Raw genomic sequence first — 114,208 nt, forward strand, 5'->3', positions numbered from 1 at the left:
GGTGGTGGTGGGCAACGATGGCCGGCTGCACCCACACCTGCGGCGCGACTTCTTCCACCGGGCAGCCGCGCACTACCGTCGGTACCTGCCCACCGGCGGGTACCCGCTGCCCCCGGGCGTGACCGGGCTCAAGCACCGCCTCGTCGGGCGGGGTGACTGGTTGGCGTACTCGGCGCTGCGCCAGGCCCACCGGGTCGCTGGTCGCCTGCGTCGGCCTGGCCCGGCGGTCGGCGCCGACAGCGGTTCGGCCGCCGCCGACGAGGACCCGGGCCGAGCGGCGGGCACCGCGCCGACGCGCGACGGCGGGATGGCGCCGGAACGACGCGACGCGCTGGCCGGTGGCCGGCTGCCGTGATCGACCCCATCACAGAGCACGCCGGGAGCCGGGGCGGCTCCCGGCGCCCCGGTTTTCCAGGTCGTCCGCCCGCCGGGTGGACGACGACAGCACCACCGCACCCCGGTGCGGGCGTACCTGAGCAGAGGTCGGAATGACGGCGACAATCAAGATCGGACCGCACGCGGTCGGTGCCGGGGAGCGACCCTTCGTGGTCGCCGAGATGTCCGGCAACCACAACGGCGATCTGAACCGGGCGCTGGCCATCGTCGACGCGGTGGCCGAGAGTGGCGCGCACGCGCTCAAGCTCCAGACGTACCGGCCGGACACGATCACCATCGACGTCGACACCCCGGCGTTCCGGATCTCCAGCGGGCACGAGCTGTGGGGCGGGGAGAACCTGTACCGCCTCTACGAGCGCGCGCACACCCCGTACGAGTGGCACGCCCCGATCTTCGCGCGGGCCCGCGAGCGCGGCCTGACCGTCTTCTCGTCGCCGTTCGACGCCACTGCCGTGGAGCTGCTGGAGTCACTGGACGCGCCCGCGTACAAGATCGCCTCGTCTGAGCTTGTCGACCTGCCGCTGATCCGGCTGGTGGCCAGCACCGGCAAGCCGATGGTGATCTCCACGGGGATGGCGACGGTCGCCGAGATCGACGCCGCCGTGCGCACCGCCCGGGCCGGTGGCGCGGCGGGCATCGTCCTGCTGGCCTGCACCGCGTCCTACCCGGCGCCGCCGGCCGACAGCAACCTGCGCCGGTTGCCGGTGCTGGCCGGTGCGTTCGACGTGCCGGTGGGGCTCTCCGACCACACGCCCGGCATCGGCGTCGCGGTCGCCTCGGTGGCGCTCGGCGCCTGCTTCATCGAGAAGCACGTGACGCTGGACCGGGCCGACGGTGGCGTGGACTCGGACTTCTCCCTGAACCCGGCGGAGCTGACGGCCCTGGTCGCCGAGTCCGGCCGGGCGTACGCGGCGCTGGGGGGCACCGCGATCGGCCCGACCCCCGCCGAGCGGGAGGGGCTGCGGTTCCGCCGGTCGCTCTTCGTGGTCGAGGACGTGCGGGCCGGCGACCCGGTGACCGCGAACAACGTCCGCTCGATCCGGCCGGCCGGCGGGCTGGCCCCCGTGGAGATCGACCGGGTGTTGGGCCGCACCTTCACCAGCGACGTCCCCCGCGGTACCCCGCTGAGCTGGGACCTGATCTGACGGGCACCCGCCCCGCGATCGTGCAGTTACTGTCCCGACTCAAGGCGCGAAAGCCGCGATTCGGCGTCAGCAAGTGCAAGATCGCGGGGCGGGAGGGTCGGGGCGAAGCCGACGGTGACCACCAGATCGGCCGTGCGCAGGGTCCGCCAGAGCGCGGTGCCGTCCACCGGAGTGCCCAACCCGTGCCAGCGCCACCAGGTCGCGATCGGCACGTCGGCCAGCTTGCAGCAGCACTCGGCCCGGGTCCACCGGGCCCAGAAGTCACCCGGGCCGAAGCGGCGGGCCAACGCCGGGGGCACCGCAGCGTCGGCGCGCTCCGCGTCGATGGCCACCCGCCAACCGGGCGCCGGTGGGCCGTACCAGCCGACGCACCGTCCGTCGTCGAGGTGGCTGCGGGTCACCGCGTCGGCCATCGCGGCCGGTGACCCGATGCGCAGGTGCTGCTCGGCGGCGGCGAGCAACCCCGGCACCGGACGCGGCACGGCGGTCCCGCCGTGCCGCGCTGGTCGCACCGGGAGGGAAACCGGCCGCAGGTCAGATGGCGGCGGCACCGTCCACCACGATGACCTGGCCGTTGATGTTGGTGTGATCCCGCAGCAGCATCCGCACCACCGGGGTGACCTCCACCGGCTCGGTCAGGTGACCGGTCGGGGTGCGGCGCACGATCTGGTCGAGCTGGGTCGGACCGAGCACGGCGGACATCTCCGAGGCGAAGAAGCCGGGCGCGACCGAGTTGACAAGCATCCGGCCGCCCAGTTCGCGGGCGAGCGAACGGGTGGCGGCGTCCATGCCACCCTTGGTGGCCGAGTACGCGACGAGGCCCGGGAATCCGCGCTGCCCGCAGATCGAGGTGATGTTGACGATCCGCCCGCGCAGCCCCTTGGCGAGCATCCGGCGGATCACCAGCCGGGTCAGCTGGAGCGGGGCCGTCAGGTTGGTCTCGATGATCCGGGCGATGTCCTCATTGGCGGTGTGCGCGTGCAGGGAGTCCTGCCCCACGGCGGCGTTGTTGACGATGCCGTCGATCGGGCCGAGGCGCTGCTCCACCTCACGGATGAAGCTCTGCGCGGCGCGTAGGTCGGTGACGTCCACCGAGCCGACGTGCACCCGGTCGGGGTGCTCGGCGGCGAGCTTCTCCAACTCCGGGGTGACGGTGCGGGCGAACGCGGCCACCCGTACACCCGCGTCGAGCAGGTCGGTGACGATGGCCAGGCCCAGGCCGCGCGACCCGCCGGAGACGAGGACCACGGAGCTGGGCGGAACGAGCTGGGTGTCGGCGGGCTCAGACATCGCTCTTCAGGGTCTCCTTGACGGGAATGTCGGTCAGGACGCGAATGCGGCGCGGCACCGCGTGCTCGGGAAGCTGGTCGGCGCACCAGCGGACCAGCGCTGCCTCGTCCGGCACACCGGTGTCGGTGGAGGCCGGGTCGGCGGGGGCGAGGACGACCTCGGCTACCACCATCCGCCCGAGCACCGGGGCGCGGCGGCCGGTCACCCGGGCCCAGGCCACCGCCGGATGCGCGGCCAGCACGCCGCGGACCACACCGGCGGAGACCTTGCTGCCACCGACGTTGATCTCGTCGGAGTCGAGTCGGCCGGTGATCAGCACCCGACCGTCGAGCACCTGCACCCGGTCCCCGGTGCGGATCGGGCCGGCGAGACCGGCCCCGTGGTACGGGGAGGTGACCACCAGCTCGTCGTCGCGGACGGAGAGCGTCGGCCGGCCCGGGGTTACCCGGTCCAGCCAGTCGACCGGGAACCCGGCCCGCCCGTCGTGCACCACAATGGACGCTCCCACCTCGGAGGACGCGTAGATCCAGGAGATCCGGGCCGCCGGGAAGACCTCCCTCAGCTGGTCCAGGATCGCCTGGTCCACCGGCTCTCCGCCGAGGGTGATCTGGCGCAGCGGCACCCGGGCCAACGCCTCGGCGTCCCGGTAGAGGGTGCGGCGCCAGAAGGTCGGGGTGCCGGAGGCCGCGTCGACCCCATGCGCGGCCGCGACCGACGGCCAGTCGTCCAACTCGTCGGGCCCGACCACCACCAGGTGCTGACCGGGCTGGGTCAGCGACAGCGTGACCACCTGCCACCAGGCGTACGTGCCGGGGGCGTACGGGCAGAGCCAGGTCCGGTCGGGCTGGTCGGCCCGCACTGTGGTCAGCGTGTCGAGGGTGTGCCCGACCCGCTTCGGACGCCCGGTGGAGCCCGAGGTCAGCAGCCAGAGCCGGCCGGGCTCGGCGGCACGCGACCGGGCCGGTGCGCTCGGGTGCACGCCGTCGTCGTCGAGGACGCCGACGGTGAACCCCGCCTCCAGCAGCTCGGCGCGCATCGCCTCGTCGACCCGGCTGGCGGTGCTGAGCAGCAGCTCGGTGCCGTGCACGGCGTGCTGCCGCGCCGCGGTGAGCGCATGCACGGCGGAGTGGGCGAGCACCGCCGCCGGATCGGGCAGGGTCGGCGTCGGCAGCGAGCGCCAGGTCAGCGCGGCGCCACCGACGACGAGCCGGTTGTCGACACCGGCCGGCTCCGGGTGCGCGGGAGCGGGGTGGCGCGACGTCGCGACGGTCACTGGTGTTGAAGCTCGACGAGGAAGTCGAGGACATCCCCGACGGTGGCGATGCGACGCAGCCCGGGGGCGTCGAAGTTGAGCTCCTCCCCCGTCTCGTCCTCCACCCGCAGGGCCAGCTCGGAGAAGTCGAGCGACCGGAAGCCGATCTCCCGCAACTGCGCCGCGTCGTCCGCGGGCAGCTCCTTGTCCTGGTTCTTCAGCACCTGAGCCATGAGGTCGCGGATCTGCGCGCGACTCAATTCGTTCATACGCCGCAGTCTACAACCCAACGAATGCATATCTGATTTCCCGGTGGGCCCGGGTAAGGTGCCGTAGCCCGACGTGAACGGCAAGGAAAGCGAGACGCACGTGCTGCGCGAAGCGACGACGGACGACGTTCATCTGATGTTGTCCTGGCGTAATCAGGAAACCAATCGACAGGTCAGCAAGACCAGCCACGAGATCACCGCAGAGGAGCACTCCCGGTGGTGGTCGGCGGTCCGCGACGACCCGTCCCGGAGGGTGCTGGTGTACGTCCGCGAAGACCTGCCCTGCGGGGTGGTCACCTTCTTCGACCTGCGGTTGGACGGCCCCCGCACCGGCGCCTGGGGCTTCTATCTGGACGCCGACGGGCTGGCCGCGCGGTGCGAGACGCTGCCCGCCTGGCTGGGGGTCATGCGGGAGGCCGTCGAGTACGCGTTCGACGGGCTGCACCTGGACCGACTCGACGGCGAGGTGCTCGGCCACAATACCGTGGTACGCCAGATGAACCGGCGTTTCCGATTCGTCGAGGGGACTCCACGACAGGAGTTGTCCGACGGTCGGGAAATCACCGTCATCCCGATTTCCCTGGCTCGGGAAGACCGCCGTCAGCGCTGATTGTCGGACAGTTTTCCGCAATGGACGGGAATCATTAACCGACAGTGCTCCCGGTGGACATCCGCCGTTCACGAATAGCGGTGCCCACCGGGGCGTGTCAGGTCAGGCCCGCCGCCAGGCCGCCCAGTGCTGCTCCGGGTTGCCGCCGAGCCGGACGAAGCCGTACGCCGTGCCGTTCCAGTCGTCGGCCTGCCCCGGCGCCCAGCGGGCGAACACCACCTGCGCCGCGGCCGGCGGCTGCCCGACGCCGAACCACCGGACGTCGGTCCAGGTCACCTGGTGGCTGAGGTTGAACCGCAGGACGTAGTGCACGCCGGTCGACGCCCACACCCGCTCGCCCTGGCGTACGCCGACGTCGGCCACCCGGGGCGTCGGCGCGGTGCTCTCGGCGGTGGGCCGCACGATGTGCTTGTCGATCACCTGCATGGTGACGAGGTTGACCACCACGAGGGCGCCGATGATCGGCAGCCGCAGGCGGGGCACCCGGACCGCGGCGACGAGCAGCACACAGCCGGCGATGCCGATCAGCGACCCGACCACCGGTCGCATCTCCCGCCAGCCCCCGGTCAACGCCACCAGGTCCGGCGCGCTGAAACCGCCGTAGCGCAGACGGTGGCCCTGGCTGGCCACGTACGCGAGTCGGGCGGCGACCAACGCGCCGCCGCCGACCAGCAGCGCCACCGCGACGGCCGCCCGGCGCAGCACCACCTGCCACCCGGCGGTGAACAGCACCCCCAGCCCGACCAGCAGCCAGAACGGCGCCAGCATCTGCACGTAGCGGCCGTAGATCGCGTCCAGCGGCTTGCCGGTGATGCCGGACAGGATCACCGACGCGCCGCCGGCCACCCCGACGGTCACCACCAGCGCCACGCCCATCGTCCAGCGGGCCGCGTCGCCGTGTCGTGGACGCCACAGTTCGCGCACGGCACCGGCCCAGGCCACCCCGGCCAGCCCGAACGTGATCACCACGAGGTACCAGAGCTGGGTGGTGACCGCCGCGCTCACCCGGACCACACCCTGGGCGGAGGCGATCGCCTCGAACGTGCTGCCGCCGGGGGTGCTGCCCAGCAGGTAGACCCTGCCGCCGAGGTGGCGGATGACGGCCTCGTTGACCAGCGCCATGGCGAGCACCGGCAGCAGCGCCGCGAGCACCACGGGCGGGCTGATCCGGCGGCGGACGAACAGCAGCAGGACCAGCCCGGCGTGCACCGCCACGATCACCAGGCCGCGCGAGTGCAGCAGGTGGAAGCCGCCGACCAGCAGGCCGACGGTCGCGGCGGCGAGCGGGCCGGGCCGGGAGATCCAGCGGTGCACGGCGAGCAGCCAGGCAACCACGAGCGGCGCCATCACCGCGTCGATCATGGCGACGCCCGCGTAGAAGGCGGTGGCCGGCAGGGTCGCCGCCGCGACCGCGCCGAGCAGCGCGTACGAGCGGCGCAGCTGGAACAGGCGGCGACCGAACAGGTACGCCAGCGGCAGGAGCGTCGAGTTCACCATCGCGTTGATCAGCTGGACGATCCGGTAGCTGTCGGTGAAGTCCCGGTCCCCGAGGAACGCCGGCGAGATCAGCATCGGGTAGCCGACCCGGCGCAGCAGGTCGTTCTCGCTGCTGAAGCCCCCCGGCCCACCGGCCAGCGCGCGGGCGGTGTTCAGGTAGCTGTCCTCGTCGGTGTGCGCGATCGGCAGCACGATGTGCCGCGACCACCACATCCGCCAGGCCACGCTGAGCACCCAACCGACGACCAGCAGCAGCGGCACCAGCCAACGCCGGGCGGGCGGGCCGCTCGGCGTCTCGGCCACCGTCACCGGCCGTTCGATCACGTCACTACCGGGTGCCATCAACGCCTCCAGAATTGCCGGCCGAACCGGGCCCACGCCGATCCGACGGGCTCGCCGGGCCGCGTCGGTGACGCCCGGGGTGGCCCGCTCGCACCGAGCTGGTGTGGATGTCGGGTGAACGCGGGACCCGGCTGCGCGCACTGCAGCCGGTCGTTCGCGCGGTCACTGTAACGGCCCGATCCGGCCAGGTCAGCCCACATCCCGGGCGGTCGGAAGTGTTCGCCTGCGTGGTGTCCGGCATTCACGGGAGCAGAGGTTGCGGTTCACCCGCGAGCGCCGGGGAGTTAACCCGCCATGGCTAGCGTGTCACCCCGGTCGGCCGGCCCAGGGCCGCTCGTTCATCCACGAACACGGGAGCACCACATTGAGTGAGTTGAATGGATCGTCCATTCTGATCACCGGGGGAACTGGTTCCTTCGGCAGGACGTTCCTCCGGCACATCCTCAACGAGGCCGACCCCGCCCGCGTGGTGGTGTTCTCCCGCGACGAGCTCAAGCAGTACGAGCTGCGCCAGCAACTCGGCGACGACCCGCGGCTGCGCTGGTTCATCGGCGACATCCGGGACCGGCACCGTCTCACCCGGGCCATGCACGGCGTGGACCACGTGGTGCACGCCGCCGCGCTGAAGCAGGTGGACACCGCGGAGTACAACCCCTCGGAGTACATCGCCACCAACATCACCGGCTCGCAGCACGTCGTCGACGCGGCGATCGAGGCCGGCGTCAAGAAGGTCATCGCGCTCTCCACGGACAAGGCGTCCAGCCCGATCAACCTGTACGGAGCGACGAAACTGGTCGGCGACAAGCTGTTCGTCTCGGCCAACCACTACGCCGCCCAGCACCCCACCCGGTTCGCCGTGGTGCGCTACGGCAACGTGGTGGGCAGCCGCGGCTCGGTCGTCCCGCTGTTCCGCCGGCTGGCCGCCGAGGGCAAGAGCCTGCCGATCACCGACAAGCGGATGACCCGCTTCTGGATCACGCTCGACCAGGCCGTGCAGTTCGTCATGGACTCGTTCGACCAGATGCAGGGCGGCGAACTGTTCGTGCCGCGTATCCCGAGCATGCGCATCCTCGACCTGGTCGAGGCCGTCGCCCCGGACGCCACCACCCACGAGATCGGGATCCGGCCGGGCGAGAAGCTGCACGAGGAGATGATCGCGCCCGACGACAGCCGGCGGACGCTGCGCGCCGACGGCCGGTTCATCGTCCAGCCGACCATCGCGACCTGGGGCTACCAGGCACCGGTCGACTGCGACCCGGTGCCGGACGGCTTCGCCTACCAGTCGGACACCAACGACGAGTGGCTCACCGTCGAGCAGTTGCGCGACATGCTCGGCATCAACGGATGACGGGGATGCTCCCGTACGGCCGACAGTCGATCAGCGAGGACGACGTCGCCGCCGTCGCCGACGTGCTGCGCGGCGACTGGCTCACCACCGGTCCGCAGGTCGACGCCTTCGAGGCCGACCTCGCCCAATGGACGGGCGGGGTCGGTGTCGCCGCCGTCTCCAACGGCACCGCCGCGCTGCACGTGGCGTACGCGGCGGCCGGGGTGGGACCGGGCGACGAGGTGGTCGTACCGCCGATGACGTTCGTGGCGACCGCCAGCAGCGCCGTCGCCCTCGGCGCGACGATCGTGTTCGCCGACGTCGACGACGAGACGTTCTGCCTCGACCCGGCGGCGGCCGCCGCCGCTGTCACCTCGCGGACGAAGGTCGTCGCCGCTGTCGACTACGCCGGCCACCCGGCCGACTACGACGCCCTGCGCAAGACGGTCGAGGGCACCGACGCGCTGCTCCTCGCCGACGCGGCGCACTCGATCGGCGGGACGTACCACGGTCGGCCGGTGGGCTCGCTCGCCGACCTGACCACGTTCTCGTTCTTCCCCACGAAGAACCTGACCACCGCCGAGGGCGGCGCCGTCGCGGCGCTGGACCCGGAGATCCTGAAGCGGGCCCGCCGGTTCCGTGGCGTCGGCGTGGTCCGCGACCGCGACGACCTGCGTTTCCCGGACGAGGGCGGCTGGCACCAGGAGGTGCACGAGTTCGGGTTGAACTACCGACTGCCGGACGTGCTCTGCGCCCTGGGCCGCAGCCAACTGCGTCGGCTCGGCGAGTTCACCGCCCGCCGCAGCGCCCTGGTCGCCCGCTACGACGAGGCGCTGGCCGACCTGGACGGCGTGCTGCTGCCCAACCGCAGGTCGTGGGCCGACCCGGCCTGGCACCTCTACCCGATCCGGGTGCTCGACGGGCGCCGCCGCGAGGTGTACGACCGGATGCGGGCCGCCGGCATCGGAGTCCAGGTCAACTACATCCCGGTGCACTGGCACCCGGCCTTCGCCGACCTGGGGTACCGGCGCGGATCCTGCCCGGTGGCCGAGTCGTTCTACTCCCAGCAGCTGTCGTTGCCGCTCTACCCGGGGCTCAGCGACGCCGACCAGGACCGCGTCATCGACGCGCTGACCGCCGCGCTGCGGGTCGGCTCGGTGCGTTCCGCCGCCTGATGGGAACCTGATGCACCACGCCAACCACTTCTACGGTCACGCGCACGTGCTGGCCCGGTACGCCGGCCTCGGCGACCGGCACCCACCACGGATCAACGGGTACGTGCAGCACGGCTGGAACATCGGTGACGGCCTGGCCCCCGGCCACCCGTACGCCGAGCGCACCCCCAGCCTGCTCTGGTCCGAGCAGACCCGCCGCCGGGCCTGGTCGGTGGGGCGACGCAACGTGGTCGTCATCGGCGCGCCGTTCAGCTACCTGCTGGCCATGCGACCCGAGGAACCACCGGCCGAGGAACGGGAGGGCACCATCTGGTACCCGTTCCACGGCTGGGAGGGACAGCACGTCAAGGGCGACCACCGCAAACTGATCGCCCTCATCCAGGACACCGAACCCGGACCGGTCACCGTCTGCCTCTACTGGCACGAGTACCGGATGCGCAACGTGCGCCGGCTCTACGAGCGCGCCGGGTTCCGGGTGATCTGCCACGGATACCGGGGGCACTGGTGGAAGGACACCGACCCGGAGTTCCTCGACCGGCAGCTCACCGAGCTGCGCCGTCACCGCCGGGTAGCGTCCAACCGGCTGACCAGCGCGATCTTCTACGGCATCGCCGCAGGGTGCGAGCCGGCCGTCTACGGCGACCCGATGATCCTGTCCAACGAGGACCCGACCTTCGGCGGTACCGCCCGGATCCGGCGACAGTGGCCGCAACTGCACGGCACCACTGTCGACCTGCCCACCGCTGTCGAGATCGCCCGCGCCGAGCTGGGCACCGACCACCGCTGCACGCCGGCCGAGCTCCGCGAGCTGCTCGGTTGGGCGAACCTCCAGGAGGAAGAGGAAGACCGTGACGACTGAGACGGCACCCGCCGACCGGATCACCCTGCCGGGCGGCGAGATGCTGGCCTGGTCGGACCTCCCGCAGGAACGGCTGGCCAACGGTGGGCCGCTCGCCGCGCTGACCGCCCGGCTGGTGCCACGGGGCGCCCGGGTCCTGCTGGCCGGTCCACACGATCCGGCGCTGCTCGACCAGCTCACCCACGCCGAGGTCACCTGCCTGCTGCGCAGCCACCCGGACGCCGTGGCGCTGGCGCACCGGGCCGCCCGCGTGGTGGTGGGCGGTCCGGCCGGGCTGCCCGACGACGAGACGTACGACGTGGTGATCGCGGCCGCCGGGCTGGACCCGGTGGAGTCGGTGGAGGGCACCCGGCTCGGCTGGGACGGCGTGCTGGCCCGACTCGTCGCCGCGCTGCGACCGGGTGGCGCGTTGCTGCTGCGCCTGGACAACCCACTGGGCCTGCACCGACTGGTCGACACCACCCCCTGGTACGCCCGCCGGGACGACTCCGCCTGGGCGATCGGCGGCGTGCTGGACCGCGCCCACCCGGCCAACCGGGACCAGCTGCGCGAGCGGCTCGGTGCGGCGGGGCTACGGCCGGCCGCCTGCTGGGCCGCGTACCCCGATGTCAACACCCCGACGGCCCTGCTGGACGCCGACCACCTCGACCGGGACGCCGGCTCCGGGCTGTTCGACGCGGTGCTGCACGGCGCCTGCGCCGGGGGTTTCACCAACGCCACGGTGCTCCAGGACCCGGCCCGGCTGGCGGTGGACGCACTGCATGCCGGGCGCGCCGCCGACCTCGCACCGGCCTGGCTGACCCTCGCCCACCGGCCCGCCGACGCCACCGACCCGACCACGCCGACCGTCGACCCGGACCTGCCGGTGGCCCTCGTGCAGACCGGTCGCCCGGGGATCGGCGTGCTGGAGGTGCTGCACGGCGCGTCCGGTTGGCGCTGGGGGCTCATCCCCGCCAGCGATGCGACGACGCCGGCCGGCGCGCCGTTCGCCAGCCGCGAGGCCGCGTACCGGGACGCGGACGCGCTGTCCGGGCCGGTGCCGTCCGGCCGGCTGCTGCGTACCCTGCTGCTCGACGCGGCCCTGCGCCGCGACCTGGCCACCCTGCGCGCGCTGCTGCACGGGTACGCGGGCTGGCTCGCCGACCAGGCCGACACCGACGGCCGGATCGCCGGCGCGGCGGCGCTGGCCGGCACCGACAACGTGGTGGTCGACGGCGAGCGGTACGCGGTGCTCGACCCCAGCTGGCGGGCCACCGCCGCGCTACCCGCCGACGTGGTGCTCGCCCGTGGCCTGTGGCGCTTCGCGGCGGGCCTGCTCACCGGTGGGTACGCCCACCCGTGGTCGTCCACTCTCGACGTCGCGGGCCTGACCGTCGTCCTCGGCGGACTCGCCGGCCACGACCTCGACCGCGCGACGGTCAGCGAGGCGGTCGAGGCCGAGGCGGCCATCGCCGCCGCGCTGCACGGGCTGGACGCCGGCGGCACTGTCGACCTCGCCGCCGAGCTGCACGCCGTCGCGCCGACCGACCCTCCCGTCGGCGGGCACAGCTACCAGCAGCTACGCGAGGCGTGGCTGCGCCAACGCGAGGAACTCACCCGGTTGGCCGCGCTGACCGCGTGGACCGAGGAACTGCTCACCTCCCGGGAACGGGCGCTACGCCGGGCCGAAACCACTATCAGCCTGCTCAGCGGATCAATCAGCTACCGGGTGGGCCGGCTCGCCATCACCCCGGCCCGACTGGCCAAGCGAGGCGCCCGCGCCGCCAAACGCCGAGCCACCGCTGTGCTCGCCCCCAGGCAGGAGGAGCAGCAGTGACCGGCGAACCGCCGCCCGAGGCCGCCACGGACGACGCGGGGCCACGGATCGTCGGCATCGTGCAGGCGCGCATGGGTTCGTCCCGGCTGCCCGGCAAGGTGCTCCGCCCGCTCGCCGGACGTTCCGTACTGGGCCGGGTCGTACGCGCCGCCCGGGACAGCGGCGTCCTGGCCGACCTGGTGGTCGCCACCAGCACCGACACGGCCGACGACGCGGTGGCCGTCGAGTGCGCGCGCCTGGACGTGCCCTGCCACCGCGGGCCGGTCGACGACGTGCTGGACCGATTCGTGGGCGCCCTCGCGGCGCACCCCGGGGACGCCGTCATGCGGTTCACCGCCGACTGCCCACTGCTCGACCCGGAGATCATCACCCTGGTCGCCTCGGTGTACCGCGCCGTCCCCGGGCTGGACTACGCCAGCACGTCGATCGCCCGGACCCTGCCCCGGGGGCTGGACGTGGAGATCATCCGAGCGGAGACGCTGCGCACCCTGGGCCGGCTCGCCACCGACCACCACCGGGTGCACGTCACCTCGTACGCGTACACCCACCCCGAGTTGTTCCGGGTGCTCGGGGTGACGCTCACCCCGGACCGCTCCGCGCTGCGGCTGACCCTCGACACCGAGCAGGACTGGGCGTTGGTCAGCGCGATCATCGACCACTTCGGTGACGTCAGCGTGCCGCTGGCCAAACTCGCCGACTGGCTCGACGGTCAACCCCGGCTGCGCGCGCTCAACGCCGACGTCCGACAGAAGCACCTGGAGGAGTCCTGAGCACCCTGAGGGTCGGGTTGCGCTGCGACGCCGGGCCACGGCGCGGCGTCGGCCACCTCGTCCGCTGCCTGGCGCTCGCCGAGGAGTTCCTCGCCCGGGGCGCCCACGTCACAGTGTTCGGCACCGTCGAACGGCTCGACTGGGCCACCGCCGACCTGGCCGCGCGGGGCATCCCGCTGCTCCCCGGCCCGGACTCCGCTGCCGAACTGGTCGAGGTGGCCCGCCGACACGAACTGGACGTCCTGGTCCTGGACTCCTACGAACTGGACCCGGCCGGGGCCGGCGCCCTGCGCGCCGCCGGTGTGTACACCCTCGCCATCATCGACGGCGACAGCCGGGGCCAGGTCGCGGACCTCTACCTCGACCAGAACTTCGGCGCCGACCTGCCCGGCCTGGACGCGGCGCCGGAGCTGGCGGGGTTCGGAGTCGGGGCGGGGCTACCCGGCCGGTTGCTCGCCGGAAGCGGGTACGCCCTGGTGCGCGACACAGTGATCAGCGCCCGCCCGCCGGTCGCCCCGCCGGCCACGGCGGTCAGCCGCCCCCGGGTGCTGGCCTTCTTCGGCGGCACCGACGCGGTCGGCGCGGCCCCGGTCCTGACCCGGGTGCTGGTGGCCACCGGTCATCCGATGGACCTCACTGTCATCGTCGGACGACCCGATATCGAGGCCGAGGTCGACGACGTCACCCCCGGCCGGGGGCAGATCATCCGACCGGTCCCGCCCACCACCTCACTGCCGGCACTGATCACCGAAGCCGACCTGGTGGTCAGCGCCGCCGGCACGTCAACCTGGGAACTCTGCTGCCTCGGCGCACCCAGCGCACTGGTCTGCGTGGTCGACAACCAACGTGAGTCGTACACCCGGGTGGTGCGGCACGGCCTGGCCGCCGGCCTCGGCGAGCTGCCGGAGCTGACCGCCGGTGGCGTCGCCGGACGAGCCGCCCGCGCGACGGCGGCGCGGACCCTGCACGGGCTGCTCAGCTCGCCGCAGCGGCGCGCTACCCTCGCCGCGCGCGGCTGGTCCACCGTCGACGGGCAGGGCCGGGCGCGGGTGGTGGACGCGGTGTTCGACGCCGTACGCGCCGCCGCCGTCCGCGGCTAACCGCAGCCGGGCCAGGCTCGCGGGCCGCAGGCGACGCGTCCGAGATCGAGCACGATCCGGCGCGGCTTCACAGCTAGCACGGGTGTACGAAAGTGCTGCTAGGGTGGCTGCATGACGCAGGCCGCCTACCAGCCGTCGATGCTCGACCTGGCCGACGCCGGGCCGACCCTGGGGCCGCTGCCCGGCCAGATCCGCCGGCACCAGCTCAGCCGGGGCGCCTGGGTCGACCACCTCCCCGGCTGGGTGCGCGGCTCCGACACGGTCCTCGACACCCTGCTCACCGAGGTGCCCTGGCGTGCCGAGCGGCGCACCATGTATGACGCCGAGGTCGACGTGCCCCGCCTGCTCTGCTGGTACGACCGCGCGAGGCAACTCCCTCACCCCGTGCTCACCGCCGCGCGGGCCGCGCTCACCGAGCACTATGCGCCCGAGTTGGGCGAACCCTTCGTCACCGCCGGCATGTGCCTCTACCGGTCCGGGCGCGACAGCGTGGCCTGGCACGGCGACACCATCGGCCGCTCGGCGCACACCGACACGGTCGTCGCGATCGTCTCCTTCGGAGCACCCCGACCACTGCTGCTACGCCCACGCGGTGGCGGCGAGAGCCTGCGCTTCCCGGTGGGCCACGGCGACCTGATCGTGATGGGCGGCTCCTGCCAACGCACCTGGGAGCACGCCATCCCCAAGACCACCCGCCCCGTAGGCCCCCGGGTGAGCGTCCAGTTCCGCCCCCACAACGTCGCCTGACCCTCGGGCTGGCTAGGACGCAACCAGACGTTCGAGGCGGCGGCGAACCTCCTCGGCCGCGGGGTCGCCCGCGTCCTCGTAAATCCGCGCGGCCAGGCGCCAAGCGGCGGCGGCAGCGTCGCTGTCGCCCATCCCCTCCCGGGTGTCCCCGAGTCGGATGAGGGTCTCCGCCTCGTGATACCGGTCCGCGGAGTCGCGAAAGAGTTTGATCGCCTGCTCGTAGCAGTTGGCCGCGCGGTCGCGTTCACCGAGGCGGTCGTAGGCGAAGCCGAGGCTGTCCAGCGTCGCGGCCTGACCGTTGCGGTCGTCGCTCCGTCGTTGCTGGTCGAGGGCCTCGGTGCAGCTGGCGATGGCCTGGACATAATCGCCGGTGGTGGCGAGCAGCCAACCGATCGCGTTGAGCGTCCGGGCTTCGCCCGCGTGATTGCCGACCAGCCGGTAGAGCCGCAGCGCCTCGCGACCGTGTGCGAGCGCTTCGTCGAGCCGGCCGTCCAGGTAGCAGAGTTCGCAGTAGTTGTGCAGCGTCTGGGCCTGGCCGATCGGGTCGCCGAGACGTTCGTGCAGCTCAAGCGCGCGCTTGAGCCGGTATTCGGCCGTGGTGTGGTCGCCCAGTCGGGTCAGCGCTCGGGAGACCAGCCGGTTGGCGACGGCCTGACCGGCAAGGTCGCCGATCTTCTCCGCGGCCCCCAGCGCGACCTCCTGGATGGCGAGCTGGTCCTGCCAGAGGCCACGCGGCGCCACGAAGGTGTTCAGCGCCCACGCGATCTGCCAGGCGTACCTTTCGAAGCCGCTCTCGGCGGCCTGTCGGACCAACCGCACCAGCACCCGATGCTCCGCCGTGAACCAGGCGAGGGCGCCGTCGTGATCGGTCACCGGCCGCCTGGCGGGTACGGGCAGCGGAGGCACCGGCTCGATCGGGGGCCACTGCGGCTGGAGCAGCAGGGCGGCCGGATACGCGGCGTGCAGGTAGTGGTCGTACAGGCGCTGTCGGGCTGCGACGTGTTCGTCGCCGCGCTCCGACGACTGTGCGAGCTCGGCCGCGTAGGCGCGCAGAAGATCGTGGAAGGCGAACCGGCCGGGCGCAATTTCCGCCAGCAGGTGAAGCCGGGTCAGTTCCCGCAGGATCGGCGTAACGGCGGTGGCCGACACACCGGCGAGCGCCGAGGCCGCGGCGGTGGTCAGGTCCGGGCCCGGATGCAGCCCCAGCAGGGTGAACAGCCGAGCCGCGTCCGCCCCCAGGGCCAGGAACGACCACGAGAAGACGCGCCGGACGTCGCCGTCGGCCAACGCGTCCAGCCTCGCCTCGGACGAGTGCAGTTCGGCGGCGATCGCGCTGAGCGGGAACGTGGGATGGGTCGCGACGCGCGCCGCCACTATCGACAGTGCCAGCGGAAGCCGGCCCGCGGCCTCGATGATGTCGGCAACCGCCACCGACTCGGACGCGAGCCGGCTGACCCCGAGACGTCTGGCGAGCAGGCTCCTCGACTCCTCCGCCGTGAGCACGTCCAGTGTCAACGGCACGGCACACTCGGCGGCGATCAGGCCGCCGAGCCGGTCACGGCTGGTGACCACGACCATGCAGCGGCCCGCACCGGGCAGCAGGGCGCGCACCTGGGCGGAGTCGCGGGCGTTGTCGAGCACCAGGAGCATCCGCCGGGAGGCCAGCAGGCTACGGTAGAGACCGGTCCGGGCCTCCATGCCGGAGGGTATCCGGGCGTGGGGCACGCCGAGCGCCTCGAGGAAGACGGACAGGGCGTCGGGCGGGGACACCACGCCGGCTTCGTCGTAGCCGCGAAGGTTCAGATAGAGCTGGCCGTCGGGGAAACGGTCGGCAACCCGATGGGCCCAGTGCAACGCCAGGGCCGTCTTGCCGACTCCGGCCATGCCGGACACCACAGAGACGGCCACGCTCGGCCGCCCCTCAGCCCCGCCGTGCAGAAGCGCGTCGAGGCCCGCCAGCTCGACGCTGCGTCCGACGAACTCCGGCACCGCACGCGGCAGTTGCTCGGGGCGCTGAGGCAGCGGTCCTACTGCCGTGTCCGGCACCGGCCGGTCCGGCCCCGTCGGCGGTTGCACCGCCAGTCCCGGGCGGTGATGCAGGATGTCGTCGTACAGCGCGACGAGCTCGGGTGCGGGATCGAGGCCAGTCTCCTCCGCCAGCGTCTGTCGCGCCTGACGGAAGGCATCCAGTGCGCCGGCCACGTCTCCGATGCGGTACAGGCCCACCATCAGCTGGCCCCACGCCCGCTGCCGCAGCGGGTGCCGGTCGAGCAGGCCGCGCAACCGGTGCACGACGTCGGCCGACGCACCGAGGGCCAGCACCGCCTCGGCGTAGTCCTCCTCGACGAGCAGCCGGCGCTCCTCCAACTGCGCCACCCGCCGAGCCAGCGTCGAGCGCAGCGGCAGGTCGGACAGCGGTGCGCCACGCCACAGGCGCACCGCGGCGGAGAGTTCGGCCTCGGCCCGGTCCAGATCGGAAACGGCGAGCGCCTCGCGGCCCCGCGCCGCCGCGGCGTCGAACAGGTCCAGGTCCCGTTCGCCTGGGCCCACCCGCAGCAGGTAGCCGCCGGCCGCTGCGGTTATCCCATCCCAGGTCGCCCCATCGCCCAGCGAGCGCCGCAAACCGCGCACATAGGTACGCAGGTTCGCGGCGGCCGACGCCGGCTCTTCGTCACCCCACAGCATCGCGGCCAACTCGTCGGTGCCGACGACCTCATTGGGGCGCAGCAGCAGGGTCGCCAGCAGGAGACGCTGCTTCACCGAGCCCAGTGGAACCGGCCGGTCGCCGCGGTACACCCGGAACGGGCCAAGGATTTCGAAACGCAACCAGGCACCTCGCATGTGGGCGCTGCCATGTGCCGCCACGCGTACAGCACCCGGATGACGCGGGCGAGTAGATGATCTATGCCTGAGTTGTGCGGCGGTTGTACCGGCCCCACCGTACCTTCTCCACGGGGGGACCCGGAGCGGTGAGGACGGTTCTACCGTCCTCACCGCGCCATCCAGGTGCACCAATCGCCATGCCTGGTTTCACGACGATGGCGCGAGGTCGACGGGGCCGTCTGTCCACACCCGACGCGGGGCCACCTCGCCGCGTCTTCCGGACCTGACACCGCCGGCTGACGCGACGCCCCAGCACCGTTGCCCCCTCATGATTCCCGACCAGAGGAGACACATGTCGTCGCTCCGCTCCACCCGCCGCATCCTCAAGAGAGTTGCCCTCCCCGCGATGGGCGCGGCACTGGCCATCGGCATCAACGTCACCATCGCCACGCCGGCCGCGGCCAGCGGCTCCTACACGGGCCGGGCGTACGTCCATGGCACCGGCGGGGTGTCTGACGACTTCGATGACGAAGGCGTCACCAACGTCACCACGCACCGCAGCTCGAACGTCGCCTGTCTCTGGCAGACCATCCTCTGGGCGAACGGCTACCTGCCCTCGTCCGGAGTCGACGGCGTCTTCGGCGACCAGACCGATGCCGCGACGAGGAACTTCCAGCGCGACAAGGGCCTCTCGGCGGACGGCTCCGCAGGCCGGAACAGCTGGACCAAGGCCGGCGACAAGCTGGTGCAGCAGGACAACCAGAACGGCTGGCTGTACGTGGTGTACCGCGGGGCGACGGGTTCCAGGAGCCCGTACGGCTCGCACCAATTCGTCCTACAGCGTTCGCCAGACGGGAACTACCGGTTCTACCCGCCGCAGGGCGGCGGCCCCTACTGGGCCGCCTACAACTCCCGCACCTGCTGACCTCGTATGCGGTGACCAGCGACTCGCAAGGTAGGTCCGGACGCGACGGGACCGGTTGTCCGGACCTACCTTGCGGTTTTCCGGCCTGGTCGCCGTTGGTCCAGCGGCGACCGGACGCCCTACTAGAGGAGCCCAGCCAGTTTGTAGAGGACCAGGGAGCCGGCTACCGCGACGTTCAGGCTGTGGCCATGGCCGACCATGGGAATCTCCACCGCCGCGTCCAGCTGGTCGAGCGCCTCGGGCGGAATGCCGGTCGCCTCGTGTCCCAGCAGCACCACGGTGCGGCCCCGAGCGGCGGGCAGATCACCGAGCCGGACGGCCTCGTCGGCCAACTCCACCCCGAGGACCCGGGTGCCGGTGGCCCGTTCGGCGGCCAGCCAGCGCAGCGGACTGCCGACCCGGTGAACGCAGCCCGGCTGGCGCAGCGTGTTGCCCCGGGCCACGGCCTCGTCCACCCAACGGAACGGTGGCACGGCGAGGCAGGCACCGACCGCGTCGCACGTCCGCAACAGGGTGCCAAGGTTCGCGCCGTGCATCGGCCAGAGTGGGGCGGCGATCAGGTGACCCCAACAGCGGTGTGGCCGGGGACGGCGGGCGGCGCGTAGCTCACGCCTGGGCCGGACCCGGATGGCGGCGCTCACGCCGCGCCGGCGACTCCGCCGGACAGAGAAGAAATCATGTTGAGGGGTGCTTAGCGGCGCACCCGGACCCTCACCGACAACAGAGGGCCCCACCATACCGCGCTGACGGACACCCCCACTGCCCAAGATCGTGCTCGATCCAGGATCGAGTGGTGTCACCGCGTCGGTGATACCACTACTTCCAGGGTCGAGCACGATCTTGTTGCCGGGCGCGCCAGACGGGCCGGGCGCGACAACGCGGGTGGGTTAGTCGCGTTCGATCAGGTGGCCCACCACCGTTGGGCCGAGCATCACCGCGAAGCCGCTGCCGTCGCGGCGGGGGTCCGCAGCGGGCAGCTCCACCGGGTCGCCGGTGGCGGTCGCGCCGACCGGTCGCGGGCCCACCCAGGCGACGGCCACGTCCGTCTCACCCTTGAGGAAGCGGTGCGCGCGCACGCCGCCGGTCGCCCGGCCCTTCGCCGGGTACGCCTTGAACGGCGTCACCTTGACCGTCGCGCCGGTGGAGGTGACCACCATCGGCTCGCCGTGCCCCGGGTCGTCGGTGCGTACCGCGCCGAAGAACGCGACCCGCGCCCCGGCCGGCAGGTTGATGCCGGCCATACCGCCGCCCTTGAGGCCCTGCGGCCGGACCAGCCCGGCGGGGAAGCGCAGCAGCGACGCCTCCGAGGTGACGAAGGTCAGCGTCTCGGTGCCGTCGGTCAGCCAGGTCGCCCCGACCACCTCGTCACCGTCGCGCAGACCGATCACCTCGAACTCGTCGGAGCGTACCGGCCACTCCGGTGCGCAGATCTTCACCGCGCCCTGTCGGGTGCCCAACGCCAGCCCCGGTGAGCCCTCCGCCTGCCCGCCCAGCGGGGCAAGGCCGACGACTGTCTCCCCCGCCGCCAACGGCACCAGTTCGGCCGCGGACATACCGCCGCGCAGCGACACAGTGCCCGCCTGCTCGGGCAGCACCGGCAACGGCAGGACGTCGACCTTGAACGCCCGACCGGCGCTGGTCAACAGCAGCACCCGACCACGGGCGGTGGAGTGCACGATGGCGCGTACCGTGTCGTGCTTGACCCGGCCGTTGCGCCGGCGCCCCTCGGAGCTCTCCTCCGACTCGGCCGCGGTCCGGGCGACCAGCCCGGTCGCGGAGAGGATCACCTGGCACGGGTCGTCGGCGACCTCCAGCGGGCCGGCCGGCGCGGACGCGGCCAGCACCTCCTTCAGGTCACCGTCGACAAGCGTCGTACGACGTTCGGTGCCGAACTGCTTGACCACGGCCGCCAACTCGTCGGAGACGACCTTCCTGAGCACCCGCTCGTCGTCGAGGATCTTGCTCAGCTCGGCGATCTCGGCGCGCAGCCGTTCCTGCTCGGCCTCCAGTTCGATCCGGTCGAACTTGGTCAGCCGGCGCAGCGGAGTGTCCAGGATGTAGGTGGCCTGGATGTCGGAGAGGCCGAACCGGCTCATCAGCCCGTCCTTCGCGGCCTGCGCGTCGTCGCTGCCCCGGATCAGCCGGACCACCTCGTCGATGTCCAGCAACGCGATCAGCAGACCGTCGACCAGGTGCAGCCGTTCCTGACGCTTGCGCCGGCGGTACGAGGTGCGCCGGGTGACCACCTCGTACCGGTGGGCCAGGAAGACCTCCAGCAGTGCCTTGAGGCCCAGCGTGCGCGGTTGCCCGTCGACCAGGACCAGGTTGTTGACGCCGAACGACTGCTCCAGCGGGGTGAGCCGGTAGAGGTCGGCGAGCAGCGCCTGCGGGTTGACCCCGACCTTGCACTCGATGACGAGCCGGGTGCCGCTCTCCCGGTCGGTGAGGTCCTTGACGTCGGCGATGCCGGTCAGCCGCTTGGTCTTGGTGACCTCGTTGGTGATCGCGGCGATGACCTTCTCCGCGCCGACGCCGTACGGCAACTCGACCACTGTGATCGCCTGACGGCCCCGGCTGCCCTCGATCGGGCCGATCTCCACCTTGCCGCGCATCCGGACCACGCCGCGGCCGGTCTCGTACGCCCGACGGACCTCGTCCAGGCCGAGCAGCACCCCACCGCTGGGCAGGTCTGGGCCGGGGACGAACTCCATGAGTTTGTCCAGAGTGGCGTCCGGGTGGTTGATCAGCCAGCGGGCCGCGGAGACGACCTCCGCCAGGTTGTGCGGGATCATGTTGGTGGCCATCCCGACCGCGATCCCGGACGCGCCGTTGACCAGCAGGTTGGGGAAGGCCGCCGGCAGCACTGTCGGCTGGGTCAGCGACCCGTCGTAGTTGGGCTCGACGTCGACGGTGTCCTCGCCCAGCTCACCGACGAGCAGCATGGCTTCGCGGGACATTCGCGCTTCGGTGTATCTCGATGCAGCCGGTCCATCGTCTGGGGACCCGAAATTTCCATGCCCGTCGATGAGTGGAACGTTGAGGGAGAAGTCCTGCGCGAGGCGGACCATGGCGTCATAGATCGCCGTGTCGCCGTGCGGATGGTACTTTCCCATTGTATCCCCGACAATTCGGGCAGACTTCACGTGCCCGCGGTCGGGGCGGTAGCCCTGCTCGTACATCGACCAGAGGATGCGCCGGTGCACGGGCTTGAGGCCGTCGCGGGCGTCGGGCAGGGCGCGGGAGTGGATGACCGAGAACGCGTACTCCAGGTAGGAGTCGGAGACCTCGGTGACCAGCGGGTTGTCGAAGACCCGCGCGCCGGCCTGATCGAACGAGGAGAGGTCGACCTTGTTTTCCTTACGGCGTGCCATGACTCAGCTCTCCACTGGAACTGGAACGGAACGGGCGCTCATGCGTCGATCGCATCCCGGTCGACGCGGTCGGCGGAGTCGATGAGCCAGTTGCGGCGCGGCTCGACCTTCTCGCCCATCAGCAACTCGAGGATGCGTTCGGCGGCGTCGACGTCGTCGAGGGTGATCCGGCGGACGGCACGGGTGGCCGGGTTCATCGTGGTGTCCCACAACTCGTCGGCGTCCATCTCACCGAGACCCTTGAACCGTGGGATGGGCGTGACGATCTGCTTGCCGGCCTTCTCCAGCTTGCGGACCGTCGTCTCCATCTCAGCCTGCGTGTAGGTGTAGACGGTCTGCGGGCTGCGCCCCTTGGTGGTGATCTTGTGCAGGGGCGGCATCGCGGCGTAGAGCCGACCGGCCTCGATCAGCGGCCGCATGTACCGGGCGAAGAGGGTGATCAGCAGCGTACGGATGTGGGCGCCGTCCACGTCCGCGTCGGCCATGATCAGCACGCGGCCGTAGCGCAACGCCGAGAGGTCGAAGGTGCGCCCCGAGCCGGCGCCGAGGACCTGCACGATGGCAGCACACTCGGCATTGTCCAGAACCTGCTGGAGGTTGGCCTTCTGCACGTTGAGGATCTTGCCGCGGATCGGCAGCAGCGCCTGGTATTCCGAGGAACGGGCCATCCGGCTCGTCCCCAGGGCGCTGTCGCCCTCGACGATGAACAGCTCGCTGCGGTCGATGCCGGTGGCCCGGCAGTCGACGAGCTTCGGCGGCATGGACGCGCCCTCCAGGGCGGTCTTGCGCCGGGCGGCGTCCTTCTGTTGCTTCTGGGTGAGTCGCACCCGGGCGGCGTCGACGATCTTCTGCAGGACGGTGCGCGCCTCGGCCTTGGTGCGCCGGTCCTCCATCCAGGCCTTGATGTGCGCGTCGACCAGGGACTGGAGAACCTTGGTGATGCCGGTGGTGGAGAGCTCGTCCTTGGTCTGCGAGGTGAACTGCGGCTCCGGGATCCGCACGTGCACCACCGCCGTCATCCCCTCCAGGACGTCGTCCAGGGTGGGCGGCTCCTCCTTGGCCTTGAGCAGACCGCGGGTGTTGCGGATCGCGTCGGCGAGCGCGCGGACCAGTGCCCGCTCGAAGCCCTTGCGGTGGGTGCCGCCGTGCGCGTTGCGGATGGTGTTGGTGAAGCACTCGACGGTGCGCTCGTAACCGGTGCCCCACCGGAACGCCACCTCGACCTCGGCGCGCCGCTGCACGTTTGACTGCATGACGCCGTTGGCGTCGGCGGCGTTCTCCCGGTAGGTGCCCTCGCCGTTGACCAACAGGGTGCCGGAGACCGGCCGGTCGCCGGCCGGGGCGAGGAACTCCACCATGTCGCTGAGCCCGTTGGGGTAGTGGAACCGCTCCTCGGCGGGCGCCTCGCCGGTCAGGTCGCGCAGCAGGTAGGTCACGCCGGGGACCAGGAACGCGGTGTTGCGCAGCTTCATCCGGACGGCGTCGACGTCGAGCGCCGCGCCGGTCTCGAAGTAGCGGGCGTCGTGCCACCAGCGGATCGAGGTGCCGGTGCGCTGGCCGCGCTTCATGGCGCCGGCCACCTGGAGCCCGGGGCCGGCGGTGAAGGGGGCGTCCGGCCCGTCGCCGTCGAAGATGCCCGGGACGCCGTGCCGGAACGACATCGTGTGGATCTTGCCGGCCCGGCGGACGGTCACGTCGAAGCGACGGGACAGCGCGTTGACCGCCGACGCGCCGACGCCGTGCAGGCCGCCGGAGGTCTTGTAGCCGGAGCCGCCGAACTTGCCGCCGGCGTGCAGCCGGGTCAGCACCAGCTCGACGCCGGAGATGCCGGACTTGGCGTGCACGTCGGTGGGGATGCCCCGGCCGTCGTCGTCGACCTGCACCGAGCCGTCGGCGTGCAGGATCACCTCGACGTGGCTGGCGTGACCGGCGACACCCTCGTCGGTGGAGTTGTCGAGGATCTCGTTGACGAGGTGACCCACGCCACGGCTGTCGGTGGAACCGATGTACATGCCGGGACGCTTGCGGACAGCGTCCAGCCCCTCAAGGTGGGTGAGGTCATCGGCCCCGTACAGGGTGTCAGGCTCTGCGGTCAACTGGTCGTACTCCCCGGTCTCGGCGGTGTGCTGCCGGTCACCGGCGACATCAGCCGGCGTGGCGCGCCGCAGCGAGCCTAGCCCGAGGCTGGGACAACCACCGGAGGACCTACGCGACCCGCCGCGCGAGGCCCTCCATACGTGAGCCAACGAACAGCCGGTGGGTGATCACGGGACCACGCAGAGACAGCGTCACCGATACTCTCACCCATGATCGCGGCCGGTTTGCGCGCGGGGTGCACGCCGTCCGGGTCGAGGAGATCAGGAGGCGGTCGAGATGGACGCAACGATTCGCGACGCCCTGCGGCGCTCCCTCGGCACCTGGGCCCGACGGTGGCTGCTGGTGGGCACCCTGGCGGCGGGGCTGCTGGCCGCCGTGGCGCTGGTCGCGACGGCGGCTCCCGCCGACCGGACCTTCGCCGAACTCTCGGGCACGGTGCAGAGCCTGATGTCGGTCGCGACCCCGCTCTTCGGCATCCTGCTGGTGCGCGACCTGCGCCGGGCGCCCGCCCGCCTCCCGGTCCTGCCCACAGTGCTCGCGGTGGGGCTGCCGGCGGTCGTCATCGGCGTGGTCGGTGTGCTGATCTGCGCCGCGACGCTGGCGCTCACCCCGGCCGACGTCGCCGACGAGCCGTGGCGGTTCGCCGGGACGGTAGCGGTGGGCGGTGTGCTGGTGCAGATCGTCGCGGGCCTGGTGGGCACCGGCCTGGGCCTGCTGCTGCGCTCGGTGGTGGTGGCGTTCCTGGCCACGATCGTCCTGCCGCTGGGCCTGTTCACGCTGCTGGGTGCCGTGGACGCCCTCCGTCCGGCGCAGCCGTGGGTCACCCCGTTGGGCAGCGTGCGCCACCTGCTCTCGGGAGAGATGAGCGCGCTGCGGTGGGTGCAGTGGCTGTGCGTACTCCTGATCTGGGGTGTCGGCCTGAACGCCGTGGGCGCGGCAGTGCTGCACCGCCGCGACCGCCCGGCCGGTCACTGACTCCCCGCGCCGACGGGCGCGGGTCGGTGGGTTCGCCAACCCGGAGCGCGGGTCCACTGTCGACGCTGTAGGCCCTCATGCCTACGGGCGCGTGTCTTTCGTCGAACGAATCTGTTACGGGCCATTGACGCCCGTCGTGCCGGGGTGATCTGATCGCGCTCTCAGAGAATCTTTCATCTTTCGATGGTTGGGGGCCCCATGCCCAGGTTCCGGCGTACCGCGCTCGCCGCGGGACTAACGATCGCCATGGCCGCGTTGTCGACCGCCGTCGCGCTGCCCGCACCCGCGTCCGCCGCGTTGCCCACCGCCGCGGTGGCACTCGGGGACAGCTTCATCAGTGGTGAGGGCGCCGGGGCGTACACCCCGGTGGTCGACGTCAACGGAGTCAGCCAGGGCTTCCCCGGTTGGACGGCGGCGAACAACAACGCGTTCTTCTGCCACCGTTCGGCCAACGCCTCGCTCAACCAGGCCAACCTGCCGGGCATCCAGAACCGGTTCAACCTGGCCTGCTCCGGTGGCCAGCCGCACGACATCGCCAACGCCTCCCAGGCGCGGACCAACGGCCGTACCGTGGCCGCGCAGCTGGACCAGCTGCGCGCCGTCGCGCAGACCCAGGACATCGACCTGGTGCTGGTCGGCCTCGGTTCCAACAACAGCTCGTTCACCTTCGGCAGCGTCGCGGAGAAGTGCGCCAACCGGTTCATCGCCGACGCCTGGACCGGCTGGTGGGAGTTCTGGGCGTACCTGAACGGGCCGGTCGAGCAGAAGCCGTGCAGCGACGCCGACCTGGCCACCGCCGCGCAGCTCAGCGCCGCGACCGCGGAGACCACAGCGGCCGTACGCCAGATCCTGACCACCCTCGACCAGGTGGACGCGGACGGGCAGCACCGGGTGGTGTTCCAGGACTACACGAACCCGCTGCCGCTGGACCTGAACCCGCAGTTCCACGAGGAGGACAGCCGGGACGACACCCGGGACAAGTTCCGTGACCTGGGTGCCGAACGGTACGCGGCCGGCTGCCCGATCCACCGGGCCAGCCTGGCGCCGGGGCACCGTTTCTCCCAGGGCCTGGGCAGCATCGTGAAGTCCACCAGGGACACTCTGGCCGCCGAGTTCCCCGCCGACGACCTGGTGTACCTGAACGTGCAACAGGCCTTCAACGGCGCCCGACTCTGTGAGCAGACCAGCAGCCCGAGCGGCGCGTTGGCCACTCCGATCCGGCTTCAGGACGGGGCGACCGGCACCTTCGTCACCAGCCTCGCCGGCAAGGACAAGATCGCCATCCAGCGGATCGCCAACACCTGCGTCAGCTACTTCCAGACCTGCCAGGAGTCGTGGCACCCGAACGCCACCGGGCACCAGGTGCTCGGCCAGTGCCTGAGCGGCGCGGCCTCCACCAGCGCCCGTTCGGTGGCCTGTGTCCGGTCCAGCAACGGGGCGATCTCGGTCTCCTGACCGCAGCGTCCATCGGAGGGCTCCGCCAGTCGGCGGGGCCCTCCGTCGCGTCCGGCGAGCGCGCCGCGCACCGCGGTCGTCGACTCGAAGGCCTGCTGCTACCCGCCGGTAACGTCAGGCCGTAGGCTGGGCCGGTGAACGGGGATCCGGAGTACGCGCAGGAGTTCGTCGACGTCGACGGTGGCCGGCTGGGTGTGCAGGTCTACCCGGAGCCGGCCGGAGTGCCCGGCGCGCCGGTGGTCGTGATCTGGCCCGCGATGGGGGTCCGGGCCCGGTACTACCGGCCCTTCGCCGCCGCGCTGCGCGCCGCCGGGCTGGCCGTGGTCGTGGCCGACCTACGCGGCACCGGGGAGAGCACGCCCGCGCCGAGTCGGGCGGACCGACACGGTTACTCCGAGCTGGCCGACGACGTCGGCGCCGTCCTGACCGCCCTCAAACCACGACTGGACGGACGCACCCGACTGCTTCTCGGGCACTCGCTCGGCGGGCAGGCCGCGCTGCTGCACCTCGCCCTGCACGGCGGCGACGAGGTGGACGGGTTGGCGCTGATCGCGGTCGGCATCCCGTACTGGCGGACCTACCCGGGCCGGCGCGGCCTCGGCGTGCTGCCCTACACCCAGGGGATCGCCGCCACCGCGGCCCTGCTCGGGGTCTGGCCGGGCTGGGGCTTCGGCGGTCGACAGGCACGCGGTGTGATCCGCGACTGGGCGCACACCGCGCGGACCGGTCGATTCCCCCGGCTCGACGGTACGGACACCGAGGCGGCGGTCCGCGCGGTGCGGACACCGGTGCTGGCCGTCAGTGTGGACGACGACCAGTTCACCCCGCACGAGACCATGGACCACCTCTGCGCGAAGCTCGCCGGCGCGCCGGTGACCCGGGAGCGGTACACAGTGGCGCAGGCCGGTACGACGTTGGACCACTTCACCTGGGTTCGCGCGGGCGTCCCGCTGGCGCGGCGGATCGCCGGTTTCGCCGGCGACCTGCCGCCCCGCTGAGCCGTACCGGCCGGTCGGCGGACGGCGGTCGGCTCACTCGTCCTGGTCGAGCGGCACCAGTTCACCGTCGCGCTCCACCTGGATCTCGCCGTGTTCCTTGCGGGGCGCGACCTCGGCGGTGTTCCGGTGTGGGTCGTTGTCGGGGTGCATGAGCACCGCGTCTGTTTTGGGGGTCTTCTCCCGGCTCTCGTCCGGCTGCGACATCGCGTTCCCCTCTCGTCGGCGTCGCTGAGGATCTACCCACCCCCGGGCTAACGACTCCTGCCCGGGCGGGACCGACCCGCCGACGCCACGGATGTCCGGTAGTGGCCTCCCACGTCGCGGATCGGCCCGGCCGGGGCGGGGTTAGCCACCCGACCGGCGGGTAAGCCGCACCGCCCGACACGGCGGAAGGGGATCACATGTCCGAACGGCACACGGCACTGCGCTCGATGCACGATCTGGGCCTGGCGGCCTGGTTTGGCGGCTCCCTCATGGGTGCCTTCGGCGTCAACGGCGCAGCGGCGAAAATCAGCGACTCGACCCAGCGACTCCCGGTCGCCTCGGCCGGATGGTCCAAGTGGACACCGGTCAACGCGGCCGCGATCGGCGCCCACCTGGCCGGCGCCGTCGGCGAGCTGGTGACCGAGAGCCCACGGGTGGCGGCCCAGTCCGGCGTGGGCCGGGCCAGCGCCATCAAGACGGCGTTGACCATCGGCGCGCTGGCGGTAACCGGCTACAGCCGGTTGATCGGCATGCGGCTGGAGAAGGCCGGCGGCCCGTCGGTCAGCGGCGCCACCGAGCCGAACCAGCAGACCCCGGCCAGTGTGGCGTCCTCGCAGCGGCAGATGAAGCTGCTCCAGTGGGCGATTCCGGCGCTGACCGGGACCCTGGTCGTGGTCACCGCGTACATGGGTGAGCAGCAGAAGCCCGGCCAGGTGTTCCGCGGGATGCTCGGCCGCGCCGGTGGGATGAAGGGCGCCTCCAAGACCATGATCAAGATGGCGGGAATGAGCAACGGCAAGCGGCCGATGGCAATGGCCGGACGCTGAACGTCGGGCCGGCCGGCGTCCCGCCGCCACCTCGACGGCGGGGCGCTGGCCGGCCCTGCGCGCGCAGCAGAGCGATGACGGAGCTCACGCGCGCGGCGGCGGGCCGGCGAGATGTCGTACGCCGCGCTCGGGCGGGCCCTCCCGACCCGAGGACGGCACACCGTCCGCCGGTGGCGGCGGACCGACGAGCGGGGTGGCCATGACGGCGCACAAGGGACGCAGCGGTGACAACGACCGGCTGGAGCCGGAGGCGACCAAGCCGTGGGGCACCAGCGACGGCTTCGACGCCGACGCGCCCTGGGGCACTGACGACGACTCACCGATGGACGAGGGCAGCGAGGAGACGGCGGTGCCCGAGGGGCGGCGCGGGGAGCGTCGCGCGGGTGCCCCGGCGGGCCGGTCCGACCCGGCCGGACGACACGGTTTCGGTTCGGTGGAGCCGACCAGGACGCCGATGGCCGGGCCGGGTGCCCCACCCGATCCCGCCCCCAGCGGCCGGAGCTTCCCCGACGACGCGGACATCGGCGAGTCGACCCAGGACGCCCTGCGCAGCCGGGGACGGCGGTCCTGAGCGGACCGTCGCCCGACCGGGTGGCTCGTGCGGCGATCAGCCGGTCGCCGGGACGGCGCGGTCGGCGACCATCGTCTCGGCCAGCAGCTGCGCCAGCCGGGTGGCGTCGCGCTGGGCCTGACCGGCGCAGCAGTTGTTGAACAGCACGTGCAGTTCGTCCGGAAGGTCGGCGAACTCGGCCAGCAGCCCGGCCCACTGCCGGAGTTCGTCCTCGGCGTACGCGTACCGGAACTTCTCCTGTTTGTCGCCCTCACCCCAGGCGTCGCTGTGACCGTGGAACCGGACGATGGCCGGCTCCGCCGTCATGCTCAGGATGGGCGGCACCGACGACGGGTGCCCCTGCGGCATGTCGACGGAGACCACTGACAGGTCGTGGGCGCGTAGCAGGTCCAGAGTGTCCGTCGCGGCGGCGTCGTCCAACCAGGAGCCGTGCCGCAGCTCCACACCGACCCGCCACGGCCGGCAGCGCTGCGCCAGCTCGACGATCCGGCGTTCGGCCGCGGGGCTGCGCACCAGCCACGGGGGGAACTGCAACATCACCGCACCGAGCTTGCCGGCCGCCGCGATCGGGTCCAGGGCCGCGCGGAACCGCGCCCACAGCTCGTCGTACGTCCGCTCCGGCAGGTCGCGGCGGCGGATCCGGCTCGGGCCGGCGGCCGGGCGCAGGTCCCGGGGCAGCACGGCGACCGGTGTCGGGTGACCGGTGAAGAGGCTGAACGCCTTGACGTCGAAGGTGAAGTCGTCCGGGGTGGCGTCCACCCAGCCCTGGGTCGTCTCCGGCACCGGGATGGCGTAGTAGGACGTGTCCACCTCGACCAACGGAAACTGGCTGGCGTAGAAGCCCAGCCGACGGGCCGGCGTGCTTGCCGAGCGCGGGTACCACCCGGAGCGCAGCAGGGACTGGTCCGCCCAGGACGACGTGCCCACCTTAATCACACCCATGTCATTCAGTGGACCGCCGTCGGCGCGGATCGGCAACCGCTGGCGGGTCTTCCGTCGACGCGGTGTGGTGCCCGGAAAGTGTCGGTGCCTCGCCCTACGGTGGCCTCGGGTGGACATCAACGAGGGGTGGCGGCATGACCAGCACCGAGCAGCTCACCGGTGAGCGCACCGATCTTCTACAGGCGCTCCGCAGGCACCGTGGTTTCCTCCTGCAGACCGTCGACGGGCTCACCGACGAGCAGGCGGCCAGCCGCCCCACTGTCAGCGGCCTCTGCCTCGGCGGCCTCATCAAGCACGTGACCGGCGTCGAGCGCCGATGGATGCTCTTCGCGGTGGGCGGCGCGGAGGAGATGGGCCGTGAGGAGGTCGACTGGGTCGGTCAGTTCCAGATGGCACCGGGCGAGACCCTCGCCGGGCTGGTCGAGCGCTTCCAGGCGGTGGCCGGCCAGACTGACGAGTTGGTCGCCACCCTCGACCTGGACGCGGCGCACCCGCTGCCGCAGGCGCCCTGGTTCGAGCCGGGGGCGAGTTGGACGGTCCGCCGGGTGCTGCTGCACCTGATCGCCGAGACGGCCCAGCACGCTGGGCACGCCGACATCCTGCGGGAGTCGATCGACGGCGCCAAGACCATGGGCTGACCCCCCGGCGCGCGTCGCCGCCGGGGGGTCGGCTGGGCGGTGCTTCTCGGCCTCAGCGCAGGCGGCGCCGGCGTTCGGTGCTCCGGTCTCTCGCGTAGGCGTCGGAGTGACCCCAACGGCCCGGGATGTCCAGCAGTTCCAGCCGACCGAACCCCTCGGGCACCGCTGGGTTCACCAGCAGGTTGTCGCCGGTGGGTCGCAGGCCCAGCATGGTGCCGAGCAGCATCAGCAGCGCCCCCGACGCCCACGCCTGCGGGCGGCAGCTCGTCGTCAGCTGGACGGGGTAGGTCGTCAGGCTGCGCTCGTAACCGGCGATCACTCCTGGCGGCGCGCCGCCGAGCGTCTGCGCCATGTCGAAGATGCCGGCTGCGATCCGGGCCGCCTGCGCGTCGAGGCGGTAGCGACGCAACCCGGCGGCGATCAGCGCGTTGTCCGACGGCCACACCGCGCCCAGGTGTGCGCCCACCGGGTTGTACGTGCGCTGCCCCGCGGCGAACGTGCGCACCCCCCAACCGCTGAACAGTCGCGGCCCGACCAGGTGCTCGGCCACCGTTTCCGCGCGGTCGTCCGCGACGATCCCGCTCCAGAGCAGATGCCCGATGTTCGAGGCGAGCGCATCGACCGGTTCGCCGTACGGGTCGAGGGCCAACGCGTAGTACTCCCGTTGTGGCAGCCAGAAGTCCCGGTTGAAGCGCTCCTTCAGCGCTGCCGCCTCCCGTTCCAACCGGTCGGCGTACGCGGGGTCGCCCCAGAACTCCCGGGCCAGCCGGGCGCCACGTCGCTTCGCGTCGTACGCGTAGCCCTGCAACTCGCAGGTGGCGCGGGGGAAGGCGGGTTGCCGACCCTGGGCGTCGACGATGGCGTCCGGGGAGTCCTTCCAGCACTGGTTGATCGTGCCGTCGCGCTCGTTGCGGCGCTGGTAGCGCAGGTAGCCGTCCCCGGTCAGGTCGCCGTACTCGTCGATCCAGTCCAGCGCCATCCGGGCCGGGTGGCGCAGCTCGCGGACCAGGTCCGCGTCACCGGACCAGCGCTCGTACTCGTCGAGCAGCACGACGAAGAGCGGGGTGGTGTCCGCCGCGCCGTAGTACAGCGCGCTGGTCCGGTCGCTGAACGTCCCGGTCTCGCCGTACCGGAGTTGGGCCAGGATCTTGCCGGGCTCCTCGTCCAGCGCGTCGTCGAGCTGACCGCCCTGCATGAGCGCCAGCATCCGTAGCGTCGCCGGTGTCAGTTCGGGGGTGAACGCCATCGTCTGGAAGCAGGTGATGATGGCGTCCCGTCCGCACAGCCCCATCGCCCACGGCAGTCCACCGATCGGCACCCGTTCGCGGTACGACAACGGCTTGTACCGCAGTGCCTCCAGGTCCGCGAGGCTGCCGTGGTAGAGCTCCTCCAGGCCGCTGCGTTCGGCCACCAGCTGCGGCGCCCGGTCCAGCCACTGCGCCAGGTCCTCGCGCATCCCCGTCCGCACGGTCTGTTGGTGCGACTGCAGGTCGGCGCGGAGATCCCGGCCTTCCTCGCCGCCCATGGTCACGCTGACGTGCAGGTCGGTCTCCCATTTCCCCTCGGGTGCGATCCGGATCCGGAACGTCATCCCCTGTTCGTCCACCTCGGCGGGGACGGTGCTGCGCACTGTGGTCTCACGAACGAACCGGTCCCGCTGGTAGCGCAGCACGAGCCGCTGGCCCGCCGGGTCGGCGGTGACCTCGACGGCCCGCTGCCGGAGCTGCCCGACCTCGACGATGTCGGTGAAGTCGCTGGCCATCTCCACCCGGACGGTGTACTCGGCGGGCTGCGACGAGTGGTTGAGCACTGTGATGTTCTCGTGGAAACAATCGTGGATCGAGCGGTGTCTGATGATCGACATGTCGGCGTCGACGTAGTGGCTCGCCGCACCGGGGACCAGGAAGAACCGGGTCTCGAAGTAGGTGAGGTCGTCGCGGGCAAGTGCATTGATCCGTTCGCCGTCGATCCTGAGCACCCAGTGGGACAGGAATCGCGTGTCGTACGCGAAGAGTCCGACCGGGGTCTGCGGATCGACCTCGATGTCGCCCTGGGCGTCGCTGATGGCGAACAGGTTGCCCGCAATGACGTGCACCAGCTCCTGCTTCACGACCGCTCATCCCGAGCGGTCGACGCGGCCCGGCCAACCAACGCGGCCCGGCCCAGCTCATGCGGATGGCGGGCGCCGTCCGGCCCGGCGAAGATCCGCCGCAGCAGCATCAGCAGTTGCATGTTGCCGTGCACGGTCAGCTCGTTGCGCAGCAGGCCCGCGCCCGGGTGCAGCTCGCCGCGGACCATCCGGTCGAAGACCGCCCGGTCGGCCCGCACCACGAGTTCGGCGTCGTCGGCCGAACGGGTCACCCGGACCTGTTGGTCGGCGATGGTCAGGTACCAGTGATCGGTGCTGCCGTCGTCGCGGACATCCAGCCGCAGCGTCCCCGCTGTGGTCTCCGGCAGGTCGGGCCGCCGACCGGTGTCCAGCTGCCGCAGGTACTGCTCCGCCGTCGCGTCCATCGGGTCCCCTCCCCACGGTTCCCCGCAGGATCACCCGCGTCGGGGTGAGCCCGGTTCACCCGAAACAGGTGAGGTGCCAGATCTGCCCTGGCGTCGGCCTGTTTGCTCTGGGACGAGGTGGGCAGGCCAGTGGTTCAGCCGAGACGGACGGGAGCACCGGTATGCGCGCGCTGCGGTTGAAGGAGTGGAAATCGGAGCCGGAGTTGGTCGAGGTTCCCGACCCGACGCCCGGGCCGGGTCAGGTGGTGGTGCGGATCGGCGGTGCCGGCGCCTGCCATTCGGACCTGCACCTGATGGACGAGTTCGAGCCGGGCACGATGCCCTGGAACCCACCCTTCACGCTCGGGCACGAGAACGCCGGCTGGGTGCACGCCCTCGGCGACGGTGTGACCGGGCTTTCCGTCGGGCAACCGGTCGCTGTGTTCGGCGCATGGGGTTGTGGCACCTGCGCCCGTTGTCGGGTCGGAGTCGACCCGTACTGCGAGAACCCGTCCGCTGCGCCGGTACCGAGCGGCGGCGGCGGGCTCGGACTGGACGGCGGAATGGCCGAGTTCGAGCTGGTCCCGGATGCGCGGCATGTCGTGCCTCTTCCGGAGGGTTTGGATCCGGCGGAAGCCGCACCGTTGACCGACGCGGGACTCACCCCGTACCACGCCATCCGACGCTCCTGGCCGAAGCTGCCACCGGGCAGCACGGCCGTGGTGATCGGGGTCGGCGGGCTGGGGCATGTGGGTGTGCAGATCCTCAAGGCCACCACCGCCGCGCGGGTGATCGCCGTGGACACCCGAGCCGAGGCGCTGCGGTTGGCCGAGGAGTGCGGCGCCGACCGCACCGTGACGTCCGGACCGGCCGCCGCCGAGGAGATCCGGGACGCCACCGGAGGGCGGGGCGCCGACGTGGTGCTGGACTTCGTTGGCACGGACGCCACCCTGGCGCTCGGCGTGGCGGCGGCCCGCACCGTGGGCGACCTGACCATCGTGGGGATCGGCGGCGGCACCCTGGGGGTGTCGTTCTTCTCCGTGCCGTACGAGGTGAGTATCGCGACCACCTACTGGGGCAGCCGCCCCGAGCTGGTGGAGGTGCTCGACCTGGGTGCCCGGGGCCTGGTCCGCCCGAAGACCACAACCTTCGCACTCGGAGACGCCCTGGACGCGTACCGCCAGATGCGCGACGGGACCCTGGAGGGCCGGGCGGTGATCGTGCCGTGAGACCGGCGCTCAGTCGGCCTGGATGAGGCCGCGCACGTAGGCGGCCTGGCCCACGTGTTGCAGGTCGTCCTCGGCGACGCTGACCAACCGGACGCCGAGGGTGACCGGCGGGTCCCACGCCTCGTCGACCACGCGGTCCAGGTCCGCCGGGCCCAGACCGGCCAGGAAGCTTCCGGTACGCGCCGCGACCGCCTCGTAGTAGTCGATCAACGCCTGCGCGCTCTCCGGCCGCACCGCCGCGACCTGAGCGGGCGAGTGCCCGTAGCCGGTGTCGTCGGGGTCGGCGGCGAGCCCGAACCGGCCCGCCCAGTCGCCACTCACCCAGATCTGGTCGGCGTCGAGCAGGTCGGCGACGTGGTGGTCCTGCACCCGGGTGAGGTGCCAGACCAGCCAGCCGACCGTGTTGGCGCCCGGGCCGGGCTGGTGGCGCAGTTGCTCGGGGCTGAGGCCGTCGACGGCCGCGCGGACGAGGTCGGGCAGCCGGTCGTACGCCTCGGTCAGCAGGTCACTCACATCCACGGGTACGCCTTCCTGATCGGTTTCCGACCAGGTACCGCCGGATCCGGGCTCGCAAACCTCGGCCGCTACGGTGATCAAATGGTCGCCGCGGTGGAGTTGTACCTGGATCCGGACGCCACCCGCCGGATCCGGGTGCTCTGGGACGCGCTGGAGGCCGAGGGCGTGCAGAGCATGCGCTCGCTGCTGGAGCAGCGCCACCGTCCGCACGTCTCGCTCATGGTGGCGCCCCGCTTCGATCCGGAGCAGGTCGCCGAGGCGCTACAGGGGATGGTGGTGGCCGCCCCACTGCGGCTCGACTTCCAGCACGCCGGCCAGTTCGTCGGTCGGGTGCTCTGGCTCGGTCCGGCGCCCACCCCGGAGTTGCTGGCGCACCACCGGCTGGTGCACGACCGGCTCGCCGCCGCCGGCATCCCCCTCGCCGAGCACTACCAGCCGGGGCGGTGGGTGCCGCACTGCACGCTTTCCATGCGGGTGCCGAACTCGCTGATGGCCGCCGCGGTGCGCCGCTGCCTGGAGGTGTTGCCGCTGGCCGCGACCGTGGTCGGCGCGGCGCTCACCGACCACGCCCGCGGCATCGCCCACCCGCTGCCTTGACCGTGCCTCGACCGTCGACGCGTAATGTCCGGTTTGGCGGGCCGCAGTCGGAAACCCGTAAACAAGCGGTGCGGATGTGGCCGGGCGTGGGAAGGTTCGGGTGGCTGTCGTACCGGTGGTGGGCTGCTCGCAGGCGGTTCGCCCGGCCGGTGCGGCGCGGGGTCACCCCGCGCCGCCCACGGCGGCTTCGACGAGGAGAGGCAGGGCCCATGCAGGCTCAGCGCAGGCCACCGCGCACGGAGCGGAGCCAGACCCGGGACGACCGGACCGGCGGCGGGATGACCGGGGCGGCCACACCACTGACGATCTGGGCGGCCGCCGTGCTGCTCGGGCGGATCGGTGCCGGCGACGACGACGTCGAGGACGAACGGCACATCCTGCGCGGCATCGAGTGAGCGTCGGCCGCACGGCTCACAGCCAGCCGCGCCGCTTGAAGATCACGTAGAGGGTGCCGCAGACCAGCAGCATCAACAGCAGCGCGAAGAGGTAGCCGAAGCGCCAGTTCAGCTCCGGCATGTGGACGAAGTTCATGCCGTACACGGTGCCGATGAGCGTGGGAGCGAAGAGGATCGCCGCCCAGGAGGAGACCTTCTTCAGCTCCTCGTTCTGGCTGTAGCTGGCCGCGGTGAGGCTGCGCATCTCCTCGTTCTGCTGCTGCGAGACGAGAGTGGCGTTGACGGTGAGGATGTTCTGCAACAGGTGCCGGAAGCCGTCCACCCGCTCCACCACCTGGGTCAGGTGGTCGGTCACGTCGCGCAGGTAGCGACGAAGCTCCTCGTCGGCGCTGGCGCTGCCGGCCCCGTCGGCCAACGCGTCGAGCACGCTGAGCAGGGGTCGGGCGGCCCGCTGGAACTGGATGACCTCGCGGCTGAGGCCGTAGATGCGGCGGCTCGCGTTCGGATCGCCACCGAACACCTGGGTCTCGATCTCGTCGATGTCGTTCTCCAGTCCGGCCACCACCGGCGCGTACCCGTCGACCACCTGGTCGAGGATCGCGTACAGGACCGCCTCCGGCCCCCGGGCGAGCATCTGCACCTCGGTCTCCAACCGCCGCCGCACCGCCGCCAGGTCGGGCGCCTCACCGTGTCGGACGGTGACCACGAAGCCCGGCCCGATGAACAGGTGCAGCTCGGAGAACTCGACCTCTTCCCGCAGGTCGTCGTAGCGGGCGGCGCGCAGCACCACGAACAGGGTGTGCCCGTACCGCTCCAGCTTGGGCCGCTGGTGGGCGTTGATGGCGTCCTCGACCGCCAGGTCGTGCAGCCGAAACTCGCGGGCCAGCGAGGTGATCTGCTCGATGTCGGGCCGGTACAACCCGATCCAGGCCATCGCGCCGTCCTGCTCCTGGAGGCAGCGGTACGTCTCGGCGAGGCCGGACGGCGAGGCGAACCGGTGCCCCTGGAGGTAGACAGCGCTGTCCACCAGGCCGCCGTGGGACGCAGCGGGCGACTCGGTGGAGGGCGGGACGCCGACCCTCGTCTCGTACTCGTCGAGTTGGCGGCCGAAGCCACCACCCGGGCGGAAGCGACGGCCGCCGACCATGCCCTGTCCCCTCCCCCGGTGCCGTCCGGTCCAGCCCGGAGCGCTGCTTCCCCCCTGTCCGGGGCCCAAAACCCGCCGCGGCGTGGGCTGGGTTCCGCGCACCGGCGGACGGCGGTGGCCCGGCGGGCGGATACTCACGGTGACCGTGGGCGGGATGACGGGGGACGCGCCGGTGAAGGTCGACAGACGGGCCGGCCGGTTGCGGGGGTGGCTGCTCGACGCCGGCTCGGACCAGGCCGTGCAGCACCCGGGGCCGCACGGGCGCCCGCCGGAGCACCGGCACCACCCGTGGTGGAAGGTGATGTGCCTGACCGGTGTCGACTACTTCTCGACACTGGGTTACCAGCCGGGCATCGCGGCGCTGGCCGCCGGGGCGCTCTCGCCGGTGGCGACCCTGGTGCTGGTGCTGGTGACCCTGCTGGGCGCGCTGCCGGTCTACCGGCGGGTGGCGGTGGAGAGCCCACACGGTGAGGGCTCCATCGCGATGCTGGTACGCCTGCTGAGCTACTGGCCGGGCAAGTTGCTGGTGCTGGTGCTGCTCGGTTTCGCAGCCACCGACTTCATCATCACCATCACCCTCTCGGCCGCCGACGCGACAGCGCACATCGACGAGAACCCGTTCTGGCCGAGCGGGCTCAAGGGGCACGAGGTGCTGGTCACGCTGCTGCTCGTATCGCTGCTGGGCGCGGTGTTCCTCAAGGGATTCACCGAGGCCATCGGGATCGCCGTCGTCCTGGTAGCGGTCTACCTGACGCTGAACGCGGTGGTGGTTGCCGACGCGCTGTGGCGGGTGGCGACGCACCCGAGCGCGGTCGGCGACTGGACCACGATGCTGACCACCGGGCACGGCGATCCGTGGTTGGTGGTCGGGCTGTCGCTGCTGGTCTTTCCGAAGCTGGCGTTGGGTCTGTCCGGCTTCGAGACCGGGGTGGCGGTCATGCCGAGCGTACGGGGAGACCCCCAGGACTCGGAGGCACGACCGCTGGGCCGGATCCGTGGCGCGCGCCGGCTGCTCACCACCGCGGCGGTGATCATGAGCGTCTTCCTGATCACCAGCAGCGTGACGAGCACAGTGCTCATCCCGCCGGAGGCCTTCCAGCCGGGTGGGCCGGCGAACGGGCGGGCGCTGGCCTACCTGGCGCACGCCCACCTCGGCGAGGTGTTCGGCACCGTCTACGACCTGTCCACCATCGGAATCCTCTGGTTCGCCGGGGCATCGGCGATGGCCGGTCTGCTCAACCTCGTGCCGCGCTACCTGCCCCGCTACGGCATGGCGCCGACCTGGGCACGAGCCGTCCGACCACTGGTGCTGGTCTTCACCGCCGTGGCGTTCCTGATCACGATCCTCTTCGAGGCCAGCGTGGACGCGCAGGGCGGCGCGTACGCCACAGGGGTGTTGGTGTTGATCACCTCGGCCGCGACGGCGGTGACGCTCGCGGCGCGCCGGCAGCGTCAGCGCGGTCGCACCATCGCGTTCGGAGTCATCGCGGTGATCTTCGTCTACACCACGCTGGCGAACGTGGTGGAGCGCCCGGACGGTGTCAAGATCGCAGCTTGTTTCATCGGCGGGATCATCCTGGTGTCGGTGCTGTCCCGGCTGATGCGGGCCTACGAGCTGCGCGTCGACCACGTCGAGCTGGACCCCGCCGCGTCCCGGATGATCGACGAACGCGCCGGGCGGCGGATCCGCCTCATCGCGCACGAACCCGACCGGCGCGACGAGGCCGAGTACCGCGCCAAGCTGGCCCAGACCATGGCGGACAACGACTTTCCCGACGACGGCGACGTCATCTTCGTCGAGGTCAAGGTCACCGACCCTTCCGACTTCGAGACCGAACTGCTGGTCCGCGGCGGCGTGGTCGACGGCCGTTTCCCGGTGCTCAGCCTGGCCAGTTCGTCGGTGCCCACCGCGCTCGCCGCCCTGCTGCTGGAGATCCGCGACCGCAGCCGTCGGTGCCCCCACATCTACTTCGAGTGGTCCGAGGGCGGCCCGACTCGCAACTTCCTGCGCTACCTGGCGTTCGGGCAGGGCGCGATCGCCTCGGTGACCCGGGAGATCCTTCGCCGCCAGGAGCCCGACCCGCACCGTCGACCGCACGTGCACGCCGGCTGACCTGCGAGCCGACAGCCCGTCGTGCACGGTGAGCGTGGTCATAACGACTGGACGATCCACCCGTTCCTGCTGCTAGCCTCGGCGCAGGTCATGAGTGCCAGCGCGAAGCCCCGGCTCGCTGGCCGGCAACCCTCCTCCGCGGTGGGGTGCCCCGGGTGAAGACCAGGCACCGGCACGACGTCGGTGCAAGCGTGGCCTGGCACCCAGGTCAGCACAGACCCGGGAGAACCATGCGCATCCTCAGCACCGCCCCACCGACCGACGTCGCGGACACCCGCACCGGTCGGCCCTCGCCCGCACTGACCCGGCGACGGCACGTGGACATGATGCGAATGTGCAGCGCCGCCTGTCGTCGCGGCATCGCGCTCTAGCACACCCCTTCCCGAGCTCATTCCCACCGGTACGCCCATCGGCGCGCCGTCGGTGGCGCACGCCCGTGCGCGCCGAGACACCACCCTTCGGAGACACCCGTGCGATTTCTTCCTGCCCTGACCCGCGCCGCCGCCCTGGGCGCGGCCACCATCCTCGCCGCCACCGCCCTCACCGCCTGCGGCGACGACAGCTCGTCCGACGCCACCGCCAACCCGTACGGCCTGGCCCAGCCGGGCGTGCTGCGCGCCGGAACGCTGACCGACGCCCCACCGAACGTGTACCTCAAGGACGGCAAGTTCACCGGCTTCGACAACGACCTGCTGACCGCCGTGGCCGGCAAGCTCGGCCTCACCGTCGAGTTCGTCGGCACCGACTTCTCCGCGCTGCTCAGCCAGGTCAACAACCGCAAGTTCGACGTCGGCAGCTCCTCGATCACCATCACCGAGGCCCGCAAGAAGACAGTCGACTTCGGCAACGGTTACGACTTCGGCTACTTCGGCCTGGACGTTCCGGCCGGCTCACCGATCACCAGCTTCGACCAGCTCACCGGCAAGCGGGTCGTGGTGGTGCAGGGCACCGTCCAGGACGACTACGCCACCGGCAAGCAGCTCAACCCGGTGCGGGTGCCTGACTACAACGGTGCGATCAACCAGCTCAAGGCGGGCACCGCCGACGCGTGGATCGCCCCGGCGGAGATCGGCGAGAAGTCGGCCGCCGACAGCAACGGCAAGATCACCGTGGCGGCCAAGCAGCTCAGCCCGGCACCGACCGCGTACGCCGTGGCCAAGGGCAACGACAAGCTGCGCGAGGCGCTGAACAAGAGCCTCGACGAGGTCATCGCCGATGGCACCTGGAGCCGGTTGCAGGCGCAGTACTACCCGGGTCGGCCGATCCCGGCGGACTTCACGCCGGGCAGCGGCACGGCGCAGGCCCCGTCCGCGTCGGCGTCCGCGTCGGCCACAGCCGCGCCGTCGGCGTCCGCGTCGGCCGCGTCCTGAGCCGGTGACGAACGAGCGGGGCGGTAGGAGGAGCGACCGATGGATCCGTTGAGCACCCTGTGGGAGACCTTCTTCGACTGGGACGCGATGCGCGAGGCGCTGCCCGAGATGCTGACCGTCGGGTTGCCCAACACGCTGATCCTGGCGGTCTCCGCCGCCCTGCTCGGCTCGGTGCTGGGCCTGCTGCTGGCCGTCGCCGGGATCTCCCGCAGCCGCTGGTTGCGCTGGCCGGCACGGGTCTACACGGACGTGTTCCGGGGGTTGCCGGCCGCGGCGACGATCCTGCTGATCGGCGTCGGGCTGGCGCCGCTGGGCATGCAGGTCTGGGGACCGGACCCGTACCCGTTGGGCATCCTGGCGCTGTCGCTCATCGCCGCCGCGTACATCGGGGAGATCTTCCGTTCGGGCATCCAGTCGGTGGAGGCCGCCCAGTTGGAGGGCGCCCGGGCGCTCGGCTTCTCCTGGGCCGACGCGATGCGGCTGGTGATCATCCCGCAGGGCATCCGGCGGGTGCTGCCGGCCTGGGTGAACCAGCTCATCGCGCTGATCAAGGACTCCAGCCTGGTCTACTTCCTCGGCCTGGTGGCCAGCCAGCGGGAGCTGTTCCGGATCGGGCAGGACTACGCGGCCACCACCGGCAACGAGTCGGCGCTGCTGCTGGCAGGGCTCTGCTACCTGGCGTTGACAGTCCCGCTGACGCACGTCGTCAACTGGATCGACAGGCGGCTGCGCAACGGTCGGCCGGCCACCGGGCCGATCGAGGAGGACGACGACACCGCGTCGTACGCCGCGACGGAAGGAGATCGGCGATGACCACCGCCACGACGACCTCGGTCAGCCTCGACGTACGCGATGTGCACCTCGCCTTCGGCCCGAACCGGGTGCTGCGCGGCGTCGACCTCGCGGTGCCGCGCGGCGCGACGGCCTGCGTCATCGGCCCGTCCGGGTCGGGCAAGTCCACCCTGCTGCGCACCATCAACCGGCTCATCGAACCGGACCGGGGCGACGTGCTGCTGGACGGGCGCAGCGTGCTGGGCGACGACCCGGACGCGCTGCGGCAGCGGGTGGGCATGGTGTTCCAGCAGTTCAACCTGTTCCCACACATGAGCGTGCTGCGCAACGTCACGCTGGCGCTGCGCCGGCTGCGCAAGCTCGGTGCGGACGAGGCGGAGACCGTCGCCCGGGCCCAGTTGGAACTGGTGGGGCTGGCCGGCAAGGCGAACTCCCGGCCGGCGCAGCTCTCCGGTGGTCAGCAACAGCGGGTGGCGATCGCCCGCGCGCTGGCGCTGCGGCCCGAGGTGATGCTCTTCGACGAGGCGACCTCGGCGCTCGACCCGGAGTTGGTCAAGGGTGTCCTCGGGGTGATGGCCGACCTGTCCGCCGCCGGCATGACAATGGTGGTGGTGACCCACGAGATGGGCTTCGCCCGGCAGGTCGCCGACACCGTTGCCTTCATGGACCGGGGCGTCGTGCTGGAGGCCGGCCCACCCGAGGCGATCTTCGAGCGGGCTGAGCATCCGCGGCTTCGCCGCTTCCTCGACCAGGTGCTCTGAAACCAGGTGCTCTGAGCCGCGCGGTCGGACGACCGCCGAGAATCACTCGTTGGGCCCGCGCCCCAACAGCCGGATCTCCTCGTTGTCCAGCGCGGACTGCAGTTCCTGGAGCACCAGGTCGTCGATCTCCCGGTTGTCGCGCAGCCGGGTGACCTCCCGCCTCTTGTGGGCGAGGACGCCGAGGCGCAGTCGGCGTTCCAGCCGGCGCTCCTCGGCGGTGTTCCCACAGCTCTCGTCGAGGTCCTCCAGATGCCTCCGGTACTCGGCCTCCAGCCGACGCACCGATTCATCCTGGGCACCGATCTCCGCGGCGACCTGGGGAAGAGCGGCCAGGCCCACCTCGGTGGCCCGCCTCCGGGCATTGCGGGCCTCGTCGATGCGTTCCGGGTCGCCGCTCAGCCCGGCCCAGCGCACGACCAACGGCAGTGTGGTGCCCTGGAGCAGCATGATCAGCACGATCACCAGCGCGGTGACGAAGATGATCAGATCCCGTTCGACCACCGGTCGACCGTCGACCATCACCGTCGGGACGGCCAGGGCCGCGGCCAGCGAGACCGCGCCTCGGAAACCGGACCAGCCCGCGACGGTCCCCACCCGCCAACCGGAGGGACCTCGGCCGTCGTCGTCCACCATCCGGCGGCGCCGCAACCGCGCCGACTGGGCGATGAGGTAGATGAAGAGCAGCCGGGTGCCGATCACGACAACTGTCACCACCAGCACGATCAGCAGAGCCCGCTCGGGCGAGGTGCTGGTGATGCTCCGCACCGCCCGGGGAATCTGCGTGCCGAGCAGGACGAACAACCCGCCGTTGATCAGGAACGTGGACAGGTCCCAGAACGCGTACGCCAGCACGCGGGACCGGGCGCGGATCACCCGTGGGCCGGCGTAGGCCAGCACCAGGCCGGCGACCACCACCGCCAGCACACCGCTGGCGTGCACCGAGTCGGCGAGCAGGAAGGCGCCGAACGGGGTCAGCACGCTGAGCGCGCCCTCGCGCAGCGGATCGTCGAGCCGCTTGCGGATCAGCACCACGGCGGCCCCCACCAGCAGCCCGGCGACCACGCCGCCGACACTGGCGCCGACGAACTCCTCGCCGATGCCCAGCACACCCGGCTTGTCGCTGTGGCTGAGCAGACCCACTGCCACCGCGAAGACCACCAGAGCGGTTCCGTCGTTGACCAGGCTCTCCGCGTGCAGGGTGGTGAGCAGCTTCCGGGGCAGCCGCTTGGCCAGGCCGGTGACCGCGGCGGCGTCGGTCGGCGCGAGGACCGCGCCGAGCACCCAGGCGGCGGCGGGGTTCACCCCGAGCGCCTGCGCGGCCAACGACACCGTGGCCATGGTGAGCACCACCAGCACCACGGCGAGCAGCCCGATCACCGGCAGGTTGGCCCGGATCTCCCGCAGGCTGATGGTGAGGCTCTCCCGGTACAGGATCGCCGGCAGGAAGATCAGCAGGACCAGGTCGGGTTCCAGGGTGACCTCGGACAGCGGCGGCGTGAGCCCGAGCAGCACGCCCAACACGATGAGCAGGACCGGCGGGGCGACCCGGTACCGACCGCCGAGGGTGGTGCCGACCAGGACGGTGACGCCGAGCACCACGATCAGGATGAGCGCCTCCACGCGTACACCCCCTCGGACCATGCCGACGGTGGACACGCCGGTGGTTCCATCTGACCCCACCGGCCGGTGGGTTCCGGCGGAAACCGGCAAGTCGCGGTGTCCGCGGGCGAGGCTCAGTCGGTGGCGCGGGCGCGCGCGGTCACCGCACGGGCCGTACGACGGTGTTCGGCCGCCTCCTCGGGCCGGCCCAGGGCGGCTGCCAGGTCGGCGAGGTGCCCGGCCACCGGGCCGACGGTGAGCACCCCGCTGCCGGCGGCCAGCTCCTCGGCTGCCGGCAGCAGCTCGGCGTGGACCCGGGTCATCGTGGCCCGGTCGTCGAGGGCGCGCGCCGCCCGACCGACGAGGCAGAGCCGCACCTCGCGCAGCAGATCGTGCGGCTCGTCGGGAAGCGCCAGCAGCGCGGCCGCGGCGGCCTCCCGGTCGCCGTCGGCGAGCAGCAGCAACGGCCGGACCCACGGTTCGTGCGGACCCCAGTCCAGGTCGGCCCAGTCGTCCGCGCCACGAACGGTGATCAGCCGATCGGGCCCGGTGGCCGGCCGGTCGACGTCGACAGCGTCGGCCAGCCTCAGGCCGAGTAGGGCCAGTGGGAGCAGCCCCTGGGTCAGCCCCGGCATGCCGTCGGCGCTCACGCCCTCGGCCGCCGAGCGGTACGCCTGTGCCGCCGCGTCCGAGTCGCCGTCGAGTGCCAGCCGCAGCGCGGCGTACCAGCGGGTGAAGACGTCGACCAACGGCAGCTCGTACCGTTGCGCGAGGCGGTCGGCGGCGCGCGCGTGTGCGTCGGCGGCGGACCGATCGGCCAGCGCGCAACTGGCCTGGACCAGGACGAGGTGGCCGAGCACCTCGAAGGTCACCAGGTGGTGCCGGGCGGCCAGGTCGACAAGTTCGACGCCGATCCGGGCCCGCGCGTCGGCCAGACCGACGCGGTCGAAGGCGTGCATGAAGCGGGCGTTGAGCGCGAAGGCCAGCAGCCCGGGATCGCCGAGACCGCGGGCGATCGTCTCGGCCTCGTCGGCAGCGCGGCGGCCACGATCGGTGCTGGTGCCGCGCAGCTCCAGCGCGAGGGTGCTCAGCAGCCGGCTGCGCTGCGCCGTGTGGATCGGGCCGAGCGCGGTCAGGGCGTGTTCGGCGGCTCGCACGATGTGCCCGGAGAGCAGGTCGTCGTCGTTGCGCGTCCAGCTGGCGGGCACGTCGAAGCCGGCCAGCGCCTCCTGGATCAGCACCGGGTCGCCGGTGGACTCGGCGACGCTGATCGCCTCGGCGCGCCGTCGCCGCGCCTCGGCCAGCCGGCCCGTCACGGCCAGCGCCCGCCCCAGGCCGAGCAACGCGGTCACCCGCCCGTGCGGCTCGACCCCGCCGGCGCGGTCGTACGCGGCGATCGCCTGGCCCCACAGCCGGGCCGCCTCGTGCGGGTTGCCGTCCCGTTCGGCCCGCTCGGCCGCCACCCGGGCGTACGTCGAGGCCTCGGCGGCGTGGACCGGCCCACCGGCGCGCAGCAGGTGGTACGCGAGGGCAGCCGGCTCGACGGGTTCCCGCTGTCGCAGCACCTCGGCGACGGCCGCGTGCCAGGCGGCGCGACGCGACGCGGACAGGTCGGCGTAGAGCGTGTCGCGGACCAGGATGTGGGTGAAGCGCAGCCGCCCGTCGGACTCCCGTTCGGTGAGGAACCCTGCCGTCAGGGCGCGGTCCACGGCGTCCAGCGCTGCCGTCGGGTCACCGGTCAACGCGCCCAGCACGTCCGGGTCGAGGTCCCGGCCGAGCACGGCCGCCTGCCGCAGCACGGTACGGGTGGGGGCGGGCAGCTGCGCCAACCGGTGCCGGATCACGTCGCGTACCCCGGGTGGCACGGCGGCCAGCGCCGCCTCCCCCGCACCGGCGTAGAGCTGGGCCAGTTCGCGGACGAAGAACGGGTTGCCGCCACTGCGCTGGTGGATCGACCGGGCGGTGGCCGGGTCCAGGTCCGCCCCGACGATGGCGCCGGCCAGTTCACCGGTCGCCGACGCGGGCAGGCCGGCAAGGTACTCCCGGACCGGTTCCAGCCCGGCGGCGCGGCCCAGGGTGGCGGTCAGCTCCGGGCTGATCTCGGTGGCCCGGTAGGTGCCGAGGATCAGCATCGGGCCGCTGGCCGGCTGCGGGCCGGTGAGCAGTGCGGTCAACAGGTCCAGGGTGTCACCGTCGGCGCGGTGCAGGTCGTCGAGGACCAGCAGGACCGGCTCCCGGTCGGCGACCGCCGAGAGCAGCGACGCCACCGCACGGTGCCGGCGAAACCGCACAGTGGCCGGTTCAACCGAGCCGTCGGCCAGGTCGGCGGTGACGACGGAGGAGGCGGGAGCGGCGGTGACGACGGGGGCGGCGGGCCCGGCGAGCGCGTCGGTGATCTGGGTCCACGGCCAGGCTGGCGGGGCGCCCTCGTACTCCGGGCTGCGCCCCCACGCGGTGGCCCAGCCGTCGGCGGCGAGTCGCCGGGTCAGGGCCTCGGCCAGCGACGTCTTGCCGGCGCCCGGGTCGCCGCTGAGCAGGGCGAGCGTGGGCTGACGGCGTCGGGACGCGGCCTCGGCGGCGCGCCGCAGCCGTGCCAGCTCCGCGTCGCGGCCGACGAACGGGCGCTGTCCCGCCTCGACGGGCCGAACGGGTTCCTCGAGGCCGGGGGTGGCGGCCCGTTCGAGGGGCGGGGTGAGGTGCGGCGCCTGGGCCAGGATGTCGGCTTCCAGCCGCCGCAGCTCGGGCCCCGGGTCCACACCCAGCTCGGTCACCAGGACGTGGCGGGCCTCCCGCAGCGCGGCCAGCGCGTCGCCCTGCCGGCCGGCGCGGTACCGGGCCACCGCGAGCAGCCGCCAGGCGTCCTCCCGAAGCGGATGGCTGGTCAGGTGTGCCGGTAGGTCCGCGGCGGCCTCGTCCGGTCGACCCAGCGCCAGGAGCGCCTCGGCCCGCCGCTCCACGGCGAGCATCCGCAGCTCGTCCAGCCGGTTGATCTCCGCGACCGCCCAGGACTCGGTGGCGCAGTCGGCGTACGCGGGGCCGCGCCAGAGCCCGAGCGCCGCGTCCAGCGCGGCCAGGGCCGGCCCGGGACGTTCCGCCGCCAGCAGCCGGGCCGCCTCCCCGACGGCCGCCTCGAACTGTCCCGCGTCCACCGCGTCCGGGGCGGCCTTCAGCACGTACCCGGGCGGTTCGGTGACCAGGAGCCGGGGCGGCTGCCGGGGTGGCCGATCCGGTTCCAGGGCCCGGCGCAGGTCGGCGACGAAGGTCCGGATCGCGCCCACCGCGCCGTCCGGTGCGACCTCCCACAGGTCGTCGACGAGACGGTCCACCGGCACCACCCGACCGTGGGCGATCAACAGCCGGCCCAGGACCAGGCGCTGCCGGTGTCCCCGCAGGGGGACCGGGCCGCGCTCGGTCGCGGCGGTCACCGGCCCGAGTACGCCGAAGGTCACCGCGACGGGTGCCGTCAGCTGCCTGGTCATGGGACCAATCTAGGCCCGTGGCTCGGCCGGCACTGATCCGACGCTGACCGGCCGCTGATCACCGCCGGGCAGGCTCGGTGAGGTACGACGGCGGCGGGCCACCGCCCCCGCCGGCACTCCTCACCAGGAAGGTTCCCCGTGGACCCGAAGATCAACGGATTCGACTACCGACGCGTCACCGTCGCCGACGGGGTGACGCTCAACGCCGCCGTGGGCGGTTCCGGGCCGGCGGTCGTACTGTTGCACGGCTTCCCGCAGACCCACCTCATGTGGCGGCACGTCGCGGCCGACCTGGCCGCCGACCACACGGTCATCTGCCCCGACCTGCGCGGCTACGGTGACAGCGACAAGCCCCTCGACACCGACGGCGCCCGGTACGCCAAGCGCACCATGGCCGCCGACGTGGTGGCGCTGGCCGGCGCGCTCGGTCATGACCGGTTCGCATTGGTCGGGCACGACCGGGGTGCGCTGGTCGCGTTCCGCGCCGGCCTCGATCATCCGGCGGCGATCAGTCAGCTGGCCATGCTCGACGTGCTACCCACCCTGGACATGTGGGACGTGCTGCACGGCGCCAGCGCCGCTGTGGCGTTTCACCTGTACCTGATGGCGCAGCCGCCCGGCCTGCCGGAAGAGCTGATCGCCGCCAGCCCGGACGCCTTCTTCGGTCACTTCCTGGACGTCTGGACCCGTGATCCGGAGGCCCTGCCGGCGGAGGTGCGGGCCGCGTACCTGCGCGCCTCCCGCGACGCCGTCCCCTCGATCGTCGCCGACTACCGGGCGTCGGCCGGGATCGACGTGACCCACGACGCCGCCGACCGCGCGGCCGGCAACCAGCTGCGGATGCCGGTGACGGTGCTCCAGCAGGACTGGGGCGCAGCGCTGGGCTACGACGCGGCGGCGGTGTGGCGGGCCTGGGCGCCGGATCTGGACCACCAGACGGTCAGCTGCGGGCACTTCATGGCGGAGGAGGCGCCGGCCGAGGTGCTCCGGGCGCTGCGCACCCTGCTCACCCGTTGATCGATCGGCGACCGGGCCCACCGTCGCCCTGGGCAAGATATCCGACACTGACAGTCACCAGGCTGGCGGCGTGACCGGGTCGCCGCCCCACGGCTCGAAGACGACAGCAATAGCGGCGCTGACCTGCGGGAATGCGACTTACACCGGGTGGACGACAACCGGTCGTCGGTGATACACAGGCAGATATCGGCAGCCAACGACGGCACGTCGCCCATCTCCTCGACCATCGATCGTTCGCACGCACGGCCACCACGGGCTTCACCGCAGACCGCACGCTCGGTCGTAAAACTCAACGCGGTACCCGGCCCACCGGCCGCTGGCGGACGAGTGCTGGTTCTCGACCAGGGAGTTGCCGTGGGAAATCTCCGTATCCGCGCCAAGCACCAGCCGTTCGAGGTGGCCGCGCTGGTCACGACGCCGATCTGCGGTGTGCTGCTGCTCGTGCTGGACGTCCGACCGACGTCGGTCCAGCTGTCCATGCCGGAACCCATCCAGGTCGGCTGGGAGGTCGCCCTGGTCGTCGTCGGCCTGGGCGGCCTCCTGGGCATCCTGTGGCCTGGCCGGCTCTCCACCGGCCTCGGCGTCGAACTCGCGTCCGTCCTGATGCTCGGCACCATCACCGGCATGTATGCGGTGGCGTTGGTGGCGGTCGCGGGCCAACAGGGAATCGTCGCCGCGTCGCTGATCGCCGCGGTGCCGGCCGGGTCGTTCTGGCGGGCCGCCCAGATCGCCATCGATCTGCGCTGCCTCGCCAAGGGCCACCAGTGCTCGGCGCACCGACGGGTCGTGGAGGGTGTGACGTGATCTCCGCACCGACGCCCGAAGCACCACACTGGGTGCAGGTGCTGCTCAGCCTGCTCGGCGTTCTCGGTGGCACCACCGGTCTGGCTGCCATCGCCACCGTCGTGGCCCAGCGCGGCAAGTTCAAGGCCGACGCCGCCGACACCCTCACCGAGGCCGCCCTGACCCTGGTCCAGCCGCTACAGATGCGGATCACCGAGCTGGAGAACGAGGCGTTGAACGCTCGATCGGAGCTGGGGCTGCTGCGCGAGCAGGTCAACCAGTTGCAGTTCCTCGTCCGGGTGCTGAGCCGCACGCTCGACCGGTGGCGGACGGCGGTGCACGCCCCCGATGCCACGCTACGCAAGATCCGCTCGGTGGTCGCGGAGTCGGAACGGCTGGCGGAGGACCGTTGAGCGTTTTCGACGACTCAACCCCGACCACGGAGGCGTTCGGCGAGTTCGCGCACCGCCTCCCGGAACTCGGGGTCGGCTTCGCCCGGATGGTGCCCCCGTAGCGGCGGCGCAGACTGCTCCCCCGGTGCGGGCAGCAGGTGTGCCGGGTCCCGCAACCGCCTGTCGACCTGCCCGGCCGGATCGGCCGGATCCGGGGCCGGGTCGCCGGGGCGGTGTGCGGCGAAGACCCAGCCGCCGACCGGGTCGGTGTCCCGCCAGAGGTTGAGCCACCGCCACTCGACCCGCTCCCCCACCTCTCGCAGCACCTCCTCGTTGAGGTAGGCCGGATAGAGCCGGGCGTACAGGCGATCCAGCGGTGACCCGTAGGTGAGCAGCGCGACCCGTTGACGTACGCGCGGGGGCAGCCGCAGCACCGCGAGGGCGAGCAGGGCGGACCCGTGGCTGTGCCCACACAGCAACACCCCGACGTGCCGCTCGGTCAGTTGGCTGATCCGGTCGGCCAGTTCCGGCACGGCCCGGTCGGCGTAGCTCGGCGGCGCGAACGGGTGTGCGGCCCGCGGCCAGAAGGTGCCCAGGTCCCACAGGATGCCGACGTGCCGTCGAAACCAGGCGGTCCGATAGGCGAACACGCCCCCGGTCAACAGCGCGAGCAGCAACGCGGCCAGGAGGGAGGTGCCCCCGCTGAGCCCCATCTGGACGGCTACGGCCGGCAGCCCGAGCAGCCGTCGCGCCACCTCCTCCGGTTCGCGTCCGGTGCGCCCCACCAGGCTCGTGATGAGCCCGACCACCGCGAGCGCCGCGTACGTGGCGGCCAGCGGACCCAACCACTCGGTGAACCGTGCCCGGGTGATGGTCTTCGTCGTCAGTCGCAGCCGACCGACGGCCTCCGGTGGCACGATCGGGAAGTCACGGGTGGTGATCGCCGCCGCCGCACGCCGCCGGCGCCGCAGCGACACGACGCTCAGCGCGCCGCACAGCAGTACCGCCGCGACCACGTGCAGGAAGAAGGCCAGCAGCGTCCAGCGGTACGGCGACGGTGGTCCACCGTCAGCGCGGTAGCCGCCGAGCATCTCCCCCGTCTGGTAGACGAGGCCGGCGGAGAGCGCGCCGGTCAGGCCGACCGCGATGGCAGCGAGGACCGCCGCGCCCAGGCCACCCGGCAGCGCGGACCTGCCGCCCACCCGACCGTGCTGCCACAGCACCACCCCGCTGAGCAGCACCAGCAACACCATCTGGCCGAACAGCGCACCACCCGCGATCCCGCCGTAGCCGGGAAGCCCGGCTGCCGACGACCAGTCACGCCGGTCGCTGGCCACGGCGACCACTGTCGCCACGGTCAGGGCGACCGCCACCGCGCCCGCCGTGCGGGCGGCCCAGGTGGCAGTCCGCGCGGTCGCCGCGCGGTCGATCATCCCAGGGACGGCGAGCAGACCGACGCAGACCAGCAGCACCGCCGCGCTGAGCGCCAGCAGCAGCGTCGTGGAGAACGTCGCGCCGCTGGCGCGACGGGCCGTGAGCAACACGACATCGAGTACGGCGAGAGCGGCGGCGACGTGGATGGCGCGCAGCCGGTGCACCAGCGGCTCCACTGCCCACAGTGGATTATCGGCCGGGCCGGACCGACGGGTGCCGAGGAGACGCAGGACCCCGATGGCGACGATCGGCAGGAGCGCCAGCACGGCCAGCCGCTGCCCGACGTGCCGGCCGTCGAGCCCGGCCATGGTGTCGAAGGGCGGGCGGCAGCGGGCCGCACCGAGACACCGCCAGGCGAGCAGGTCGAGGGCGACTCCCGCGATGGACACCACGTACAGCACTGTGAGGTTGAGCGCGAGGAGCCGACACAGCACGCTGACCGCGGCGGCGCGGCGGCGGCCGGTGGGGCGCATCCACACGGCCACGTTGCTGAGCATGAACGGCAGCAGGAAGACCATGGCGAGGGTCCGGCCGACGGTGCCCGAGGGCAGGTCACCCCAGCGGTACGCCTCCAACGTCAGCCCGTCCGGGCCGACGCCGTCCGACCGGGCGGCACGGTGGAAGCCCCCGCTGTCGTCGCCGGCGACCTGTCGGACCTGCGGCTGGTCGAGGATTACGGCGGGTTCCGCCCCGGACACGCCGTGCACCCGCAACTCCACCACGTCGTGTCGTCGCGGTTGGTCGCCGTGCTGCGGTCTTCCCTCAGGCATCGGGGGGCGCTATCCGTGTCGCCGCTGGTTGGGTGCGGAGCTCTCCCCGGGCTGGCGGATGAACCGCCGCAGTGCCGGCATCGCGTCGAACAGGACGATCAGCAGCAGCACCCCGGCGACGACGGCGCTGTTGACCAGTTGCGGAGACCGCACGGTGGCCAGTCCGCCCACGATGATGGCCGGCACACCGACCAGACGCGCCCAGGGCCAACTGCCGTCGACCACCGCCGCGAGCAGGATCCGGGCGGTCAGGAACAACGCGGGGCCGATGACGCCCACGATCGTCTGCCCCGTTTCGTGTTCTCCCGGATGGTCGATCGTCATCTCCATGGCCACCGAGGTGGCCAGCACACCGGCGATCATGACGAGGTGCAGGTAGCCCGCCATCAGCGTCAACTTGCTGCCGGGCGGGCCCTCCGCCTCGATTCTGGCGCCGAGCCGCCCGCCGGCGGGCACCAGGTAGAGCCGGGCGAGGGCCACCGCGGTCACGAACGCCAGGGCGAAGGCCACAGTGCTGTCCCGGTCCAGGCCCGACCCGCTGTAGGTGACACCGGCGATCAGGATCAGCTCACCCAGGGCGATGATGAAGATCTGTTGGTACCGCTCGGAGAGGTGTCTGCCGTTCACCTGGAGTTCCGGCCAGGTGCTGCGTCCGAGCCACGGGAACGGCCAGCGCAGCCGTGCCAGGGAGTACTCCATGACGAGGGCGAGCGCCCAGAGCACCTCCCGGGCCGGGGTGACGGCCGCCCCGACCACCCAGAGCACACCGGAGATCGCGAACCAGACAGCCACCCGCAGGCTCCGCACCTGTAGCGGGTGCCCCTGCAGGGCGGGGATCAGGATCGCCGCCCGACCCAGGTGGATGGCCACGTAGGCGACGGCGAACACCATGGCGTGTCCGTCGAACACTGTGGGTACGGCCGCGGCCATCAGCAGGCCGCCGAACATCGTCCAGAGCAGCAGGGTGACGATCAGCGGAGCCCGGGGGTCGAACCAGTCCGCCGACCAGGCGGTCACGAACCACACCCACCAGAGCGCCGCCAGCATCAGCAGCACCTGGAGACCACCGTTGAAGCTGGGGTCGTCGAGCAGCGCCCGGGACAACCGGGTCAGCGCGAAGATGAACGCCAGGTCGAAGAAGAGTTCCAGGAACGACGCCTTGCCCGGGTTCTCCCGCCGGAGCAGCAGCCGTCCCGGAAGCCTGCCCGCCATCGCCATCCTTCCCCGGCCCGCAGCTGCCACCGCCGCCCCAGTCGTACCACCCGGGCTGCCGGGCCCGGGTCGGTTCCGCCGAGCCCGGCCGTCGTCGTCAGCGGCCGGTGGTGACGCCGCGGTGGGCGATCAGGTCGGACGCCACGGTCCAGAGCCGCTCGGCGTTGCCCGGGTCGACCGCGTACGCGGCCACGCCGCTGTAGTCGGCGGGCCGTTCGGTGACGACCGGGGCCTCGGCGCAGTCCTCGAAGTAGCGACCACCGACGCCGTCCAGCAACGGGGACGCCGCGAGCAGCACCGAGGTGGCGGCGCCCTGCTGCGGGGTCTTGTGCATCTCCTTGGGCGACTTGAGCCCACCGGTGTGCTTCTGCAGGCCGGTGGCGATCGCGCCCGGGTTCAACGCGTTGGAGTAGATGCCCTCACCGGACCAGCGGCGGGTCACCTCGACCGCCAGCAGGGCCTCGGCGCTCTTGGACTGCCCGTAGGCCAGCAGCGGATCGTACGGCCGGAACGCGAAGTGCAGGTCGTCGAAGATCACCGGGGAGAAGAGGTTGCCGCTGGAGCTGACCGACACCACCCGGGCGCCGCCGGCCGCGGCGAGGGCGTCGTGCAGGCCGACGGTCAACGCGAAGTGCCCCATGAAGTTGGTGGCGAACTGCATCTCCCAGCCCTCGGCGGTGCGCTCCAGCTCGGGCAGCGCCATGATCCCCGCGTTGTTGACGAGGATGTGCAGCGGCTGGTCCCAGTCGGCGACGAACTGGCGTACCGAGGTCTGGTCGGCAAGGTCCAGCGCGCGGACGGTGACCCGCTCCGCGCCGATGCTGGCCGCGATGTCGGCGGCGGCCTGCTCACCCGCAGCGACCCGGCGGACCCCGAGCACGACCTCGGCGCCGGCGGCGGCGAGCGAACGGGCCGTCTCGACGCCGATGCCGGCGGCACCGCCGGTGACGATGGCCCGCTTGCCGGTCAGGTCGACCCCGGCGATGACCTCGTCGGCGGTCGAGGCGAAACCGAAGGGGGTGGTGATGCGCTCTGTCATTGCTGTCCCGTCTGTCGATCACGCTTACCCCGACACTGTCACCCCGGTGGCAGGGGTTAGCCGGTTCCCTGTTTTTCCTGGTAGTGGCAGGACCAGGCTGGATGGCCGGGGGTGGCTCCTACGATGGGCGGGTGAGCACGGCCGGCCCGCTCGGCGAATACCTGCGTGCCCGGCGCGAGCTGATCGGGCCGGGTGACGTCGGGTTGCCCGGGCACGGCCGCCGGCGGGTGCCCGGCCTGCGGCGCGAGGAGGCGGCCCTGCTCGCCGGCATCAGTGCCGACTACTACCTGCGGTTGGAACAGGGGCGCGACCGGCACCCGTCGACGCAGGTGGTCGAGGCCCTGGCCCGCGCGCTGATGCTGGACGCGGACGCCGCGGCGCACCTGCACAGCCTGGCCCGGCCGGTGCCGGCCCGCCGCGCGGCGCGACCATCGGAGCGGGTGCCGGTGGGCATCCGGCAGTTGGTCGGCTCGTGGGCCGAGACGCCCGCCTTCGTGCACGGTCGGCACCTGGACGTGCTCTTCGCCAACCCGGCCGCGACCGCGCTGGCACCGATCTTCACCGTCGGGGTGAACCTGCTGCGCGCGGTCTTCCTGGACCCGAGCGTGCCGGCGCTCTACCCGGGCCTGACAGCGGTCGCCGCCAACGCCGTGGCGGGGCTGCGCGCACAGATCGGCCCGGAGGTGGACGATCCCCGCCTCATCGAGCTGGTGGAGGAGCTGACGGCCGGCAGCGAACGGTTCCGGCGGTTGTGGGCCCGGCACGACGTCACCGCCCGCGCAGGCGGTGGGGTGCGGGTGTTCCAGCACCCAGAGCTGGGCGAGTTGGCGCTGCGCTACGAGAAGCTCGTGATCAGCGGCACCACCCAGTCGCTGGTCGTCTACCACGCCGAGCCGGGCAGCCCGTCGGCGCGCTCGCTGGCCCGGCTGGCCCGACGGACAGCACCACGCTAGCTTCGCCGGATCCGCAGACCCGGGCCGGCTATCGGCTGGCCGCCCGCTCGGCGACCACCACCGCGATCCCGTCGAGGACGCGTTGCAGACCGAACTCGAAGGCGTACTCCGGGCCGTACGCGGCGCCGTGCTGCTGGCCGGCAGCGGTGCCGACCCGCGAGGCGGTCGGGTAGGCGTCGGCCGTCATGAACGTCTCCAGCCAGGGCGCGTGCGACTGCCACCACTGGCCGTCGGTCATGCCGGTCTCGCGCTCCAGGTCGACCACCTCGGAGGCGGCCCGCGCGGCGCTCTTCACGTGACCCAGCACGAGGGTGAGCACCGCGTCGACCTCGACATCGGTGAGCCCGATGTCGACGATCGCGCGAAGCTCGTAGTCGTACTTGGCCATCAGGTGCGGGCCGAGCACCGGTCGGGTCGTCTCGGCTCGCAGCATCCAGGGATGCCGCTGGTAGAGCGCCAGATTGTCGCGGGCGATCCGTTCCAGTCGGGTGCGCCAGTCGCCCTCGACGGTAGGGCGCGGCATCTCGCCGTACGCGGTGTCGATCATGACGGCGACGAGTTCGGCCTTGCCCGGCACGTAGGTGTAGACCGACATCGTGCCGACCCCCAGCGCCTCACCGACCCGGCGCATGGTCAATGCGTCGAGCCCTTCGGCGTCGGCGATGTCGATCGCGGCCCGGACGATCCGATCGACGCTGAGCGCCGGACCGGCGCTGCGGCTGGTCGGCTCCCGGGTGCGCCAGAGAAGGGCCAGGCTGCGGGCCGGGTCCGCGGTGGCCTTGCGCTCACTCGCCATGGTGCGGCCATCCTAACAACGCGGCCGTACGCGGTACGCCCGCCTCGGCCTGCTCCCGGGCTCACGCCCGGGCGTGTGGAATCAGAGCGCCTCGCGCTCGTCCGACAGCGTCGGGCCGGCGGCGGCGGGCACCAGGTGTCGAACCTCCGGCTCCCCGTCGGTCAACTCCCGGGCCCGTTGCTCGGCCGCGCGGTCCTCACCGGTCAACCGGCCGCCGTGCTGGCGCAGGTGCTCACCCCAGGACGGCACCAGATACACCTCGACGAACCGGTCCACCGTCTCGGCCGGGCGGAACAGCCCCCAGCGCATCGCGCCGGTCCGCTGCCGCGCGCCACGCACCAGGTCCATCGCCGCCAGGAACCGTTGGGTCCGCTCCGGCCGGACGGTGTACTGCACGGTCACCAGCACCGGCCCGACTCCCGGGTCGGGCTCGTGCGCCAGGTGCAGTTGCGGCCAGTACACCGCCGGTTCCCGGTTCACCGACCGCAGGTCCGGCAACGGCCAGATCCGACTCGTCACGGTGCCGACAAGCATCAGCGCCGCCGCCGCCAGGTACGCGAGGACCAGCCCGGCCATGTCGGCCACCAACCCCCAGAGCAGCGCGCCGACGGCCTGCCCACCGGCGAAGCACACCTGGTAGACGGCCAGGCCCCGAGCCCGTACCCAGCTGGGCAGGAAGAGCTGCATCTCGGCGTTGACGTTGGCCAGTACCGTCACCCAGGCCATCCCGGCGGGCAGCAGGGCGAGCAGCACCAGCGGCACCGACCGCACGGTGCCGAGCACTGTCAGCGCCACCGTGAACAGCGCCCCGGCGATCAGCAGCAACTGGTTCGCCGACAGTCGGGTGCGGATCACGGCCAACAGCACGCCACCGGCGATGGCGCCCACACCGAGGGCTGCCAGCAGCACCCCGTACCCGCCGGAGCCCAGCCCCAGCCGCCGGTTCGCGACCAACGGCAGCAACGCCCAGAGCGCGCTGGCCGGGACCACGAAGACCAGCGCCCGGCGCAACAGCCGGCGGACGGTCGGCGAGTGGCGTACGTAGCGGCTGCCGGCGCGCAACGCGGCGGTGAACCGCTCGGGCACCTCGACCGCGCGGGCGTTGCCGGGCCGCCAACGCCACAGCGCGTACGCGAAGACCCCGAAGGCGACGGCGTTGATGCCGAAGACCGGGGCGACGCCGGTACGGGCGATCAGCACGCCGGCCACCGCGGGCCCGACCGCCCTCGCCACGTTCACGCTTATCGAACCGAGCGCGGACGCCGACCGCAGCTGGTCCTGCGGCACCAGCTCCGGGATCACCGCCGCCCACGCCGGCAGAGTCAGCGCCTGCCCCACCCCGAAGGCGAAGGTGAGGGTGAGCAGCAGCGCCGGCGGCATCCGGTCGGTCAGGGTGAGCAGCGTCAACGCCACCGCCACCGCCACCAGGAACAGCTGCACGGCGATCAGCAGGTGCCGGCGGTCGAAGCTGTCGGCCAGCACCCCGGCGGGCAACGCCAGCAGCAGCACCGGCAGCAGACTGGCGGTCTGCACCAACGCGACAAGGGTGGACGCGTTGGAGTGGTTGATCAGCAGCCACTGCGCGCCCACGGTCTGCATCCAGGTGCCGATGTTGGCGGCGAGCAGGGCCAGCCACAGGTTGCGGTAGACCGCCGTCCGCAGGGGCGCCCACGCCGAGGCCGGACGGTCGGCTTGTCCGGCTGCGGCCGTCACCACCGCCCGTCCGCGCGCAGCACGCGCTCACCGGAGACGTACAGGTCGTCGGGTTCGAGCAGCAGCAGCCGGACGACCTCGCTGGCGACCTGTTCGGGCATGGCGAACACCTCGTCCAGGAACTCGGCGCCCACCCGTTCCTGTAGCCGCGTCGGCATCGGCCCGGGATGTAGCTGCATCACCTTGACCCGGTTGCTGTGCTGGGCCTCGGCCAGCGAGTCGACCAGGCTGTTGCCGTAGCTCTTGGTGGCCCGGTAGACGGGGATGCCGGGCCGGGGTGCCGCCAGCGCCAACGCGCCGATGTACACCACGTTTCCGTGGCCCTGCCGGTGCAGGTGCTGCACCGCCTCCCGCAGCAGGTACGTGATGCCCAGGACGTTGATCTCCACGGCCCGGCGGATGTGCTCCACCGACAGGTCCCCCAGCTCGCCGCCCGCCCACATGGAGGCGCAGGCCGCCACCCCGTCGATCGTGCCGTAGCGCTCGACCACCTCGGCGAACCCGTCGCGGACCTGCTCGTAGGAGGAGATGTCGCAGACGGCGCCGTCGCAACCCAGCTCGTCGGTCGCGGTGGCGACCTCGGCCGGCACGTTGCCGAACACCACGACCTGATGCTCGTCGACGAGCAGTCGGGCCACCGCTAGGCCGAGACCGCTGGTCCCGCCGACCACCACGAAGGTTCTGGCACCCATGTCTCTCCAGCCGCCGACAGCACAGGTCACGCGGGACGCGCGACGGCCCGTTCTTCCCGTTTCCGGACCCCGCACACCCGTCCGTCGGTAGTGCTGGGCATACCCCGAAGAGTGGATCTGGACGGCTGGGGCACCCGGTCGCTCCCGATTAGCGTCTGCTGCATGACCACGGAACACAGTTCGCACCTGGCCGAGGCGCTACGCCGCCGCCGCTGGCTGATCTCCGCGTGGCCCTGGCGCGCGCTTGCCTACCTGGTCACCACAGTGCCGATCGCCGGGTTCCTCGCCGTCGGGCTGCTCGTCATCGGCGGCCCCATGCTGCCCGTCTTCAGCACGCTCCGGCAGCACGGCCGACCGCCGAGCATCGCGCTGATGCTGTTCCTGATTACCGGCAGCGTCATCCTGGTGGCGTTGGCCCCGATCCTGAGCTTCGCGGTGGCCGCCGTCGAGCGGTGGCGGGTCCGGCTCGTCGACGGCCGTCCGTTGGCCTCGTCGCCGTGGCCGGGCCTGGCCGCCCGCTACCGCAGCGCCGCGACCTGGCGGGAGGTGGCGTACCTGTTCTGGCTGGGCGGGTTCACGCCGGTCGCGTACTGGGTGTTCCTGGTGCTGGTGCTGCTCGACCTCGGGATGATCTCCAGCCCCTGGCTGGCCGGCGACGCCAACCAGCCGGTGGTGATCTGGCAGCCGATCGACAGCACCGGCGAGGCCATTCCGTACGCGATAGTAGGGGTGCTGCTGATCCCGGTGCTCTGGTACGCCATCGGTCTGCTCGCCGCCGTCCAGGCCGCCGTGGCCCGGTGGGCACTGGCCCATCCGGTGGACGCGGCGGCGCTGCGCGAGGTCGCCCGCTCCCGCACCCGACTGGTCGGCGCGTACGAGGCCGAACGCCGCCGCATCGAGCGCGACCTGCACGACGGCGCACAGCCCCGGCTCACCAGCCTCACCCTCCAACTGGGGCTGGCCCAGCTGGACGTACCCGAGGACTCCCCCGCCGCCCGACCGCTCGCCGTGGCGCACGACCAGGCCCGGGGCCTGATGGTGATGCTGCGGCAGTTGGTGCACGGCATCCGCCCGCAGAGCCTCACCGACCTCGGCCTGGCCGGCGCCGTACGCGAACTGGCCGACGCCGCCACCATCCCGGTCACCGTGCACGCCGACCCGCACGACGAGTTGCCGGAGATCGTGGAGACCACCGCCTACTTCGTGGTCTCCGAGGCGCTGGGCAACGTGGCCCGGCACGCCGGGGCGACCCGCGCCGACGTACGCCTCACCCGGGCCGGCGGTGACCTCGTCGTCGAGGTGACCGACGACGGTCACGGCGGCGCCGACCCGGCCCGGGGCACCGGCCTGACTGGGCTCGCCGACCGGGTCGCCGCCGTGGACGGCCGGCTGCTGCTGTCCAGCCCGCCCGGCGGGCCTACAGTGCTCCGGGTGGAATTGCCATGTCGTCGGTGACCCGGGTGGTGCTCGCCGAAGACGAGGTGCTGCTGCGGGAGGGTCTCGTCGCCCTGCTGACCCGCTTCGACTTCACCGTGTGCGCGGCCGTCGGCTCCGCGCCGGAGCTGCTGGCGGCGGCCCGCGACCACCGCCCGGACCTGGTGCTGACCGACATCCGGATGCCGCCGGGCCGCCGCGACGACGGGCTACGCGCGGCCGTCGCGCTACGCGCCGAGCGACCCGACCTCCCGGTCGTGGTGCTCAGCCAGTACGTGCAGACCGGGTACGCGGCGGCGCTGCTGGACAGCGGCGACGGCCAACGGGTGGGCTACCTGCTCAAGGACCGCGTCGCCGAGGTCACCGAGTTCGTCGACACGCTGCGCCGGGTCGCCGACGGCGGCACCGCCATCGACCCGGACGTGGTCCGGCAACTACTGCACCGCCCCCGTGACCCGCTCGCCGCGCTCTCCGCCCGGGAACGCGAGGTGCTGGCGCTGCTCGCCGAGGGGCGGTCCAACGCGTCGATCGCCGGCCGGCTGCACGTCAGCGAGGCGGCGGTCGGCAAGCACGTCAGCAACATCCTGCTGAAGCTCGACCTGCCGCCCAGCGACGACACCAACCGGCGGGTGTTGGCGGTCCTCACCTACCTGCGCGCCGACCCGGCGAGCTGACGGGCCGAGATCGGGCCCGACCGCCCCGGGCGTAGATTCTTCTCAGCGGTACCGGCGCCAGGTCAGGGCGCCGACCAGGAAGACGGGGGCATGGCATGGCGAAGGCGCTGCGGGTTGGTCTGCTGGGATACGGGCTGGCGGGCCGGGTGTTCCACGCGCCGCTGATCGCCGCGACCCCCGGGCTGCGGCTCGACGCCATCGTTACCCGCGACCCGCAGCGGCGCGAGCAGGCCCGACAGCACTTCCCGGACGCCCGCCTGGTCGACGACGCCGACGAGCTGTGGCGTACCCCGGACGCCCTGGACCTGGTCGTGGTGGCGACGCCGAACCGTCAGCACGTGCCGATGGCCCGCGCGGCGCTCGCCGCCGGCCTGCCGGTCGTCGTCGACAAGCCCCTCTCCCCGACCGCGGCGGAGGGCCGCCTGCTGATCGACGAGGCGACCGAGCGGGGGGTGCCGCTGACGGTCTTCCAGAACCGGCGCTGGGACGGCGACTTCCTGACCGTCCGCCGCCTGGTCGAGCAGGGCGAGTTGGGGCAGGTGCTGCGCTTCGAGTCCCGGTTCGAGCGGTTCCGTCCGACGATCAAGCCGGGCTGGCGGGAGCTTGCCGGTCCGGAGGAGGCCGGCGGCGCCCTCTTCGACCTCGGCGCCCACCTCGTCGACCAGGCGGTGCAGCTGTTCGGCAGTGTCGACCGCGTCTACGCGGAGGTGGACCGTCGCCGCGCGGGCGCAGCCGTCGACGACGACGCCTTCGTGGCGTTGACCCACGCCAACGGGGTCCACTCGCACCTGTGGATGGGCGCGGTGACCGCCCAACTCGGGCCGCGCCTGCGCGTGCTGGGCGACCGGGCCGGCTACACCAGCTACGGGCTGGACGTGCAGGAGGCGGCGCTGCACGACGGCGGCCGACCGGACCAGCCGGGCTGGGGCGAGGTCCCGCCGGAGCGCTACGGCCTGCGCGGCGTCGACGGTGACCTGCGGCCGGTGCCGACCGAGCCCGGCGCGTACCAGAGCTTCTACGCCCAGGTGGCGGCTGCGCTGCGCGACGGCGCCCCGATGCCGGTGGACCCACGGGACTCGGTGCACACCGTCGAGTTGATCGAGTTGGCGCACCGGTCGGCGGCCGAGGGCGTGGTCCTGCCGGTCCCGACCGCCTGACCGGGGCCTGACACCCGACCGGTCGGCACGTCCCGCCGGCCGGGCCGCCGCGTACGCGAAAACCAGTGGAACGGCGCCGCCGTGCGCCGTTACCGTGCTGCGCAACGTGGTCGTCTAGGCAAGGACGTGCCGTTGTACACCCTGTGAGACCTCCCGAGAGCTGATCTGTCGCGCGTCGCGCAGCTGCGCCGCGCTCCTTTTTGCTGCGGACTTCTCACTGAAACCGGTGTACTTCTGTGCTCAAAAATTGGGCCGTCGTGCCCACCTGCCTGCCCATCGTTCAACGCCGTTGCCACGCGTGCCCGTCCCAACGCCTTCGGGCGAGCGGCAAGTTCCGTGTCAACGCCAACCACAAGCTCCTCGACGTCTGGCTTCTCGCGCTCTGCATCGAGTGCGGGGAGACGGCGAAGCTCACCGTCCTGGACCGGATGACGGTGCGCTCCATCCCACCCGAACTGCTGGACCGGCTCCACGCCAACGACCCGGGCCTGATCGCCGAACTGCTCCAGGAGCCGGCCGTTCAGCACCGAAACCGGTTCGCCCTGGACTGGACCGACGCCTGGCGTCTCGACACCGGCGGATCGGAGCACCTGGACCTCGACGTGATCGACGTCGCGGTCCGCAACGCGGCGCGGATCCCGGTCCGGCCGACCCGACTGATCGCTGAGGGTTGCGGTCTCTCCCGGGGCGAGGTCGACCGACTGATCACGGAGGGGAAGGTCGTTTCGGCGTTCCGGTTGGGCGGCAAGCTCTCCGGCGACTTCACCTTCACCCTCAAACGCTGACCCCGCCCTCGGGGCCTGTCCGGCACGACGCCGGGCAGGCCCTGTTGGCGGCGATTGGGCGGCCAGTACATTGATCGACTCGGTTTCCGTGAAAGCGCGGGGTTAGTCCGCCTCCAACACCGCAATTTCACGGAAGTCGAGTGGATCTTGCCCGCCGTCCGGTTCCGGTGGCCTCAGTCGGCGTTCTGCTCGGAGCGAGCGTCGTCCGGCGCGCGAGCGTCATCGTCGGTCAGCGCGTCGTCCGACGATGTGGCCAGATCGGCGAGCCGCCGCTCGGCCTCTCGGATCTCCTCGTCGAGCCTGGGGTTCTCCTCGTCGGGACCCTGCGACATGGGGACCTCCATAGGGCGCGACTGGCAGACCTCCGTGTACGTGTACCCGAACTGACGGCGGGGACACGAAGGTCCGCCATATCCCCTGATCACGTGATGATGAATAGTTGAATCGAGCCGCCAGCAACTACTCCTTATCAAGTGATCGAGGAGATCCCACGTCTTCGGCGACCCAGAGGCCACGGCCCTGGAGACCCACCACCAAGCCGCGTGTCTGAAGAACGATGATCGCCCGTTGGACCGTGGTCACACTGACGTCATAAAGGTTCGATAGTTCGCTGTAGGTGGGCAGACGCTCCCCTGCCGCGTACTCGCCGCTCTTGATCCGAGCGGCGAGGTCCTCGGCCACCTCGCGGTATCCGCCGGTAGGTATGGGCATGTGAAGGTTCCTTCGTTCGGCACCTTCCATCGGACCACGCCATCCACAGGCCTTCGATCCCGCCCAGGGGCGACGGCGAACAGGTCGACCCTGGGCGGGCCTGATCGCGTCTCGCGAAAGGCGTACCAATCATGCCGATCGACGAACCCGTGTCCAAGGCGACCGAGTTGCTCACGGCCGAACGAGTATTGGATACCCACTGGACTCGGGCACTAGAGCGGCCATGGCGAGCTGGCGGCTGCCTTGAGTGCCAAGGTCGCGACAACTGCTCGCAACTGGATTGGGCGTTGGCGCTTCTGGCAGACGTTGCTTCCGTCATGCTTCAGAAGCGGTGACCTGTGAGGTGGACGTGCTCGGCGGTGAACCGCTGTGCCGCTTTCGGCGGACCAACGTACCGAGCGCCGGGCCGGTCGGCGGGCGCGCCGGGCTGGAGCCCGGGAGCGTTGCCGACCCGGCCCGGTGCCGGATCAGCGCTGCTTCAGCTCGCGCCAGGATGGGTGGGTGCCGCGCCAGGCGTCGGCGAGGATGGCCGCCGAGGCCCGGCTTGGGCACTGCTGCACCCGCTCACGACCCGACGCCCCACCGATCTGGGCGCGGACCTCCCAACCCTGCCCGTCAGTACGGATGTACACGTCCCTGCGCCCGCGCGGGGTCGTGTCTCCGTTCCACCAGTGTTCCTCCACCTTCATTCGCCGACCGTATAGCAATTCCCGCGCCGAGGGTACGGCGCAGGTATGCCCGGACCGGGGCAAGGGCGACATTTCTGGCGCATTTCAGCCCAACCGTTGACGGTTCGAAACCATAACGGGCGGTTCTCCCGCTCCTGACTTGCGAATCAGGAGCCCCGCCCCACTCTGCCCCCTCCCCGCAACCCCCACCCCCAGCCGTTGTTGATCAAGAGGTTTCCGTCATCGATCGCGCTCCCGATGACGCGAACCTCTTGATCGACACGGGCCGGGCCGGGCGGGGCGGTCAGGTCTGGGTTGTCAGCAGGTAGTCGTCGGCTTCGGGGCTCCAGCGCAGGTCCAGTACGCCGGCGGTTGCGGCGGCCTTGCAGAACTGCAGGAAGCTGCGGTAGCCGAGCTTCTTCTCGCTGAAGTCCGGGCGGGCCCGGCGCACCTGGTTCTTCAATCCGGACAACGCCACCGGGTTGCCGCCGCTGCCCAGGTCCGCCACGACGCCCCGGAGCAGGCCGAACGCCACCTCCCGGTCGCCGTGCTCGGGCAGCGAGACCTCCGGGTCACCCTTCGCCGGGCCCTCGCCCAACTCGATCACGTTGCGCTCGGCGAGGTGACGCAGCAGTTCGCCGAAGGTCCGGAAGCCGTAGTCGGACTCGCTGAAGGTCGGGTCCTTGCGCAGCAGGGTGCGCTTGAGTCGGGAGGCGGTGACCTCACCGTTGGCGCTGCCCTGCAACCCGGCGACCGACTGGGCGACGAAAACGGCGAGGGCGTCCACGTCCCGGCCGGGCTCCTCCCCCGCCGGTCGGCGGTCCACCTCGGGCTCCTGCTCCCGCTCCGGCTCGGGTGCGCGCTGCTCGGCACCGGCCTGTCGGGCGGCGGGACGCGCGCGCCTACCCCGGGCCGGCGGGATGTCCACGCCCTCCAGCCGGTCGTAGTAGAGGAACTCGTCGCAGGCCGGGGGCAGCAGCCCCGAGGTGGACCCCTCGACACCGACCCCGATGACCCGCTTGTTCAGCTCGCGCAGCTTGTGCACCAGCGGGGTGAAGTCGCTGTCACCGCTACAGATGACGAAGGTGGAGATGTAGTCGCGTTCGAACGCCAACTCGATCGCGTCGACGGCCATCTTGATGTCCGCTGCGTTCTTCCGGGACGCGCCCATCCGCTGCGGGATCTCGATCAGCTCGACGTGGGACCGGGTGAGCATTCGGCGGTCCTCGTCGAAGTACGACCAGTCGGCGTACGCCCGGCGGACCACCACCCGACCTCGTTCGGCCAGCGCGTCGGCGATGGGCCGGAAGTCGAAGGCCGCGCCGCCGCGATGGTCGCGCGCGCCCAGCGCGAGGTTCTCGTAGTCGAGGAAGAGGGCAATCCGGTCTTCTTGATCCACGCGGATCAGCCTACGCCCGGCGTGAGCTGGTCGGGGCGGGCGACGCGCGACACCTCAACTCGACGACCGTCCATTTCTTGCGGCCTGATAGTCGTTTATTTTCATTGTTCGATAGTTGTCTTGCAGTGCCATGTCTGGTGCTGCATCATGACGATCAATGTCGGGCGTCGGGGGAACGCCGGGCGGACCTCCACCACCACCCATCCAGGAGGGTCACCGATGTTTCGCAGCCTCATGCCGGCGCGGGGACGCCCCGGCCGGCCCAGCGGCGCCGCCGTCGCGCTAGCCGCCGGTCTCGCCGTGCTGGTCGCCGGGCCCACAGTGGCCGCCGCCAGTCCACCCGCGTCCGCTGGCGCGCAGCCGGTGGTCACCCGGGCCGCCCTCGATCCGGCGCTGGTCGCCGGACGTGGCGCGGACGTCGACTTCCTCGAGCAGGAAGCCGAGAACGCCCGCACCAACGGCGAGCTGATCGGGCCCGACCGGTCCGCCTACACGCTGCCCGCGGAGGCTTCCGGCCGCCGGGCGGTCCGGCTCACCCCCGGGGAGTACGTGGAGTTCGTCCTGCCCAGCGCGGCGAACGGGATCACCGTGCGGTACAGCATCCCGGACGCGCCGCAGGGCGGTGGGATCACCGCGCCGCTGCGAGTCGCGGTCAACGGCAAGCACCTGCGCACCATGACGCTCACCTCGCAGTACTCGTGGCTCTACAACCAGTACCCGTTCACCAACGACCCGCAGGCCGGGCTGCTGCACCCGGACTGGTGGATCACCGAGTGCCAGTGCGTGCCGTCGGCCACCACGCCGTACCCGAGCATCGACAAGCCGTTCCGGCCCACCCACTTCTACGACGAGCAGCGGCTGCTGCTCGGGCGCACCTACCGGGCCGGCGACAAGGTCCGGCTCACCGCGCCGCCCGGTAGCGCCGCCGCCTGGACCGTCATCGACCTGCTCGACTCCGAGTTGGTCGCGCCGCCGCACGTCCGGCTGCTCGCGGCGAACGTCCTCGCCTTCGGCGCCGACCCCACCGGCCGGCGGGACTCCGCCGACGCGCTGGACCGGGCCATCGCCTTCGCTCGACGCGCCCACCTCACGGTGTACATCCCACCGGGCACCTACCAGGTCAACCGGCACATCATCGTCGACGACGTGACCATCGAGGGCGCCGGCAACTGGTACACCATCATCAAGGGCCGCGAGGTCGCCCTGCCGACCCCCGCGCCGGACGGCTCGGTGCATACCGGAGTCGGGTTCTATGGTCGGGACGCCGCCGACGGCGGCAGCCGTAACGTGCACCTCGCAGGCTTCGCCATCGAGGGCGACGTGCGCGAGCGCATCGACACCGACCAGGTCAACGGGATCGGTGGGGCGATGAGCGACTCCACAGTCGACGGGCTCTACCTGCACCACACCAAGGCGGGCCTGTGGTTCGACGGCCCGATGCGCAACGTCCGCGTCACCAACAACATCATCGTCGACCAGATCGCCGACGCGCTCAACTTCCACACCGGCGTGACCGACTCCCTCGTGGCGCACAACTTCGTCCGCAACACCGGCGACGACGGCCTGGCCATGTGGTCGGAGAAGACGGCCAACGCGCGGAACACGTTCGACCACAACACCGTGCAGTCACCGACCCTGGCCAACGGCATCGCCATCTACGGCGGCACCGACACCACCGTCTCGCACAACCTGGTCGCCGACCCGGTACGCGAGGGCAGCGGTCTGCACGCCGGTGCCCGTTTCGGTGCGGAGCCGTTCACCGGGCACCTGCGGTTCACCAACAACACCACCGCCCGCGCCGGCACCTACGAGCTGAACTGGAACATCGGGCTGGGCGCGCTCTGGGTCTTCGCCCTGGATCGCAGCATCGAGGCGCCCATCGAGGTGACCGGCGACGCGTACCTGGACAACACGTACAACGCGATCATGCTGGTCAGCGACTGGCCGGTGAAGGATCTCTACTCGATCTCCGATGCGCGCTTCCGGGACGTCCGTGTCGACGGCACCGGCACCTCGGTGGTCAGCGCCCGCGCGGCCGGGTCGGCCTCGTTCGCCAACGTGGACGCCCGCAACGTCGGCGCGGTCGGCGTCAACAACTGCGGATCGTTCCACTTCACCCCGGCCGGTTCGGAGTTCACACTGACCGACCTCGGCGGTAACGACGGCGGGTGGCTCGCGCCGTGGCTGCTGCCCAACACCATCACCTGCGACGACCGGCCGCCCGTGTCGCCGCCCCCGCCTCCGGCGCAGTGGTGAGAGCGGTGGGCGGCCCGAGCGATCGGGCCGCCCACCGCGCACAGTTCAGCGCGTTCTGACGTACGCCAGCGGCACGGTAGTGGACTGACCGTGCCATCTGCCGCTCAGCGTGCCCCCGGCCGGCCCGTCGGCCCCGGCCCCGGGCCTGCGCACGACGACCAGCTCGACGGTGTCGGTGTCGATGAGCGTGCGGTCCTCGTCGACCACCCGTCGCACCGCGCCCACGGCCGGCACCTGGGCGTCGGCGGCGCCGTCGACGACGACCGTCACCGTCGGTTCACGCACCTCGCGCCGGCCGTCGACCTCGAAGTACTCCTCCGCCTGGCCGCTGCCGGTGAGGGTCGCGTGGGCGAGCGCGGCGGCGTACACCGGGTCGACGCAGCCGTCGTACACCCAGCGCCGGCCGAGCACCGAGTGCTCGGTGGTGCCGACCAGCCACCCGTCCGCACCGTCGAGGGGCGCGGCACGGTAGGTGAGCGGGACATGGTGGACCGGACCGTCGGCGGCACCGACCAGCATCGTCTCGATGCCGACCTCGCCGGCCGGGTCGTCGAAGCGGTAGGCGCCTCGGCTCACCAACTCGACGCCGGCCGGCCCGGCGAACCACTGTCGGTTGGGCAGCCAGGTGGTCAGCAGGTCCAGTTTCGTGGGGTGCAGGGTCGCCCTGTGCAGCAGTGCCATGACCGCAGCCTAGTCAGAGCCCCGCGCACTGTTGCCCGCCGATCGTGCAGCTCTCCGGTTCCCGGGCCTTCGGCCGGCTGTCGCGGACGTCGAAGCTGATCGTCCGGGATCCCCCGGCCGCCACGGCGCCGCCGGTGAAGGTGATCGCCCGTCCGTCCTGTCGCCAGTTCGCGCCGTCGACGTCGTCGACGGTGGTGCCTTCGGCGAGGGTGACCACCACGGCCCAGTCCGTCACCGGCGCGCCGCCGGGGTTGCCGACGACGATCTCGCCCGTGTAGCCGAACAGTCGGTCGGATTCGGTCTCGTAGCGGGCCGTGATGGACGGCGCCGATGGCGGAGGCGGGGCGGCCGACGCGGGTGTCCGCGAGGGCTTCGCCGACGGGGTCCGGCTCGGGCGGGTGGTCGCCGACGCGGTGGTCCGCGAAGGGCGCGCCGAGAGGGTCGCGGTGGGCGCCACTGCGGCCCTGTCGGCCGTCACTGTCGGTGACGCGGTGGCCGTCGGCGCGGGCGCGGCGGCGGGCTTCGCGTCGGGTGGCAACGTCACCCATGCCGCCGTCCCCGCCACCAGCACGGCCCCGGCGACCACGGCGACCAGCGTGCGACGCCGACGAGGGTTGCGGCCGGCCTTGCCGCGTACGCCGATCAGCGGCAGTTCCGCGGTCATCCCACCGTCGGCGCGGCGCAGGTCGACCTGCTGGAAGGCGAGCCAGTCGAGGATGGCCGGCAGCCGCACGGTCAGCGCCTGCCGGAGCTGTTGCTCCCGGGGGTCGTGCTGCTCGGCGGACCACGCGCCGTGCGTGCTGACCTCCCGTAGCTCCAGCCGGCAGCCCTGCTTCGTGACAGTGACCGCGCAGGTCAGCTCGCTGAGCCGGCCGGCCTCGTCGCAGGCCAGCACGAGGAGGTCCGGCTCCTGCCGCTCGGTCACCTCGACCTCGACGTTGGCCTCGAAGCCGGGCAGGCCGGCGGTGTGCAGCAGCATCCGGTCCGCTACGCCCTCGACAGTCTCGGCCTCGGCGAACCACCGGCCGAGCAACTCCCGATCGGTCAGGGCGCGCCAGACCCGCTCAGCCGGGTGGGACAGGTCGACCTGCGCACCGATCTCGATCACGGCGAGACTCTAACGGGTTGCCCGCCCGGCCTGTCCCCGCCCGCCCGAGCCGGTTACCGGCGTCCTGGTCAGCCCCAGCGGCGGGACCGCTCGACCACTGTGGCCAGCGCGGCCTGGGCGCCGACACTCACCTCGGCCACCACCTGCGCCGCCGGCAGGTCCCGGACCAGCGGGTGCGCCTGCCCGGCCCACAGGTTGGCCACCGACGCGTCCCCGTCGCTCCGGGCGGCAGCGAGCAGTGGACGCGTCAGGTGCAGCACCTGGGGGTAACCGCGCGGTGCCACCGCGTCGTGCTGGCGCAGGAAGTCGTTCGCCACGCCACGGGCCCGCTTACCGGTGTAGGACCGGGTCAACGCGGTCGGCGTGGCACTGGCCACCGCCGCCCGGTGCATCGGCGAGCTGCCCGCCTCCGGGCAGCGCAGGAAGGCCGTGCCGAGTTGCGCGGCGGCGGCGCCGGCGGCCAGCACGGCGGCCACCGAGGGGCCGTCGACGAGGCCACCCGCGGCCACCAACGGCCGGTCACAGCGGGCGGCGGTCAGCCGGAGCAGCGGCAGCAACCCGTAGTCGTCGTCGTCCGGTAGGCCGCCGCGATGCCCACCGGCCTCGGTGCCCTGTACCACCACCGCGTCCACCCCCAGGTCGGCGGCGGTGGCCGCGGCGTCCGGACGGGTCACGGTGGCCCACACCTCGGTGCCCCGCTCGCGCAGGGCGGTCACCGCCGCCCGGTCGGGCAGCCCGAACACGAAGGACACGACCGGGACCGGGTCCGCGAGCAGCGCGGCCAGCTTCTCCGGGTACGCGTCGTCGCCGCCCACCGGATCGCCCAGGCTCACCCCGCGCTGCGCTGCCTGCGGGGCGAGCCGTTCGGCGTACGCCCGAATGGCGGCCTCGTCGACGCCGCCGGGGTCGGGCAGGAAGACGTTGACGCCGAACGGCCGATCGGTACGCGCGCGGGCCTCGGCGACGTCGGCGACCAGCCGACCGGTGTCGATCATCCCGGCGGCGAGGAAGCCCAGCCCACCCGCTGCGGAGACGGCGGCCACCAGCGCGGGCGTGGACGGGCCACCAGCCATCGGGGCGGCGACGATCGGGTGGCGCAACGTGGACAGGACGGACATCCCCCCATCCTGCCGCAGGCCCGGCCCACTCACTGGCGCGCGGTGTGCCTCCACCAGAGCGCGGCGGCCAACCCGAGCAGGATCAGCAGTGTCCCCGCGCCGAGGGCCAGCGGCCAGGTCCGCCCACCCCCTCCGCCGACCTCCCCGGCGGCCGGACGGACCGCAGTGGGCGCCAACGGGTCGACGGACTCTGTGGAGGGCGCGGCGGTGGCAGCGCTGGCGGTCGCCGGGTAGCGCAGGATCGTCGAGCGGGTGCCGGCTGGTTGACCGGCGGACTCGGAGACCGTGAGCAACGACCGGCCGTCCCGACTGTAGGTGATCGACTCGCCCTGAGGCTCGTCCGGCAGCGGGGTGATCCGCGGGGTGCCGGTGGTCAACGCGCGGACCACGTCGCCGTCGGGTACGTCGTACTCGAAGGCGTCGGCGTAGCTGCGCAGCACCACCCGCCGTCCCTCGGGCGCGCTCGCCGCACCGGTGATCACCCCGCGCCCCAGGAACGAGAACGGGTTGCTGGTCGTGGTCGACGGCACTGTCACCTGGCCGAGCGCGGTCAGCGGCGTCGTCGCGTCCGGCCGCAACGCGGTGGTCGGCGCGTACAGGAAGACGGTGCCGCTGCCGCCCTTGGTGACGATCAGTGGTCGACCGGACCCGTCGAGCAGCAGCGCCTCGGCGTCGTGCGGACGGTCCGGGTAGCTCATCCGGTGCAGTACCGGCCGCTTCGCCCCCGGCGCGAGCCGCCACACGCCCACCGTCGGCCGGGAGCGGTCGTTGTCGCCGATGTCGGCGACCCAGACGGTGCCGTCCCGGCCGATGGCCAGGTCCTCGGTGTCGCGGGGGCGGGACGGAAAGGAGACGGTTCGCGTCACCGCGCAACGCTGGTTGAGGTAGAAGATCCGCCGGCGGGCCTCGTCGTCGGCCCCGTCGTTGATCACCACGTACCCGTCGTCGGTGGCGACCATGCCGGAGATCTCACGGAGCCGGTCGTCGCGCACCTGGCAGACCGGCGTCCCCGCCGCCGCGCCCGCCGTGGCGGCGCCCGGCGCCAGCACCACGGCCGGCGGCAGCACGCCCGCGAGCACCGCGGTCAGCACCGCACCCGCGCGAGCACGCCGCCCCCAGGTCAACCGTCCGCGTACCCGCATCGCCCACCCTCCTCGTCGCGGCCGTGACCGGCCACCCGCCTATCCTGGCCGATCCCGACCACCGGCGGCCGTCATCGGGGGGACGCGCCCGGACCCCTGGTCGATGTACTGTCGCTCGGCCTGATTCTCAAGCCGGAGGTTGGCCATGTCCGTGAGCGACACCGCGCCGACCAGCCCGTTCGGGCGGCGGCTGCTGCGCCGCCTTGGCCGCCCCGCCGGTGGCGCCGCTATCGCCTGGGTGCCACTCGCCGCGCTCATCTGCGGCCTCTTCACCGGCGCCCTGGCGAGCCGGGCCGCCTGGGAGACGTCCCGACCGCAACCCGACCGGGCCGAGGCCGCCGCCGTCCTGACCGAGGTCTTCCCCGGCCACGACCTCGGCGAGATCGACACCCCGCCGGCGCTCTTCGTCGTCTACGGGCACGCGCTGCGCCTGGGGACCGTCAAGACCCTGCTGTTCGGTGACGGCGGCGAGTATCAGGAGAGCGCCACCGGCGCCAGCGCCCTCGGCGCGCCGCCGGTGCCCGCCGCGCAGATCGTCACGGTGGCCCGGGAGCGCCTGACCGGTGCCGGCTGGCGGGTGTACGAGCCGCAGGCGTCCGACCGGGTCAGCTGCGCGGACAAGACGTGCGCCACCCCGCAGGAGGTCACCGACACCGCAGTGACCGCCCGCCGCGGCGACACCATCCTGAACGCCTCGATCTCCTCGCAGACAGCAGTCGACGCCAGCTACCTCTCGGTCGAGCTGCACCGCGCGCCCCCGCCCCTTGTGGTCCCCGCCGGAGTGCTCGGCACGGCGCTGGGCGCGGTGGCCGGTTGGCTGGTCTTCGGCTGGGCCAGTCGACGCACCGAGGGACGCCGTCGACGCGGCACTGTGAACGTCCTGGCCGGGGTGGCCGTGGTGCTGTGGTGGCTGCCGGTGTTGCTGGTCGCACCGCCGCTGCTGCACCACCACCTCGGCGAGCCGCACCCGGCCTGGCACCCGTACTGGGAGTGGCTGGGCCAGCCGGCCGCCTCGCTCCTCTTCGTGGTCGGTGCGGTGTGCGTGCTGCTGGCGCTGGGACTGGCCGCCGCTACCCGCCGGGGCGCCACATCCGAGGCGACGACCGACTGACCGCCGAGGGTTACCTGTCGGTCCGGAGACCGGTACGGTCCGAGATGTCCACGGTCACGGCAGGCCCGTACGACGGCGCCCCCGCCGGACCCGGCGCCGCCAGACCGACCGGCACAGGGGAGGGGCGCAGCGTGCGGATCAGAGCGGGGTTGTGCGTCGCGGCGCTCGTCGCGGCGGGGCTGACGGTCGGCACACCGGCCGCCGCCACACCGGCCGCGTCCCCGGCGGCCAGCGGCACAGTGGTGCCGATCCAGGTCACCGGTGACCCGGCCACGCGGTTCAACCTGGTGCTGCTGGGCGACGGTTACACCGAGGCCGACCTGCCCACCTTCCGAGCACACGTGGACCGGCACCTCAACACCCTGTGGACGATCGAGCCGTTCAAGTCCTACCGCAGCTACTTCAACGTCTACGCCGTGGAGATCGTCTCGGCCGAGTCCGGGGTGGACTGCGACCCCGGCCTGTCCGCGCCGCGGCGTGACACGGCGCTCGGCATGGGCTTCTGGGGTGGTTGCAACCCGGCGAGCGTGCAACGCCTGCTCACTGTCGACGGCACCGCCGCGAACGCGTACGCCGACCTGGCCGTCGGCACCAACCCCGGCAACCGGCAGCTGATCGCGCTGGCCAACAGCGGCACCTACGGTGGGGCCGGCGGCAGCAACGCCACCGCCTCCGGCGGCAACGCGCTCTCCGCGCTGATCAGTCCACACGAGCTGGGGCACTCCCTCGGTGGCCTGCAGGACGAGTACGACTACTACGGCCGGGGAGTGCCGGGCGACACCTACAGCGGGCCGGAACCGGACTCGGTGCACCACACGGTGCTGACCGAGCGGCAGATGCGCGAGACCCGCGCCAAGTGGTGGCGCTGGCTGGGTGAGCCGAGCGAGTCGGGCGGGACGATCGGCCGCTACCAGGGTGGCCTGTACCTCCAACGCGGGGTGTGGCGACCGAGCCGGCACTCGATGATGAAGTCGCTGGGCTTCTACTTCGATCAGGTCGGCCGGGAGCGGATGACCGAGCGGATCGCCGGTCGGGTCGGCATCGTGCAGGGCGGCACGGCCACCGGTGCGGCGGTCGGGGCGGACCGACTGCTCTGGGTGGACACCCTGCACCCGGTGAGCCACACGCTGACCGTGACGTGGTCGGTGGACGGCAGGGCGGTGCCGCGTACCGGCAACGCCCGCCACCTGGACCTGCGGAATCTACGGCTCTCCCCGGGTCGGCACACGGTCACCGCCACGGTGACCGACCCGACGGAGTTCGTCCGGGACCCGGCGGTCCGCAGTTCTCCCGCGTTGACCCAGACCCGCACCTGGACCGTGGACACCTCGCTGCGTACCCCTGCGGTGGAGTCGCCGCTGGCGATCACGGCGTCCACCGCGACCGACCGGGCGGTCGGCGCGCACGACGTGGTGTACGTGCGGACCAGCCAACCCACCGATCGGGCGCCGCGCGTGCGCTGGACGCTCGACGGCCGGCCGGTGGCCGACACCGGCACCGACCGGGACGTGGACCTGGGCGCCCTGCGGCTGTCGCGGGGCACCCACCGGCTGACCGCCCGGGTCAGCAACCCGGGCACCGGGAAGGCGGTGACCCGCACCTGGACTGTCGACGCGACGCGGCCCCAGGTCGCGTACGAGCTCTCCGAGCCGCTGCTCACCGTCACCCGGCCCGGCCGACCCACCGAGTACGTGTACAACGGCCCGTTCACCATGGGGCTGACTGGCACCGACGACGGCACCGGCCAGGTCACCTCGGAGTTCCGGCTCGACGGCGACGGGTGGCACAACTACTACGGCTGGCCCACCGACGCCCGGTCGCCGTTCCTGTTCACCGCCACCGGCACCGACGTGGACGGCCTGGTCTACGGCAACCTCGGCTCGGGCGGCCTGTCCGTGTCCCCGTTCGCTGAGCGGTCCCCCGGGTACGGCCGGCACCGCATCGAGTACCGGGGCATCGACGCCGTCGGCAACATCGGGCCGGCTCGCGGGTTCGTGGCCACGCTGATCCCGCCACCACCGGCCTGCACCACAGTGGTCACCGGCCGACACGCCGGCCCGCTGACCGTCGCCGCCGGTGTCACCTGCCTGCGCGCGGCCACCGTGACCGGCACGGTCACCGTCGCACCCGGTGCCACACTGGTCGCCCAGGGCTCCTCGATCGCCGGAAACCTGACGGCGTCCCGCGCCGCCGCCGTCGAGGTGCTGAACACCGAGGTACGCGGCTCGATGACCCTGACCGGCATCACCGGCCACGTCACGCTGGTCGGGACGCGGGTGGCCGGGCGGCTGGCGCTGACCGGCACCGCGTCGGCGCCCGTTCTGGCCGGCGGCCAGGTGGGCGCGCTGACCTGCTCGGGCAGCCCGGCCCCGGTCGACCTGGGAGCACCCACCACGGTACGGAAGCCGACCGCGGGCCACTGCCGCCGGGCGTGACGCCAGACCCTCCAGATCCGCGCAACTACCGGGATGGTGCCGCTTCCGCCGCTGGGGAGGCAGCACCATCGGGGAAAATGCCCAGATCTCGACCGGCGTGCCGGCCTGAGTGCGGCGCTGGCGGGTAGGCAGCGGCCCGGCGGCATGTCGACACCCGCCGGGTGGGAGGCTCCGATGAGCACATACCGGGACGAACAGGGCGGCACCTTCCCTCCGCCGGAGGCGGATGCCCTTGAGCAACGACAGGACGCGTTCGACGTCGGGCCGCCGGACCGGGTGTCGGGTGACGTGGACCCGGAGGCAGCCGAGGCCGACCTGGCCGAGCAGGGCGCCCTCCCCGCGGGCACCCTCGAGGAGGTGACGTCGCTGCCAGCCGACGCCAACCCGGCGGACGCCCTCGAACAGCGCCAGGAGATCCCGGCCCGCGACGAGGGGCGTCGCACCTGACCATGACCCGCCCCGCCGGCCTGGCCGCGCACGGCGGTCCGGCTCGACATGCTCCCCAACGCCTGATGCCTGTGAGTCATCAATATGACTCACAGGCATCACGCTCGTGGGGATGCCTGGCCCCAGGCAGCCAGCCAGCTCAGCCGGCGACGACCTGCCAGAGGAGGAACGCGTTGAGCGCGACCACCAGCACGGCCACCAGGGACGCGGCGGCGGTGGTGAGCGGGTGGTTGACCAGGTTGCCCATCAGGTCGCGCCGGCGGGTGAAGGCGACCACCGGGATCAGCGCGAACGGGATGCCGAAACTGAGGATGACCTGGGACAGCACGAGCGCCCGGGTCGGGTCGAGGCCGATGCCGAGCACTACCAGCGCGGGCAGCAGGGTGACCAGGCGACGCAGCAGCAGCGGTACCCGCCGCCGCAGGAAGCCCTGCATGATGACCTCTCCGGCGTAGGTACCGACGCTGGTCGAGGCGAGCCCGGAGACCAGCAGCGCTACGGCGAACCCGAACGCGGCGGCGGTTCCGATGGTCTGGCCGAGCCCGGCGTGCACCCCCTCCAGGCTGTCCGCGCCACCAGGGCCGCCGCCCCGGAAGCTGGCCGCGGCGATCAGCAGCATGGCGAGGTTGACCGCGCCGGCCGCGCTCAGGGCGAGCAGCACGTCGGTGCGCTGGCCACGGAACAGGGTCCGGCGCTCGGTGTCGTCGGCGGCGGGGATGCGGTCGCGGGTGAGCGCGGAGTGCACGTAGATGACGTGCGGCATGACTGTCGCGCCGAGGATGCCGGCGGCCAACAGCACGCTGTCGGTGCCCTGTAGGCGGGGCACCAGACCGGCCATGGCCGAGGCGGGGTCGGAGCCGGAGGCGAGCAGGTTGGCGGCGAAGGCCAGCACGATCACCCCGAGCAGGACGGCGATGACGACCTCGAAGGCGCGGTATCCCCGCGAGCGCAGCGCGAGCACGGCGAACGCGGCAGTGCCGATGATGATTCCGCCGGGCAGCAGGGGGATGCCGAAGAGCAGGTACAGGGCGACCGCGCCACCGATCACCTCGGCCAGGTCGGTGGCCATGGCCACCAACTCGGCCTGCACCCACATCACCCGGTTCACCGGCCGCGGTAGGCGTTCCCGGCACAGCTCGGGCAGGCTCCGCCCGGTGGCAAGACCCAGCTTCGCGGTGAGCGTCTGCACCAACATCGCCATCAGGTTGGCCACCACCACGACCCAGACCAGCAGATAACCGTAGCGGGCGCCGGCAGCGGAGTTGGTGGCGAAGTTGCCGGGGTCGACGTAGGCGACGGCGGCGACGAACGCCGGGCCGAGCAGGATCAACCGCCCGCGTACGCGGCCCCGGGCGCGAGCGGCCTGTAGTGGAGTCGCCCTCGACGTCGTCAGTTCGTTGGTGACCATCGAACACCTCCCCGTCCACGCGGATCGCCTCCGGGCCCTTCCCGTCGGGCTGACCCTTGGGTGCCAACCCCTGGCCTGCCGGTGCCACCGAGCTCGGCCGCCGCGCCGAGCCGGGGCAGCACCCGGCGTGCCGGACGAGACGCGCCGCGCCGGGACGGAACCTGCCGCGGCGGGCTTGACAGCCGGTGGGTCACCGATGAAGCTGTCTATTAGTCCTACTGTCGTAGGACAACAGGAAGGATCATCGGGAGTGATCGAGTTCGTACTGGACAGCCGGTCGAAGGTGAACACCTACATGCAGCTCGTGCAGCAGGTGAAACAGGCGCTGCGGGTTGGCCTGCTGACGCCGGGCGACCAGTTGCCGAAGGTCCGGGACGTCGCGCAATCCCTGGCGATCAACCCGAACACGGTGCTGAAGGCGTACCGGGAGTTGGAGATCGAGGGTCTGGTCGGCGGCCGACCAGGGGTGGGCACGTTCGTCCAGCGCACCCTGGCCGGCGCGTCCCTGCCCAACCAGGCCGAGCTGCGCGACGACCTGGTCGAGTGGCTGCACCGGGCGCAAACGGCCGGCCTCACGGCCGAGGACGTCATCGCCCTGGTGGAGACGACGCTGCGCGCCACCCTCGCCGACGACGCCCCGCAGAAGGAGCCCGCATGAGGAAGCAGAGCGAACGAACCATCAGGCACCGCCAGCGCTCGCGCGACAGCGGAGCGGCGGCGTGAGCGGAACGAGAGGACAAGGGATGGACATGGTCTTGGAAGCAGACCGGCTCGGCAAGCGGTACGGCAGCACCTGGGCATTGCGGGACTGCTCGCTGCATCTGCCGGCCGGCCGGATCGCCGCCTTGGTCGGGCCGAACGGCGCGGGCAAGAGCACGCTCTTGCACCTGGCCGTCGGGCTGCTCAAGCCCGACGCGGGCACGGTCCGGGTGTTCGGTCGGTCCCCGTACGGCGACACGGAGGGCCTTGCCGACATCGGTTTCGTCGCCCAGGACACCCCGCTGTACCGGGACTTCACGGCGGCCGAGTTGGTCATCGCCGGCGGCAAGCTGAACAAGCGGTGGGACGCGGCGCTGGCCCGTACCCGGTTGGCGCAGCTCGGCATTCCACCGGACAAGCCGGTCGGCAAGCTCTCCGGCGGGCAACGGGCCCAGGTCGCGCTGGCCCTGGCACTGGCCAAGCAGCCCCGGCTGCTGCTGCTCGACGAACCGGTCGCCAGCCTCGACCCGCTGGCTCGCCGGGAGTTCCTCCAGTCACTGATGGGCAGCGTCGCGGAGTCGGGCACCACAGTCCTGCTCTCCTCGCACCTGCTGGCCGACCTGGAACGCGTCTGCGACTACCTGATCGTGCTGAACGCCTCTCAGGTGCAGCTCACCGGCGCTGTCGACGACCTGGTCACCTCGCACCGGCAGCTCGTCGGGCCGCGGCACGACGGCGGCGTCATCGGGGGCGTCGCCGCAGTGGTCCGGGCCAGCCACACCGACCGGCAGTCCACACTGCTCGTCCGCACCGACGGGCCGGTCACCGATCCGGCGTGGACGGTCCGCGAGGTCAGCCTGGAGGACGTCGTGCTGGCCTACCTGGCCGATGGCACCACGCAGACCAGTCACAGCGAGTGGGGGGTAGCAGCATGATCTGGCTGACCTGGCGGCAACACCGCAAGCAGGCGTTCTACACACTGCTGGCGCTCGCGGCGCTTGCCGCCCTGCTGGTGCCCATCGGCCTGGCGATGCGCCACACCTTCTCCGACCTCGGGCTGGCGGACTGCGCACGCCAGCTCGCGGACACCAATGTGCCGGCGGCGACCAGGGATGCCTGCGACGCGGGTTTCCGCCGCTTCGGCAACCAGTACAGCAGCCTGAACCTGGTGGCCGTACTGCTGATCACCCTGCCGGCGCTGGTCGGCCTGTTCTGGGGTGCACCACTGGTCGCCCGCGAGGTGGAGCACGGCACGCACCGGTTCGTCTGGACCCAGGGCGTCGGCCGGACCCGATGGGCCCTCGTGAAGTTCGGGCTGGTGGGCGCTGCCGTCGTGGTCCTCGCGGCGGTCTACGGGCTGGGCATGTCGTGGTGGGTCGACCCGCTCACCCAGGCCGCCTACGAGGGCCGGCTCGGCATGATCGTCTTCGACCTGCAGGGCATCGCGCCGATCGGCTACACCCTCTTCGCCGTCGCGCTCGGCGTCTTCGCCGGCACGATGTGGAAGCGGATGCTGCCCGCCATGGGCATCACCCTCGCCGGGTTCATCGGCGTACGGGCTGCGGTGGAGATCCTGGCCCGACCGCACTACCAGCCGGCCCGCACCCAGACCTTCCCCATCGAGGGGGAAGGGCCACCGGAGGTCAGCCGGGGGGACTGGATCCTCACCCAGGGCGTGCGCAACCCGGACGGGACGATGATCGCGGAGGACACCCGGATCCAGTGCCCGCCGGGCGGGAAGGGGCCGGACGGTCGGGTCTGCGGCGCCGAGTTGGGCCTCGAACCGGGCGCGTACAACTGGCAGCTCTACCAGCCGGCGGACCGGTTCTGGCTGTTCCAGAGCATCGAGACGGGCATCTTCGTCGCCCTGGCCGTGCTGCTGCTCTACCTGGCCATCCGCCGGGTCCGCCGGATCGCGTAGCTGGGCGACGGGTGCTCGTCGGGGAGCGGGGGCCTCGGCGAGCACCCGTCAGCGCAGGCCCCCGACGGTCAGCGACAGCCAGGACGCCAGGTCGTGCAACTCCTCGTGCACGGCCCGGGTCACCTCGGGTGTGAAGGGCACGTCCTCGTGGATGGCGTGCACGGTGAGCGTGCCACGCCGACGCTCGGCCGTGGCGTCCACCTTTCCGACCAGCCGATCGCCGTGCAGGATCGGCAGCGCGAAGTAACCCCACCGTCGATTCGCCCTGGGCTTGTACATCTCCAGCACGTACTCGTACTCGAAGAGGTCGGCGAGGCGGACCCGGTCGTGCACCAGCCGGTCGAACGGCGACAACAGCGCCGTACGCCCGGTGAAGGGCTGCCCGAGCGCGGCCGGGTCCACCCGCCACTCCCCCGCGACGCCCTCAATGATCGCCGGCTCGCCGGCGGCGCCGACCTCGGCCGGCTCGCCGGGGACCACCACCGCCTTCGCCCGTGCGATGCCCAGCGCCCGCAGCCGTCGCTCGTTGCGCAGCAGACGCGCCGGCTCCAGCTCGACGACGGGCACGTCGGCCGGGTAGACCCGCTCGGCCACGTCCCAGAGCCGCTGTCGGCCCTGACGGCCGGCGATCGCGACCTCGCCGCGCAGGACCAGGAACTCCAGCATCTGGGTGACGTTGCGGTTGTTGGTCCAGCCCGACGACGGCCAGGGCACGACGCTCGTGTCCGGGATGTCGCGGGAGAGCAGCGGACCGGAGCGGCCGAGCAGGTCGAGCACGTCGCGTCGGAACGAGTCGTTGGCGCGCAGCCACTCGCAGTGGCGCTCATGACCGGGCGACGCCGCCATCGCCGCGAGGAAGAGCCCCAGGTCGTCCATCGGTCGCACCATTGCCTGGTGCTCGAAGAGCGTCCGGTCCCGTTCGAGGGCCTCCCGCATCTGCGCGGGCTGGTACGACGAGCCGAGCCTGCTCCAGCAGACCAGGTCGGCGCTGGGTGCGACGGCGGCGGTCGGGTCGATCTGCACCAGGGTCAGCTGGCGGACCACTGTCAGCAGGTCGGCCGGGCGCGGATCGGCCAACAGTTGGGCCCGGATGGCGATCCGCCGCGCCTGGGCCCGATCGAGTCGGTGCACGTCCACGCCGGCGAGCCTAACGGCGCTCACCGACATCGAACGGGCCCAGAGAGTCGGATTCCTCGGCCGGCCGGGCTCAGCCGGCCAGCCGCCGGTACCGCGCGACCGAGAGCGGCAGGAAGACCGCGACCAGGACGAGCGGCCAGAGCACCGCCAGCCACGGGTAGTGCTGCGCCGCCCAGGAGTCACCGCCCCAACCGGGGTTGCCGAACAGCTCGCGGGTGGCGCCGACGGTCGCCGACAGCGGGTTCCACGCGGCCACCGCACCGAGCCAGGCGGGCATGGTGGACGGTGCGACGAACGCGTTGGAGAGGAAGCCGAGCGGAAACTCCAGGGTCTGCACGGCCACCACGGCCGTCTGCCCACGGGTGACCAGTCCGAGGAAGATGCCGACCCAGATCAGGGCGAAGCGCAGCAGCAGGATCAACCCCACCGCCGCCAGCGTGGCGCCGGCCCCGCCGTGCGCCCGCCACCCGATCGCCAGACCGGTCAGCAGCAGGACTCCGAGGGTGACCAGCGCGAACAGCATGTCGGCCACCGCCCGGGCCGCCAGCGGCGCCAGCGGGGAGACGGGCATCGATCGGAGCCGGTCGGTCACCCCGCGCTCCAGGTCCTCGGCGACGGCCATCGTGGTGAGGCTGATGCCGAAGACCATGGTCATCACGAACATGCCGGGCATCAGGAACTCGCGATAGCTGCCACCGCCGGGCACCTGCAACGCGCCGCCGAACAGGTAGGCGAACATCAGCACGATCAGGATGTTGAAGCCGAGCGAGGCGATCAGCGGGCCGGGATCGCGTCGCCACCGGGCCAGGTTGCGCCAGATCAGGGTGCCGCTGTCGGCCAGCAGGGCGGGCCGGCCGGGCGTCAGGTCCACCGCCGGTGCCGGCATGCTCACCGCGCTCATGCCGACACCTCAGCGGTTGCTGCCCGGCGGCCGGTGAGGTGCAGGAACACGTCGTCCAGGGTCGGTCGGCGCAGCGCGACGTCCGCCACCGGGACGTTGACGGCGTCGAGCGCCCGCAACACGTCGACGAGCGCACCGGCCTGGTGACCGACCCGGACGCTCACCATCCGCCGGTCCACGTCGACAGTCGGTTCGTCGTCGGCCGCCCGGCGTACCTCGGCGACGGCGGCGGCGAGGTCGGTGGGTGCCGCGACGACCACCTCGATCCGGTCGCCGCCGAGCCGGGTCTTCAGGTCGTCCGGCGTCCCCTCGGCGATCACCCGGCCGGCCTCGACCACCGAGATCCGGTCGGCGAGTTGGTCGGCCTCGTCCAGTTGCTGGGTGGTGAGCAGCACTGTGGTGCCGGTGCGCACCAACTCCCGGACCGACTCCCACACCTCGTTGCGCCCGCGCGGGTCGAGCCCTGTGGTGGGCTCGTCGAGGAAGAGGACCGCGGGGGCCAGGATCATGCCGGCCGCCAGGTCGAGCCGTCGGCGCATCCCTCCTGAGTACGTGCTGACCGGCTGCTCGGCGGCGTCGACGAGACCAAAACGTTCCAGCAGCTCGACAGCCCGCTGCCGGGCGCGGCGGCGACCGAGGTGGAACAGCCGACCGAAGAGCACCAGGTTCTGCCGACCGCTCAGCGCCTCGTCGAGCGCGGGATGCTGCCCCACCAGCCCGATGCGGTAGCGCACCTGGTCGGGCTGGCGGGTCACGTCGAACCCGGCGACCTCGGCACGACCCTCGTCCAGCCGCAGCAGGGTGGACAGGATCCGTACCGATGTGGTCTTGCCGGCGCCGTTCGGGCCGAGCAGGCCGCACACCGTTCCCTGCGGCACCCGCAGGTCGAAGCCGTCCAGCGCGTAGCGGTCCCGATACCGCTTACGCAGCCCTTCCGCCGCTATCGCGTTGCCTCTTGTCGTCACAGCGCTCCCTCCCCCAACGTTGCCAACGGCGCTACCGTACAACATACGGTAGGCGGTACGGGAATGGTGGGTCGTCGGCGCCCACCAGCACACCGAGGGAGTTCAGAGTGGGAGCCCGCAGGAACCGGCGGGCACGGGGTGGGTGGTCGCGACTAGCCGGGCTCGTTGGTCCCGACCTGGCCCGCGACGCCGACGTTCAGCGGGTCGGCCAGGAGTTTGTCGAACGCCAACTCGGCGGCACCGATCAGGACGGCGTCGCGGCCGAGTGCCGCCGCGCGCAACCGCAGGTGCTCGCGGGAGGCGGGCAGTGGCATGGTGTCCAGCCGGTCCCGAACCAGGTCCGCCCCGGCGGTGAAGATGTCGCGCAACGAGCCGCCGAACACCACGGCGTCCGGGTTGACCACGTTGACCAGGTTCGCCACGCCGAAGCCGAGCCAGTCCGCCACCTGCTCGACCGCCGCGCGGGCGGTCGGGTCGCCGTTCTCCGCCGCGCGCAGGACCTCGGCCACCGCCGCGCGGTCGCTCGGGTCACGGCCGGCGTGCCGCAACAGCGCGGCTTCGGAGATCTCGGTCTCCCAACAGCCGCGTGAACCGCAGCCGCAGGGCAGGCCGTTGGGGTTGACGACCATGTGGCCGACCTTGCCGCTGTGACCCCGGTGGCCGATCACCAGTCGGCCACCGACGATGATGCCGGCGCTGATGCCCAGGTCGCCGTGCAGGTAGATGACGTCGTCGATGCCGACCGCGACGCCCCGGACGTGCTCGGCCAGACCGGCGATGTCGGCCAGGTCACCGGCCACGAAACCGGGGCCGGAGCTGAACTCCGCCTCCAGCGCTGCGCCGAACGTCTCGTCGATGCTGGCGATCCGGATCCTGCCGTCCGGGTCACGGGTGGTGTCGGTGACCGCGGCGGCGCCGCCGACCAGCAGCGCGTCGCCGGCCACCGTGCGTTCCATGTCGCGGACCAGGTCGGCGAGGGGTCCGACGGCGTCGATCGCCGACATGCCGCTGGGTCGGGGGATCTCCCGCAGGTCGAGGATCTGCCCGCCGAGGCCGACCCGGGCGGCACGCAGCCGGTCCGCGTCGATGCTCAACGCGTGGGCGTAGACCCGGTCGGAGCGGGGGCTGACCACCAGTGAGGGGCGGCCGGCGCGGCGGGCGGTGGTCGGTGCCTCCTCGGTGACCAGGCCGCTGGTGACCAGGTCGGCCGCGAGGGCACCGATGGTGCTTCGGTTGAGGCCGAGCCGGCTGGTCAGCTCGGCCCGGGACGTCGGTCCGTGCAGGTGGACGTAGCGCAGCACAGCGCCGAGGTTCTGCCGCCGGATCTCCTCCTGGCTGGCGCCGGGGACCGACGGCAGCGGGGACTCGGCGTTGCGGCCGACGCCGGCTGGCCTGGCCCGTACTGGTATCGCCACGGTCAGACCTCCTTCCGGGTCGAGGCCGGTTGGTGCGGGGGTGCAGGGACGACGATGGGTCCCGGTAGAGGAGACCCGGGACCCATCGGCGTTACTACCTACCGTGCGGTGACTACTTGGTGAGCGGCGCGAGCTTCGGGTCGTTGGCGTACGCCTCAGCCGCGTTCGCCTTGGTGACGGCGACCGGCGGGAGCAGGTACGTGTCGACGACCTTGCTGCCGTTGTTGTAGGACTTGGTGTCGTTCACCTGCGGCTTGTCACCGGCCTGGAGAGCCTTGACCATGTTGATGGTCTCCTTGACCAGGTTCCGCGTGTCCTTGTTGATCGTCATGTACTGCTCGCCCTTGACGATCGACTTGACCGACTCGACCTCGGAGTCCTGACCGGTGACGACCGGGGTCGGCTTGCCAGCACCCTTGACCGAGGTCAGGATGGCGCGGGCCAGCGTGTCGTTCGGGGAGAGGACGCCGTCCAGCTCCTTGTTGCCGTAGGTCGAGGTCAGCAGCTGGTCCATGCGGGCCTGCGCACCCTCGGCCTTCCAGCCCTGGATGGCGGTCTGCTTGACGTCCTTCTGACCCGAGGCGACGACCACGTTGCCCTTGTCGATCTCCGGCTTGAGCACGTCCATCGCGCCGTTGAAGAAGACACCGGCGTTGTTGTCGTCCGGCGAGCCGGAGAACAGCTCGATGTTGTACGGGCCGTTCGGCTTCTTGGCCTTCATGCCGTCCAGCAGGGCCTGGCCCTGGAGCTGGCCGACCTTGAAGTTGTCGAACGCGACGTAGTAGTCGAGGTCCGGGGTGTTCGTGATGAGCCGGTCGTAGGCGATGACCTTCACGCCGGCCGTGTGGGCCGCCGCGACCTGGGTCGACAGCTGCGCGGCGTCGGTCGCGCCGATGACGATGACCTTGGCGCCCTTGGTGACCATGGCGGTGATCTGAGCCTGCTGGTCGGCGACAGTGGTCGACGCGCCGGCGTACTGCACGTCACCCTGGAAGCCGGCCTCCTTGAGGCCGTTGCTGAACAGGTCACCGGCGAGGACCCAGTTCTCCGAGGTCTTGGCCGGCAGGGCCACGCCGATCAGCGAGTTCGCCGGGAAGCCCTTGGCGGCCTCGCCGCTGGAGCCGCTGTCGCCGTCGCGGCCGGAACCGCAGCCGGCGAGGGCCAGCATGGCAGCGGCGCTGATGGCCACCACCGACGTGCCGAAGAATTTACGCATGGTGAGGACTTGCCTTTCTAGATGGTGAGGCGGGTGGAGAGGTCGGTGGCCGTCAGCCGGACACCGCTGCCTTGGCGGGCTCGCGCTCCGCGTCCGGCGGTGAGGTGGGTGGGGCGGAGTCGTCGCGGCGGAAGGGCCGCATCAGGCTCCCGATGATGGAGAAGCGCCCCTGGCTCTTGTTGTAGACGTCGATCGCGACGGCCAGCAACAGGACCAGACCCTTGATGATCTGGACGCGGTCGGTACCGACGCCCATCAGCTGCAGGCCGTTGTTGAGCACGGCCATGACGAGACCACCGACGATGGATCCGCTGATGGTGCCGATACCGCCGGCGACGGCCGCGCCACCGATGAAGACCGCGGCGATGGCGTCCAGCTCCCAGCCGTTGCCGTCCTGCGGTCCGGAGGCCGCCGAACGGGCCACGAAGATCATGCCGGCCAGCGCGGCCAGGACGGACATGTTCATCATGACGAAGAAGTTGACCCGCTTGAGCTTCACGCCGGACAGCTCGGCCGCCCGGGAGTTGCCGCCCACCGCGTAGATGTGCCGGCCACCGGCCGTGTTGCGGGTGTAGAAGGAGTACGCGATCACCAGAACCAGCAGGATGATGCCGGAGATCGGGAAGCTGGTGCCGACGCGACCGCTGGCGAAGCGCAGCGCCGCGAAGGCGATCACGCCGACCATGATGGCCATCCGCAGGATGGAGATCCACATGGGCGCCGGGTCGGCGTCCATCGCCCGTCGGGTCTTGCGGGCCTGGATCTCGCGCCACACCACCGCCAACGCCGCGGCCAGACCGAGCAGCAGCGTGGCGTTGTTGTAGCCGGTGTTCGGACCGAACTCGGGCAGGAAGCCGGAGCCGATCTCCCGGAAGCCCTCCGGCACCGGGACGGTGCTCGCGTTACCGATGAACTGGTTGCCGCCCCGGAAGAGCAGCATGCCGGCCAGGGTGACGATGAACGCCGGCACCCCGATGTAGGCCACCCAGAAGCCCTGCCAGGCGCCGATCACCGCGCCGATGGCGAGGCCGAACACGATGGCAGCGGGCCAGGGCAGGTCCCACTCGGTCATCGACTTGGCGACCAGGATGCCGGCGAAGGCGGCGACCGAGCCGACCGAGAGGTCGATGTGCCCGGCCACGATCACCATGAGCATGCCGATGGCCAGGATCAGAATGTACGAGTTCTGCTGGAACAGCGCGATCAGGTTGTCCGACCGAAGGGTGAGGCCGTCGGTCAGGATCTGGAACAGGACGACGATCGCCACCAGGGTGAAGATCATCCCGAACTGGCGAGCGTTGGAGGTGGTGCCTCCGAACAGGTTCTTCTGAAGGTCCTTCAATCGGCTCATCGGGTGGCCATCTTCTTCGTCGAGGTCATCTGCTTCATGAGGTTTTCCGGGGTGGCGTCCGCCCGGGCGATCTCGCCCGTGATGGCGCCTTCGAACACGGTGTAGATGCGGTCGCAGAGCCCGATCAGCTCAGGCAGCTCCGAGGAGATGACGATGACGCCCTTCCCCTGGTCGGCGAGCCGCTGGATGATGCCGTAGATCTCGTACTTGGCGCCCACGTCGATGCCGCGCGTCGGCTCGTCGAGGATCAGCAGGTCCGGGTCGGTGAACATCCACTTGGCCAGGACGACCTTCTGCTGGTTGCCGCCGGAGAGCTTGGAGACGCTCTCGTCGACAGTCGGGGCCTTGGTCCGCAACTCCTTGCGGTACGCCTCAGCCGCCTGGTACTCCTCGACCTCGTTCAGGACGCCGTGGTGCGAGATCTTGGACAGCTTGGCGGCCACCGTCGACGTCTTGATGTCGTCGAGCAGGTTGAGGCCGATCGCCTTGCGGTCCTCGCTGACGTACGCGAGGCCGTTGTCGATCGCGTCGGCGACCGACTTCAGAACGATCTCCTTGCCGTCCTTGATGATCGTGCCCGACTCGTACACCCCGTAGGAGCGGCCGAAGACACTCATCGCGAGTTCCGTACGGCCCGCACCCATGAGACCGGCGAAGCCGACGATCTCGCCGCGGCGCACCACGAAGCTCTCGTTCTTGCAGACCTGCCGCTCGGCGGAGATCGGGTGCCGGACGTTCCAGTTGCGGACCTCGAAGAAGACGTCACCGATCTTCGGCGTGTGGTCCGGGAACCGGCTGCTCAGCTCGCGGCCGACCATGCCCCGCACGATCCGGTCCTCGTCGACCCCGTCCGCCTTGACGTCGAGGGTCTCCACGGTCCGGCCGTCGCGCAGGATGGTGATCTGATCGGCGATCGCCTCGATCTCGTTCAGCTTGTGCGAGATCATGATCGAGGTGATGCCGCGGGAGCGGAACCCGCGCAGCAGGTCCAGCAGGTGCTTGGAGTCGGCCTCGTTCAGCGCCGCGGTGGGCTCGTCGAGGATGAGCAGCTTCACGTCCTTGGCGAACGCCTTGGCGATCTCCACGAGCTGCTGCTTGCCGACCCCGATGTCCTTGATCAGGGTGTCCGGGTCCTCTTCCAGACCGACCCGGGCCATCAGGTCCAGCGCCATCCGGTTCGCGGCCTTCCAGTCGATCGCGCCCCGCTTGCGCGGTTCGTTGCCGAGGAAGATGTTCTCGGCGATCGACATTCCTGGAATGAGCGCGAGCTCCTGGTGGATGATCACGATGCCGGCGTTCTCACTGGCCCGGATGTCGGAGAACTTGCTCTCCGACCCCTGGTAGGTGATCTTGCCGTCGTAGGTGCCGTGCGGGTACACCCCGCTGAGCACCTTCATCAGGGTGGACTTGCCCGCGCCGTTCTCGCCGCAGATGGCATGGATCTCGCCGGCGCGAACCACCAGGTTGACGTCGGAGAGGGCCTTGACTCCGGGGAACTCCTTGGTGATGGAACGCATCTCAAGGAGGATGGGCACGTCGCTCATCGCTCGTACCACCTCGCCAACGTCATCGGTTGCCTCCGGAAGGTTGAACCTTCACTTGGTTTTGTTGTTGACGGCAACGTATTGCGGCCGTAGGGCCATCCGCAAGGCGAGGGACTGTTGAAAAGGTAACAATCCGGCAATATAGATGTCGCACAGTGTTCGCCCGTCACTGTGGCCACCGCAGCCCCTCCCGGCATCCCGGTCCGACCGCAGCACCCATGCCCACCTGCGACAACGCGCCAATCGACCCCGGCCATTCCCGCAGCTTTCCCACCAGGCAAGACACGCCGGGGAGGTGCGCCCGGTAACACAGCGCACACGTCACGGCATCGAACGATGGTGATCGAGCACCGGCCGCAACGGCGTGCGCGAGGCACACGGCGGGCCTCGGGCACCTGATGTGACCCACGCCTCTGCCGGCCGGACGCATCGGCGATCGTCATTTCGGAATACCGTCACCGGACGACGGCCCAGTGCCCTAACGTCCGTTAAGCGCAGTTCGGAACAGCACGCCGCACGCGGGGCCGAACCGGTCAGCTCGGGCGCAGCACCGCCTTGATCACGCCGTGCTCCCGCCTGTCGAAGTGGCGATACAGCTCCGGGGCGTCGGCAAGGGTGCCGTGGTGGGTGACGATCATGCTGGGCCGCGCTCGGCCCGCGACGACCAGGTCCCGCAGTAGGACCGTGTAGCGGCGGTCGTGAGTGCGGCCGAACCGGACGGCGACCCCCTTGCTGAACAACGCTCCCCAGGGCGCGACCAGGTGCTCGTGGCCGTCCGCGCCGGGGCCGGGGTGGGGGTCCCGGTCCGGGTAGACACCCGCGACCGCGATCGCGCCGGCGGCGTTGACGAGCCGGGCCGCGTCGGCGATGACCTGGTTCGGGCGCTCCCGGTCGGGGTGCTCCCGGTCGCGGGCCTGGAAACCGACCGCGTCGATGACCTTGTCGACCCCGCCCAGTTTCTCCTCGCCGAGCGGCAACCCGGTCCGTGCCCGGTCGGCCCGGATCTGCTCGACCGGGTCGCCCCGGCGGAAGTCGATCGGCACGGCCCCGATCTCGCCGGCCTTGTCGAGTCGGGCGTCGACGCCGTCGACGGAGTACACGACCCGGGCACCTCTGAGCAGCGCCGAGTAGGCGCCGAGCAGACCGACGGTGCCGGCGCCGAACACCGCCACCGTGTCACCGGGCTCGACCTCGGCGAGGGTGGCCGCGGCGTGCCACCCGGTGACGAACGCGTCGGCGAGCAGCACGAAGTCGTCCTCGTACGCGTCCCCCGGCTCGCCGGGCAGGGGTACGCAGTTGGCGTCGGCCCACGGCACCCGCAGCAGGTCGGCCTGCGCACCCCGGTACGGACCCATCCCCGCGTACCCGTACGCCGCGCCCGGTCCCTCGGCCCGGGCCCGCAGACAGGCCGCCGAGAGCCCGCGAGCACACATCACACATGTCCCGCAGAACAGGTGCGTGGGGATCACCACCCGCGTGCCCGGCCGTACGGTCTGCACCGCGGCGCCCACCTCCTGCACGACACCCAACGGTTCGTGACCGAGCACCATGCCGGGCTCGGCGCTGGTGCGTCCGTCGTACATGTGCAGGTCGGTGCCGCACAGGGCGGTGGAGGTTATCCGCACGAGCGCGTCGGTCTCCGCCTCCAGGGTCGCGTCGGGCACCTCCCGCACCGCGACCGTCCGGATGTCGGTGTAGACGACGGCTCTCATCCCGGCGCTCCTGTTCGGCTGTGGAACGGCCGGCCTTCCCCCGACTGGGACGTTCATGCCTGCCCGACCCAGCGGTCGACCGGCCGGGCGGTGCTATCTTAGGGCCCCTAAGTTATTTCCTAATGAAGCAAAGGTTCGGTATGCCACGGCAGGGTCTGACCAACGCGCGCGTCTCGGCCGCCGCAGCCGAACTGGCGGATTCGGTCGGCCTGTCCCGGTTGACCGTCGCGGCCGTCGCCCGGCACTTCGGCGTCTCCGACGCCGCCCTGTACGTGCACGTCCGCAGCCGGGAGGCGTTGATCGAGCACGTCGCGGTCCGGGCGGCGGCCACGTTCGCCGACGCACTCGCGATAGCTGTGGCGGGTCGGGCCGGCCGCCAGGCCCTGGTCGGGTTCGCCGACGCCTGGCGCGCGTTCGCCGTCACGCATCCGGGGCAGTACGCGGCGACCCAGCTTCAACTGCCGCCCGAGGTCGGCACCCGGTCGGCCGGGCACCTGCGCCTGATCGAGCTGAGCTACGCGATGCTGCGCGGGTACGGGCTCGACGAGCCAGCCCTGACCGATGCGATGCGATTCGTCCGCAGCACCTTCCACGGCTTCACGAGCCTCGAAACGGTCGACGGTTTCGGGCATCCCCGCGCTGTCGACGCGTCCTGGCAGTCGATCCTCGACGCGGTGCACACCACGTTGAGCAACTGGCCGACCGAGAAACAGGAGCAGCGATGAACAGCCACGATCAGTCGGTCGAATCGGCCGACGGCACCCGCCTGGTGGTACGACGCCTGGGCATCGGCGACCCCGTCGTCCTGGTGCACGGCTCGGGTGGTGGGTTGCACTCCTGGGCCGCCGTCGCCGAGCACCTCGCGCGCGACCACGAGGTGTGGCTGCCGGCCCGGCGCGGATACGGTCCCAGCGACGTCCCGGCCGACACCAAGTCCTTCCGCACCGAGACCGCCGACCTGATCGCCGTCACCGAGGCGGCCCGGCGATCCTCGGGCCGACCGGTCCATCTCGTCGGGGCGTCCTACGGGGCGACTCTGGCGTTGCACACCACCTCGGCCGATCCGCGCGACGTACGCTCCCTGGCGATCTTCGAGCCGCCGCTCTACGCGGCCGGGGCGGAGATCGTGCCGCTGCTCGACCGGTACCGCGCCGCCTTCGAGCGCGACGACGCCGCCGCGATGGCAGCGGCTCTGAACGAGGTGACGCGGGTTCCGGCCGAGATCGTCGCCGCGATGGCCGTCGGCGCGGGGAATCGGGTGCCCGACCCGGTCGAGGCGCGCCGCTCGGCGGTGGGCTGGCTGCACGATCTCGAGGCCCTCGCGCAGGACAGCACCGACATCACACGGTGGTCCTCGATCACCGTGCCGACTCTCCTGCTGGCCGGCGCGGACACCTGGGAGCCGATGCCCACCACGATGAACGCCCTCGCGAGGACGATTCCGGCGGTCCGTCGCGTCACCTGGCCGGGTCAGTCGCACTTCGTGACCATGACGGCACCGACCCTGGTCGCCGACGCGCTGCGGCAGTTCTACGCCGCGTTACCCGCGGCTTAGCCAAGCCGAACGAGGCTGGCCCAGCCGGGCAGGATCCGCACTCGCGGTGCGGATCCTGCCCGGCGCATCGGCGGGAATCTGCGGCCAGCCTGGTGCGGGTGGGGTCAGTGACCGGCGTTCTGGCCGCCGTCGACGTGCAGGATCTCACCGGTGACGAACGGGGCTGACTCGAGGTAGAGAACGGCGTCGACGACGTCGCTGGTCTCGCCCATCCGGCCGACCGGGTGCAGGCCCGCGAGCGTCTGGTGGGTCTCGACCGGGTGCATCGGGGTCTTGATGATGCCGGGCGCGACGGCGTTGACCCGTACGCCGCGAGCCGCGTACTCGATGGCCAGAGACTTGGTGGCGGAGCTGAGACCGCCCTTGGTCAGGGACGCGAGCGCCGACGGAACGTGCGAACTGGGCTGGTCGACGAAGCTGGTCGTGATGCTGACGATGTGCCCCGCGCCCCCGGCCAGCAGGTGCGGCAGGACGCGTCGGGTGAGGTGGAAGAACCCGGCGAGGTTGACCCCCGTGACCAGGTCGAACTCCTCGTCGGTGTAGTCGGTGAACGGCTTGGCGACGAAGACGCCGGCGTTGTTCACCAGTGTGTCGATCCGCCCGAAGCGGTCCAGCGCGGCACGCACCACCCGCTCGGCGGTGTCGGCCTCGGCGATGTCACCCCGGACCGTGACGATCTCCGGGTCGTCGGACGCGCCGATCGAGCGTGAGGTCGCCACGACGCCGTACCCGAGCTTGCGGTAGGCGTCCACGAGGTCGGCGCCGATGCCCTGAGAGGCGCCGGTGATCACAACGACCTTCTGGCCCTGGCTGCTGTTCATGCTGTTCATGACGGAACCACCTTCACTAGACGACTGGTCTACTAAAAGCTAGCCGACCGGTCGTGTATCGTCGAGGCATGGGCCGGACCAGTGACGCGAAGAACAAGATCCTCGACGCGGCAGCCACGCTGATCGAGCAGCGCGGCTACACGGCGCTCGGCGTGGCCGAGATCTGTGCAGCGGCGGGTGTGCCCAAGGGCAGCTTCTACTACTTCTTCGAGTCCAAGCAGGCGCTGGCCCGCGCCGTCATCGACGAGCACTGGGTCACCCAGCGCCGCCAGTGGGAGCAGTTGCTCGGCAGCGAGCGCGACCCGCTACAGCGGCTCCGGGACCTGTTCGAGGCCACGGAGGAGGTCCAGCGCGTCGGCCAGCAGAAGGCCGGCGTGGTCGCCGGTTGCCTCTTCGGCAACCTCGCCCTCGAACTCAGCAACCAGGCCGAGGAGATCCGCGGCCGGCTCCAGGAGATCTTCGAGGAGCAGATCAACCTCATCGAGCGGGTCGTCGTCGAGGCGAAGGAGCGAGGTCTGGCAGGCCCGGCGGTCGACAGCCGGGAGGCCGCCCGATCGATCGTCGCCCAGATCGAGGGGCGGGTCCTGCTCGCGAAGTTGCTCAACGATCCGGCCCAGCTGGAGACGCTGTGGCGCAACTGCCTGGATCTCCTCCAGGTGCCGGCGAAGGCGCGGACCACCACCGGCTGAACGGCGACGGTCGCTGACCGTCCACTCCGGGCACACTGCGCGGTCGCTCAGTAGCATCGGCGGGGCACGATATTCAGGCGGACCACTCCCCGACCGGATCGAGCACCCGACATGACGACCGAGCAGACCACGTCTCCCCCGCGTGCCGGTGTCGGCATCGCCGCTGAGGGACTGGGCCAGAGCGTCCGGAGCGGTCGCCAGATCCTGGCCGACGTCTCAGTGAGCATCGCGCCGGGCGAGCTGGTCGCGATCATCGGTGCCAGCGGCGCCGGTAAGACCACACTGCTGGAACTCCTCGCCGGAGTACAGCAACCGACGACGGGCACCGTGAGGTACGACGGCAACGCCGCGGCCGGCACCATCGGCCTCGTTCCGCAGGACGACATCATCCACCGCGAGCTGCCCCTGGCCCGCACCCTGCGGTACGCCGCCCGACTGCGCCTCCCCTCCGCCACCGGACCGGCCGAGATCAACGAACGGGTCGCGGAGGTGCTCGCCGAGCTGCGGCTCACCGACCGGGCCGCCACGCCGGTCGGCCTGCTCAGTGGCGGCGAACGCAAGCGCGCCAGCATCGCCGTCGAACTGCTCACCCGACCCGGCGTGTTCTTCCTGGACGAGCCCACCTCCGGGCTGGACCCGGCGATCGCCGTGGAGCTGCTCCGGGTGCTCCGCACGCTCGCCGACACCGGAGCCACGGTCGTGCTGACCACCCACCAGGTCACCGACGTGGACCACTGCGACCGGGTCGTCGTGCTGACCCGTCAGGGCCGCCTGGCGTTCACCGGCACCCCGGCCGCCGCCCGGGAGTTCTTCGGCCTGCGGTCCCTCGTCGAGGTGCACCTCCGGCTCGACGAAACGACCCAACCCGACGAGTGGCCCGATCGCTTCGCCGAGCGGCGCGAGGCCGAACAGCCGCGCCGTACCACCGACGACGGTGCGACCGCCGCGACGCCGCCCCGGCGCGTCGGCCGGCCGCGCCAATGGGCGATCCTCACCGCGCGCAATGCGGAGATCGTCGCCCGGAACCGGCTGACCCTGGCGATCCTGCTCGGCTCACCACTGATGGTGCTCGGCATGTTCGCGCTGCTGTTCCGTCCCGGGGCGTTCGAGCCGACCAGACCCAGCCCGACGGTGACCGTGATGATCCTGTTCTGGATCGCGTTCGGCGGCTTCTTCTTCGGGCTGACCTACGGGCTCCTGCAGATCTGCACCGAACTGCCGATCCTGCGCCGGGAGCGGCTGGCCGGTGTCCGGCTGGCCCCGTACCTGTTGGCGAAGGTCGCGGTGCTGCTGCCCCTGCTGGCCCTGGTGGACCTGGCCCTGCTCGGGGTGCTGCGCGGCATGGACCGGCTGCCACCGGTCGGCGGCGCCGACTTCGCCGCCCTGTACACGACACTGCTGCTCTCCTCGGCGGCAGCGCTCACCCTCGGTCTGCTCTGCTCGGCGGCCGTGTCCGACGCGGCCCAGGCGACGCTCATGCTGCCGATGCTCTGCTTCCCACAGGTGCTGTTCGTGGGCGCGATCCTGCCGGTGCCGACGATGGCGACCGGCGGTCAGTGGCTCAGCTACGCCATGTCGAACCGGTGGGCGTTCGAGGGCCTGGGGCACACCGCCGGGGTGGAGCGGCTCTGGCGCGACGGTGGCTCCCCGCTCGGCCCGCCGCTGTTGGCCACGTACGGCGACAGCTTCTCCCGGCCGGTCTGGGTCGACTGGCTGGTGCTCGGCGGTTTCGTGCTGTTCTTCCTGGGCGCGGCCTGGGCAGTGCTGGTCCGACGAGGCTCCCGACGTGCGTCCTGACCCGACACCGCACGCCTCCCCCACTGCGCTGCCGGGGTACGCCGCCACCGGCCGGATCGACGAGCTGCGCGCCACCGAGTACCGACACCTGGACACCGACGGGCAGGTGTACCTCGACTACGCCGGGGCCGGGGTGGCTGCCCAGGCCCAGGTTCGCGCCCACCACGATCGGCTGCTCGCCGGCCTGTACAGCAACCCCCACTCGGAGAACCCCACGAGCGTGGCGGCGGGTTCACTGGTGGAGTCGGCGCGAGACGCGGTACTCGACTTCTTCCGCGCCGACCCGGCCGAGTACGCGGTGGTCTTCACCCCGAACGCCAGCGGCGCCTGCCGGCTGGTCGGCGAGGCGTACGACTTCGGTCGGGCCGCGCCGCTCGTGCTGACCTGGGACAACCACAACTCGGTCAACGGCATCCGCGAGTACGCCCGGTCGGCCCGCGCGGCCGTACGCTACGTGCCGCTGAGCGGGCCGGAGCTGCGGGTCGCCGAGTCGGACCTGGTGGCGGCGCTCGACGCCGGCCGGGGCAGTCTGGCCCGCCGGTGGGGTCGGCCCGGTGGTCGCGGGCTGTTCGCCTATCCGGCGCAGAGCAACTTCTCCGGGGTGCAGCACCCGCTCGGCTGGGTGGAGCTGGCCCAGCAGCGGGGTTACGACGTGCTGCTCGACGCTGCCGCCTTCGCGCCGACGAACCGGCTGGACCTCAGCATCGTCCGCCCGGATTTCGTCTGCCTGAGCTGGTACAAGCTCTTCGGCTATCCCACCGGTGTCGGCGCGCTGCTGGCCCGCCGTACAGCGCTGGCCCGGTTGCGCCGGCCGTGGTTCGCCGGCGGCACGATCCGCGCGGTCAGCGTGCAGGGCGACTGGCACCGGCCGATGGACGACGAGTCGGCGTTCGAGGACGGCACGCTCAACTTCCTGAGCATCCCGGACGTGGAGTTCGGGTTGCGCTGGCTCGACTCGATCGGCGTGGACCTGGTCCACGCCCGGGTCGGCCTGCTCACCGAGTGGCTGCTGGCGAGACTGGCCACCCTGCGGCACGACACCGGCGGGCCACTGGTCCAGGTGTACGGGCCGGCGACGGGTGCGGGGCGCGGTGGCACTGTGACGTTCAACCTCCGCCACCCGGACGGCACGCTTGTCGACGAACGGCTCGTCGCGCGGGAGGCGGCAGCGGCCGGCTTCTCCCTGCGTACCGGCTGTTTCTGCAATCCGGGTGCGGGCGAGGGCGCGTTCGGCATCAGCCGGACGTCGACCCGGCAGAGGCTGTTGGCCGGGGTCGACACGATCGACCAGTATCTCGCCGCGTTGCGGCTGCCGACGGGCGGCGCGGTCCGTGTCTCGTTCGGACTGGCCTCCACGGCGACCGACGCGGAACGCTTCGTCGCCTTCGCCCAGTCGACCTACCTCAACCGGAACGCCGGCGCCGAGTCGCCGCTGCCACCTCGGCTGCGCTGCTGACCTGCCCGACCGCGCCGGTCAGCTGACCTGGGCCACCGGCGCCGGGCGGTGCTTGATCTCCTCCATGAAAGGGAACCGGGCGGTCAGCTCGGCGAAGGTGAGGCCGGACCGCCAGGCCGCGGCCACCTGGGCGACCTGCACCAGGTCCATGACGTCACCGCGCGCCAGGACCTCACCCGAGACGCGAAGGTCGATCATGAAGTATCGGGCCTGCGAGCCCAGCCCCACGCAGACCACGCCCTCGTCGGAGTGCAGCTCGGCGCAGGTGAACCGGGCCCGCCCCTGCTCCGGCGCGGTCACCCGGCCGACATCGAGCCCGTGCCGGGCAGCGGTTTCGATGAGCGCGGGGGCCAGGCCACCCCGCTCGACCAGATCCGGGTAGAGGCGCACACCCAGCGCCGTCGACGCCTCGCTCATGACTGACTCCCACTTCCTTGTGACAGAGACCAGCAGCGCGCAGGTTACGGGAACGTTTCCGGCACGCCTCGTCATCCTGTCCCGCGTGGACGCCCCACGGCAATAGGAAGGGTCGATTCGACCGCTATCGAGTAACCCTCGGTCGCGCCGAACTCCTTCGATGGGTCGGCGCCGTCCATCTCGGAGGCATCGATCGATGCCACGCTGACGACAGTGTTCGGCGCTCCGCCGCTCACTGGTCAGCATCGGGCAGTAACGGACGGTCGTGATATTGGAAACACTCTTGACAGAAAGACACGATATCGACATGCTTCGCTTTAGAGAGCGCTCTCTACCCTGGTAAACCGCCTCCATCACCCCCACGCTGAGGAGCCTCCCGTGTTCACAGCCCGGCCCAGCCTCCGCTTCCGCCCCCTCGTACTCCTGGCGGCCGCCCTCGTCGCGACCGCGACGGCGCTCGTCGTCCCGGCGCACCCCGACCGGGCCGAGGCCGCCATCGGCCCCATCAGTTGGCAGGACGAGTTCAACTCCCCCGCCGGCACGCCCGTCGACCAGAACAAATGGCGGTTCGACATCGGCGGCGGCGGCTGGGGCAACAACGAGCGGCAGTACTACACGAACAGCACCAGCAACGCCGTCCACGACGGTCAGGGCAACCTGGTCATCACCGCCCGCCGGGACAACCCCGCGAACTACCAGTGCCACTACGGGCGCTGCGAGTACACGTCGGCGCGGTTGCTGACGGCGGCCACCTTCACACAGACGTACGGGCGATTCGAGGCCCGGATCAAGATCCCGCGTGGTCAGGGCATCTGGCCGGCCTTCTGGATGCTCGGCACCGGTGGCGGGTGGCCCGACGCCGGCGAGATCGACGTCATGGAGAACATCGGCCGGGAGCCCAACACCGTCTACGGCACCGTGCACGGGCCCGGCTACTCCGGCGGCGGCGGCATCACGGGCAGCCGGACCCTCGGTGCGCCGCTCGCCGACACCTTCCACACCTATCGGGTGGACTGGGAGCCGAACGTCATCACGTGGTACGTCGACGGGGTGCAGTACCACCGGGTCGATCCGGCCCGGCTCGGCGGCAACCGCTGGGTGTTCGACCACCCCTTCTTCATGATTCTCAACGTGGCGGTCGGCGGTAACTGGCCCGGCTACCCGGACGGCTCGACCCAGTTCCCACAGCAGATGCTCGTCGACTACGTCCGGGTGTCCAGCTACACCTCGGGAGGCGGGGGCGAACCGACCCCCGGCACCAACCGGATCAGGGGCACGCAGAGCGGTCGCTGCATCGACATCCCCGGCGCCGACCCGGTCGAGGGCGCCAAACTCCAGATCTGGGACTGCAACACCACTGCGGCCCAGAGCTGGACCTTCGCCTCCGACGGGACCGTCCGCGCGATGGGCAAGTGCATGGACCCGGCCTGGGCCGGCACCGCCAACGGCACCGAGGTCAACCTGGTCAGTTGCAACGGCAACACCGCGCAACGCTTCACCCTCAACGCCTCCGGCGACCTGGTCAACCTCAACGCCAACAAGTGCGTGGACGTACGGGAGGCCAACCCCAACAACGGCGGCAAGCTGCACCTGTGGGACTGCCTCGGCGCCGCCAACCAGAAGTGGTCTCGCATCTGACCACACGGGCACGAAGGAGTGGGTCGTCCGAGGAGAACTCGGGCGGCCCACCGCCGCGCGGGCCTCGCTCCTCCTCGAACCGGATTGGCTCGATGCGCCGGGAGGCCAGGCTCACGCCCACTATGTTCGGATTAGTCCAAATCCGGCAGTTCCGGGAGTGAGCTCATGTCGCACCACCTCGATACCCCCCTGGCCGCGCAGGGCGGCCAGTTGTACATCGACGACCTGTACGTCTTCAACGGTGACCGCGCCACGGTCTTCGTCATGGACGTCAACAGCTCGGTGACCAAGGCCGACATCAAGCGCGGCTTCCACGCCGAGGCGCGCTACGAGATCAAGATTCACATCAATGGCGCCGAGGTGGAGGACCTGGCCTACCGGTTCGCCTTCGGCGAGCCGGACGGCGACGCCCGACAGGCCCTCCAGTTGTACGAGCTCACCGGAGCGGACGCCCGCGACGACGCCGCGATGGGCACCCCCATCGCCGAGGGGCGCACCGGCGAGGTGACCACCGGCGTCAACGTCCGGATCTGGGCCGGTCGGATCATCGACCCCTTCTACGTCGACCTCGACGAACTCGCCACCATCAACGGCGCGGTCAAGAACGGTTCGCCTGTGGACCGCTCGGCGTGGCGGGTCGACCAGGCCAACAACAGCTTCGCCGGCACCACAGTCGAGTCGATCGTCCTCGAGGTCTCCCATGACGAGCCGCTGCTGCGCGACGGCACCGAGATCGGCGTGTGGTGTCGCACCATGCTGGCCACCGACGCCGGCGGCTGGCGTCAGATCAACCGCGCCGGCCACCCGATGATGTGGCCGATCTTCTGGCCGCACGACACCGACTTCTCGAACCCCGCCAACTTCCGGCACCCCAGCAACGACCTCAGCGAAGGCGGCGAGGAGATCGCGAACGCGGTCGCCGGGGTGGTCAAGGCCAACGGCACCGCCCCGGACCCGCAGGCGTACGGCTGGAGTGTCACCCGGCAGCTCTACCCCGACCTGCTGTCGTACAAGGTCGGCACGGCAGCGAACTTCGGCTTCGCGGTCCGCAACGGGCGCACCCTGGCCGACAACGCGCCCGAGGTGATGTTCTCACTGGTCCTCAACACCGGCACCGCGGCCGGCCTCACCTCGGAGGTCACGAAGGCCGCCCGTTCCGCCGCGTTCCCGTACGTGGTCGCGGCCTGAAACTGCTCGCGGGCTCGGCTGCCAACACGGAGTCGAGCCCTTGCCGTGCGCGCCTCCGCGACGACCACGAGCGGTGGTCCCGGACCACCCGGGATCGCGCACGACCACCGGGTGACGTTCGTACCATTCCGTCCGTTCTGAGCGTTTTGCGTAGTTAGTCTTCTAAGTGCTTCTAAGGGTTCTTTAGGACAAAGGAGACTCGATGCGTAGAAAGATTCTCGCGGGCTTGGCCGGCGTAGCCGGCGTCGTCGCGCTCGCCGGACCGGCCGCCGCGGACACGACGGGCGACACGATCGTGACCCTCACCGTGGACGCCGCCGGTGGTCTGTCGATCACGGTGCCGGCGACGGCGAACATCGGGCACGGCGTGGAGGGCTCCAGCGTCTCCGGTCAGCTCGGCCCGGTCACCGTGCTGGACCAGCGCGGGTCGCTCACCCCCAACTGGAGCGCCAACGTCATCTCCACCGACTTCGTCACCGGCGGCGGCTCCTCCGGGGAGACGATCCCGAACATCAACATCCTGTACTGGTCGGGTCCCGCGACGGCGACCGCGGGTGGCGGCACCTTCACGCCGGGTCAGCCCACCTCCGCCCAGCAGGTGATCATCAACGTCCCCCAGACGGCGATGACCCACACCGGCGGGACAGGCAACAACTTCGCCACCTGGAACCCGACCCTGGTGGTGAACGTGCCCGACGGCACCGTCCAGGGTGTCTACACGGGGACGGTGACACATTCGGTGTTCTGAGCCGCTCGGCCGGCTGGTGCTGCTGGCCTCGGTCGCCCTCGTGGCGCTCGGGGTTTCGGCGGCACCAGCCGTTGCCGTGCGGGAGCAGCGACAGGAACCGGCCGAGGAAGCCGCGATCAGCATCCGGATGCTGGACATCCCGGCCAGCCGGGTGCAGGACCCCCGCGCCCAGGTCTACATCGTGGACCACCTGAAGCCCGGGACGACGATCAACCGCCGGGTCGAGGTGCAGAACACCTCCGCCGAGACGCAGAAGATCGAGTTCTATTCCGGTGCCGCGTCGGTCGAGAACAACGCCTTCACAGTGCCCGACGGGCGTACGGGCAACGAACTGAGCGGGTGGATCCGGCTGAAGACCGCCACGATGGAGCTGGACCCGGGCGAGCGACGACCTGTCGAGGTCGAGGTCGCCGTGCCGAGGAAGGCGTCGAAGGGCGAACGGTACGCCGCGATCTGGGCGCAGGTCACCAGCGCGACAGGGCGCACCGGCAACGTCACCCAGATCCACCGGGTGGGCATCCGGGTCTATCTCGATGTCGGCCCGGGTGGTGAGCCGCCCACGGACTTCCGGATCGAAGGGCTGGCCGCGGAGCCCGGCACCGGCGAGTTCCCCGTGGTCACCGCGAAGGTCACCAATACCGGCGAACGCGCACTGGACATGACCGGCACCCTGTCGCTGACCAAGGCGGCGGTCCAGGCCGGCCCGTTCAAGGTGACGAACGGCGTGACGATCCTGCCCGGCCAGAGCGGTCAGGTTCGGATCGAGGTCAACCAGGCCCTGCCCGCCGGGGCCTGGGACGTGCACGTGAAGCTCGCCAGCGGCACCGTGGAACGCACCGCGACCGGGAAGATCGTCCTGCCCGTCGCGGCGCCGATGACGGTCGCGGCGTCCGGCGGGCCGAGTTGGCTGGTGTACACGATGGGCGGCATCGCGCTGCTGGTGCTGGTCACCCTCGGTGGCTGGTATCTCGTCCGCCGGCAGCGGACCCAGTTGGCCTGACGGTCCCGAACAGAGACTGCCCGGCCGTTCCGAAGGGAACGGCCGGGCAGCACCGTCTGGCCGAGTCGATCATGGACTTGTGGTGGCCGACTTGGGCACAACCAGAATGGTTTGTCCCCCACCACAACTCCATGATCGACGAGGCGGGGCGGCGGGCGAGGAGTGTGGGGCGGGGTCTAGATGACGGAGTGCGTCACGACCGCCACGTAGTCGCCGACCACCACCCCGGACGGAATGGTCACCAACAGGGTCGGGTTCCAGGTGGCGGAGTTCGGGCCTCCCGTCTGGCCGGACCACCCGGCGGCCGTACGCGGGGTGCTCAGCACCGCTCCGGGCTGCGGGACGAAGGATCCGACCCCGGTGCTGCCCAGGGCGGGCCCGGAGGCGTACGTGATGTTGCTGTTGGGGATGGTCTCGCCACCCGAGCCGGAGCCCGTGGTGAAGTTGGTGCTGGTGACGACGCTGACCCAGTTACCGGAGAACGGCCCGCGGTCGTCGGTGACGGTCACCGGTCCGAGTTGGCCCGAGACGCCGGTCGTGCCCGAGGTGACGGTGCCGAGCGCCGAGATCGCCGGAACGCTGATGGAGAGCCCACCGAGCGGGGTGATGACCAGGTCGACCGGTCGGGTCGCGGACTGGTCGAACGAGTCGGTCACCCGGACGGTGAACGGGAACGTCCCGGACACCGTGGGCGTGCCGGAGAGCAGGCCGGTCACCGGGTCGAGGGTCAGCCCGGCGGGCAGGCTCCCGGCGCTGACCGACCAGGTGAACGGGCCCGTGCCGCCGGTCACCGTCAGCTGGTACTGGTACGGGTCGTACGCCTTGCCGGGCGGGGGCGGTGGGAAGGTCAGCGTCGGCGACGCGTTGACCGTCACCGACGCGGAGGGGGCCGACTGTGGGCCGGTCCCGCCGGCGTTCGTCGCGGCCACCCGGAAGGTGTACGTCGCGCCGGCCGTCAGCCCGGTGACGATCTGGGTCGTGGCGGTCCCGCTGAAGACCTGAGGGGTCTGCGCCGTGGCACCGAGGTAGGGCGTCACTGTGTAACCGGTGATCGGCGACCCCCCGTTGGCCGGGGCCGTCCAGCTCACCGTGGCGGCGTTGGTCCCCGCGGTGGCCGAGGCGTTCGTCGGCGCCCCCGGCACTGTGTACGGGACCACCGCCGCCGAGGGTGGGCTGGCCGCGCCGGTGCCGTAGGCGTTCACCGCCGCCACCCGGAAGGCGTACGACGAGCCCGCGGTCAGCCCGGTCAGGGTGCGGCTGGTGGTGGAGGCGTCGAAGGTGACTGTCGGTTGGGTGACGCCGTCCCGGATCGGGGTGATCAGGTAACCGGTGATCGGGCTGCCGTTGTTCGCCGGCGCGGTCCAGCTCACGGTGGCGCTGGCGACGCCCGCGGTCGCGGTCGGTGTGGCCGGGGTGCCCGGCGCGGACGCGTAGACGTAGTTCGCCGATCCCGCGGAGCCTCTGGTGACGACGCTGACCGTGACCGTCGCCGGGCTGGACCGGGCGGGCATGGCCGAGATGCCGAGCGTGCCGTTCGGGTTCACTGTGAAGCAGCCGGCCGCCGGGCCGGAGCTGCACGGCAACAGCACCACCGAGGTACCGGCCTGCTGCTCGGCGGCCGTACCGATGGTGATCGCGGTCGCGCCGGTGAGATTGCTGCCGCCGACGGTGACCGCGATGCCCCCGGAGGTCGAGCTCTCCGCCGGCGTGACGGTGACGCCGCTCGGTGCGGTGGCCGGCGCGACGGGCGTGGTGAAGCTGGTGTAACCCGGGTTCGCGTCGATCGACGACGAGGTCGCCACCGTCGCGGTCTGGATCAGCGCCGGCGTCACAGCGGTGCCGGTGACGGTCGCCACGACCGTGATGGGCGGCAGGGACGTTCCTCCGGCGAACGGGCCGTTGCTGTTGGTGCAGGTGATGGTCTGTCCGGATGGTGCGGCGCAGACCCAGCCGGAGCCGAACGCGCCGCGGGGAACGACACCGGTGGGCACGGTCTGGGTGACCGAGATCGGTGACGTCTCGGTGGCGCCGGCATCGACCCCGGCGGTGATCGAGTAGGTGACCGGGTCACCGGGTTGCGGGTTGGCCCCGACCGCGCTGGTCTGCGACACGTTCAGGTCCGGCACCGGGTTGAAGCTGACCGCGCGGGCGTTGTCGATCTCGTGGAAGTCGGTGACCGAGCCGGTCGAGCCCACCCAGCCGAACGCGAGTTGCCGTGGGTAGCCGTTGGCGTTCAACCAGGTCGGTGACGGGTACAGGCTCGGCGACACCACCGGGAGCGCGCCCGCCAACGTGCGTGCCGCCCCGCCGACCGGGGTGAACCTGACCCGGTACTGACCTGCCGGGGTGGTGATGCCGGTGTCGGTGCTGAATGGGGACGAGGTGGTGTTGATGACGACTTCCACCGGCACCACGGACGCGGCACGGGTGGTGGCCCGCAACGGCAGCGCGGGCGACGACGTACTGGTGGCGGTGCTGTTGATCGCGCAGTAGCCGACCCCGTTGCGGCCCGGCCCACGGACCACCACCTGGCCGGGGACCCGCGTGTTGGTGGTCGAGATGTAGGGCGGATTCGTGCAACCGGTGCCCTGGTAGAGGCTGTTGCTGAAGTTGCCGAAGACGTCCAGGCCGATGCCCAGGTAACCATTGGACAGTCCCACCGAGCCGCCGTTGAACGCCGCCGAGTAGCCCAGCGATCCGCCCGACTGGCCGATCACCGACGGGGACCGCGGGTTGGCGGGGTCGACGGCGGCCAGCGCGAACGCCAGGCCGTCCGCTCCGGGGCTGATGCCGCCGTACTGGTAGGTGTTGAAGGTCAGATGCAGGCCCTGCGAGGTGGGCACGCTCACCGCACCGAACACGCCGCCCTGCCGGTTCGCGACGGCCGGGGTGAGGCGCAGCTTGCCCGCACCCTGCGGATCGGTGGAGGTGGTGCAACTCAGCAGCGGGCCGGTGGTGGAGTTGCCAGCCGCGCTCAGGCAGGCGGCGTTGGTAGCCCCGGCACCGGGCACGCCTGGCAGCGACACCGCGCCGATGCCGTTCGCGGTGTTGTTGTGAAAGGGCTGGTCGAACAGGACGGAGCCGGCCGCCGACGCCGGGAGTGGCGCGACCACGAGAGCTGCCACGGTCACGGCTACGGCCAGCGCTGCGCTGGTGCTCGACCGACGCCAGCCCCGAAACGGCATGCCCACTCCCAGCTTTCACTCCAGTCTCGATCCGGACTATATCCCCCAAATCACCTATATCGCTCACACTGCAACGAAGTCGTCCGACTTCGGACCACACGAAGCCGGACCGACCCCCTCGATCGCGCCGAGGAGGCCGGTCCGCCGAGACTGGAAGCTGTCAGCCCTCGATGTCCCGGGGGTCACGGCTGCGGGGGTAGGTGTTCTTCTCCCCGATCGTGCCGTCCTGCTTCTTGATCACGTGTTCGACGCCGCGGTCGGCCGCCATCTCGCGGCCCTGGGCCTGCGCGTCGGCCTTCACGTCATGCGTGCTGCTGGCCCGCTCCTGGCCCTCCGGCTTGTTCTTCCACTGCCCGTCCTCGTGGTACGTGTCGACGTCACCCTTGACCATGGCTGGCTCCTCCCTGCGTCTGCGCTGTCTCCCGAATCAGTGCCCCCGAGCCTCGCCGGGCAAACTGCGTTCCTCAGGAGACGGTCGGGCAGTTGTTGCTCACCCGCCGGAGGATCTGTTCGCGCTCGTCGGTGGTGATGCCCGACGGGACGCCGTCGAAGTGGGTCTCGACCTTCTCCCAGCCGCGGCGCTGCTCGTAGTGCAGGTGCGGTGCGCCGGAGTTGCCGGTGCTGCCGAGCCGCCCGATCTGGTCACCCTGGGCGACCTTCTGACCGACGGTGACCAGTGGCGGTTCGAGCATGTGCAGGTACTGCGTCTCCCACTTGCCGCCATGGTCGATCTTCACCCAGTAACCGCCGCCGCGCCCGCGTGGGCCGTCCGGGTCCTCCGGGGTCCGACCGCCCAACGAACCGTTGATGCCCGCCACGGTGACCGTCCCGGCGTACGACGCGAGCACCGGACGTCCCCACGTCTCGCCCTCGACCGGGAAGAAGTCGACGTCGTAGTCGTCGTGACCGGGGTAGGTGCTGAGCTGCCACGTCTCGCCGCAGGTCACCGGCATCTGGAAGAGCGGGCGGGGCCCGGCCGGTCGCAGCATCGGCACCGCGACCACCGCGATGCCCAGGACGGCCGCCAGCGCGACGAGCGCGAGGAGGACGCGGATGGCTCGGCTTCGAGGGCGGCGGTGGGAACGGGCTCTGGGCGGGCGGCCGGTCGTCACCGGCCCGAGCATGGCAGATCCCGGCAAGACCCCGGCCCGGAGGTGGCGCACCACGGCGGTGACATTGCAGTCGCATCGCCAAGCAGGTACGGTCAGATGCAATGCAGTTGTATTGCAAAGAGAGTGGGCCGCCATGCACGTGATCGCATTGTCCGAGGTGACCGCCGACATGACCGCCCTGGTCGGCGGCAAGGCGGCCGGGCTGGGCGAGCTGATCCGGCACGGCGAACGGGTCCCCGACGGTTTCTGCGTCACCACCGAGGCGCACCGACTCGGCGTCGTCCCCACGGCCGAGGTCGTCGCCGCGTACCAGCGGCTCGGCGCAGGCCCGGTGGCGGTGCGCTCCAGCGCCACCGCCGAGGACCTGCCGGACGCGAGCTTCGCCGGTCAGCAGGACAGCGTCCTCAACGTCAGCGGCACCGCCGAACTGCTCGCCGCCATCGAGAAGTGCTGGGCTTCGCTGCACGGCGACCGCGCGACCGCCTACCGCGACGCCCGCGGCATCGATCACCAGACGGTGCGAATGGCCGTCGTCGTGCAGCGCATGGTCACCCCCACGGTGGCCGGAGTGCTGTTCACCGCGAACCCGCTGACCGGGCGCCGCGACGAGATGGCCGTCGACGCCGCCGCCGGCCTCGGCACGACAGTGGTGGACGGCGCCACGGCCGTCGACCACTACGTCCTCGACGACGTCACGCGCGACGAGGCCGGCTGCCTGACGTCCGCGCAACTGGCCCGCCTCCGCGCCACCGGCGAGCGGTTGCAGGCCCACTTCGGCTGCCCACAGGACGTCGAGTGGGCGATCGACGCGGACGACGTGTTGTGGCTCCTCCAGTCCCGGCCGATCACCAGCCTGTTCCCCGCCCCACCGCCGAGCGGAAAGCCCCTCCCCCGCGTCTACCTGGAGTTCGGGCACGTCCAGGGCATGCGGCAGCCGGTCACCCCGATGGGCATGTCGACCCTGCGGACGCAGATCGCCGCGATGCTCGCCGCGCTCGGGGTGCGGGTCGAGATCGTCGACATCGGCGGCCGCCTCTACGGCGACCTGACCGACCTCGCCCGCGACAGGTCGTCCCGCAAACGACTGGTGAAGCTCCTGGCTGTCGACTTCGGGCCGCGCGCCCAGGCGGTGATGCTGCACGTGCTCGCGGATCCCCGGTTCGCGCCGACCGGCGGCGGCGCGCGGCGCAGTGGGGCACCGGCGGGCGCGTCGCTGCGGACGGCAGGCCGCGCGGTGGTGGGGATCCTGCGGGCGCTGGCCCGTCCCGAGGCCGCGCGGACCCGGATGTTCGAGGCGATCGAGCAGCTGAGAGTACGCTCAGCCGCCCCCGCCGACCTGCGTACCACGGCGGACCGGCTGCGCTTCGTGCAGGCGCAGGACGCCGACCCCGACGACAGCGCCGACGCGATCATGTGGCCGATCGTCGCCGGAATGCTGGCCACCGCGCTGCCGACCGCCCTGCTCAAGGGCATCGCCGGGCCGGACGAGATCCACGCCGTGCTGGGCGGCATGCCGCACAACGTCACCATCGAGATGGACCTGGCCCTGTGGCGGCTCGCCCAGGGCGCGGGTGACCACCGCCAGCTTCTCCTCGACACCCCGCCGGCCGAGTTGGCCGCGCGCTACCGTCGCGGGACGCTGCCCGACATCGGCATGGCGGCCTTCCTGGACGTCTACGGTCACCGGGGTGTCGCCGAAGTCGACCTCGGGGTGCCGCGCTGGGCGGAGGACCCCACACCGGTCTTCGCCGCGGTCGCCAACTACCTGCGGGTCACCGATCCGCGGCAGGGCCCCGACCAACGCTTCCAGCGGGCCGCGTCGGCGGCGGAGACGGCACTGCGGGAGCTGACCACGCGAGCCCGCCGTCGGCGGCCGGTGCGGGGCAGGCTGGCCGGGTTCCTGTTGCGCCGGGCCCGATCGTTGGCCGGCCTGCGCGAGGCCGGCAAGTTCGCCGGGCTGTACCCGCTGCGGGAGACGCGCCGCCAACTCCTGCTCATCGGCGCCGACCTGCACGACTCCGGCCTGCTCGACCAGCCCGACGACATCATGTTCCTGACCCTCAACGAGGCGCACACCGCCGTACACCAGGGTGTTGATCTGCGCGGGACCGTGACCGCCCGACGGGCGGTGCACCGCCGGGAGTTGCGGCGTCGGACGGTGCCGGTGGCGCTGCTCTCCGACGGCACGGATGTCGAGACCGTCCTGCCGGTCGTGCCAGCCGGCGACGGGACGCTCGCCGGAGTGGGCGCGTCGGCAGGCCGGGTGACCGGCCCCGCCCGGGTCGTCCACGACCCGGGCAACGCCCACGTCGAGCCCGGCGACATTCTGGTGGCCGCGACCACGGACCCCGGCTGGACCCCGCTGTTCCTCACCGCGGCGGCGCTGGTCACCGAGACCGGCGCGATCATGGCGCACGGCCCGACGGTGGCCCGCGAGTACGGCATTCCCGCAGTCATCTGCGTGCCGGACGCCACCCGGACCATCACCACCGGGCAGTTGGTCACCGTGGACGGCGGCGCCGGAACCGTCACGCTGCACGGACCGTCGGCCCCCGAACGAGAAGGACGACCATGACCGACACGAAGACACCGATCAGGGCACGGGTGGGCCCGCTGCTGCGTCGGGCGGCCGAAGCCGAGGCCGCGACGTGGCGCAGCCTGTACGTGTGGGCGCGGCGTCGCCCACTGCCGCTGGGGCCCGGCGACGAGTCGTTCGGCTACCTCGGCGTGGTCAAGCCGATCCTTGGCATCTTCATCGGCCTGTCGGTCGTGGAGATCCCGATCTTCGACGTGGTGGTCACCCACGTGGTGCCGTGGCGGCCCGCCCGCTGGATCGTGCTGGGCCTCGGCATCTGGGGTCTGCTCTGGATGATCGGTCTGTTCGCCAGCATGACCATCCACCCTCACGTCGTGGGCGACCGGGGTCTTCGGGTACGGCTCAGCTGGGGCATCGACATCTGGATCCCGTGGACGGACATCGAGGCGCTGCGCAAGCGCTACCGTTCGCTGCCGTCGAGCAGATCGGTGCAGGTCGAGCAGGAGGGCGACCGACGGGTGGTGTCCATCTCGGTCGGCAGCCAGACCAGCATCGACGTCCTGCTGCGTCGGCCGCTGACCTTCGACCTGCCGAAGACCGGGTCCCTGCCGATGAACGAGCTGCGACTGTACGCCGACGACCCGGACGGCCTGCTGCGCAGCGCCCGGGGCACCCCCGCGAGCCACCCCGTCAGCCGGTGACCGCCGCGCTGGCGGGGTCTCCGGGCCACCCACTGTGAAACGATCGAGGCCATGCCCAAGAAGGTCGATCACCAGGAGCGACGCACCCTCATCGCGGACGCGCTGATGCGGGTCGCCGCCGATCAGGGCCTGGAGGCCGTCAGCCTCCGACACGTTGCCGCCGAGGCCGGCGTGTCCGCCGGGATGGTCCAGCACTACTTCCGGACCAAGGACGAGATGATGGCGTTCGCGTTGAGTGTGGTGCGCGAGCGCAGCCAGCTCCGGGTCACCGAGGCGGTGGCGCGGCTGGGCGGGAACCCGCCGCCTCGGCAGCTGCTGCGCACCATGCTCGCCGCGCTGCTGCCGCTCGACGAGGGCACCCGCGACAATGGGCGGGTGGCGCTCGCGTTCCTCGCCTACACGGCGGTGCGACCATCGACCGCGCCCCGCCTGCACGAGGACACCGCCCAGTTCACCGGGTTCATCGCCAGCCTCCTGCCCGACCGCCACGGCGCCGCCGCCGCTGCCGGCCTGCTGGCGCTGATGGAGGGGCTCGGTGTCTACCTGCTGGGCGGGCAGTACACCGCCGAACAGGCGCTGGGCGCACTGGACGCCCATCTCGACCTGCTCTTCGGCTGATCCGGTCGCAGCTGCGCGTTGACCCCCGGCCAGGGTGGTCAGCAGACCAGGATGAGCGGATGAGCCGCGTCCACCGGTCCGGGCCGGTGCTGGTCGAGGAGGCACACCGGGCCACCACCTTCGAGATCTTCTTCGACCTGGTCCTGGTGTTCGCGCTCACGAGGCTCATCGGTTTCATGGCGGAGTCGCTGGGGCCGCTGACGCTCTACCAGGGGCTGCTGCTCCTGCTCTGGTTCTGGTACACGTGGAGCTGCTACGCCTGGCTGGGCAACCAGGTCCGCGCCGACAACGGGCCCGTGCTGGCCGGGATGCTCGTGGCGATGGCCGCCATCTTCGTGGCCGCGCTGGTGATCCCACAGGCGTGGCAGCGCCACGACGGGGTGCTGAGCCCGCCGCTCACACTGGCCATCGCCTACATCGTGGTCCGCGGGCTGCACCTCGGCCTGATGACCTACGCCTCGGCCGGCAACCCGCAGTACCGGCGGCAGACCCTGCGCTTCGCCGTGTCCACCACACTCGCCTGGGCCCCGCTGCTGGTGGGAGCCATCCTCGGCGGGACCGCACAGGCCGTGCTGTGGACCGTGGCGTTCGTCGTCGACTTCGGCGGCGGCCGGATCGCCACCGCCGCCAGCTTCGGCGAGGTCCGCAGCGGGGCCCACTTCGCCGAACGCCACGGTCTGGTGCTGATCATCGTGCTGGGTGAGTCCCTGCTGTCGGCCGGGGCCGGCGCGGGCCTGACCGTGATCGCCTGGCCGGTGCTGCTCGCCGCGGTGTTCGGCTTCGCCGCGACCGTGTGCCTGTGGTGGCTCTACTTCGTGGGCGTCGCCCCGGCCGCCGCGGAGGTGCTGACCTCGGCCTCGCCGCGTTCCCGACGCCGTCAACAGCTGGCGTCGGACGCGTACACGCTGGCGCACCTGCCGCTGGTCGCCGGGGTCGTCTACTTCGCCCTGGGCGTCCACCTGATCCTCGCGAGCCTGACCGATCAGCCCCGGCACCCCGCCGGGGAGCCGATGGGATGGCCGGGGGCCGCTGTGCTCTACGGCGGGACCGCGCTCTACCTCATCGGTCGTCTGCTGTTCCTCCGGCTGACCGTCGGTGGATCGCCGGGTCCGCTCGTCGCGATCGGCGTCGTCCTTCTGTTGGTGCCGGTGGCCCGGATCGTGCCCGCGGTCGCCGCCCTCGGCCTCCTGGCGGCCTTCCTCACCGCCCTGGTCCTCTACGAGCGGTTGACCCGAGCCGACTGACCATGGCGTACCGCAGACAGATCGACGGGATTGTGCGACTCCCGCTCGCCGTGGCAGTCTGCGCATCATCGGCGCCGGGGAGGGGCGGTGGCACGTGCTGAGCTTGCACGGGGTTTCGGTCGGCTACGGCGACGCGCCGGCCGTCCTCACTGACATCTCGGTGACGGTCCGACCGGGTCGGGTCCTGGCACTGACCGGGTCGTCGGGCGCCGGCAAGACCACCCTGCTCCACGCGATGGCGGGGCTGCTGCGGCCACGGGACGGCTCAGTGACTGTCGACGGGAAGCCGCTGCGCGACCGGGATCACGCGGTCGAGCACCGGATCGTCCTCATCCCGCAGGACAACGGCCTTGCCCCGATCCTCACCGCGGCCGAGAACCTCCAGGTGGCACTCACGGCCGACGGCGCGACACCACCCGAGGCCCGTCAACAAACCGCCGCGACCTTGGACCTGCTGGGCCTTTGCGGCCAGGCCAACCAGCTCGTCGAGGAGCTGTCCGGCGGCCAGCAGCAACGTACGGCCGTCGCCCGCGGCCTGGCCCTGCGCGGCGATGTGCTGCTGGCCGACGAGGTGACAAGCGAGCTGGACGCGGGGAACCGACAGCGGATTCTGAATCTGCTCCACGATGAGGCGCGGCGGGGCGCCGCCGTCGTGTTCGCCACCCACGACCCGGAGGTGGCCGCCGCCTGCGAGGCGGAACTGCACCTCCTCGAAGGGCGGGCGGAGATCGTTCGCGGTTGAGGGAGAGCCGTAACTGTTAGGTTTCGGTCCACTCGCCGGGACAATGGCCGATCGGTCACGTCAATACCCTCACCATCAATGCTGATCGTCATCTGGGGAGCGCTCGCGGCACGCCGGGCACACGCCTTGGCGGTGCTCCTGCTCGCGGTGCTCGCCAGTGCCGCCGCCGCGGCGGCCCCGAGCTATGTCGCCGCGGCCGGGCAGTCCCTGGCCAGCTACGAGATGTCGAAGGCGTCGCCGAACGAGCTTCGGGTGCGGCTCACCGAAGCCGTCGAATATCCGGGAATGCCGGCTGACCCCGCAGGCACCGTGTTCGCGGCCAAGGTCAGGCAACTCACGCCGGCCGGATTCGACGTCGTCCTGGGCGCGCAGAGCGGTGGTGTCGCCGCCGGCCAGGCCGGGAGCGTCACCTCGAATCTGACCTTCCGAGCGGGGGTCTGCGAGCGGGTCGACCTGACCGGAGCCTGCCCTCGGTCCACCCCGAGGGGTCAACTCCCCGAGGTCATGGTCAGCACGCACACCGCCGCCCGGCTCGGCGTCGTCGTCGGCGATCAGTTCACCTTCGGCGCGGTGCCGGTGCGGGTAGCCGGTGTCTACCGACCGCGGGACGTGACCGATTCGTTCTGGCTCGGCGGGGAGTTCATTCGGCCACCCGCCGCGGGGCCGCCCGGCACGTCGATCGCGGGCAGCGCCCAGGACGCGATCTTCACCGCCGAGGCCGCACCCCTGGCCGACGAACAGGCGATCCTGCACGTGTCGACGGCCGACCTCTACGTCACCGAGCACCTGTTGGACAGCCGGCGCGTGCAGGGCCTGCGAGACGCGATCACTGTGGTGCAGCGCGACGGTAGCCGCGAGGGCTTCGGTGCCGGCACCACAGTGCCGAGCCTGCTTGATCGCGTCACCGTGCAACGAGGGCAGTTGGCCGACGGCGTGACGCTGGGCGCCGGGCTGCTGGTCCTGCTCTGCTGGCTGGTGCTCTTCGTCGCGGTGAGTTCGGCCGCCGACCAGCGGCGACCGGAGCAGGGCCTGCTCCTGCTCCGCGGGGTGCAGCGCCGACGCCTGTGGGTGCTGGCGATCGGCGAGCACGCCGCACCCGCGTTGGTCGCGATCCCCCTCGGCTGCCTGGGTGGCCTCGCCGCTGCCACACTGCTCGCCGCGCGCACCCTTCCTGCCCGCGCCGACGTCACGATGGACGCCACCGTGATCGGCTTCGCCGCCATCGGCGCCCTCGGCGCGCTCGCCGCGGTACTGCTCGCCCAGGCGCGGATGTTGTCCGCACCGGTCGTCGACCTGCTACGCCGGGTGCCGGCACGGGTACGGGGATGGCGGGCGACAATCGGTGATGTCGTCGCGGTGTCCGTCGCCGTGGCTGCCGTCGTGCAGTTGCGCTCCGGCGGACCGCCCAGCGGACTGGCACTGGTGGCGCCGGTCCTCGGGGCGCTCGCCGCAGGGGTGCTGCTGGCGCGAGTCGCCATGATCGCCGGCGCGGCGGTGGGTGGTGCGCTGCTGTCGCGTGGCCGGACCGCCAGTGGTCTCGCCCTGGTGCAGGTGGCCCGGCAACCACGGTTCCGGCCCCTGATCGCGCTGCTCACGGTGGTCGTCGCGATGCTCGCATTCACCGTCGCCACGAGCGAGGTCGCGTCGGCCGCCTACCGTGATCGGGCGACCGTCGAGGTCGGTGCGCCGCGCGTGGTCGAGGTCGACGCGACGTCGCGTTCGCACCTGTTGGCAGCCGTTCGGGCGGCCGATCCCGAGGGTCGGTTCGCGATGGCCACGGTGGTGACGGCCTCGTCCTCCACGGTCGGCACACCGCTGCTGGCCGTGGACTCCGACCGGCTGGCGACAGTGGCCGGGCCGCATCCGTCCTACGGCGTGTCCCTGGCGGAGGTTGCACGAAAGATCCGCCCAGCTGCGCCCGGGGCACCTGTGCGACTACGCGGGCGCCTGCTCACCGTTCAGATCTCCGCCAACTTCGACGCCAAGGTCTTCGGCGGCAACAAGGTCCGCCTCGCGGTCACAGTCTCCAGCGCCAACGGCACCCGAGTGGTCACCTCTCGCGATGACATCGAACCCGGCCGCAAGGGCTACGTCCTCCAGGTGCCCGAGTGCGTGCAGGAATGCCGGCTGGTCAAAATCGACATCGTCGCACCGGTGGTTTCCGGGAACCTGGAGGTCCGCTTCGAGGCACTGCGAACCGGCGATGAAGACGGCGGTCGCGAGACGCTTGTGCTGACCGGTGCGCAGTTCGCCGATACGACGCGGTGGCGGCTGTCCGATCCGGATGACACCTTCCTCGACGTCGCGAGCGGCACGGATGCGGCGCTGATCCTCTCCGTGGCGGAGAACCGGCGTGCGACGCCGGCCGGCATCGCTGTTGTCGACGCGCCCTTTCCGCTACCCGTCTACCTGACCCGATCGGCGGGGACTCCGCTCGGCGGGATCCATGCGTACGACGGGGTCGACGGGACACCGACCAGGGCGTTGGTCGGGGGTCTGGCCGATCGTCTGCCGCGGCTCGGTCGATCCGGTCTGATCGTCGACCTGGAGTACGCGGATCGACTCGCCGTCGCCAGTCAGAACGGCAATGAGGAGGTCTGGTTGGCTCGGGCGGCCCCCACTGACGTCCTCGACCGACTTCGCGCACAGGGTCTGGTCATCGAGACTGACCGGACAGCCATGGCCCTACGCCAGGAATTCGATCGCCAGGCTACGGCGTTGGCAGTGCGCTTCAACATGTTCGCCGCGCTGGCGGGGGTGCTGATCGGGGCGGCCGGCCTGATCGCGATGGCGGTGGCCGAGCAGCGTCCCCGGGTGGCCATGTTGGTGGCGCTGCGTCGACAGGGGTTACCGCCACGCGCCCTCCGTGGCGGCTACGGGTGGCCGGTCGCTGTCGCCGCCGTCTCGGGCGCTCTCGTCACAGTGGTGATCTGGCTGCTCACGCGCGGCGGGCAGCGCCTGTTCAGTGACGGCCGCTCACCGGTCCCGTTGCCCGAGTGGCCGGACGTCGGTCGGCTGCTGTTGTTCGTCGTGCCCGCGGTCGCGTTGTTCGCCCTCACGGCGGTCGTGCTCGGTCGGGTGGTCGCCGCCTCGGTACGCCGCCGGAGCGGGCGACGACCGCCGCCGCGCGGCAGGACGAGCCGGTGACCGCGGCGCATTCGGCTGGCGGTCTGGCGGTCGCCTGCCACCGGCTGATCCACATCTACCCCACCGCCAGCGGGGACGTCGTCGCGCTCTCCGGCGTGGACCTGCGGATCTCGGCGGGCGAGATGCTCGCGTTGGTGGGGCCGTCCGGCTCGGGAAAGTCCACGTTGGTGGCGATCCTCGGCGGGCTCATGCAACCCTCTGCCGGACGCGTGTACGTGGGCGAGCATGAGCTGTCCCGGCTCTCGTCCAAGGGTCTGGCGGCCCTGCGCGGGGCCACGGTCGGCACCGTGTTGCAGGGCGCCGAACGCAACCTGCTGCCGTACGTGTCGCTGTCGCGCAACATCTGGTTGGCGCAGCGACCCGCAGCACGCCTCGCCGGGCGCCGGCTCGACCCGCCGGAGGCGATCCTGGACCTCGTGGGTCTCGCCGGCGCAGGCGCGCGGCGGGTGGGCGACCTGACCCCGGGGCAACGTCAGCGGGCAGCTCTGGCGCAGGGG

The 114,208-nt window shown here is 71.6% G+C and carries 101 protein-coding genes and 1 riboswitch (2 of these 102 running past the window's edge); of the genes, 56 read left to right on the top strand and 45 right to left on the bottom strand.

What is annotated here, in order from left to right:
• On the top strand, positions 1–355 hold the final stretch of the coding sequence (locus tag OH804_RS17780) for a glycosyltransferase family 2 protein (protein WP_406058216.1). It extends 809 nt beyond the left edge of the window; only the last 355 of its 1,164 coding nucleotides appear in the window; the start codon falls outside the window, past its left edge; the stop codon is at positions 353–355.
• Between the two features lie 133 nt (positions 356–488).
• Positions 489–1,541, top strand: a complete 1,053-nt coding sequence (pseI, locus tag OH804_RS17785; RefSeq protein ID WP_196922069.1) for a pseudaminic acid synthase — start codon at positions 489–491, stop codon at positions 1,539–1,541.
• Between the two features lie 26 nt (positions 1,542–1,567).
• Here the strand turns inward: pseI and OH804_RS17790 are convergent, their stop codons facing one another.
• The 4 genes from OH804_RS17790 to OH804_RS17805 are packed head-to-tail and all read right to left on the bottom strand — an operon-like array spanning position 1,568 to position 4,352.
• The gene (locus tag OH804_RS17790; RefSeq protein WP_406058217.1) at positions 1,568–2,023 is read right to left on the bottom strand and encodes a hypothetical protein; all 456 of its coding nucleotides are present in this window, start codon (positions 2,021–2,023) and stop codon (positions 1,568–1,570) included.
• 52 nt (positions 2,024–2,075) lie between these two features.
• Positions 2,076–2,831 carry an SDR family NAD(P)-dependent oxidoreductase gene (locus OH804_RS17795; protein WP_196922067.1) on the bottom strand — a complete coding sequence of 252 codons (756 nt, stop codon included), beginning with the start codon at positions 2,829–2,831 and terminating at the stop codon, positions 2,076–2,078.
• Positions 2,824–4,104, bottom strand: a complete 1,281-nt coding sequence (locus OH804_RS17800; RefSeq protein ID WP_406058220.1) for an AMP-binding protein — start codon at positions 4,102–4,104, stop codon at positions 2,824–2,826. Before OH804_RS17800 ends, OH804_RS17795 begins: the two co-directional genes overlap by 8 nt.
• A complete protein-coding gene (locus tag OH804_RS17805; RefSeq protein ID WP_091401397.1) occupies positions 4,101–4,352 on the bottom strand; it encodes an acyl carrier protein in 252 nt (83 codons plus the stop codon). The genes OH804_RS17800 and OH804_RS17805 overlap by 4 nt, the downstream gene beginning before the upstream one ends.
• Positions 4,353–4,425: 73 nt before the next feature.
• Here OH804_RS17805 and OH804_RS17810 point away from each other — a divergent pair, with 73 nt between their 5' ends.
• A complete protein-coding gene (locus OH804_RS17810; RefSeq protein ID WP_406058222.1) occupies positions 4,426–4,962 on the top strand; it encodes a GNAT family N-acetyltransferase in 537 nt (178 codons plus the stop codon).
• 102 nt (positions 4,963–5,064) lie between these two features.
• On the opposite strand, the gene OH804_RS17815 is transcribed toward OH804_RS17810, so the two are convergent.
• Positions 5,065–6,801, bottom strand: a complete 1,737-nt coding sequence (locus OH804_RS17815) for a hypothetical protein (RefSeq protein WP_406058224.1) — start codon at positions 6,799–6,801, stop codon at positions 5,065–5,067.
• Between the two features lie 364 nt (positions 6,802–7,165).
• Between OH804_RS17815 and pseB the strand changes: the two genes are divergently transcribed.
• The 7 genes from pseB (at position 7,166) to OH804_RS17850 (ending at position 14,595) form a co-directional block, all read left to right on the top strand.
• Positions 7,166–8,149: a UDP-N-acetylglucosamine 4,6-dehydratase (inverting) gene (gene pseB, locus OH804_RS17820; RefSeq protein ID WP_112585521.1), complete on the top strand. Its 984-nt coding sequence runs from the start codon at positions 7,166–7,168 to the stop codon at positions 8,147–8,149.
• Positions 8,146–9,303, top strand: coding sequence for a DegT/DnrJ/EryC1/StrS family aminotransferase (locus tag OH804_RS17825; protein WP_406058226.1), 1,158 nt, complete (start codon positions 8,146–8,148; stop codon positions 9,301–9,303). The genes pseB and OH804_RS17825 overlap by 4 nt, the downstream gene beginning before the upstream one ends.
• A 10-nt stretch (positions 9,304–9,313) precedes the next feature.
• Positions 9,314–10,162 carry a hypothetical protein gene (locus OH804_RS17830; protein WP_112585517.1) on the top strand — a complete coding sequence of 283 codons (849 nt, stop codon included), beginning with the start codon at positions 9,314–9,316 and terminating at the stop codon, positions 10,160–10,162.
• Positions 10,152–11,978, top strand: coding sequence for a class I SAM-dependent methyltransferase (locus tag OH804_RS17835; protein ID WP_406058227.1), 1,827 nt, complete (start codon positions 10,152–10,154; stop codon positions 11,976–11,978). Before OH804_RS17830 ends, OH804_RS17835 begins: the two co-directional genes overlap by 11 nt.
• The gene (locus OH804_RS17840) at positions 11,975–12,748 is read left to right on the top strand and encodes a cytidylyltransferase domain-containing protein (protein ID WP_406058229.1); all 774 of its coding nucleotides are present in this window, start codon (positions 11,975–11,977) and stop codon (positions 12,746–12,748) included. The genes OH804_RS17835 and OH804_RS17840 overlap by 4 nt, the downstream gene beginning before the upstream one ends.
• Positions 12,745–13,848, top strand: a complete 1,104-nt coding sequence (locus OH804_RS17845; protein ID WP_406066578.1) for a PseG/SpsG family protein — start codon at positions 12,745–12,747, stop codon at positions 13,846–13,848. Before OH804_RS17840 ends, OH804_RS17845 begins: the two co-directional genes overlap by 4 nt.
• Positions 13,849–13,959: 111 nt before the next feature.
• Positions 13,960–14,595, top strand: coding sequence for an alpha-ketoglutarate-dependent dioxygenase AlkB (locus OH804_RS17850; protein WP_196922061.1), 636 nt, complete (start codon positions 13,960–13,962; stop codon positions 14,593–14,595).
• A 12-nt stretch (positions 14,596–14,607) separates the two neighbouring features.
• On the opposite strand, the gene OH804_RS17855 is transcribed toward OH804_RS17850, so the two are convergent.
• Positions 14,608–17,355: a BTAD domain-containing putative transcriptional regulator gene (locus OH804_RS17855; RefSeq protein WP_406058231.1), complete on the bottom strand. Its 2,748-nt coding sequence runs from the start codon at positions 17,353–17,355 to the stop codon at positions 14,608–14,610.
• A gap of 415 nt (positions 17,356–17,770) precedes the next feature.
• On the opposite strand from OH804_RS17855, the gene OH804_RS17860 reads away from it, so the two are divergent.
• Complete coding sequence (locus OH804_RS17860) at positions 17,771–18,343, top strand: peptidoglycan-binding protein (protein ID WP_231392577.1); 573 nt, start codon at positions 17,771–17,773, stop codon at positions 18,341–18,343.
• A gap of 122 nt (positions 18,344–18,465) precedes the next feature.
• On the opposite strand, the gene OH804_RS17865 is transcribed toward OH804_RS17860, so the two are convergent.
• The 3 genes from OH804_RS17865 to OH804_RS17875 all read right to left on the bottom strand — a co-directional run bounded on the left by OH804_RS17865 (position 18,466) and on the right by OH804_RS17875 (position 23,810).
• Positions 18,466–18,984 carry a TrmH family RNA methyltransferase gene (locus OH804_RS17865; protein ID WP_406058233.1) on the bottom strand — a complete coding sequence of 173 codons (519 nt, stop codon included), beginning with the start codon at positions 18,982–18,984 and terminating at the stop codon, positions 18,466–18,468.
• A 246-nt stretch (positions 18,985–19,230) separates the two neighbouring features.
• Entirely contained in the window at positions 19,231–21,714 is a 2,484-nt protein-coding gene (locus tag OH804_RS17870; protein ID WP_196922059.1) for a DNA topoisomerase (ATP-hydrolyzing) subunit A, read from the bottom strand.
• A 38-nt stretch (positions 21,715–21,752) separates the two neighbouring features.
• Positions 21,753–23,810, bottom strand: coding sequence for a type IIA DNA topoisomerase subunit B (locus OH804_RS17875; protein WP_196922058.1), 2,058 nt, complete (start codon positions 23,808–23,810; stop codon positions 21,753–21,755).
• 277 nt (positions 23,811–24,087) lie between these two features.
• Between OH804_RS17875 and OH804_RS17880 the strand changes: the two genes are divergently transcribed.
• From OH804_RS17880 to OH804_RS17890, 3 genes are all read left to right on the top strand, one after another.
• Positions 24,088–24,786, top strand: a complete 699-nt coding sequence (locus OH804_RS17880) for a hypothetical protein (RefSeq protein ID WP_196922057.1) — start codon at positions 24,088–24,090, stop codon at positions 24,784–24,786.
• A gap of 198 nt (positions 24,787–24,984) precedes the next feature.
• Positions 24,985–26,241, top strand: coding sequence for a hypothetical protein (locus OH804_RS17885; protein ID WP_196922056.1), 1,257 nt, complete (start codon positions 24,985–24,987; stop codon positions 26,239–26,241).
• A gap of 134 nt (positions 26,242–26,375) precedes the next feature.
• Positions 26,376–27,239, top strand: coding sequence for an alpha/beta fold hydrolase (locus tag OH804_RS17890; protein WP_196922055.1), 864 nt, complete (start codon positions 26,376–26,378; stop codon positions 27,237–27,239).
• 33 nt (positions 27,240–27,272) lie between these two features.
• On the opposite strand, the gene OH804_RS17895 is transcribed toward OH804_RS17890, so the two are convergent.
• A complete protein-coding gene (locus OH804_RS17895; protein ID WP_196922054.1) occupies positions 27,273–27,443 on the bottom strand; it encodes a hypothetical protein in 171 nt (56 codons plus the stop codon).
• 197 nt (positions 27,444–27,640) lie between these two features.
• On the opposite strand from OH804_RS17895, the gene OH804_RS17900 reads away from it, so the two are divergent.
• Both OH804_RS17900 and OH804_RS17905 read left to right on the top strand, forming a co-directional pair.
• Positions 27,641–28,270 (top strand): hypothetical protein, encoded by a 630-nt coding sequence (locus tag OH804_RS17900; RefSeq protein WP_196922053.1) that lies wholly within the window; start codon positions 27,641–27,643, stop codon positions 28,268–28,270.
• 199 nt (positions 28,271–28,469) lie between these two features.
• Entirely contained in the window at positions 28,470–28,841 is a 372-nt protein-coding gene (locus OH804_RS17905; protein ID WP_196922052.1) for a hypothetical protein, read from the top strand.
• Between the two features lie 36 nt (positions 28,842–28,877).
• On the opposite strand, the gene OH804_RS17910 is transcribed toward OH804_RS17905, so the two are convergent.
• Positions 28,878–29,783: a DUF72 domain-containing protein gene (locus OH804_RS17910; protein ID WP_406058238.1), complete on the bottom strand. Its 906-nt coding sequence runs from the start codon at positions 29,781–29,783 to the stop codon at positions 28,878–28,880.
• Positions 29,784–29,917: 134 nt separating this feature from the next.
• Between OH804_RS17910 and OH804_RS17915 the strand changes: the two genes are divergently transcribed.
• Positions 29,918–30,421: a DinB family protein gene (locus OH804_RS17915; protein ID WP_196922050.1), complete on the top strand. Its 504-nt coding sequence runs from the start codon at positions 29,918–29,920 to the stop codon at positions 30,419–30,421.
• Between the two features lie 52 nt (positions 30,422–30,473).
• On the opposite strand, the gene OH804_RS17920 is transcribed toward OH804_RS17915, so the two are convergent.
• Together OH804_RS17920 and OH804_RS17925 are read right to left on the bottom strand one after the other, a co-directional pair.
• Entirely contained in the window at positions 30,474–32,531 is a 2,058-nt protein-coding gene (locus OH804_RS17920; RefSeq protein WP_406058240.1) for a glycogen debranching N-terminal domain-containing protein, read from the bottom strand.
• Positions 32,528–32,935 (bottom strand): SCP2 sterol-binding domain-containing protein, encoded by a 408-nt coding sequence (locus OH804_RS17925; protein WP_196922048.1) that lies wholly within the window; start codon positions 32,933–32,935, stop codon positions 32,528–32,530. The genes OH804_RS17920 and OH804_RS17925 overlap by 4 nt, the downstream gene beginning before the upstream one ends.
• A gap of 161 nt (positions 32,936–33,096) precedes the next feature.
• On the opposite strand from OH804_RS17925, the gene OH804_RS17930 reads away from it, so the two are divergent.
• A complete protein-coding gene (locus OH804_RS17930; protein ID WP_406058242.1) occupies positions 33,097–34,143 on the top strand; it encodes an NAD(P)-dependent alcohol dehydrogenase in 1,047 nt (348 codons plus the stop codon).
• 9 nt (positions 34,144–34,152) lie between these two features.
• On the opposite strand, the gene OH804_RS17935 is transcribed toward OH804_RS17930, so the two are convergent.
• On the bottom strand, positions 34,153–34,662 hold the full coding sequence (locus tag OH804_RS17935) for a DinB family protein (protein WP_406058244.1): 510 nt from the start codon (positions 34,660–34,662) through the stop codon (positions 34,153–34,155).
• A gap of 78 nt (positions 34,663–34,740) precedes the next feature.
• On the opposite strand from OH804_RS17935, the gene OH804_RS17940 reads away from it, so the two are divergent.
• Both OH804_RS17940 and OH804_RS17945 read left to right on the top strand, forming a co-directional pair.
• Positions 34,741–35,256, top strand: a complete 516-nt coding sequence (locus OH804_RS17940) for a 2'-5' RNA ligase family protein (protein WP_406058246.1) — start codon at positions 34,741–34,743, stop codon at positions 35,254–35,256.
• Positions 35,257–35,465: 209 nt separating this feature from the next.
• A complete protein-coding gene (locus OH804_RS17945; RefSeq protein WP_091401337.1) occupies positions 35,466–35,651 on the top strand; it encodes a hypothetical protein in 186 nt (61 codons plus the stop codon).
• A 16-nt stretch (positions 35,652–35,667) separates the two neighbouring features.
• On the opposite strand, the gene corA is transcribed toward OH804_RS17945, so the two are convergent.
• A complete protein-coding gene (corA, locus tag OH804_RS17950) occupies positions 35,668–36,798 on the bottom strand; it encodes a magnesium/cobalt transporter CorA (protein ID WP_196922044.1) in 1,131 nt (376 codons plus the stop codon).
• Positions 36,799–36,952: 154 nt separating this feature from the next.
• Between corA and OH804_RS17955 the strand changes: the two genes are divergently transcribed.
• From OH804_RS17955 to OH804_RS17975, 5 genes are all read left to right on the top strand, one after another.
• The gene (locus OH804_RS17955; RefSeq protein ID WP_406058249.1) at positions 36,953–38,911 is read left to right on the top strand and encodes an amino acid transporter; all 1,959 of its coding nucleotides are present in this window, start codon (positions 36,953–36,955) and stop codon (positions 38,909–38,911) included.
• A gap of 86 nt (positions 38,912–38,997) precedes the next feature.
• A riboswitch (SAM riboswitch) is annotated at positions 38,998–39,109 on the top strand.
• 32 nt (positions 39,110–39,141) lie between these two features.
• Complete coding sequence (locus tag OH804_RS17960) at positions 39,142–39,282, top strand: hypothetical protein (protein ID WP_406058252.1); 141 nt, start codon at positions 39,142–39,144, stop codon at positions 39,280–39,282.
• Positions 39,283–39,381: 99 nt separating this feature from the next.
• Entirely contained in the window at positions 39,382–40,281 is a 900-nt protein-coding gene (locus OH804_RS17965; protein WP_406058254.1) for an ABC transporter substrate-binding protein, read from the top strand.
• A gap of 39 nt (positions 40,282–40,320) precedes the next feature.
• Positions 40,321–41,094 carry an amino acid ABC transporter permease gene (locus OH804_RS17970; protein ID WP_406058256.1) on the top strand — a complete coding sequence of 258 codons (774 nt, stop codon included), beginning with the start codon at positions 40,321–40,323 and terminating at the stop codon, positions 41,092–41,094.
• On the top strand, positions 41,091–41,834 hold the full coding sequence (locus OH804_RS17975) for an amino acid ABC transporter ATP-binding protein (RefSeq protein ID WP_406058258.1): 744 nt from the start codon (positions 41,091–41,093) through the stop codon (positions 41,832–41,834). Before OH804_RS17970 ends, OH804_RS17975 begins: the two co-directional genes overlap by 4 nt.
• A 42-nt stretch (positions 41,835–41,876) precedes the next feature.
• Here the strand turns inward: OH804_RS17975 and OH804_RS17980 are convergent, their stop codons facing one another.
• Together OH804_RS17980 and OH804_RS17985 are read right to left on the bottom strand one after the other, a co-directional pair.
• Positions 41,877–43,454, bottom strand: a complete 1,578-nt coding sequence (locus tag OH804_RS17980) for a Na+/H+ antiporter (RefSeq protein WP_196922038.1) — start codon at positions 43,452–43,454, stop codon at positions 41,877–41,879.
• Positions 43,455–43,567: 113 nt separating this feature from the next.
• Complete coding sequence (locus OH804_RS17985; protein WP_406058260.1) at positions 43,568–46,912, bottom strand: BTAD domain-containing putative transcriptional regulator; 3,345 nt, start codon at positions 46,910–46,912, stop codon at positions 43,568–43,570.
• Positions 46,913–47,050: 138 nt separating this feature from the next.
• Between OH804_RS17985 and OH804_RS17990 the strand changes: the two genes are divergently transcribed.
• The 3 genes from OH804_RS17990 (at position 47,051) to OH804_RS18000 (ending at position 49,125) form a co-directional block, all read left to right on the top strand.
• Positions 47,051–47,929 carry an alpha/beta fold hydrolase gene (locus OH804_RS17990; RefSeq protein ID WP_406058262.1) on the top strand — a complete coding sequence of 293 codons (879 nt, stop codon included), beginning with the start codon at positions 47,051–47,053 and terminating at the stop codon, positions 47,927–47,929.
• Between the two features lie 354 nt (positions 47,930–48,283).
• Positions 48,284–48,733 (top strand): hypothetical protein, encoded by a 450-nt coding sequence (locus OH804_RS17995; RefSeq protein WP_307788634.1) that lies wholly within the window; start codon positions 48,284–48,286, stop codon positions 48,731–48,733.
• The gene (locus tag OH804_RS18000) at positions 48,730–49,125 is read left to right on the top strand and encodes a hypothetical protein (RefSeq protein ID WP_196922035.1); all 396 of its coding nucleotides are present in this window, start codon (positions 48,730–48,732) and stop codon (positions 49,123–49,125) included. The genes OH804_RS17995 and OH804_RS18000 overlap by 4 nt, the downstream gene beginning before the upstream one ends.
• 14 nt (positions 49,126–49,139) lie before the next feature.
• Here OH804_RS18000 and OH804_RS18005 read toward each other — a convergent pair whose 3' ends face one another.
• The 3 genes from OH804_RS18005 to OH804_RS18015 all read right to left on the bottom strand — a co-directional run bounded on the left by OH804_RS18005 (position 49,140) and on the right by OH804_RS18015 (position 53,559).
• A complete protein-coding gene (locus OH804_RS18005) occupies positions 49,140–51,308 on the bottom strand; it encodes a hypothetical protein (RefSeq protein WP_406058265.1) in 2,169 nt (722 codons plus the stop codon).
• A 9-nt stretch (positions 51,309–51,317) separates the two neighbouring features.
• Positions 51,318–52,520, bottom strand: coding sequence for a low temperature requirement protein A (locus OH804_RS18010; RefSeq protein ID WP_406058267.1), 1,203 nt, complete (start codon positions 52,518–52,520; stop codon positions 51,318–51,320).
• A 97-nt stretch (positions 52,521–52,617) separates the two neighbouring features.
• Positions 52,618–53,559 (bottom strand): SDR family NAD(P)-dependent oxidoreductase, encoded by a 942-nt coding sequence (locus tag OH804_RS18015; protein WP_406058269.1) that lies wholly within the window; start codon positions 53,557–53,559, stop codon positions 52,618–52,620.
• Positions 53,560–53,690: 131 nt separating this feature from the next.
• Between OH804_RS18015 and OH804_RS18020 the strand changes: the two genes are divergently transcribed.
• Positions 53,691–54,512: a helix-turn-helix domain-containing protein gene (locus tag OH804_RS18020; protein WP_406058271.1), complete on the top strand. Its 822-nt coding sequence runs from the start codon at positions 53,691–53,693 to the stop codon at positions 54,510–54,512.
• A gap of 28 nt (positions 54,513–54,540) precedes the next feature.
• Here the strand turns inward: OH804_RS18020 and OH804_RS18025 are convergent, their stop codons facing one another.
• The 3 genes from OH804_RS18025 to OH804_RS18035 all read right to left on the bottom strand — a co-directional run bounded on the left by OH804_RS18025 (position 54,541) and on the right by OH804_RS18035 (position 57,713).
• A complete protein-coding gene (locus OH804_RS18025; RefSeq protein WP_196922030.1) occupies positions 54,541–55,308 on the bottom strand; it encodes a TetR/AcrR family transcriptional regulator in 768 nt (255 codons plus the stop codon).
• Positions 55,309–55,389: 81 nt separating this feature from the next.
• Positions 55,390–57,024, bottom strand: a complete 1,635-nt coding sequence (locus OH804_RS18030; protein WP_196922029.1) for an MFS transporter — start codon at positions 57,022–57,024, stop codon at positions 55,390–55,392.
• Positions 57,018–57,713 carry an SDR family oxidoreductase gene (locus OH804_RS18035; RefSeq protein ID WP_196922028.1) on the bottom strand — a complete coding sequence of 232 codons (696 nt, stop codon included), beginning with the start codon at positions 57,711–57,713 and terminating at the stop codon, positions 57,018–57,020. Before OH804_RS18035 ends, OH804_RS18030 begins: the two co-directional genes overlap by 7 nt.
• A 162-nt stretch (positions 57,714–57,875) precedes the next feature.
• On the opposite strand from OH804_RS18035, the gene OH804_RS18040 reads away from it, so the two are divergent.
• The 4 genes from OH804_RS18040 (at position 57,876) to OH804_RS18055 (ending at position 61,763) form a co-directional block, all read left to right on the top strand.
• Positions 57,876–59,168 carry a sensor domain-containing protein gene (locus OH804_RS18040; protein ID WP_406058274.1) on the top strand — a complete coding sequence of 431 codons (1,293 nt, stop codon included), beginning with the start codon at positions 57,876–57,878 and terminating at the stop codon, positions 59,166–59,168.
• Positions 59,156–59,821 carry a response regulator gene (locus tag OH804_RS18045; RefSeq protein WP_406058276.1) on the top strand — a complete coding sequence of 222 codons (666 nt, stop codon included), beginning with the start codon at positions 59,156–59,158 and terminating at the stop codon, positions 59,819–59,821. The genes OH804_RS18040 and OH804_RS18045 overlap by 13 nt, the downstream gene beginning before the upstream one ends.
• Before the next feature lie 95 nt (positions 59,822–59,916).
• Positions 59,917–60,978, top strand: coding sequence for a Gfo/Idh/MocA family oxidoreductase (locus tag OH804_RS18050; protein WP_406058278.1), 1,062 nt, complete (start codon positions 59,917–59,919; stop codon positions 60,976–60,978).
• A 236-nt stretch (positions 60,979–61,214) separates the two neighbouring features.
• Entirely contained in the window at positions 61,215–61,763 is a 549-nt protein-coding gene (locus OH804_RS18055; protein WP_406058280.1) for a DUF1062 domain-containing protein, read from the top strand.
• A gap of 173 nt (positions 61,764–61,936) precedes the next feature.
• On the opposite strand, the gene OH804_RS18060 is transcribed toward OH804_RS18055, so the two are convergent.
• From OH804_RS18060 to OH804_RS18075, 4 genes are all read right to left on the bottom strand, one after another.
• A complete protein-coding gene (locus OH804_RS18060; RefSeq protein ID WP_167492920.1) occupies positions 61,937–62,095 on the bottom strand; it encodes a hypothetical protein in 159 nt (52 codons plus the stop codon).
• Positions 62,096–62,222: 127 nt separating this feature from the next.
• Positions 62,223–62,504, bottom strand: coding sequence for a winged helix-turn-helix domain-containing protein (locus tag OH804_RS18065; RefSeq protein WP_406058283.1), 282 nt, complete (start codon positions 62,502–62,504; stop codon positions 62,223–62,225).
• Positions 62,505–62,941: 437 nt separating this feature from the next.
• Positions 62,942–63,163 (bottom strand): hypothetical protein, encoded by a 222-nt coding sequence (locus OH804_RS18070; RefSeq protein ID WP_030335934.1) that lies wholly within the window; start codon positions 63,161–63,163, stop codon positions 62,942–62,944.
• Positions 63,164–63,446: 283 nt separating this feature from the next.
• Positions 63,447–64,541, bottom strand: coding sequence for a PIN domain-containing protein (locus tag OH804_RS18075; protein WP_196922023.1), 1,095 nt, complete (start codon positions 64,539–64,541; stop codon positions 63,447–63,449).
• A 219-nt stretch (positions 64,542–64,760) separates the two neighbouring features.
• Here OH804_RS18075 and OH804_RS18080 point away from each other — a divergent pair, with 219 nt between their 5' ends.
• Complete coding sequence (locus OH804_RS18080) at positions 64,761–66,797, top strand: glycosyl hydrolase family 28-related protein (RefSeq protein ID WP_196922022.1); 2,037 nt, start codon at positions 64,761–64,763, stop codon at positions 66,795–66,797.
• A 45-nt stretch (positions 66,798–66,842) separates the two neighbouring features.
• On the opposite strand, the gene OH804_RS18085 is transcribed toward OH804_RS18080, so the two are convergent.
• The 4 genes from OH804_RS18085 to OH804_RS18100 all read right to left on the bottom strand — a co-directional run bounded on the left by OH804_RS18085 (position 66,843) and on the right by OH804_RS18100 (position 70,846).
• Complete coding sequence (locus tag OH804_RS18085; RefSeq protein WP_196922021.1) at positions 66,843–67,478, bottom strand: CG0192-related protein; 636 nt, start codon at positions 67,476–67,478, stop codon at positions 66,843–66,845.
• Positions 67,479–67,491: 13 nt separating this feature from the next.
• Positions 67,492–68,586, bottom strand: a complete 1,095-nt coding sequence (locus OH804_RS18090; RefSeq protein WP_196922020.1) for a cellulose binding domain-containing protein — start codon at positions 68,584–68,586, stop codon at positions 67,492–67,494.
• A 68-nt stretch (positions 68,587–68,654) separates the two neighbouring features.
• The gene (locus OH804_RS18095) at positions 68,655–69,704 is read right to left on the bottom strand and encodes a nitronate monooxygenase family protein (protein ID WP_196922019.1); all 1,050 of its coding nucleotides are present in this window, start codon (positions 69,702–69,704) and stop codon (positions 68,655–68,657) included.
• A 29-nt stretch (positions 69,705–69,733) separates the two neighbouring features.
• Entirely contained in the window at positions 69,734–70,846 is a 1,113-nt protein-coding gene (locus tag OH804_RS18100; RefSeq protein ID WP_406058286.1) for a hypothetical protein, read from the bottom strand.
• Between the two features lie 145 nt (positions 70,847–70,991).
• On the opposite strand from OH804_RS18100, the gene OH804_RS18105 reads away from it, so the two are divergent.
• The 3 genes from OH804_RS18105 to OH804_RS18115 all read left to right on the top strand — a co-directional run bounded on the left by OH804_RS18105 (position 70,992) and on the right by OH804_RS18115 (position 74,839).
• Positions 70,992–71,957: a hypothetical protein gene (locus OH804_RS18105; RefSeq protein WP_406058288.1), complete on the top strand. Its 966-nt coding sequence runs from the start codon at positions 70,992–70,994 to the stop codon at positions 71,955–71,957.
• Positions 71,958–72,088: 131 nt separating this feature from the next.
• Positions 72,089–74,392, top strand: coding sequence for a M64 family metallopeptidase (locus OH804_RS18110; RefSeq protein WP_406058290.1), 2,304 nt, complete (start codon positions 72,089–72,091; stop codon positions 74,390–74,392).
• Between the two features lie 174 nt (positions 74,393–74,566).
• The gene (locus OH804_RS18115; protein ID WP_406058292.1) at positions 74,567–74,839 is read left to right on the top strand and encodes a hypothetical protein; all 273 of its coding nucleotides are present in this window, start codon (positions 74,567–74,569) and stop codon (positions 74,837–74,839) included.
• Positions 74,840–74,978: 139 nt separating this feature from the next.
• On the opposite strand, the gene OH804_RS18120 is transcribed toward OH804_RS18115, so the two are convergent.
• The gene (locus OH804_RS18120; protein ID WP_231392574.1) at positions 74,979–76,247 is read right to left on the bottom strand and encodes an Nramp family divalent metal transporter; all 1,269 of its coding nucleotides are present in this window, start codon (positions 76,245–76,247) and stop codon (positions 74,979–74,981) included.
• A 250-nt stretch (positions 76,248–76,497) separates the two neighbouring features.
• On the opposite strand from OH804_RS18120, the gene OH804_RS18125 reads away from it, so the two are divergent.
• The 3 genes from OH804_RS18125 to OH804_RS18135 all read left to right on the top strand — a co-directional run bounded on the left by OH804_RS18125 (position 76,498) and on the right by OH804_RS18135 (position 78,867).
• Positions 76,498–76,905 carry a GntR family transcriptional regulator gene (locus OH804_RS18125; RefSeq protein ID WP_196922015.1) on the top strand — a complete coding sequence of 136 codons (408 nt, stop codon included), beginning with the start codon at positions 76,498–76,500 and terminating at the stop codon, positions 76,903–76,905.
• Positions 76,906–76,990: 85 nt separating this feature from the next.
• Positions 76,991–77,881 (top strand): ABC transporter ATP-binding protein, encoded by an 891-nt coding sequence (locus OH804_RS18130; RefSeq protein ID WP_196922014.1) that lies wholly within the window; start codon positions 76,991–76,993, stop codon positions 77,879–77,881.
• Positions 77,878–78,867 (top strand): transporter, encoded by a 990-nt coding sequence (locus tag OH804_RS18135; protein ID WP_406058295.1) that lies wholly within the window; start codon positions 77,878–77,880, stop codon positions 78,865–78,867. Before OH804_RS18130 ends, OH804_RS18135 begins: the two co-directional genes overlap by 4 nt.
• A gap of 48 nt (positions 78,868–78,915) precedes the next feature.
• Here the strand turns inward: OH804_RS18135 and OH804_RS18140 are convergent, their stop codons facing one another.
• The 8 genes from OH804_RS18140 to OH804_RS18175 all read right to left on the bottom strand — a co-directional run bounded on the left by OH804_RS18140 (position 78,916) and on the right by OH804_RS18175 (position 89,108).
• Positions 78,916–80,004 carry a DNA glycosylase AlkZ-like family protein gene (locus OH804_RS18140; protein WP_406058297.1) on the bottom strand — a complete coding sequence of 363 codons (1,089 nt, stop codon included), beginning with the start codon at positions 80,002–80,004 and terminating at the stop codon, positions 78,916–78,918.
• A 70-nt stretch (positions 80,005–80,074) separates the two neighbouring features.
• Entirely contained in the window at positions 80,075–80,905 is an 831-nt protein-coding gene (locus OH804_RS18145) for an ABC transporter permease (protein ID WP_196922011.1), read from the bottom strand.
• The gene (locus OH804_RS18150; RefSeq protein WP_406058299.1) at positions 80,902–81,870 is read right to left on the bottom strand and encodes an ATP-binding cassette domain-containing protein; all 969 of its coding nucleotides are present in this window, start codon (positions 81,868–81,870) and stop codon (positions 80,902–80,904) included. Before OH804_RS18150 ends, OH804_RS18145 begins: the two co-directional genes overlap by 4 nt.
• Positions 81,871–82,022: 152 nt before the next feature.
• Positions 82,023–83,285, bottom strand: a complete 1,263-nt coding sequence (locus OH804_RS18155) for an ROK family transcriptional regulator (RefSeq protein WP_196922009.1) — start codon at positions 83,283–83,285, stop codon at positions 82,023–82,025.
• Positions 83,286–83,397: 112 nt separating this feature from the next.
• Positions 83,398–84,501, bottom strand: a complete 1,104-nt coding sequence (locus OH804_RS18160) for a sugar-binding protein (protein ID WP_196922008.1) — start codon at positions 84,499–84,501, stop codon at positions 83,398–83,400.
• Positions 84,502–84,553: 52 nt separating this feature from the next.
• Positions 84,554–85,852 (bottom strand): multiple monosaccharide ABC transporter permease, encoded by a 1,299-nt coding sequence (mmsB, locus tag OH804_RS18165; protein WP_196922007.1) that lies wholly within the window; start codon positions 85,850–85,852, stop codon positions 84,554–84,556.
• Complete coding sequence (mmsA, locus tag OH804_RS18170; protein ID WP_406058302.1) at positions 85,849–87,396, bottom strand: multiple monosaccharide ABC transporter ATP-binding protein; 1,548 nt, start codon at positions 87,394–87,396, stop codon at positions 85,849–85,851. Before mmsA ends, mmsB begins: the two co-directional genes overlap by 4 nt.
• Positions 87,397–87,929: 533 nt before the next feature.
• The gene (locus tag OH804_RS18175) at positions 87,930–89,108 is read right to left on the bottom strand and encodes a glutathione-independent formaldehyde dehydrogenase (protein WP_406058304.1); all 1,179 of its coding nucleotides are present in this window, start codon (positions 89,106–89,108) and stop codon (positions 87,930–87,932) included.
• Positions 89,109–89,248: 140 nt separating this feature from the next.
• On the opposite strand from OH804_RS18175, the gene OH804_RS18180 reads away from it, so the two are divergent.
• Complete coding sequence (locus tag OH804_RS18180; RefSeq protein WP_196922004.1) at positions 89,249–89,833, top strand: TetR/AcrR family transcriptional regulator; 585 nt, start codon at positions 89,249–89,251, stop codon at positions 89,831–89,833.
• The gene (locus tag OH804_RS18185; RefSeq protein WP_406058307.1) at positions 89,830–90,663 is read left to right on the top strand and encodes an alpha/beta fold hydrolase; all 834 of its coding nucleotides are present in this window, start codon (positions 89,830–89,832) and stop codon (positions 90,661–90,663) included. The genes OH804_RS18180 and OH804_RS18185 overlap by 4 nt, the downstream gene beginning before the upstream one ends.
• A gap of 104 nt (positions 90,664–90,767) precedes the next feature.
• On the opposite strand, the gene OH804_RS18190 is transcribed toward OH804_RS18185, so the two are convergent.
• Positions 90,768–91,493: an SDR family NAD(P)-dependent oxidoreductase gene (locus OH804_RS18190; RefSeq protein ID WP_231392572.1), complete on the bottom strand. Its 726-nt coding sequence runs from the start codon at positions 91,491–91,493 to the stop codon at positions 90,768–90,770.
• Between the two features lie 68 nt (positions 91,494–91,561).
• Between OH804_RS18190 and OH804_RS18195 the strand changes: the two genes are divergently transcribed.
• The 3 genes from OH804_RS18195 to OH804_RS18205 all read left to right on the top strand — a co-directional run bounded on the left by OH804_RS18195 (position 91,562) and on the right by OH804_RS18205 (position 95,435).
• A complete protein-coding gene (locus OH804_RS18195) occupies positions 91,562–92,182 on the top strand; it encodes a TetR/AcrR family transcriptional regulator (RefSeq protein WP_196922002.1) in 621 nt (206 codons plus the stop codon).
• 111 nt (positions 92,183–92,293) lie between these two features.
• Positions 92,294–93,979, top strand: coding sequence for an ATP-binding cassette domain-containing protein (locus tag OH804_RS18200; RefSeq protein ID WP_406058310.1), 1,686 nt, complete (start codon positions 92,294–92,296; stop codon positions 93,977–93,979).
• Positions 93,969–95,435 (top strand): aminotransferase class V-fold PLP-dependent enzyme, encoded by a 1,467-nt coding sequence (locus OH804_RS18205; RefSeq protein ID WP_406058312.1) that lies wholly within the window; start codon positions 93,969–93,971, stop codon positions 95,433–95,435. The genes OH804_RS18200 and OH804_RS18205 overlap by 11 nt, the downstream gene beginning before the upstream one ends.
• A gap of 18 nt (positions 95,436–95,453) precedes the next feature.
• Here OH804_RS18205 and OH804_RS18210 read toward each other — a convergent pair whose 3' ends face one another.
• Positions 95,454–95,852: a hypothetical protein gene (locus tag OH804_RS18210; protein ID WP_196921999.1), complete on the bottom strand. Its 399-nt coding sequence runs from the start codon at positions 95,850–95,852 to the stop codon at positions 95,454–95,456.
• Positions 95,853–96,230: 378 nt separating this feature from the next.
• Between OH804_RS18210 and OH804_RS18215 the strand changes: the two genes are divergently transcribed.
• The 4 genes from OH804_RS18215 (at position 96,231) to OH804_RS18230 (ending at position 100,426) form a co-directional block, all read left to right on the top strand.
• Positions 96,231–97,490 carry a glycoside hydrolase family 16 protein gene (locus tag OH804_RS18215; RefSeq protein WP_196921998.1) on the top strand — a complete coding sequence of 420 codons (1,260 nt, stop codon included), beginning with the start codon at positions 96,231–96,233 and terminating at the stop codon, positions 97,488–97,490.
• Positions 97,491–97,655: 165 nt separating this feature from the next.
• Positions 97,656–98,678 (top strand): DUF4331 family protein, encoded by a 1,023-nt coding sequence (locus OH804_RS18220; protein ID WP_406058315.1) that lies wholly within the window; start codon positions 97,656–97,658, stop codon positions 98,676–98,678.
• Positions 98,679–98,880: 202 nt separating this feature from the next.
• The gene (locus OH804_RS18225; RefSeq protein ID WP_406058317.1) at positions 98,881–99,426 is read left to right on the top strand and encodes a hypothetical protein; all 546 of its coding nucleotides are present in this window, start codon (positions 98,881–98,883) and stop codon (positions 99,424–99,426) included.
• Positions 99,427–99,502: 76 nt separating this feature from the next.
• Positions 99,503–100,426 (top strand): hypothetical protein, encoded by a 924-nt coding sequence (locus OH804_RS18230; protein WP_406058319.1) that lies wholly within the window; start codon positions 99,503–99,505, stop codon positions 100,424–100,426.
• A gap of 176 nt (positions 100,427–100,602) precedes the next feature.
• Here the strand turns inward: OH804_RS18230 and OH804_RS18235 are convergent, their stop codons facing one another.
• From OH804_RS18235 to OH804_RS18245, 3 genes are all read right to left on the bottom strand, one after another.
• The gene (locus tag OH804_RS18235) at positions 100,603–103,611 is read right to left on the bottom strand and encodes a fibronectin type III domain-containing protein (protein ID WP_406058321.1); all 3,009 of its coding nucleotides are present in this window, start codon (positions 103,609–103,611) and stop codon (positions 100,603–100,605) included.
• A gap of 160 nt (positions 103,612–103,771) precedes the next feature.
• Entirely contained in the window at positions 103,772–104,002 is a 231-nt protein-coding gene (locus OH804_RS18240) for a DUF2188 domain-containing protein (protein WP_196921993.1), read from the bottom strand.
• A 73-nt stretch (positions 104,003–104,075) separates the two neighbouring features.
• Complete coding sequence (locus tag OH804_RS18245; protein WP_196921992.1) at positions 104,076–104,735, bottom strand: M23 family metallopeptidase; 660 nt, start codon at positions 104,733–104,735, stop codon at positions 104,076–104,078.
• 121 nt (positions 104,736–104,856) lie between these two features.
• Here OH804_RS18245 and OH804_RS18250 point away from each other — a divergent pair, with 121 nt between their 5' ends.
• From OH804_RS18250 to OH804_RS18280, 7 genes are all read left to right on the top strand, one after another.
• On the top strand, positions 104,857–107,298 hold the full coding sequence (locus OH804_RS18250; protein WP_406058323.1) for a PEP/pyruvate-binding domain-containing protein: 2,442 nt from the start codon (positions 104,857–104,859) through the stop codon (positions 107,296–107,298).
• The gene (locus OH804_RS18255) at positions 107,295–107,960 is read left to right on the top strand and encodes a hypothetical protein (protein WP_406058325.1); all 666 of its coding nucleotides are present in this window, start codon (positions 107,295–107,297) and stop codon (positions 107,958–107,960) included. Before OH804_RS18250 ends, OH804_RS18255 begins: the two co-directional genes overlap by 4 nt.
• A gap of 51 nt (positions 107,961–108,011) precedes the next feature.
• Positions 108,012–108,578 (top strand): TetR/AcrR family transcriptional regulator, encoded by a 567-nt coding sequence (locus OH804_RS18260; RefSeq protein WP_196921989.1) that lies wholly within the window; start codon positions 108,012–108,014, stop codon positions 108,576–108,578.
• Positions 108,579–108,637: 59 nt separating this feature from the next.
• On the top strand, positions 108,638–109,822 hold the full coding sequence (locus OH804_RS18265) for a low temperature requirement protein A (protein WP_196921988.1): 1,185 nt from the start codon (positions 108,638–108,640) through the stop codon (positions 109,820–109,822).
• Positions 109,823–109,916: 94 nt separating this feature from the next.
• The gene (locus tag OH804_RS18270) at positions 109,917–110,564 is read left to right on the top strand and encodes an ABC transporter ATP-binding protein (protein WP_196921987.1); all 648 of its coding nucleotides are present in this window, start codon (positions 109,917–109,919) and stop codon (positions 110,562–110,564) included.
• 78 nt (positions 110,565–110,642) lie between these two features.
• Complete coding sequence (locus OH804_RS18275) at positions 110,643–113,711, top strand: FtsX-like permease family protein (protein WP_406058328.1); 3,069 nt, start codon at positions 110,643–110,645, stop codon at positions 113,709–113,711.
• On the top strand, positions 113,708–114,208 hold the 5' portion of the coding sequence (locus tag OH804_RS18280; protein ID WP_406058330.1) for an ABC transporter ATP-binding protein. It continues 414 nt past the right edge of the window; 501 of the gene's 915 nt are visible here — the first part of the coding sequence; the start codon lies at positions 113,708–113,710; its stop codon lies beyond the right edge, outside the window. The genes OH804_RS18275 and OH804_RS18280 overlap by 4 nt, the downstream gene beginning before the upstream one ends.

Source organism: Micromonospora sp. NBC_00860, from assembly GCF_045207375.1.
Taxonomy (GTDB): domain Bacteria; phylum Actinomycetota; class Actinomycetes; order Mycobacteriales; family Micromonosporaceae; genus Micromonospora; species Micromonospora vinacea.

What these genes read in the sequence shown, in the direction of transcription:
- pseI (WP_196922069.1), top strand. Translation starts at nt 489, where the DNA reads ATGACGGCGACAATCAAGATCGGACCGCACGCGGTCGGTGCCGGGGAG.
- OH804_RS17795 (WP_196922067.1), bottom strand. Translation starts at nt 2,831, where the DNA reads ATGTCTGAGCCCGCCGACACCCAGCTCGTTCCGCCCAGCTCCGTGGTC.
- OH804_RS17805 (WP_091401397.1), bottom strand. Translation starts at nt 4,352, where the DNA reads ATGAACGAATTGAGTCGCGCGCAGATCCGCGACCTCATGGCTCAGGTG.
- OH804_RS17815 (WP_406058224.1), bottom strand. Translation starts at nt 6,801, where the DNA reads ATGGCACCCGGTAGTGACGTGATCGAACGGCCGGTGACGGTGGCCGAG.
- OH804_RS17825 (WP_406058226.1), top strand. Translation starts at nt 8,146, where the DNA reads ATGACGGGGATGCTCCCGTACGGCCGACAGTCGATCAGCGAGGACGAC.
- OH804_RS17830 (WP_112585517.1), top strand. Translation starts at nt 9,314, where the DNA reads ATGCACCACGCCAACCACTTCTACGGTCACGCGCACGTGCTGGCCCGG.
- OH804_RS17850 (WP_196922061.1), top strand. Translation starts at nt 13,960, where the DNA reads ATGACGCAGGCCGCCTACCAGCCGTCGATGCTCGACCTGGCCGACGCC.
- OH804_RS17860 (WP_231392577.1), top strand. Translation starts at nt 17,771, where the DNA reads ATGTCGTCGCTCCGCTCCACCCGCCGCATCCTCAAGAGAGTTGCCCTC.
- OH804_RS17870 (WP_196922059.1), bottom strand. Translation starts at nt 21,714, where the DNA reads ATGGCACGCCGTAAGGAAAACAAGGTCGACCTCTCCTCGTTCGATCAG.
- OH804_RS17880 (WP_196922057.1), top strand. Translation starts at nt 24,088, where the DNA reads ATGGACGCAACGATTCGCGACGCCCTGCGGCGCTCCCTCGGCACCTGG.
- OH804_RS17885 (WP_196922056.1), top strand. Translation starts at nt 24,985, where the DNA reads ATGCCCAGGTTCCGGCGTACCGCGCTCGCCGCGGGACTAACGATCGCC.
- OH804_RS17895 (WP_196922054.1), bottom strand. Translation starts at nt 27,443, where the DNA reads ATGTCGCAGCCGGACGAGAGCCGGGAGAAGACCCCCAAAACAGACGCG.
- OH804_RS17900 (WP_196922053.1), top strand. Translation starts at nt 27,641, where the DNA reads ATGTCCGAACGGCACACGGCACTGCGCTCGATGCACGATCTGGGCCTG.
- OH804_RS17905 (WP_196922052.1), top strand. Translation starts at nt 28,470, where the DNA reads ATGACGGCGCACAAGGGACGCAGCGGTGACAACGACCGGCTGGAGCCG.
- OH804_RS17910 (WP_406058238.1), bottom strand. Translation starts at nt 29,783, where the DNA reads ATGGGTGTGATTAAGGTGGGCACGTCGTCCTGGGCGGACCAGTCCCTG.
- OH804_RS17915 (WP_196922050.1), top strand. Translation starts at nt 29,918, where the DNA reads ATGACCAGCACCGAGCAGCTCACCGGTGAGCGCACCGATCTTCTACAG.
- OH804_RS17925 (WP_196922048.1), bottom strand. Translation starts at nt 32,935, where the DNA reads ATGGACGCGACGGCGGAGCAGTACCTGCGGCAGCTGGACACCGGTCGG.
- OH804_RS17930 (WP_406058242.1), top strand. Translation starts at nt 33,097, where the DNA reads ATGCGCGCGCTGCGGTTGAAGGAGTGGAAATCGGAGCCGGAGTTGGTC.
- OH804_RS17940 (WP_406058246.1), top strand. Translation starts at nt 34,741, where the DNA reads ATGGTCGCCGCGGTGGAGTTGTACCTGGATCCGGACGCCACCCGCCGG.
- OH804_RS17945 (WP_091401337.1), top strand. Translation starts at nt 35,466, where the DNA reads ATGCAGGCTCAGCGCAGGCCACCGCGCACGGAGCGGAGCCAGACCCGG.
- corA (WP_196922044.1), bottom strand. Translation starts at nt 36,798, where the DNA reads ATGGTCGGCGGCCGTCGCTTCCGCCCGGGTGGTGGCTTCGGCCGCCAA.
- OH804_RS17955 (WP_406058249.1), top strand. Translation starts at nt 36,953, where the DNA reads ATGACGGGGGACGCGCCGGTGAAGGTCGACAGACGGGCCGGCCGGTTG.
- OH804_RS17960 (WP_406058252.1), top strand. Translation starts at nt 39,142, where the DNA reads ATGCGCATCCTCAGCACCGCCCCACCGACCGACGTCGCGGACACCCGC.
- OH804_RS17970 (WP_406058256.1), top strand. Translation starts at nt 40,321, where the DNA reads ATGGATCCGTTGAGCACCCTGTGGGAGACCTTCTTCGACTGGGACGCG.
- OH804_RS17975 (WP_406058258.1), top strand. Translation starts at nt 41,091, where the DNA reads ATGACCACCGCCACGACGACCTCGGTCAGCCTCGACGTACGCGATGTG.
- OH804_RS17985 (WP_406058260.1), bottom strand. Translation starts at nt 46,912, where the DNA reads ATGACCAGGCAGCTGACGGCACCCGTCGCGGTGACCTTCGGCGTACTC.
- OH804_RS18005 (WP_406058265.1), bottom strand. Translation starts at nt 51,308, where the DNA reads ATGCCTGAGGGAAGACCGCAGCACGGCGACCAACCGCGACGACACGAC.
- OH804_RS18010 (WP_406058267.1), bottom strand. Translation starts at nt 52,520, where the DNA reads ATGGCGGGCAGGCTTCCGGGACGGCTGCTGCTCCGGCGGGAGAACCCG.
- OH804_RS18015 (WP_406058269.1), bottom strand. Translation starts at nt 53,559, where the DNA reads ATGACAGAGCGCATCACCACCCCCTTCGGTTTCGCCTCGACCGCCGAC.
- OH804_RS18025 (WP_196922030.1), bottom strand. Translation starts at nt 55,308, where the DNA reads ATGGCGAGTGAGCGCAAGGCCACCGCGGACCCGGCCCGCAGCCTGGCC.
- OH804_RS18035 (WP_196922028.1), bottom strand. Translation starts at nt 57,713, where the DNA reads ATGGGTGCCAGAACCTTCGTGGTGGTCGGCGGGACCAGCGGTCTCGGC.
- OH804_RS18040 (WP_406058274.1), top strand. Translation starts at nt 57,876, where the DNA reads ATGACCACGGAACACAGTTCGCACCTGGCCGAGGCGCTACGCCGCCGC.
- OH804_RS18045 (WP_406058276.1), top strand. Translation starts at nt 59,156, where the DNA reads ATGTCGTCGGTGACCCGGGTGGTGCTCGCCGAAGACGAGGTGCTGCTG.
- OH804_RS18050 (WP_406058278.1), top strand. Translation starts at nt 59,917, where the DNA reads ATGGCGAAGGCGCTGCGGGTTGGTCTGCTGGGATACGGGCTGGCGGGC.
- OH804_RS18060 (WP_167492920.1), bottom strand. Translation starts at nt 62,095, where the DNA reads ATGTCGCAGGGTCCCGACGAGGAGAACCCCAGGCTCGACGAGGAGATC.
- OH804_RS18065 (WP_406058283.1), bottom strand. Translation starts at nt 62,504, where the DNA reads ATGGAAGGTGCCGAACGAAGGAACCTTCACATGCCCATACCTACCGGC.
- OH804_RS18070 (WP_030335934.1), bottom strand. Translation starts at nt 63,163, where the DNA reads ATGAAGGTGGAGGAACACTGGTGGAACGGAGACACGACCCCGCGCGGG.
- OH804_RS18080 (WP_196922022.1), top strand. Translation starts at nt 64,761, where the DNA reads ATGTTTCGCAGCCTCATGCCGGCGCGGGGACGCCCCGGCCGGCCCAGC.
- OH804_RS18085 (WP_196922021.1), bottom strand. Translation starts at nt 67,478, where the DNA reads ATGGCACTGCTGCACAGGGCGACCCTGCACCCCACGAAACTGGACCTG.
- OH804_RS18095 (WP_196922019.1), bottom strand. Translation starts at nt 69,704, where the DNA reads ATGTCCGTCCTGTCCACGTTGCGCCACCCGATCGTCGCCGCCCCGATG.
- OH804_RS18100 (WP_406058286.1), bottom strand. Translation starts at nt 70,846, where the DNA reads ATGCGGGTACGCGGACGGTTGACCTGGGGGCGGCGTGCTCGCGCGGGT.
- OH804_RS18105 (WP_406058288.1), top strand. Translation starts at nt 70,992, where the DNA reads ATGTCCGTGAGCGACACCGCGCCGACCAGCCCGTTCGGGCGGCGGCTG.
- OH804_RS18115 (WP_406058292.1), top strand. Translation starts at nt 74,567, where the DNA reads ATGAGCACATACCGGGACGAACAGGGCGGCACCTTCCCTCCGCCGGAG.
- OH804_RS18120 (WP_231392574.1), bottom strand. Translation starts at nt 76,247, where the DNA reads ATGGTCACCAACGAACTGACGACGTCGAGGGCGACTCCACTACAGGCC.
- OH804_RS18130 (WP_196922014.1), top strand. Translation starts at nt 76,991, where the DNA reads ATGGACATGGTCTTGGAAGCAGACCGGCTCGGCAAGCGGTACGGCAGC.
- OH804_RS18135 (WP_406058295.1), top strand. Translation starts at nt 77,878, where the DNA reads ATGATCTGGCTGACCTGGCGGCAACACCGCAAGCAGGCGTTCTACACA.
- OH804_RS18145 (WP_196922011.1), bottom strand. Translation starts at nt 80,905, where the DNA reads ATGAGCGCGGTGAGCATGCCGGCACCGGCGGTGGACCTGACGCCCGGC.
- OH804_RS18160 (WP_196922008.1), bottom strand. Translation starts at nt 84,501, where the DNA reads ATGCGTAAATTCTTCGGCACGTCGGTGGTGGCCATCAGCGCCGCTGCC.
- mmsB (WP_196922007.1), bottom strand. Translation starts at nt 85,852, where the DNA reads ATGAGCCGATTGAAGGACCTTCAGAAGAACCTGTTCGGAGGCACCACC.
- mmsA (WP_406058302.1), bottom strand. Translation starts at nt 87,396, where the DNA reads ATGAGCGACGTGCCCATCCTCCTTGAGATGCGTTCCATCACCAAGGAG.
- OH804_RS18175 (WP_406058304.1), bottom strand. Translation starts at nt 89,108, where the DNA reads ATGAGAGCCGTCGTCTACACCGACATCCGGACGGTCGCGGTGCGGGAG.
- OH804_RS18180 (WP_196922004.1), top strand. Translation starts at nt 89,249, where the DNA reads ATGCCACGGCAGGGTCTGACCAACGCGCGCGTCTCGGCCGCCGCAGCC.
- OH804_RS18185 (WP_406058307.1), top strand. Translation starts at nt 89,830, where the DNA reads ATGAACAGCCACGATCAGTCGGTCGAATCGGCCGACGGCACCCGCCTG.
- OH804_RS18190 (WP_231392572.1), bottom strand. Translation starts at nt 91,493, where the DNA reads ATGAACAGCATGAACAGCAGCCAGGGCCAGAAGGTCGTTGTGATCACC.
- OH804_RS18195 (WP_196922002.1), top strand. Translation starts at nt 91,562, where the DNA reads ATGGGCCGGACCAGTGACGCGAAGAACAAGATCCTCGACGCGGCAGCC.
- OH804_RS18200 (WP_406058310.1), top strand. Translation starts at nt 92,294, where the DNA reads ATGACGACCGAGCAGACCACGTCTCCCCCGCGTGCCGGTGTCGGCATC.
- OH804_RS18210 (WP_196921999.1), bottom strand. Translation starts at nt 95,852, where the DNA reads ATGAGCGAGGCGTCGACGGCGCTGGGTGTGCGCCTCTACCCGGATCTG.
- OH804_RS18220 (WP_406058315.1), top strand. Translation starts at nt 97,656, where the DNA reads ATGTCGCACCACCTCGATACCCCCCTGGCCGCGCAGGGCGGCCAGTTG.
- OH804_RS18225 (WP_406058317.1), top strand. Translation starts at nt 98,881, where the DNA reads ATGCGTAGAAAGATTCTCGCGGGCTTGGCCGGCGTAGCCGGCGTCGTC.
- OH804_RS18235 (WP_406058321.1), bottom strand. Translation starts at nt 103,611, where the DNA reads ATGCCGTTTCGGGGCTGGCGTCGGTCGAGCACCAGCGCAGCGCTGGCC.
- OH804_RS18240 (WP_196921993.1), bottom strand. Translation starts at nt 104,002, where the DNA reads ATGGTCAAGGGTGACGTCGACACGTACCACGAGGACGGGCAGTGGAAG.
- OH804_RS18245 (WP_196921992.1), bottom strand. Translation starts at nt 104,735, where the DNA reads ATGCTCGGGCCGGTGACGACCGGCCGCCCGCCCAGAGCCCGTTCCCAC.
- OH804_RS18250 (WP_406058323.1), top strand. Translation starts at nt 104,857, where the DNA reads ATGCACGTGATCGCATTGTCCGAGGTGACCGCCGACATGACCGCCCTG.
- OH804_RS18255 (WP_406058325.1), top strand. Translation starts at nt 107,295, where the DNA reads ATGACCGACACGAAGACACCGATCAGGGCACGGGTGGGCCCGCTGCTG.
- OH804_RS18260 (WP_196921989.1), top strand. Translation starts at nt 108,012, where the DNA reads ATGCCCAAGAAGGTCGATCACCAGGAGCGACGCACCCTCATCGCGGAC.
- OH804_RS18265 (WP_196921988.1), top strand. Translation starts at nt 108,638, where the DNA reads ATGAGCCGCGTCCACCGGTCCGGGCCGGTGCTGGTCGAGGAGGCACAC.
- OH804_RS18275 (WP_406058328.1), top strand. Translation starts at nt 110,643, where the DNA reads ATGCTGATCGTCATCTGGGGAGCGCTCGCGGCACGCCGGGCACACGCC.